Consider the following 111,402-nt stretch of genomic DNA (forward strand, 5'->3'; position numbering starts at 1 on the left):
GGACGAATACGTCCGCGCCGCCCGCGTCAGGCTGAATGAAGCCGAAGCCCTTGGTGGCGTTGAACCACTTGACCGTTCCAGTTGCCATTTAGATAGTCCTTCACATTTGCTTTAGATTGACCGGACCGAGGTCCAGCCGGTGTGCATCGAGATTTTGGAGATAGACGTCAGCAAACGCGATTATCGCGAGGCCCGGATCGATCGGCCGAAATATCAATGGAAGGCATATAGGCTGCTTTCGCACAAAAAACAAGACTGTGTGAGAAAGCCGTGATCAGGGCGCTGCCCAATGGCCGCCCCAAACGCGTGAGAGCGTCACGACGGATCGCGACGTCCCTGGGCGGCGGATCAGGGAGAGGACCATGAAAACCATTCTGCTTGCCGCCTGCCTGACGCTTGTCGCCGCTCAGGCTCAGGCGATCTCGCGCTACGACCCGACGCGTATGAGCTGCGGCAAGGTTCAGGCGACGATCGCCCGGCAGGGGGCGGTCATCCTGCGCTACCAGTCGAAGCGGGTGCCGGGACTGTCGCTCTACGACCGCTATGTGCAGAGCCAGCGATTCTGCAGCATGGGCGAGGTGAGGACACGAGCCTACGTGCCGAGCGCCGACACAAAGTCCTGCCCGGTCTACAACTGCAAGCGGCCGGACAACGACCGGCATTTCCGCCGGCGGTTCTTCCATAACAACTAGCGCTTGTCGACCGGCAGCCATTGCTCTCAATCCCGGATATGCTCCGTGAGCATGGATACGAATTGCGTCACCTTTTGCGGGCGAAAGCGCGCCGCCGGATAGACCACGTGAATGCCGCCGGAGGGCAGCGCCCAGTCGGGGAGCACGTGGACGAGGCGCCCCTGCGATAGATAGTCGACGACGAGATAGTCCGGCAGAACTGCCAGTCCGCCGCCGGCGAGCGTCGCTTCCAGTACGGCGGGCGTCGAGTTGATGGAGAACGCCTCGCGCAGGGTGATGGTGCGCGGCTCGGAATCGCCTCGGGTGAAGTTCCAGGTGAACGGCTTGCGAAGCACGGCATTGGCAACGAGCGGCAAGGAAGAAAGATCTTCCGGCTTGTCCACCCTGATCCCGGCCGCGAAATCCCGCGACGCGACCAGGATTTGCCGGAAGGTGCCGATGCGTCGCGCCTGCTGGCTGGAGTCATCCAGCCAGCCAACCCGGATGGACAGGTCGATCTTGTTGCCGATCAAGTCAATTATGGCATCGGAAATGACCAGTTCGACGCCGCAGGCCGGAAATCTCTGGCGAAAGCGGGCGGCGATCGGGGCCAGCACGATCGCGCCATAGTCATTGGACGCGGAAACACGCAGCACACCGGCCACCTCGGCGTTGGCCTCGCCGACCTCGGCGACCGCTTCTTCGACATCCCGCAGGATCAGAACGCAGCGTGCATGCAGAAGACGGCCTGCTTCCGTCGGCTCGACCCTTCGCGTTGTGCGCACGAGAAGCGTGGTCCGCAGCTCAGCCTCGAGGCGAGCGACTTGTTGGCTGACGACTGTTTTCGTGATGCCAAGCCGCTCGGCCGCGCGGGTAAAGGAACCTGCGTCGACCACGGTGGCAAAATAGGCGAGGCGATTGAGGTTTATCGATTCCACCACGAAGGCTCATTGTAAGCTTTCAACATACAGGTTGTATTATTACGGCCAATTTATTGATTAATCCAGAGGGCTTACCGTGCCGTCTACCGTCCGCCCTGCGGGCCCGTAGCCGCACCCGATCCCCTTTCATTCAACGGAGATATTCCATGTTCACGAGGAGACAGATCATGAAGACCTCATTGGCCCTCGGCGCAACCGCCGTTTTCGCGCCCATCGACAGCGGCCAGGCCGCCGGCGCTAAGCTTGGCTGGAAACACTTCCCGGCGGGTCCAAACGGTTTCTTCCGTGCGCCGGTGCTGCTGTCGGGGCCGAGCGAAGCCCTGTTGATCGACGGCGGCTTCACCTATCCGGACGGCAAGGCGCTCGCCGATGCCATCAAGGCCACCGGCAAGAAGCTGACCTCCATCTATGTCACTCAGTCCGATCCCGATTACTACTTCGGCCTGAAGCCGGTGCGGGACGCCTTCCCTGAGGCAAAAGTCATCGCTGCCTCCGCCACGCTGGAAGCCATCAAGGGCAATGTGGAGAAGAAGCTCGCCGTCTGGGGTCCGCAACTGAAGGAAAATGGTCCGCAGGCGCTTTCCGACATCGTCCTCCCCGAGGCATTCGACGGCGCAACGCTGACGGTCGATGGCGAGACTGTAGAGATCGTCAATGCGGAAGAAGGATTGGCCAACCGCCGCTATCTGTTCGTGCCGTCGCTCAATGCCGTTTTCGGCGGGGTGATGATCTTCTCGGGCGTTCACGTCTGGACCGCCGACACGCAGACCAGGGAAAGCCGTGCCGCCTGGATCAAGACGCTGGACGCGATTGCCGCCCGCAGGCCCGCTGTCGTGGTGCCCGGCCACATGGCCCCCGATGCCGCGATCGGTCCTTCGGCGGTGGAGTTCACCAAGTCCTATCTCCTCACCTTCGAGGAAGAACTGGACAAGGCGGCAGACAGCGCCGCGTTGAAGGCGGCCATGGAGACCCGCTTCCCCGGCCTCGGTATGGGCGTCGCCCTCGATGTCGGATCCAAGGTCGCCAAGGGCGAGATGAAGTGGGGCTGACATGGCGACGAACCTCGATTTGATCCGTGGAACCTACGAGGGAACTTCCGACGAGAACGGCCGCAATCTGCTGGCCGTTCTTTCCGCCGACATCGAATGGACCGAGGCGGAAGGATTCCCCTATGCCGGCACCTATGTCGGCATCGAGGCCCTGATGCAGGGGGTCTTCAAGCGGCTCGGCTCGGAGTGGATCGGATACCACGCCGACGTGCACAGCTTCATTGCCGATGGCGACCGGGTGGCGGCCTTCGGCGTGTATTCCGGTACATACAAGGCGACGGGAAAATCCATGACGGCCCCCTTCGCTCATCTCTACGAACTGCGGGACGGCAAGATCATCCGCATGCGGCAGTATGTCGATACGGTGCTCGTTGCGCGCGCATTGACCTGACACCGAAGCAACCGAGGGAGACATCCGTGCTGCAACTTAAATCCTTCGCGGCGGCCGCTTTCGCGGTCGCGGCGCTCACGGCCGCGGCGCATGCGGGAAACACCAAGCCGGTCAAGCAGGTGCTGCAACAGCATGAATTGACTCAAAAAAACAGGACGCTTGTCCTGAAAGCCTATCAGGCGCTGTTCGGCGACCATGACCTTACCGCGCTGGACCGCTATTGGGCCGAGGCTTACATTCAGCATAACCCGACGATGACGGATGGCCGAGACTCGGTCAAAAAGCTTCTCGAAAGCATGGGTGTCGCCAATTGGCCAAAACAAAAAGTCGACTTCAAGCGGGTGATCGCCGAAGGCGACCTCGTCATGACCCAAGTCGTTCAACCGAAGGCAGGCAACATGCCGGAGACGGTCATCGTGGACATTTTTCGCGTTGAAAACGGCAAGATCGCCGAGCATTGGGACGTGATGCAGCCGGTGCCCGCCAACCCGGTCAATAAGCGACCGATGTATTGATCCAGGCCTTCTGCCAGCGCCGGCCGCCGCTCAAAACCCGAACGATACCTGCGCCGGGGGCGGCGGGCCGACGCGCACGCCTTCCATGGCCAGCATCTTCTCCTTGGTGACCGAGCCGCCCGGCGCCGAGAAGCCGCCGATCTTGCCGCCGGCGGCAAGGATGCGATGGCAAGGGATGACCAGCGGCACCGGATTGGCGCCAAGGGCGGCCCCGGTTTCGCGGGCGAGCCCGGCATGGCCGGCGGTCTTGGCCAGCTCGCCATAGGTGGTGGTTTCGCCGAAGGAGAGTTTTCGCGCCGCGTCGTAAATGGCGAGGCGGAAATCGTCGACGCCGTCGAGATCGACCGGTACGGCGGAGAAATCGACATCCTCGCCCGCCGCATAGGCCTTGATCGCTGCGATCAGCTCGACCACCCATGGCGGCTGCGCCGTGGCGCTGGAAACGCCGCCATGGCGCAGCAGGCGCCGTTCCACCGCTTCGCGGTTGCGTTCGGGCAGGCAGAGCCGGATCAGGCCCTTTTCGCTCCAGGCAATGCCCATGAAGCCGATCACTGTTTCTAACACTGCGTGGCCGGCCGTGATCGAAGCTGTCGTGACCATGATGCGTTCCTTCCCGCAAAGTGGCGAAATCCGGGATTCGTCCCAGTACATATCCGGAACAATATGGCATCGCCGCCCGCGTCTCGCCACCCGAAAACCACCTGATCGCCCCGATTGCCCGGCCTGAATCGCTGGTGTAAGGGATTTCTTAACAACCCGACAAACCGGACCCGAGCGCGGCTTGCCAGCAAAACTCAACCTTATCGCGATCGGCGTGATCCTGGCCGCCGCCGGCATCAGCGGCTGCACGTCGACCTCGCAGATGAAGTCCGCGCCTGCTCTCACCGAAACAGCGACCGCCGCCGGCGCTGATGCCGGCTTCACCGTGCCTCTGCCGGAGACGGTTTCGGTACTGCCGGAATCATCGGGGATCGCCCCCGTTCAGACGGCCGAGCTGCCGCCCGATCCCGCCGCACAGCCGGCTGCGGCGACCGCCGCTTTTGCCGGATCGACACCGGCGGCACCAGCCGTGCCTGCGGTTATGACCGCCAATGCCTGGCAGGCGCCGCCGCCGGCAAATGCGAACGAACCGGTCAAGGCGGCCGAGACTTATACGACCGCGGGGCTGATCGTGCCGGCAACCGCCAAGGGCGACCGCATGCCCGGCGTCCAGCAGGTCGCCTATGTCGTGCCGCAGAACCCGGCGGCCCTGGTCCAGTTTCCGGCAGGGCCCGTGCAAGAAGAACACGCGACGGGCGTGCGTGGCGATGTCGAGCGGCTGATCGAGAAATATGCGGCGATCTATCAGGTGCCGGTGGATCTGGTGCGCCATGTCGTCAACCGCGAGAGCACCTTCAACCCGAAAGCCTACAACAACGGCCATTGGGGACTGATGCAGATCAAGCACGCGACGGCACGCGGCATGGGCTATGACGGACCGGCCAAGGGCCTGTTCGACGCCGAAACCAATCTAAAATACGCGGTCAAATATCTGCGCGGCGCCTGGCTGGTGGCCGGGGGCAACGCCAAGAAGGCCGACTGGCTCTATCAGACCGGCTATTATTACGACGCCAAGCGCAAGGGCCTGCTCGAGGCGACCGGCCTTGGCCGCGACCGCCAGCGCCGTCGCCTGCAACCCGACGCCTGAGTGCGATGCCTGAACCGCGCCCGCCGGCTCTGAACGACATCCGGCTGCGCAAGATCCTCGACGAGACGCTGGTTCCGCCGCACTGGCCCGACGGCTTTGTCATGCGCAGTTTCGAGCCTGGTGACGCGCCCGCCCTGCATGCGCTTTTGACGGAAGTGTTCGATGACGGCGCCGATGGTCCGTTCGACGAGTGGTGGCCGCGTATCGCGGACGATCCCGAATTCGACCCGGCGCTGTGCTTCCTCGTCATCGACGCCAAGGGCCGGCTGGCGGCGGCGGCGCTGTGCTGGACCCGCGCCTTCGTCAAGGATCTTGCCGTTCATCCCGGGGCGCGCGGCAAGGGTGTTGCCGAAGCGCTGATGTGGCACGCCTTCGCCGTTTTTCGCGAACGCGGCGCCGACCATGTCGACCTCAAGACCAACACGGTCGAGAATCCCGCCGCTGTCCGGCTCTATGAGCGGCTGGGGATGATGCCTGTCGCCTGGGAAGGCTAGGGTGTGCTGATATTCAGGTGATGCCGGCCCGCAAATGATGGCTTCCTGCGCTTCCGGTGCTCACGTACCCAAAAGTACGCTCCGCTCCGGTTCTCGGAAACCACCATTTTCGACTCGGCCTGACCTGAATCTCAACACCCCCTGATGGGTGTCGCCTCACGCAGGAACGGCGCGATTTGGGAACCCAAAGCGCCGCTTCGCATTCAATGGGAGGTGAGGGCCTGACAAGCTGCCGGCGCGTGGAGTGTTTCCTGTCGCCGGCTGCGGAGGGACATCCATCACCATGAAGTTTTCTCACGCATTCCTGGCGCTCGGCGTCGCCGCCCTGCTGGTTGGTACGCCGGCGCGGGCCGTCGAGCTGTCGATGGTGTCGGGCGATACCGGCGACGGCATCAAGGTGCTGCGCGAGATCCTCGACCGTTACGAGAAAGACAGCGGCAACAAGGTCAACATCGTCGTCATGCCGACGTCCGGGACCGACCAGTTCGGCCAGTACCGGCTGTGGCTTGCCGCCGGAAACAGCGACATCGACGTCTACCAGACGGACGTGATCTGGGCGCCGCAGCTCGCCAGCCAGCTCGTCGATTTGACCGCAGCGACCAGGGAGATCGTGGCCGAGCATTTCCCGTCGATCATCCGGTCGCAGACCGTCAATGGCAAGCTCGTCGCCTTGCCGATCTTCACCGATGCGCCGGCGCTCTACTACCGCAAGGATCTCCTCGACAAATATGGCGCCAAGGTGCCGGCCACCTGGAAGGAACTGGCGGACACCGCCAGGCTGGTCATGGACAAGGAACGTGCAGCCGGCAATCGGGATATCTGGGGCTTCGTCTTTCAGGGCAACGCCTATGAGGGGCTGACCTGCGACGCGCTCGAATGGGTGATGTCGAATGGCGGCGGCCAGATCATCGAGCCGGACGGCTCCATCTCCATCAGCAATCCAAAAGCGGCGGCGGTGCTCGATATGGTCAAGGGCTGGGTTGGGACCATCGCGCCGCCCGGCGTGCTCGCCTACCAGGAAGAGGAATCGCGCGGCGTCTGGCAGACCGGCAACGCGGTGTTCATGCGCAACTGGCCCTATGCCTATGCGCTCGGCAACGGCGAGGGCTCGCCGATCAAGGGCAAGTTCGACGTGGCGCCGCTGCCGGCCGGCACCGGCGAAGGCGCCCGACCGGTCGCGACGCTGGGTGGCTGGAACCTCGCGGTCTCCAAATATTCGAAGCATCCGGATGCCGCGATCGAGCTCGTCAAGTTCATTGCCTCGCCCGCGATGCAGAAATACCGCGCGCTGAAGACGTCCAATCTGCCGACCATCCAGGCGCTGTATGACGATGCCGACATTGCCATGGAACACCCGATTATTCCGCGCTGGAAGCAGATCTTTCTCAATGCGGTGCCGCGCCCCTCGGCCGCCACCAGGATCAAATACAACGAGGCGTCGAGCCAGTTCTGGAACGCTGTTCACAACACGCTCTCGGGCGACGGCACTGCCGCCGACAATCTGGCCGACCTCGAAGCGACGCTGACCAAGCTCAAGGGCCGAGGCTGGTGACGATACTGGGACAGCCGGCCGGCGGGACCGCAGCGAGCGGAGCGAGATGACAGGGATGAAACCGGAAACAGCCAAGGCCGCGCACGCGCCGTTGAGGGCACAGCGCGTTCGCTCGGCGTGGCTTTTCCTGGCGCCAATGCTTCTGGTGCTCGCCGCGGCGGCCGGCTGGCCGCTTGCCCGCACGGTCTATTTCAGCTTCACCGACGCCTCGCTGGCCGATCTCGACGCGCGCCAATGGGTCGGCTTCGCCAATTACTTTTCGGTACTTCACATGCCAAGCGGCCGGACCCTCTATGACGGGTTGCTGGTCGACCCTGTCTGGTGGCGTGCCGTCTGGAACACGGTGCGCTTCACCGTGATTTCGGTGACCTGCGAGACCATCCTCGGCACCATCGTTGCCCTGGTTCTCAACGCCGAATTCAGAGGCCGCGGCATCGTCAGGGCGGCGATCCTGATCCCCTGGGCGATCCCGACGATCGTCTCGGCGAAGATGTGGCAATGGATGCTCAACGACCAGTTCGGCATCATCAATGTGGTGCTGCTCAATCTTGGCCTGATCAGCACCAAGATCGCCTGGACGGCCAACGCCGACACCGCGATGGCGGCGGTCCTCATCGTCGATATCTGGAAGGCGACGCCATTCATGACGCTGCTCATCCTGGCCGCGCTGCAGATGCTGCCGAGGGAGATCATCGAGGTCGCCAGGCTCGACGGCGCCAACCCCTGGCAGATCTTCTGGCGGGTGACCTTGCCGCTGATCCGCCCGGCGCTGTTGGTGGCGGTGATCTTCCGCGCGCTCGATGCACTGCGCATCTTCGACCTGATCTATGTGCTGACGCCCAACAATGTGCACACCAAGTCGATGTCGGTGTTCGCCCGCGAGAACCTGTTCGAGTTCGACAAATTCGCCTATGGCTCCGCCGCCTCGACCCTGCTCTTCCTCATTCTCGCTCTGCTTACCATCGTCACCATCCGGATCGGCCGGATCAGCCTGGACGGGGACCGCTGAGATGTGGATCGTGAAGCGCACGGCCTTTTATCTGCTGGTCGCGGTCATCGTCTTCGTCGCGGTGTTCCCGTTCTATTACGCGATCGTCACCAGCCTGAAATCCGGGACCGACCTGTTCCGGGCTGATCTGTGGCCAACGACGATCAGTTTCGCCAATTACCGGAATGTGCTGACCGAGGGCGCCTTCGTGCGCAACCTCGCGAACTCGCTCTTCGTCTCCGGCGCAGTCGTCGCGCTGTCGCTGTTGCTCGGCGTCACATCAGCTTACGCGCTGGCGCGCATTCGGTTCCGCGGCCGCTCGGCCCTGCTGTTCATCATCCTGTCGGTGTCGATGTTCCCGCAGGTGGCGCTGCTGGCCGGGCTGTTCGAACTGGTCCGCATCTTCGGCCTCTACAATTCGCTGTTCGCGCTGATCTTCTCCTACATGATCTTCACCTTGCCGTTCACCGTCTGGGTGCTCACCACCTTCGTCCGGGACCTGCCGGTCGAGGTCGAGGAGGCGGCGATTCTAGACGGCGCGACGCCGTGGATCATCGTCACCCGGGTCTTCCTGCCGCTGATGTGGCCGGCGCTGGCGACCACCGGCCTGCTGGCCTTCATCGGTGCGTGGAACGAGTTCCTGTTTGCCCTGACCTTCACCTCCAACAACGCACAGCGTACCGTGCCGGTGGCGATCGCGCTGCTCTCCGGCAACTCGCAGTTCGAGATCCCCTGGGGCAACATCATGGCGGCCTCGGTGATCGTCACGGTGCCGCTGGTGGTGCTGGTGCTGATCTTCCAGCGCAAGATCGTCTCCGGCCTGACCGCCGGCGGGGTCAAGGGGTGAGGAGCGGTCAGCGTAGTGCGGACCGTTGTCAGATGTCCGGCGCGTTGCCGATCTTCTGCTTGAGATCAAGCGCCCAGGTGCGGCCTTCGTCGCCGCCCCACAGCAGCCAGGCGATGTAGCCGGCCGAAGGGTTCTGCTCATTGCCGTAGTTCCTGCCGCGCTTGTCGACCTCGTGGCGGGCGAAATAGCTGACCATGCGGCGAATGGTGGAGGGCGCGAGCTTTTCCCGGTTTTTCAGTTCGGTGGCGCGGGCGACGCCGATTTCGGTGCCGCCCCGGCCGAATTCTCCGCGCAGCCTGAGGCCCTTGGCGGCATTGTCGGCCACCACTTGCGGGCAGCGCAGATCGGTCTCGTCGTCGTGCATTTCGTCCCCCGGATCACGCTGCCCGAACAGGGATTACGACATATCACCATGCGCAATAAATGTCGGAGCCGATCGCCGCCAAACGTCCTTGGGTCGCAGAGCAACCGCGCCGGGACGCCGGCGCCGCGACTTGAAGGAGCCGATCATGATCACCTTTCCCAACGAATCCGCGAAATACCGCACCGCGCGCGAAAAATTGCTGAAGAAGGAAATCGAGCTGCGCCGCGCCATGGAAGAGGTCGCCGAGGCCCGGCGCGCGCTGCCGCCGGGCGGGCTGATCCGCCAGGACTATGAATTCGACGCACTGGATGCCCACGGCAAGCCCGCGAAGACAAGGCTGTCGGAGCTGTTCGCGCCCGGCAAGGACAGCCTGATCCTCTACAACATGATGTTCCCGCGCCACCCGCAGGAGAAGCGCGATGTGGCGACCAGCGGCGGCACGGCGAAGCTCGCCCGACCGGACCAGCCATGTCCGTCCTGCACGGCGCTGCTCGACCAGTTCGACGGCGCGGTCGGGCATCTCCAGGCGGCCGGCTTCAATTTCGTGGTGGTGGGCAAGACCGCGCTCGAAAACCTGGTCACGCTCGGTCGAGATCGGGGCTGGCGCAACATGCGGCTGGTGTCTTCGGCGGCCAACAGCTTCAAGCGCGACTACAATGCGGAGGCGGCCGACGGCTCACAGATCCCGCTGCTGTCGGTGTTTCACCGCGACCCCGACGGCATACGCCATTTCTGGAGTTCGGAACTGGATTTCGCACCGACGGAGCCCGGTCAGGATCCGCGTGGCCTCGGCACCTGCGAAACGCTGTGGAACCTTATGGATTTCACGCCGGAAGGTCGGCCGAGCTGGAACGAACAGCTGCAATATGGCGAGGCGTGTTGCCACTGAAACGCAGTTCTGGCCAGCCGCCGCGGTTCAGTTCGGATGGCCTTTGAGGAACATGAGTCCCATTGGCCGGCTCGAACGAGGGCATCGACGAGCGTTCGAGCCAGCCACGGATATAGCGGGGGGATCGAGGCGACACGCGCAGGCTTCTTCCTCATGATCTGCAACCGGAGTGCCCAAGCGACGTTGGATTGTCCGAGGGACAATTCCAACCGGAGACATGCCATGAAAACGCTTACCATTCTGACCGCAGCAGCATTGCTTGCCGGCGTGCCGGCCTTTGCCCAGTCGAACACGACCGCCACGACCACGCCGCTCGCCGCCACGACGAAGGTCGACACTTCGACCTTCATCAAGACGGTGCCGAGCGCCAATGAGTTCGAGATCGAGTCCAGCAAACTCGCCGAGCAACAGGCAACCGACGCCGACGTCAAGGCGTTCGCCAAACAGATGATCGCCGATCACACCAAGGCCGGCGAGGAATTCAAGGCGGCGCTTGCTCAGGGCCAGACAACCTCGGCCACCGCACCGTCCGGTCCGGCCCTGCAGCCCAAGGAGCAAAAGATGCTCGATGAGCTGAAGAGTGCCAGCGGCGATCAATTCCAGGCCAAATACATCGAGATGCAGACCAACGCTCACAAGGAAGCCGTCGCGCTGTTCAGCGGCTATGCGAAATCCGGCGACGACCCGGCAATGAAGGAATTCGCCAAGAAAACCCTGCCGACGCTGCAGATGCACGAAAAACACGTGAAGGAACTGGCCGCCGCGCATCAGGGGTGAGGGCGGTTCACTATGGCGCCCCCCTCTGTCCTGCCCGGCAGGACAGAGGGGGGCGCCGTAGAGCGCTACGATGGAAGCCAGCCCGCTTGGCCAACCAACACCACAATGTGGCCCTGTGCCTTAAGGACGGCACGTCCTATACCGATCAAGGCTGAGCGGCGCTCAGGTCGATCTGATCTGCTCGACCGCGGTCACCAGCAGGGTTTCCATGGCGCTGCGTATCTGGGCATCCGACAGAGAAATGCCTGCCGCGTCGAAGTCGGCGCGGACCTTGCGGAACACATCGTTGTCGCCTGCCTCTTCGAAATCCGCGTGCACGACTTCCTTGGCATAGGCGTCGGCGTCAGCACCGGATTTGCCGAGCTGTTCGGCGGCCCACAGGCCGAGCAGCTTGTTGCGGCGCGCCATGGCCCTGAACTTCGTTTCCTCGTCCATCGCAAACTTCTTTTCGAAGCCTTCCTGACGGTCTCTCATGCTGCTCATGTTCGCCTCGTTTCCGATGGGAGTCCGATCTTCAGCCCAGGGGAAGAACGGCCAGGAAAGAGAGAGTGGCGCGCATGGGTGTCATTAACAAGGCGTCATGCCGGCGATTGGGCGGGTGCTTGGCGGTCCAGTCTTTCGCTCGATATGATTTGACGTTGCCGCGCCGTGTCCTACTCTCAAGTGCCTGCGGGATGAACCGAGGAGACGAGCGATGCAGTTCAAGGCAATTCGCAGCGTCACGCTGACGGCGGCCGTGATGCTTGCCGCCGGCACCGCGGCCTATGCCCATCACGGCTGGTCGTGGACACAGGATGGGTTTTTCGAACTCAAGGGCAAGATCACGGCCATCTATATCGGCAATCCGCACGCCACGCTGGATGTCGACGCGGAGGGTGAGGCCTGGCGGGTGGAGATGGCGCCGCCATCACGCACCATCGCCGCCGGCTTCACGGAGGAGGTGGCCAAGGTCGGCGACGAGGTGACCGCGATCGGCAACCGCTCGCTCGAGGCGAGCGAAAAGCGCATGAAAGCGGTGCGCATCGTCGTCAACGGCAAGACGTATGACGTTTATCCCGACCGTGTGCCGCCGGCCTAGATGACGGAGCTTCTCGCCGGCATCGAGCAACTCGCCTTGGCGCGGTGGCTGAAGGCTTCCTTCGTCGCCTATCCCATAGTCAATGCGCTCCACATCATGTCGATCGGTGCGCTGCTGACCAGCGTCGTTCTCATGGACCTCAGGATCTGCGGCGCTTTCCGTTCGCTGCCGCAAGCCGCATTCGTCGCGCTGCTGCGCCGCATTGCATTAAGTGCATTCGCGGGTGCGCTCGTCACAGGCTCGCTGCTGTTTTCGGTCAAGGCGAGCACCTATGCGGCGATGCCGGTTTTCCTCGCCAAGATGGCACTCATCCTTCTCGCCGGCGTCAATTTTTTCACCTTCCTGCGCTTCGCCAGAGGCGGTGACGAGCTGGCCGGCAGCACCATCCTGGCTGTGCTCTCGATACTGCTGTGGACATCAGTGCTTTTCGCCGGACGGTTCATTGGTTTTCTTTAGCGCCGCATCTTCCTTCTCCCCCTGTGGGAGAAGGTGGCCTCGCGAAGCGAGGTCGGATGAGGGGTGTTCCAGGAAACGCCGACGTCTCACTCCGCTGGAACACCCCTCATCCGTCTCGGCGCTATCGCGCCGATCCACCTTCTCCCACAAGGGGAGAAGGGAAGAACGGCGCTGGCGTTCCGCCAGTGCGGGGATAAGCTCCCTGCAAACAAGGGAGATTTGCCATGAAGAAAGAAATCATCGAAGTCCCCGTCATGTCGGACAAGGTGCGGGCGCTCGGCCTTCCCTGTTCGACAGCGGTGAAGGCCAACGGCTTCGTGTTCATCTCGGCGACGCCGCCGGTGGACATGGTGACCGGCGAGATGGTGCGCGGCGACATCGAGGTGCAGACCGAGGCGTCGCTGAAGGCGCTGAAACATTGCCTGGAAGCGGCCGGCACCTCGCTCGACAATGTGGTGATGGTGCGCATCTACGCCGTCAATTCCGGCTTCTACAACGCCATCAACCGTGTTTATGCCAGGTATTTTTCGACCAACCCGCCGGCGCGCAGTTTTGTGCCGGTGGCGTCGTGGCCAATGGAGTTTGATATCGAGATTGAGTGTGTGGCTGTGGCTTGAAGCGGCCCCAACACAACAAAATCTGCAGCCTGAGACTAAATTCTGCCTATTAGCTGATCGATCGACATCTCTTTCGCCGATGTTCGAGAAAATGTCTCTTCAGCGACAGTCTTAGTGAATGCCATTTTTCTCCTCATAGCTGCCGCTATCGACCAAAACGGCTCACTTGGTTGAATTTCAGTGGAGAGATCAATGTATGTTTTCCCAACCAGCTTATCGCGATGCCAGAACTCCATCAGACCTGATTTTAGTGAATAGTCCGCGCGGATATGCCCCTTCTCTTCATTTATCTTCAGAACCTTGAAGAATTTGATGGCGATCTGGCTAAACGATTCGGCCCATAACGGGTACTCGTCACTGAACGCTTCGCCGACGTCAGCCTCATAGCGGGTTCTAAACATCGAAGATACAACTTCAGAAAATTTTCTGACGCCAGCATCATTGAGAAAAAATGAATCGAAATGCGACATTCTAATCTCGGCTGTATTCTTGGCACTGTTGCGCCTCTTTGTCGAAATTATTTCCCGCTGCACTGTCGACGATATAACGGTGACAATATTAAGATCTACCTCTTTTAAAAATTCGATATCCGAATCTATATCCACAAGTCTATTGATGTCATCTCCGTACTTTCCGTATAGATTGTTTATGTAATTTTCCTCTACAATAACCGGATTTATCTCGTATAGCATCATCAGCATGCTATCCGTCATCCTTACCGCCATTCGTTGAATTATATCGGACATCTTGTTTGGGAAGTAGCTGGAGAGGGCGTAAGCGCAAAAATATTCCTGAAACGATCTGTGGGTAAAGGAGTACAACGTGCCGTCTTTGAACAGGAGATTTACAGATTGCTCCGCTTCTTCGATAAAACTATCGGTGTTAAATTCAAAATCCGATTGCTTTTTGCTTCTCTCTACGTACTTTTCTAAGTCTATTTTCTCAAAAATTGTTTCAAATTCGTAGTATGATAGAAGAGAAAAGATGGAGAATATCTTCTCGAATTGATCTATAAGTAATCCGCTTCTTCTCTCTCGGCGGAACGCCTCTTTTGACGCGTCATGCCATGAATATAGGGCCTGAAATGCATACCTGTAAAATATGTGAATTTTCTCCGGCAACTCACCATACTGGCTAAAAGTCATTAACATCATGAGACTTAATAAAGGGGTAGAAAGAAAGCTTTCGTGCTTCGCAAAATTTCGTTCTACTATCTCCGATATAAATTTTCTCTTTATCGATGGCTCGAATTCTATTTTTTGTATCAGTTCTTTGACTTGGCTTTTGTCGAACGGCATTGCTTTGTATATGTGAAACTGTTCCCAGCTTTCAAATCTTGCCTCGCGGCGGGAGGTAATTACAAAACCGCATTTTGGACTTCGGTAGGCCATATGCAGTATCTGCTCTTCCACAATGCCCCGATTTATCTCGTTCAGTTCGTCGAAAGCATCAAAAATAAAAATGAATCTTCCGCTCGCCAAGAGCTCGCTAAACAGATCCTCTCTTGATGCTCTTTTGCTCGGGAATAACAGATTCCGAAGAATGGTTTCCATATCTATCGATGTGATCTGATTAAGCCGCCTCAGCTCTAGAAAAACGGGAATCCGTCCTTGCGGCTCGCGAAAAATAGACAACCAAAGGTGCTTTGCGAAAACCGTTTTCCCGATGCCACCGAACCCAGTAACTATTAGTCGTTTGTTGTCGCGGGCTTCCTGACACAACGAATTGTCATCTATAGCTTTTCCTGAGCAGCTGAAGTTTCCATTTATATATATATCTTGAAGCTCGTACGGGCGCTCTTTTGTGATAAGAGTTCTTATGTAGTTGCACTTTTGATATGTTGAGCTGAGATATTCGGAAAAATCTGCAAATATAATATCATATTTCTTTGACAGGGCACCTAAGGTGCCATCCTTCAATCTTGTCAAGAAATCCTTTGTCAGGTCTGTAATGACAGCAGCGGCTACCTGGTTTCCATCGATGTTCGACATTCAAAGCCCTCCCCAATCCCCTCGAGATTAATAACGAGGAAACGGGGGGAAACAAGTGGCTCGTTAGAAATGCTTTCTCACCGTTTTGTGCTTGGCGGGAGCACTGGGGAGTAGACATGCGCGCTAGCGCAGCTACAGCACAAAAACCAGAATCGACATGCAAATATGTTGGAGGCAATGCCCTCGGTCCAGTTGCCTCACGCAAAATACTCCTGCAGCGGCCTCACTTCCAAACTCCCCGCCTTCAGCGCCGCAATCGCTTCCGCTACTGCGGCCGCACCCGACAGCGTCGTGTAATACGGCACCTTCTGCATCAGCGTCGCTCGCCGTAGCGACTTGGAGTCCGACACCGCCTTCTGGCCGTCCGTGGTGTTGAAGACGATCTGCACCTGGCGGTTGCGGATGGCGTCTTCGATGTGGGGGCGGCCTTCCAGAACCTTGTTGATCTTCTCGGCGACGACGCCGTTTTCGGCGAGGAAGCGGGCGGTGCCCGAGGTGGCCAGCACCTTGAAGCCGAGGCCGGCCAGGCGCTTCACCGCTGGCAATATGCCTTTCTTGTCCTCGTCGCGCACCGAGACGAACAGCGTGCCGGAGCGGGGCAGGTCGACGCCGGCGCCCAACTGGCTCTTGGCGAAGGCCAGCGCAAAATCGCGGTCGAGGCCCATGACCTCGCCGGTCGAGCGCATTTCCGGGCCGAGCAGGATGTCGACGCCGGGGAAGCGGGCGAAGGGGAACACCGCTTCCTTGACCGCGATGTGGCCGGGGTTCCTGGGGTCGGGCATGGCGCCGTAATGGGCGAAGGCGTCTTCCAGTTTTTCGCCGGCCATGATGCGGGCGGCGATTTTCGCGATCGGCCGCCCGATGGTCTTGGCGACAAAGGGCACGGTGCGTGACGCGCGCGGGTTGACCTCCAGCACATAGACCGTGCCGTCTTTGATCGCGTACTGCACGTTCATCAGGCCGCCGACATTGAGCGCGCGGGCGAGCGCCGCCGTCTGGCGCTCCAGCTCGTCGACCAGTTCGGAAGGCAGCGAGTGCACCGGCAGCGAGCAGGCGCTGTCGCCCGAATGGATGCCGGCTTCCTCGATGTGCTCCAAAATGCCGGAGACGAAGGTCGCCTTGCCGTCGCAGAGGCAGTCGACATCGACCTCGATGGCGCCGGATAGGTAGGTGTCGAACAGCAGCGGGTTCTTGCCCAGCAGCGTGTTGATCTGGCCGGTCTTGTCGTTGGGGTATTTCTGCTTGATGTCCTCCGGCACCAGGCCGGGCACGGTGTCGAGCAGGTAGGTCTGCAGCATGCCCTCGTCATGGATGATCTGCATGGCGCGGCCGCCGAGCACATAGGACGGGCGCACCACCAGCGGGAAGCCGAGCTCGCCGGCAACGAGGCGGGCCTGCTCGACCGAATAGGCGATGCCGTTCTTGGGCTGGCTGAGGTTGAGCTTGTGCAGCAGCTTCTGGAAGCGGTCGCGGTCTTCGGCCAGATCGATCATGTCGGGCGAGGTGCCGAGGATGGGGATGCCGGCCTTCTCCAGCGCATCCGCCAGCTTCAGCGGCGTCTGGCCGCCGAACTGGACGATGACGCCGACCAGCTCGCCCGAGGCCTGCTCGGCGCGCAGGATCTCCAGCACGTCTTCCGCCGTCAGCGGCTCGAAATAGAGCCGGTCCGAGGTGTCGTAGTCGGTCGAGACCGTCTCCGGATTGCAGTTGATCATGATCGCTTCATAGCCGGCGTCGCGCAGTGCGAAGGCGGCGTGGCAGCAGCAATAGTCGAACTCGATGCCCTGGCCGATGCGGTTGGGGCCGCCGCCGAGGATGACGACCTTCTTGCGCGACGAGACCTGTGCCTCGTTGGCCAGCGCGCCGGCGAACGGCACTTCATAGGTCGAGTACATGTAGGCGGTGGGCGAGGCGAACTCGGCCGCACATGTGTCGATGCGTTTATAAACAGGATGAACGTCGAGCTTTTCGCGAGCTTTCTGAATCACTTCGGCGTCGGTCTTCGTCAGCGACGCGAGGCGGGCATCGGAGAAGCCCATGGCCTTCAGCATGCGCAGATTGACGGCATCCTCGGGAATGCCGTGCTCGCGGATGCGGGCTTCCATGGCGACGATGCCGGCGATCTGTTCGAGGAACCACGGGTCGATCTTGCACATGGCGTGCACGTCCTCCAACGAGGTGCCCATGCGGATCGCCTGCGCCACCATGCGCAGCCGGTCGGGCGTCGGCGTGCCGAGCGCCGCACGAATGGCGTTGCGGTCGTCGGCATGGTTGGCGGAACCGAGGCCGGGGATTTCGATCTCGTCCAGACCAGTCAGGCCGGTTTCAAGTCCACGCAGGGCCTTCTGCAGCGATTCCTGGAAGGTGCGGCCGATGGCCATGACTTCGCCCACCGACTTCATGGCGGTGGTCAGCACCGGCTCGGCGCCGGGGAATTTCTCGAAGGCGAAACGCGGGATCTTCGTGACGACGTAATCGATGCTCGGTTCGAACGAGGCTGGCGTCGCGCCGCCGGTGATGTCGTTCTCCAGCTCGTCCAGCGTGTAGCCGACGGCGAGCTTTGCGGCGATCTTGGCGATCGGGAAACCGGTCGCTTTGGAGGCCAGGGCCGACGAACGCGAGACGCGCGGGTTCATCTCGATGACGACGAGGCGGCCATCGGCCGGGTTGACGGCGAACTGCACGTTGGAGCCGCCGGTCTCGACGCCGATCTCGCGCAGCACCGCGATCGAGGCGTTGCGCATCATCTGGTATTCTTTGTCGGTCAGCGTCAGGGCAGGGGCGACGGTGATCGAGTCGCCGGTATGCACGCCCATCGGGTCGATGTTCTCGATCGAGCAGACGATGATGCAATTGTCCGCTCTGTCGCGGACGACCTCCATCTCATACTCCTTCCAGCCGAGCACGCTCTCCTCGATCAGCACTTCGGTGGTCGGCGAGGCGTCGAGGCCGGACTGGACGATCTCGTAGAATTCGGCGCGGTTGTAGGCGATGCCGCCGCCGGTGCCGCCCATGGTGAAGGACGGGCGGATGATGGCCGGCAGGCCGACATGGTCGAGCGCCTGGGCGGCGATCGCCATGCCATGGCTGATATAGCGCTGCTTGCGGTCGCCTTCGCCGAGGTTCCAGCGGGTTTCCAGCGCATCGAGCGCGGCGTCGAGATCGGCCGGCTTCTCGGCCTTGAGCGCCGCGCGCTCGGCCTCATGCGTCTTGCGGTCGGTGTTCTTGACGTCGGTGGCGTTGGCCAGCATCGACTTCGGCGTTTCCAGGCCGATCTTCTTCATCGCCTCGCGAAACAGCGCGCGGTCCTCGGCCTTGTCGATGGCGGTAGCATCGGCGCCGATCATCTCGACATTGTAGCGCTCGAGCACGCCCATGCGGCGCAGCGACAGAGCGGTGTTGAGCGCGGTCTGGCCGCCCATGGTCGGCAGCAGCGCGTCGGGCCGCTCCTTGGCGATGATCTTGGCCACCACTTCAGGCGTGATCGGCTCGATATAGGTGGCGTCGGCCAGTTCCGGGTCGGTCATGATGGTGGCCGGGTTGGAATTGACCAGGATGACGCGGAAGCCTTCCTCTTTCAGCGCCTTGCAGGCCTGCGTGCCGGAATAGTCGAACTCGCAGGCCTGGCCGATGACGATGGGGCCGGCCCCGATGATCAGGATCGACTTGATGTCAGTGCGTCTTGGCATGTCAAAGGTCCGTTCGGCGGGCGGCTTGCACAAAAAACCGGGACGGGAAGACCCGGCCGGTTGTGCTCGCGATTCTGGTATCAGGCTAGGAGGGCCTTATAGGGAAGAGTTTTGACTGATGTAACCCCGAAAATGCGAGGTAGGGGAATAGGGGAGTAGGGGAGTAGGGGAGTAGGGGAGTAGGGGAGTAGGGGAGTAGGTTGGGTTCGAGGGCATTCCAAACACACTCCCTTATTCCCCTACTCCCTTACTCCCATAAATTCTAATTCCCCAGCGCCAACTGATCCGTGATCTCAAACCGCTCCGAGACGCCGACACGGATCATGTTGAGGCTGCCTTCCCTGGTGAAGCGGAAGTCGCCGGGCGCGTCGGAACCGGCCGGCTGGCCGGCACGGAAGGAGATGATGCGCGTGCCGCCATCGGGCCAGGTCACAGTGATGTTCGCCTTGTCGGCGCTGTGCACCACGCTGACCTTGCAGCGCTCCATCGGCTGGCCGACATAGCGGGCGCAGGGAATCTCGGGGCCAGAAGCCGGCGTCGGAGCGGAATCAAGCGGGACGTCAGGCGCCGCCAGCGCCAGTAGGTACGCATCCTGCATGGCGGCGTGGCCGATTTCCTCTGGCGATTTCGGCGTGCTTTCTGCTGCCGGACCGGCGCCGCCAAGCCGCGCCGTCAGGTCGGGCGGTGCGACCGGCGCGCTGTCAGCTGAGCCGATGGCCTGCGATTGGTCCGGTGCCGAGGCCTGCCCGGCCTCCTTGCCGCTGCCGGTGGAGGCAACCACCGGCGCATCGGCCGGTCTTGGCTCACCTTCGACATAGGGGGTCGGATTGAGAGGGATGAGATAGCGCGCCGGTGCCCAGCCGCTCAGCTTCTCCTTGCCCGTGCTTTCGACCTTGCACCATTTGTAGCCGTTGATGTCGTTGCAGCCGAGATTGGTGACCATGTCGCCGCTGCTCAGCCGCGCCTCGACCGTGGCGACCGGCGATGCGGTGGTGCGGACCTTGAGAAGGTCGTCCGGCGCCAGGCCGGTGACGACGGAGATGACGAGCTCCGGCGCCTCTTGGGCCATCTCTTCAGCCATAGCGGGGGCAATCACCGGCCACGCCGTCATCAACAGCGGAGCAGCAATCAGCGCATGGAGGATTGTTCGGAGCGTAACTGTGCGCCTCATCGTTTGGCCGTGCGCTGATACCGTGCCGGCGGATCGAGCCCGCCGCAAGCCCGGCCGGTTTTATAAGGGACGACGCGGCGCCATGTAAGCCCGAAAATTCGGGCCGCCGTTTCGCCAGCCTTCAGCCGGGCAGGGGCATGAACCCGGTTCTGAGCGCGTGAGCCCATTCCGGCCGGCCCGCTTGTTCGGCCTGCCTGGCGGCCGCCTCGTGGTCGTAGTCGACGGCGATGGCCTCGAAGCCGTCGGGCTGGCCGTTGCTGCCCAGGGTGACAATGCCGTAGCGCGCATGCGGCGAGCCCTGCTCGGAGACATGCGCCGGCGGCGTGGAATCGTCATAGGCAGGGCAGCCGATGCTGCCCGGATTGAAGATGACGGGACCGTCGGGGACGCGGATCAGTTCCGCGCGGTGGCTGTGGCCGCACAGCGCGATGCGGCAAGCCGGGTCGAGCGCCTTCAGCCGCCGCCGGATCGCCGTCAGCGGCGCGCGTACCAGCTGGCCATTGACGATCGTATCAGTGAGATATTTCTCGTCATGGTCGGGACGGGCGTGGAAAGCGATGATTCCGGGTGCGATCTCCAGCGTCAACGGCTGGGCGAACAGCACCTGGCGCTGTGCCTCGGTCAGCCGCTCCTGCGCATAGACGTCGGAGGGCCACATGGTGTCATCAGCGGGGTCGGCGGCAACACGGCGGTCGTGGTTGCCGCGCACCGTCGGCAGGTTCAGCGCCTGCAGCCGTTCCATCGTTTCGCGCGGCCATAGCGGGCCGGAAACGCTGTCGCCGAGATTGACGGTCAGGTCGGCGCCGCCGCGCCGGCGCAGGTCGTCAAGCACGGCGTCGAGCGCCAGCACATTGCCGTGGATGTCGGCGAGGACGGCGATGCGCATTTCGGGAAGCTCCTGTGTGACGCCGCTTTTCCTTTTCCCCACGTTCGTGGGCGAAGAACCCAAGTCCTTCAGGGTCGGGCGTGCACTTCGATATCGTGGCCGCCAACCGCCGGCAGTGCGGGATCGTCGCCGGCGGCGGCGATGACGCTGTCGAGCAGGCCGGGGAAGCGGGCGTCGAGATCGGCCCGGCGCAGTGTGATCATGCGGTTGGTGCCGACCACCTCGGCGCGGGTGAGGCCGGCCTCGCGCAATTTGGCGAGGTGGTAGCTCAGATTGGTCTTCGAGCCGAAATCGAGGAACTGGCTGCAGTTCAGCGGCACGCCCTGCTTGCTGGCGAGATAGCGCACGATGGCAAGCCGCGTCGGGTCGCCGAGCACGCCAAGCACGATCGGCAGGCTGATCTGGTCCGTATTGGGGTGTGGCAAGGTCATGGCTCGAAACTAAGCACAGTCGGGTCCGATTTCAACGCATCCATCATTGTTGGCTCCACATGGCCTTTCTCCGTCTCGCGCGAACCCCGCCCGGCCTGTGCTGACACAGGGCTGTCAGGAAGGTTCAGCTATTTTTCCCTGGCTTCATTGACATGATGCCCTGTTATGTCCAATTGTTCAATAACTTTTGAACTAGGACATCCCGCCATGGACAAGCGCCTCTTCTGGCTCGCGCTCGGATCGTTCACGATCTCGACCGAAGGCTTCGTCATCTCCAGCCTTCTGCCCGACATCGCGGCGGATGCCGGCATCTCCATTCCGCTGGCCGGCACGCTGATTACCGCCTTCGCGCTCGCCTATGCGGTCGGCACGCCGATCCTGGCGACGCTGACCGGCGAATGGGACCGGCGCCGCGTCATCCTGTGGACGCTGGTGTTCTTCGTCATCGGCAACATCGCCGCCGCCTTGAGTTCCTCCTTCGAACTGCTTCTGGTCGCGCGCATCGTCATGGCGCTGTCGTCGGGCCTGTTCGCCGCAACCGCGCAAGGCACGGCGGTGGCGCTGGTCGATGATCATCACCGGGCGCGTGCCATCGCCGTCGTCGTCGGCGGCACCACTGTGGCCGTTGCGCTCGGTGCGCCGCTCGGCGCGCTCGTTGCCACCGTTGCCGGCTGGCGCGGCACCTTCTTTGCCATCGCCGGCCTTGGCGCACTTGCAGGCGCGATCCTGTGGTACCGGCTGCCGCAGGGCATCGTTGGCACCAGGCTGCCCTTGAAGCGCAGGCTGGCGGCAGCGCTGCGTCCAGGCGTGATGCCGATCCTGTTGACGACAGTGCTGGCGCTGATCGGCGCCTTCACCGTCTTTGCCTATGTCGCGCCGCTTGCCATCGAGGGCGGCGGTCTCAGCCAGATCGCGCTGCCCGGCATGCTGCTCGCCTTCGGCGTCGGCGCCGTCATCGGCAACATTGGCGGCGGCCAGGCCGCCGACCGGTTCGGTGCGACCCGCACCGTCGGCTGGTCGCTGGCGCTGAGTGCCGGCATGCTGGTCTTATTGTCGGTCATCCCGACCTTCCTGCCGCACCATATTGCCGGGCCGGCGCTGATGGCGATGATGGTGCCGTGGGGCATCGTCGGCTGGGCGTTCCCGCCGGCGCAGGCGAGCCGCATCATCAAGCTGGCGCCCGATGCCGCCCCGATCGTGCTGTCGCTCAACGCCTCGGCGCTCTATCTCGGCGTGGCGCTGGGTGCCGTGGTCGGTGGTGCCGTGCTGCGCTACGGCGCGCCGGCCGATCTCGGCCTGGTGGCCGCGATCTTCCCGATCGTCGGGCTTGGCGTCGTGGTCGCCGGCCGCTGGGCGGCTCGGCCTGTAGAAATGCCTGCCGAGTAGAGTCTTTGGCAAACGCTGGCCTTAGGGCGTGGCCGGCGGCAGATCAAAATCCAGCGCGGCGATCTCATCCAGAGCCGCGCGCAAATCTTCGGCCTTGTCCTTGCCGACGACATCCTCGAAGCGCTGCTGGGCGATTTGCCACAGTTTCATCGCTTCCTCGATCTTGTCCAGGCCCTTTGGCGTCAGTCGTACACGCTTGACGCGGCGGTCCTCCGGGTCGGCGAAGGTCTCGACATAGCCGTCGCGGATCAGCGGTTTCAGCGTATGGCCGAGCGCCGACAGGTCCATGATCAGCGACGTGGCGATGGCGCCCATCGCCGGCTCATCGCCCATATGGATCTGGTAAAGCAGGCCCTGCTGCGTCGCCTTGAGGCCTGACGGCTCCACCACATCATCATAAAACTTGCCGAGCTTGCGCGCCGCGCGGCGCAGCGCGGCGTTGTTGCAGAGCGTGAGGCCGGGCAGGCTGTCCTTTGACATGATGGTCCCTGGCGCCGGGGAATGAGGCCCGGCTGCTCCCCTCAAATAATCCCCGCCCGTCTCATTGACAAGATAGTGGCATATGCCTACTTCACGATTAGTGGTATATGCCACTAAATCAGATCAAGCGGCTTTCCGACAGCGCGGCAGATGCCACGGTGCCGGGGGTCATTCGAAACGAACAAGATCAGTTGAAGAAGGAACAGGACAATGAGTGGACAGGGCAACAAGGGCACGGCGGTCGTCACCGGTGCTTCGTCGGGCATCGGCGCGGTCTATGCCGACCGGCTGGCGGGGCAGGGCTACGATCTGGTGCTGGTGGCGCGGCGCGCCGACCGGCTGGAGGAACTGGCCGGGAAGCTGCGCCAGACCTATAGCCGCAAGGTCGGCGTGATCAGCGCCGATCTTGCAAACGACGATGATGTGCGCCGCGTCGAGCAAGCTGTAACAGCCGACGAGAGCATCACACTGCTGGTCAACAATGCCGGCATCGGCGGCCAGGCCGTCGTGGCCACCGCCGATGTCGACGCGGCCGAGCGCATGATCAAGGTCAACACCATCGCCTTGACGCGTCTAACCCGCGCCGTGCTGCCGGGGCTTTTGGCACGCAACCGCGGCGGCATCGTCAACATCGCCTCGGTGCTCGCCTTCGACACCTCCTTCGGCGGCATCTACAGCGGCACCAAAGCTTATGTGGTCAACTTCACCGAAGCCCTGCACCGTGAGGTCGAGGGCACCAATGTGAAGGTGCAGGTGGTGCTGCCGGGCGCGACCCGGACCGATTTCTGGGAACTTGCCGGCACCGATATCGCAAACGTTCCGAAGGAGATCATCATGACCGCCGACGACATGGTCGATGCCGCACTTGTCGGCTTGGCCAAAGGCGAGGCGGTCACCGTGCCCGCGCTTGCCGATGCGGCCAAGCTCGACACATTCCTCGGCGCCCGGCAAGCCTTCTACGGCAGCCTGCACGCCGACAAGCCGGCGGCGCGTTACGGGGTTTGACGGTTGAGAGGCTGGTTCGCTTTGCGAACCAGGACCCCCAGCCCGCTGCTTCGCAGCGACTTGCCGGGGCGAGCCACGGGTCTCGCCCGCCTTCGGACCCCCACAAGGGGGAAGGTTAGGGGCGCGCGCCACCCTCCTTGAGGCTTGGAAAAGGCGCGCTCCCTACCTCCCCCTTGTGGGGAGGTCGGACCGAAGGCCCGGGTGGGGGGCTGGCGCGGGTTTTGGCTTGAGCGCTTTACACCGACCGCCACATCGGAATGATCGAGGCGGCCAGCACCAGCGCCAGCACGACGTTGAGCGCGCGCCATTGCCACTCGGTCTTGAGCAGCCGCGCCAGCACCATGCCGGCCACGCACCACAGTGAAAGCGAGGCGGCGGCCGCGAGGCCGAAAGTGGCGCCGAGCAGCAGCGCGAGCTGCATCGGTCCGCTGGCCAATGCCGCGAACGACGCCGCGGCGCCCAGTCCCATCGCCCATCCCTTCGGGTTCATCCATTGAATGCCGGCGCCGCCGAGAAAGCTGTTCGGCCTGGCCATGGTTACATCCAGATTAGGCGGTCCGCTGCGGCCGATCTTGATCGCCAGCCAGACGAGATAAAGTGAGCCGGTGACCTTCATCGCCAGTTGCAGCGAGGGCACGGCGAGCAGCAGGCCGGCGAGCCCGGCGGCGGCGGCGCTCGTCACCGTGGCGAGGCCGGCGGCGCTGCCGATCAGCAGGGGTACGGAACGGCGAAAGCCGAACTGTGCGCCCGATGCCGTCGACAGGGTCGTGGCGATGCCGGGCGTGGTGGTGGCGACGATGGCAAACAGGATGAGCGGGAAAATGGGCTCGAGCATGCGGCGTCCTCGGTGGGAGGGCTGCCATCGTAGCCGCGCACGAACTTCAGTAAATGCAATGTTTGCTATGGTTGACATTAGCAAGCATAATGCCAACCATGATCCGAAATCTCGACATGGCGCTGATCCGCACCTTTATCACCGTCGCCGACAAGGCCAGCATGACAGCGGCGGCCAATGCACTGCACCTGACGCAAGGTGCTGTCAGCCAGCAGGTCAAACGGCTGGAGGAGGCGTTCGGCTCGAGCCTCTTCGAGCGCGACCGGCGCGGCTTGCGGCTGACGCGCGCCGGTGAACAGCTGTTCGGCAGGGGCAAGCGGCTGCTGGCCTTGAATGACGAGATTTGGGCCGAAATGGCTGGGACACCGGTGGCCGGCCAGGTGCGGCTCGGCGTGCCCTACGACCTTGTCGGCACCTTGCTGGCGCCGGTGCTGAAGACCTATGCCGAGACCTATCCGCAGGTCGAGATATCGCTGGTCTGCGCCTCGTCGCCAGAATTGACTGCTGCCCTTGCGGCCGGGACCATCGAACTTGCCGTGATCGAGGAATGCGCCGGCCCGTCGGCCGGCGAATGCCTCGTCGTTGACCGGCTGGTCTGGGTCGGTGCCAAGGGCGGCGTTGCCCGCGCCAAGCGGCCGCTGCCGGTCTCGATCGTCGCCGACACCTGCGCTTTCCGGCCGGCTGTGCTGGCGGCGCTCGGTGAGCATGGGCTGGAGTGGCGCACCGTGTTCGAGAACGGCAACATCGACGCGACGACCGCGACGGTGCGCTCCGACCTCGCCGTCACCACCTGGCTGGCCTCCACGGTGCCAGCCGATCTCGACATATTGCCATCGGAGTCCGGCCTGCCGCCGCTGCCGAATTTTGCCATCAACCTGCATCTGCCGAGGCATGGGGTAGGCCCCGCGGCGCAGGAATTCGCACGGCATATACGGGAAGGGCTGGCGCGGCGACCAGTCGCTGCTTGAAGCTTCTCAGAACTGGGGTTCCTCTCCCCCGTCGCTCTCCCCCCTCCGGAGGGAGAGGAAAGGTGCCAAGGCCGTCCCGCTACTTCCAATTCCTGCGCCGCTCGAGCTCGGCTTCCGACGGCTCTCCCGTGACAAACGACCCGACCTTGACCTCGCCCGCGCGTTCGTAGGTCGCCATGATGACGCCGGTGCCGGTTGCCTGCGACTTGATGAGCTTGAAGGCGGCCGGGATCGCGCTGTCGCCGAACAGCCGCTTGCCCTTACCCAGCAACAGCGGGAAGACCATCAGCCGGATCTCGTCGATCAGCCCGTTGGCGAGCAGCGTTTGGATCAGGTTGCCCGATCCCTGGATGAGCAGGTCGGGTCCATCCTCCTGCTTGAGGCGGCGCAACTCCGCAACGATATCAGGGCCGAGCGATTGCGTGTTCTGCCAGGTGAGGGTGTCGGGCCGATGCGTCGCGACATATTTGGCCGCAGGGTTGAAGGCATCCGCGATCGGATCTTTCTGATATGGCCAGTAGGCGGCGAAGATATCGTAGGTCCTGCGGCCGAGAAGCAGGGCGAAAGGCTTGGAGAACAGTTCATCCATCGCCGCGCCCCCCGCCTCGTCGAAGTAATGGAAGGTCCAGCCGCCGAACTTGAAGCCGCCGACCGGATCCTCTTGCGGGCCGCCGGGCGCCTGCATGACGCCGTCGAGGCTGATGAATGTCGCAGAGATGATCTTTCTCATTCCAATGCTCCCGTTCTTCGGTCCACGCCGTCGTGGCGGACTTCAGCCCAAGGACGGGCGACGAGCCACCGGTCCGACAGGACAGGACGAAATTTTGGAAAATCACCGTTGCTTGCGAGGCTCGGTGTGGAGATTTTCCGACGAGAACCAGACATCGCCTGATATGGCGGTGGCGGTGTCGTCCGGCGCCCTGTCCTGCGCCAGCCAGATCGAGCGGCTGCGCGCGGCCTGCTCGCCGGTGGGGATCATCGCCGCGGGGTCCGCGACCGAGGCGCCGACACAGGGAATGAACCACGACCGCATGAACGGATCGCAGGCGAAGCCTTTTTGCGTGCGTGTCACCATCACCGCCAGCGGGACGCGCTCGGCCGGCCGCCAGGGAAAGATCATGCGGCCGCCTGGCCGCAGCGCCTTCAGCCATCCGGCCGGGGGCGCTGCGACCCCGGCATTGACATAGATGATGTCGGATGGCGGCAGGGGCGTCGTCACGGCATCGCCATGGACCACCGTCGCATTGCCATAGGCTTCGAGATTTTGACGCGCCAGATCGGCCAGCTTCTCGTCGAGTTCGAAAGCGGTGACGATGCCGCCTGGCGAAACCAGCCGGGCCAGCACGGCGGTGTAGTAGCCGGTGCCGGCGCCGATATGGCAAACCGCCTCACCGGGTTTCGGTTCAAGCTTTCCAATCCACATGGCGTGCAGGAATGGCTCGCCATTGTTGATGCCCTTGTCGTCGTCGAGCGCCACCAGCACGTTCTGATAGATATGAGCCGGATCGGCGCTCGGTGTTGTGACCTTGCCGTTGCCGGCGACGACCGTCCACGGCCCGGGACCGAGAAACGCTTCGCGCGGCACGTCGGCGAAAGCCGCTTCCAGACGTGGGTCGGGCGAGCCGGCATTGGCGGCCAGCAGCCGCGCGTAGAATTTCCTGATGTCTTCGATCCGGGTCATGATGCCGGAAAACATAGCGCGGATTGCCGATTTGTCGCGAGGCTGCCCCCTGCGCAGAGGGCAGCCGGTTTCCAGGCGAAGCGGAACTCAGCCGACCCCGAACATGGTGTCGTAGAGCAGCTTGAAGTTGAGCACCAGGATGATCGCGGCGACCACCCAGGCAAGGGCTGCGACGCCGCGCGGAATGGCGAGATTGCCCATCTTCTTCTTGTCGGAGACGAACTGCACCAGCGGGACGACCGCGAAGGGCAGTTGCATCGACAGGATGACCTGGCTGAACACCAGCAACTGGCCGGTGCCCTTTTCGCCATAGAGCGCGGTGACGACCACCACCGGGATAATGGCGAGGCCGCGCGTCAGCAGCCGGCGTGCCCAGTTGGGGATGCGCAGGCGCAGGAAGCCTTCCATAACAATCTGGCCGGCGAGCGTGGCCGTCACCGTCGAGTTCAGGCCGGAAGCCAGCAGCGCCACCGCGAACAGGATCGAGGCGATGCCGAGGCCGAGCAGTGGCGACAGCAGCTCGAAGGCCTGGCCGATCTCTGCGACGTCCTGGTGGCCGGTGTTGTGAAAGGCGACCGCGGACACGATCAGGATCGAGGCGTTGACGAACAAAGCCAGCATCAGGGCGATGGTCGAGTCCGTCGTTGCCCATTTGATGGCGTCGCGCTTGCCCTTGTCGGTGCGTTCATAGGCGCGGGTCTGCACGATCGAGGAGTGCAGATAGAGATTATGCGGCATGACGGTGGCGCCGATGATGCCGATGGCGATGTAGAGCATCGCCGGATTGGTGACGATTTCCGACGACGGCACGAACATGGCATGCAGGATCGAACCGGCCGGCGGGGCGGCGACGAAGATCTGGATGGCGAAGCAGCTGAAGATGATGATCAAAAGCGCGATGACGAAGGCTTCGAGATAGCGAAACCCCTTGTTCATCAGGAGCAGCACGAGGAAGGCGTCGAGCGCCGTCAGCATGGCGCCGCCGATCAGCGGAATGCCGAACAGAAGCTGCAATGCGATCGCGGTGCCGATGACTTCGGCCAGGTCGCAGGCGATGATGGCCAGCTCGCAGGCGATCCACAGCACGAAGTTCACCGGCCGGGGATAATAGGCCCGGCAGGCTTGGGCGAGGTCGCGGCCGGTGGCGATGCCGAGCCGTGCCGCCAGCGCCTGCAAAAGGATCGCCATCAGGTTGGACAGCATGATGATGAACAGCAGCGTGTAACCGAACTGGGCGCCGCCGGCGAGGTCGGTCGCCCAGTTGCCGGGGTCCATATAGCCGACCGAGACCATGTAGCCGGGACCCATGAAGGCGAACAGGCGACGGAACCAGACGCCCGAGTTCGGCACGGCGATGGAGGAATTGACTTCGCGCAGGCTGGGCTGCTCGTCCTCGTCGGGCCTGGCGAACCGCCATGAGGAACGGGAGGCTGTGGCTTCGGCTTCGGACATGAAGGATGGCTTTCCGCGAGACTGAACGATGTTGCCTTAAGCTATGCCATGGCTCAACATTATGCAATATGCTATATTTCATTGTCGTTGCTTTTTATCCGGCTGGCGGTCATCGGGTGAAACGGCAATCGGAAGCCCCGGTTGCACCTGTTGCGGAATGCAAATAAACGGCCTGAAGAATCAGAGCCCGTGCTATGAAAGCATGGATGGCAAATAGTCCTGGGAGGAGCGCGTATTGGTGCTGAAGAACAGACCAGTTCCGCGCGAGCCGCTGCTCGACGCCGAAATTCATTCGGAGGGCTTCCGGCAGCAGCGCGAAGCGCGCCGCAGTGCGTTGGTCGAGGATTATGTCGAACTGATCGCCGACCTGATCGAAGACGGCAACGAGGCGCGTCAGGTCGACATCGCCGCACGGCTCGGTGTCGCGCAGCCGACAGTGGCCAAGATGCTGACCAGGCTGTGCGCCGACGGTCTGGTGTCGAGAAAACCCTATCGTGGCGTGTTCCTGACCGAAGCCGGCCGCAAAGTCGCGGAGGAAAGCCGCATCCGCCACCAGACGGTGGAAGCTTTCTTGCGCTCGCTCGGTGTCAGTGCGGAGACGGCGCGCATCGATGCCGAGGGCATCGAGCACCATGTCAGCGCCGAGACGCTGGAAGCCTTCCGCAAGGCGATGACGGCGCGCTGAGCGCCAGAGTTCCCGCGTCGCCGGAACCGTCGCACGCCAGACACGTTTGCACCAGATCCGTGCGATTGGCGCGCGAAAGGGAGGAAACGATGGGCATCGAACAAACGCCGGCGGCAAAGGGCAAGCAGGCAGCCGAGGGACTGAAACAGGCGGCGGCCAGGGATGAGCGCAAGACCGAAGCCGAAACCGGCCATCCGCTGAAAAAGGGCGCGGCGCGTTTCGAGGAGCGTTCGAAGAGCTCCGACGGCAAGAGCGCCGGCGCCAAGCAGGAAGATTAGCTCTCTGTCGGGCTTACGTGATCGGCGTAGGCCACGGGGACGATTGCAACGCCGAGCCGCTCGCCACAACGAACTTGGCCGCAAGGCAACCCGTGTGGCCAAAAAGGCCATCGAAAAATGCTGTGACTTGGCGCAACCGTTGGGATAATTGTTTGTCGCCCCGGAGCAACGGGGAGGTTTGCTGCACGAGGAGTTGCCATGCTCTGGAAGGGCCGTCGTCAGAGTGACAATATCGAGGACGACCGCAGCGACAGCGGCGGCGGCGGACTCGGCGGCGGCGGTGGCCAGTTCCGCATTCCGATCGGCGGCCGCACCGGTGGCGGGGGCAGCATCTTCCTCGTCATCCTGGTGGTGCTGGCCGGATGGTATTTCGGCTTCGATCCTTCGACGATCCTGGGTGGCGGCGACGGCGGCCTGCTGCCGGGCGGCGGCGGCCAGATCACCGACAACAGCGGCCAGGACAGCGGCACCGCCCCCGCCAATGACGAGATGAAGCAGTTCGTGGCGACCGTGCTGGCCGAGACCGAGGACACCTGGACCGGCATCTTCAAGTCGCAGGGATTGACCTACGAGGATCCCAAGCTGGTGCTGTTTTCCGGCCAGGTCCGTTCGGCCTGCGGCTTTGCCTCCGCGGCGGCCGGACCGTTCTATTGTCCCGGCGACCACAAGGTCTATCTGGACATGACCTTCTTCCAGCAACTCGACCAGCAGTTCGGCGCTTCGGGCGAATTTGCCCGCGCCTATGTGATCGCGCATGAAATCGGCCATCATGTGCAGAACCTGACCGGCATCATGTCCAAGTTCAACCAGATGCGGCAGAGCATGGGCGAGGTCGAGGCCAACCAGATGTCGGTGCGAATCGAGCTTCAGGCCGACTGCTTTGCCGGTGTGTGGGCCCACTACACCGGACAGAAAGGCATATTGGAGCAGGGCGACATCGAAAGCGCGCTGAACGCCGCCAAGCAGATCGGCGACGACACGCTGCAGAAGAAGATGCAGGGCTATGTCGTGCCGGAAAGCTTCAACCACGGCACCTCGCAGCAGCGGCAGACCTGGCTGGCGCGTGGTTACAAGAGCGGCAAGCTGTCGGATTGCAACACGCTGAGTGGGCCGATCTGACCAGACCGTTGTCGAGCTTCACCTGCCGGCGATGCTGCCGTCAGGTGGTGTCAGGATGAATAGATTCGGCCTGTTCCTGCATTGTTCCTTTCCGCGAGCTCGCCTATAAGGTGCGTCCGCCTGCGCCTGAGGGCGAGCAGAGGAGCTTGATCCTGCATGATCGACCCCAAAACCGCCAGACGGGGCCTTGCGCTCGTCTTCACCACGCTGCTGCTCGACATTATCGGTTTCGGCATGATCATGCCGGTGCTGCCGGCCTATCTCCGGGAATTGACCGGGGTCAGCATCAGCGGCGCGGCGATCGAAGGCGGCTGGCTGTTCTTCGTCTATGCGGCGATGCAGTTCTTCTTCGCGCCGATCATGGGCGGCTTGAGCGACCGGTTCGGGCGGCGGCCGATCCTGCTCGCATCGGTGCTGACCTTCTCCATCGACAATCTGATCTGCGCCGTCGCCTGGTCCTACCCGATGCTGTTCATCGGGCGCGTGCTGGCCGGCATTTCGGGCGCCAGCTATTCGACGACATCGGCCTTCATCGCCGACATCTCGAACGATGACAATCGGGCTAAGAATTTCGGCCTGCTCGGCATCGCATTTGGCGTCGGCTTCGTCATCGGGCCGGTTCTGGGCGGGCTGCTCGGCACGTTCGGGCCGCGCGTGCCGTTCTATTTCGCCGCCGGGCTCGCCTTCGTGAATTTCCTCATCGCGTTGTTTTTCCTGCCGGAAACGCTCGATGACAAGCACCGCCGCCGCTTCGAGTGGAAACGCGCCAACCCTGTCGGCACGCTTCTGCAGATGCGCCAATATCAAGGCATCGGCTGGATCGGGCTTGTCTTCTTCCTGATGACGCTCGGGCATATGATGTATCCGGCGGTCTGGTCGTTCGTCTCCAGCTACCGCTATGGCTGGAGCGAGCAGCAGATCGGCTTCTCGCTCGGCGCCTTTGGCCTGTGCGGCGCGATCGTCATGGCGACGGTGCTGCCGCGCGTCATCCCGAGGCTTGGCGAGTGGAAGACGGCGGTCATCGGCCTGACATTCACGGCAGCCAGCGCCTTCGGCTACGCCTTCGCGTCGCAAGGCTGGATGATCTATGCGGTGATCGTCGTCGGCTGCCTGGAAGCGCTGGCCGACCCGCCGCTGCGGAGCCTCGCCGCCGCCAAGGTGCCGCCTTCGGCGCAAGGCGAACTGCAGGGCGCGATGACCTCGATCTTCTCGATCACCTCGATCATCACGCCGCTGCTCTACACGGCGATCTTTTCCTGGTTCACCGGGCCAAGCGCGCCGGTGACCTTCGGCGGCGCGCCCTATCTGCTGGGAGCGTGCTTCCTGACGCTGGCGGTCATCGTCTTTGTGACGAAAGTTGCGAGGCCGGCAGCGCGCACGAATGTCGCCACCGATGTCGCTGAGGATGGAGCACAGGTGTGAGTCACAACCGCATTGCGCTCACCAGGGAGCGCCATCCCGGCAGGGCAATGAGGGGCGGCGCTACCGGATCGCGCTAAGCCCGTTCGGCCAGCAATTCCTCACCGCGCTTTTCGCGGATCAAATTGACGAAGCGGCGGAACAGGTAATGCGAATCCTGCGGGCCGGGGGAAGCCTCGGGGTGATGCTGGACCGAGAACACCGGCCGGCCGGTCAGCGTGATGCCGCAGTTCGAACCGTCGAACAGCGAGACGTGGGTTTCCTCGACGCCTGATGGCAGCGAGTCGGCATCCACGGCAAAGCCGTGGTTCATCGAGACGATCTCGACCTTGCCGGTGGTGTGGTCCTTGACCGGATGGTTGGCGCCGTGATGGCCCTGGTGCATCTTGGCGGTCTTGCCGCCCAGCGCCAGCGCCAGCATCTGGTGGCCAAGGCAGATGCCGAACACCGGGATGTCGGTCTTCAGCAGATCCCGGATGACCGGAACGGCATAGTCGCCGGTGGCTTCCGGGTCGCCGGGGCCGTTGGAGAGAAAAATGCCGTCCGGCTGCATGGCGAGGATTTCCTCGGCGCCGGACTTGGCCGGCACCACGGTGACCTTGGCGCCGAGGCCGGCGAGCAGGCGCAAGATGTTGCGTTTGACGCCGTAGTCGATGGCGACGACGTGCATTGTCGGTTCGATCTGTTCGCCAAAGCCTTCGTTCCACACCCAGGGCGTCTCGCGCCAGACCGAGGACTGGCCCGAGGTGACCTCCTTGGCGAGATCGAGCCCGATCAGGCCCGACCATGCGGCGGCGCGGCGCTTGAGATCGTCGATGTCGAACACGCCATCGGGCGCATGCGCGATGACGGCGTTGGGCATGCCCTTTTCACGGATCAGCGCGGTGAGCGCACGGGTGTCGATGCCCGACAAAGCGACGATGCCGCGCTTCTTCAGCCACTGGTCGAGACCAGTGCCGGCGCGGTAGTTGGACGGGTTGGTGACATCGGCCTTGAACACGGCGCCGACGGCGCCGGCGCGAGCGACCGGATTGAGATCCTCGATGTCCTCGTCATTGGTGCCGATGTTGCCGATATGCGGGAAGGTGAAGGTGACGATCTGGCCGGCATAGGACGGATCGGTGAGGATTTCCTGATAGCCGGTCAGCGCCGTGTTGAAGCAGACTTCGGCGACAGCGGAGCCGGTGGCGCCGAGACCGCGACCTTCGATGACGGTGCCGTCGGCCAGCACCAGAAGGGCGGTCGGCTTTTCCGTGGCCCAAGCGGGGGTCAAGGCGGGCGTCATCTCGGCCATGCGGCACTCCTGTCAGGCCGCGCGCTGCAACCGGCCCGGCGGGCCATCTGCGCGGCAAACGGCGCGAAGCGGCGATTTCGCGGCTTCCACGCAGTCAAATTTCCGTTCATGCAAGGCCCAGTACATAGGGGAAGGGGGCAGGGCGGTCAATGATCATGCGAAATGCCGCCATATTTTATTTCGCCTAGCAAAATCAGTGGCTTGCCTCGGCACATCAGAGTTTGCCTTGGCTCGCCCGCGGCGCTATTGTCCGCGCCGATCGAAGGAGAATGCACCATGCGCGGCAAAATCGCCGAATCCCTGAAGAGCGCGATGAAGGCGCAGGACAAGCACCGGCTGCCGACATTGCGGCTGATCCAGGCCGCCATTCACGACCGCGACATTGCCAATCGCGGGTCAGGCAAGGAGCCGGCCAGCGACGAGGAGATCCTGCAGATCCTGGCCAAGATGGTGAAGCAGCGCGAGGAATCGGCCAAAGCCTTCGATGACGGCAAGCGGCCGGAACTGGCCGCGCAGGAGCGCGGCGAGATGGAGATCATCCGCACCTTCCTGCCGACGCAACTGGACGATGCGGCGGTAACCGCGGCGGCGCGCGAGGCGATCGCCGCGACCGGTGCGGCCAGCCAGAAGGACATGGGCAAGGTGATTGCCGCGCTGAAACAGAAATATGCCGGCCAGATGGATTTCGGCAAGGCGAGCGGCATCGTCAAGGGTCTGCTGCAGTAGGGTGCTGCTCATCTCGTCGCTTGGGTGGCCGACCGGGCGGAATCCAGATCCGTCCGGAATCCAAGTCCAGGAATTGGAACCCGGATAGCGCCGAGATGTTTATCCGTCATGCAACTGGAGAGATGCCATGACTGAGAACGAAACCCGCTATGAAACCGGTGCGACGAAATATCCGGCAAAGACCGGTGCCGACGCTTCCGATGAATTCTCCCAGGATGCGGCCGCCAACGAGAAGCCTGCCGGCGGAATAGGGCTCACCCGCCGGATGGGCGAAGTGGAAGACCGCACCCGCCAGTCGGAGGGACAAAACCCGCCAAGACAAGTCACGCCGAGCGCCGCAACCGAAAAGACGTCCGGGGCCGGCCCCGCTATCGCGGAGCGTTCAAAGGACGCCAAGGCTCCGAAGAGCAGCCAATGAAGCGAAGGCCGGGAGCACTCCTGCGGCGCTTTGGAGATCGGCGGACAAGTGGTTCGCGTAGTTAGCGTTTGCCGATCCCTTCAACGACGATGCGGATGAGGTGCCTGATCTCGTCCTCGCTGAATGACCCGGCCGAAAGCGCCGAAAGCATCGCCTGGCCGTATATTCCAAGCAGGACCAGCGCCATGAAATTGGCATCGTCATCCCTGCGAATGACACCTTGCCGTTGGCCGAGCACCAGAAGGTCCCGGACCAGGCGCTGGAATGAGGGCCGGTCGGGCGGCGGCTGCAGGGACGGACGCTCGGCGGGGGCAAGAGCCAGCCTGGCAAGCGAGGGATTGGCCAGGCACCAGCCGGCGCTGTCGAGAAAGACTGTCTCGAGCATGACGAATACATCTTCGTTCGCCGCCATGCGGGCGCGGTAGGCGGCATCGCCCGCCTCCACGCGGGCGATGAGCCGCAACGCGATTTCTTCTTTCGAACTGAACAGATTGTAGACCGTTTTGCGGGTCAAGCCGGCGCGCGTCGCGATCTCCTCGACCGAGGTGTTGGCAAACCCCATCTCCCGAAACGCCAGGTCGGCGGCATCGAGGATGAGGCTTCGCGACCGTTCGGTCCGCTTTGGGGTTGTCATTTTTATACCCTAGTGTAAATTTACACATATGTAAATTTTTGCTGCGTGACCGCCGCATTGCGGCAGCCGCCAATCCCGCGAAGGGTCGACCGTGGCGCATCGGAATTCAAGCGGCTCTATGGGAAGCAATGTGCAAATGGCTGGTAGTCTCAAGGAATTCGGCCTTGGGATCTGGATTGCGGATGGTCCGATCGTCACGGCGGCCGCCGGCTTTCACTATCCCACGCGTATGGCCGTTATCGGATTGTCCGGGGGCGGTTTGTTCATCTGGTCACCGGTAGAGCTCACGAACGAGCTGCGCGCCGATGTGGACGCTCTGGGCGTGGTGCGCTTCCTGATCCCGCCCAATTCGCTTCACCACGTGTTTCTCGCTGACTGGCAGCGCGGCTATCCCGATGCCAAGGTCTATGCGCCACCCGGCCTGCGGGAAAAGCGCCGAGATATCCTCTTCTGCGGCGAGCTCGGCGATGCGCCTGCCGCCGACTGGGCGGACGATCTCGACCAGGTCGTCGTGCGCGGCAACAGGATCACCACCGAGATTGTCTTCTTCCACCGCGCAAGCAGGACAGTGTTGTTCACCGATCTGATCCAGCATTTCCACGCCGGATGGTTCAAGGGCTGGCGGGCGCTCGTAGCCCGGCTGGATCTGATGGTGGCCGCAGAGCCCTCAGTGCCGCGAAAATTCCGCGCCGGCTTTACCGACCGGCGCGCCGCGCGTGCCGCTCTTCAACGCATACTGGCATGGCCGGCCGAAAGAGTGCTGATGGCGCACGGCGAACCAGTGACGGAGGACGCTCAAACGTTCATCCGTCGCGCTTTTCGCTGGCTGGTTGGCCGCTGACTTCCTCGGCGGATTTCGGCGCTTCGAGCACACGGCGCAATGCCGGCGCTTCCTGCTGGATATGATCCCACAGCCGGTTCGCGATCGGCCCATGCGGCCGGTCGCGGCGGCGCGCCACCACCAGTTCGTCGGTGCGGCCCGGCAGATGACGGCCGGCAATGGAGTGCAGGCGTCCGTCCTGCAGTTCTTCCTCGATCAGGAAGCGGGGCAGGTGGCCCCAGCCAAGGCCCTGCAGGATGATCTCCTTCTTCATGCCCTGGTCGGCGACGAGGCATTGCGGCGCGCCTTCGATCAGCGAATAGTTTTGTTGTGGCGAATGGCGGGCGCTGTCGCGCATGACGCATTGGGTGAGTGCCTGCATCTGGTCCGGGGTGATCGGCTGCTCGATACGCTGAGGCAGAAAGCCCGGCGCCACCACGGGAATGAAGGACACCTTGCACAAATCGACCCATTCCACCCGCGCATCGCCCTTGTCGACCCAGTGCAGGATCAGGTCGGCTTCGTCGTCGAAGAGACGCTCCCATGGGCCGCCCACCGCTTCGAAATGCAGATGCAGGCGCGTGCCGGGCAACTGTGCGAAGAATCGCCCGAGCATGCCCAGCACCTGCGGGCGCGGGCACAGGTCGCCGATCACCACATGGATCTCGCTTTCCTCACCCATCGCCAACTGGGCGGCATGGACGCGCAAACCGTCCATCTCGCGCAGCAGCGATAGCGCTCGGCGGTGGAACGACAGCCCGGCCTCGGTCGGACGCACGCGATAGCCGCTGCGATCCAAAAGGACGAGGCCGAGCTGTCGCTCCAGCTTGGCGACGGCGGCGAACACCGCGGGGTGCGAGCGATACAGCATGGCCGCCGCAGGCTGAAAACCGCCGGTGCGGACCACCGCATCGAAGCATTGCAGATCGTGCAGGGTGAATTCGGCCATGTCAGTTTTTGTTACAGAGATTGTCTTATCTTTGTAATATCAACAAAATCGCTCCACAGCTAGGCTCTGTCTCGTTCAACGTTCCAGAAGGAATCTTCATCATGAATGAGCTGAATTTCGTCACAACGGGCGACGGCACGCGCATCGCCTACCGCTTCGACGGCGAGGCAAGCAAGCCGGTGCTGGTGCTGTCGAATTCCATCGGCACCACGCTGCACATGTGGGATGGGCAGGTCGGCGAATTGTCGAAGCATTTTCGTGTCCTGCGCTACGACTTTCGCGGCCATGGCGGATCGAGCGTTCCGGTCGGCGCCTATTCGCTGGACCGGCTTGGCCGCGACGTCATCGAGTTGCTCGATGCGCTCGACCTGCAACGCGTACATTTCCTTGGCCTGTCGCTCGGCGGGTTCGTCGCGCAGTGGCTCGGCATCCACGCGCCCGAGCGGATCGACCGGCTGATCCTGAGCAACACCTCGTCCCATCTGGCGCCGGCAAGCTATTTCGACGAGCGGATCGCTGCGGTGCGCCAGGCGCCGGACATGTCGGAAACCGCCGAGACGTTCCTGAGCAACTGGTTCCCCGCGTCGCTGGTTGCCGCCAACGAGCCTGTGGTCGAAGACTTTCGCGCCATGCTGCTGGCTATCGACCCGCAGGGCCTGGCGGGTCTGTTCGCGGCGGTTCGCGACGCGGACCTTCGCCGCACCGTGGCACTGATACCCCGGCCGACGCTGGTGATCGCCGGTCGGCACGACACGGTGACGGCAGCCAGCCACAGCGAGCTGATCGCCGCGACGGTACCCGGCGCGAAGCTGGTTGTGCTGCCTGCGGTCCATCTGTCGAACATCGAATATCCGGCAGAGTTCATCCAGGCTGTCATCGATTTCTGCGCGGAGCCGAGTGCCGCGACGGCAAAGGCATCCGGCACCAGCCCGGCGGTTGCCGAGCGTTCAAAGGACGCTGCGGTTCACAAGGGCGGACGCCAGCCGGAGCCTGCGTCAATGTGAGCGCCGGGCCGAGCCGAGCCATCTGGCGAGAAGCTTTTCAACGCCTTTCGGAACGATCCCGTCACCTTGCCATTATCAGCACGAAGGCAGGCTCGGCCAGGCAAACGCCGACCTTAGAGACGGTCGGCGACGCACCACTTTCGGGCGCCGACACGAACACGCCGGAGGAAAGCGATGACTGGACGCAAAACCCACGATCAACAAATTCGCATCATTGAAGAGCGGGAAAACACAAAAAACGCCGGCAAGGATTTTGATGCCGAGGCGGATCTGAAACGATCAGCGGCGGAACGCGAAGCACTGCGCAAGGGAGCGGACATGAGGACCGATACACCGGACCTCGTCGATCCAGACGACCGCAACATGCTTCGCGGCAAGAATCAGGAAAGCGCCCATCACAAGAACCGTGCCGACGACTAAAGCGCGTCACGGACCAGCAACGCTCCTGGAACATTCGTCATAGATTGGAGGCAGCCCATGGCACGCGGCAGCAAGAAGCACATCGGAGCAGGTTCACAAGGAAAGGGTTCCGGCACAGGCGCCATGACCGTGACGCCAAAAGACAAGCTCGAAGAAAACAAGGTTCTGTCCAATCGCGACAAGGCACAGCATTCCAAAGAACGCGGTTTGGACTCCAGGCAGGTCGCGACCGAGCAGCATCAGGATCATGCCGCCAACCGTTTGCGGGACTGACGCCCGACAGGGGCGCCAGCCTCGGCCTGGCTGTCCGGGGAGCCGTCAGATTCGTACCATCTCTATTTGACACCGAGGCTTTCGGGCCAGAGCGCCTGGATTTCCTTCGGCAGCGCATCGCGCACCTTAGCCGATTGGCCAAGATCAACATGCCGTGCAAGAACTCGGAATACCGAGCGTGCTGCATCCTCGGGATCGACGGGGCGGATCGATTTCAATTCCTCGCCGATGTGCTGCGAGAAGTTTTCCAGGGAGCGCGTTTTGTCCGGCTCGGCTGCGGGCCGGTAGTGGTCGTAATAGGCGCCGCGCACCAGGAGCGGCAGTTCCGCCCCAAGTTTGGCCGCAAGCCCGATCTGCAGCCTGTCCCTTACGGTCCGCAGGACCGCGCCCAATATGTGCCATGCAATTCGCCGATCCGGACCATGATCGTCCATGATCTCGTCGAGCCAGATGTTGGTTGTCTGCAGCGTCCTGTCAAAGACATCCAAACCGGTAGCGCTCATCATCGCCTCCTCATCAAATTCATGTCTGGTTTCGAAACGATGCTCAGGGACAATCGTTTCGCTATCTATCGACAAAATTGGCTCGGCCTGTGATCCTGCTCTGCCCCGGGATCCACGATAGCGGTCTTGGTTGCGCCGGAACCCCTTCCGAAGCAGTTCGTTCCTGGGTGGGCGGCTTTGAGGAGCTGGTTGGGGGAGCGCGTCCTGAACGGATTTTTTGCGATGCCTGCAAGGAAGACAAAAACCACTGAAGGCGAGAACCGACAGCAACTCCTGCAGATGATGACGACGGAGCATTTGGTGCTGGGGACCGCCAGGGCGGCGACTATTCAGGAGGCGAATCAGCGCGCAAATTTGTTCCTGACTTCGGTATCCAGCGCCACGATCGCCCTTGCTTTCGTGGCCCAGGTGACGAGGATGGGGCTTCCTTTCATGCTGTTCAGCCTGATCCTGTTGCCGTGCCTCTACTTCATTGGGCTGGTGACATTCGTCAGGGCTGTGCAGGTGGCCATCGAAGACATGGTCCACGCCCGCGGCATGGCACGCATCAGGCACTGCTACACCGAGCTCACCCCTTCGATGGCGCCCTATCTGGTTCACTCCACCCATGACAACCAAACGGCTCTGCTGGCCGATGTCGGCCTCAAGCCAAGGCCCTGGCAAGCGTTCGCCGGAACCGCAGGGATGGTGAATGTCGTCAACGGTGCCATCGCCGGTGTCTTTGCCGGCGTGATGCTCAAGGTTGTCGTTGGCTCGACGGCCAGTCTCGCCGTGACTGTCGGCATTCTAGCTTTTGCGGTGAGCAACTGGTGCCTGTGGCAACATCACAGGCGCAGTTGGGCAAGCGCGGAACACAAGCTGAAGGTGCTGTTTCCAAACGTGCCGGACAGCGACGGCAAGGCGCGGATCGGATAACCCGTTCGAGAGGGGCAGGAGCATCAACTCGCGCTAGGCGGAAACCTCAAGCACGATCTTGCCACGCACATGCTCATTTTCCAGCCGTTCTTCCGCTTTGGCGACCTCTCCAAGCGGGTAGGTGGCTTGCACGAAGGGGGTGACCTTGCCGGCCTCGATGAGGCGGCCGATCTCGGCAAGATGCGCCGCATTCGGCTCGGCCAGGTAGGAGACGCCACGCGCCCGACGCAAGTTTGCCTTTTCCTGCGACGGTTGGGAAAGCGTGGAAACGAGCGTCCCGCCAGGCTTGAGCACCTCCCAGGAGCGCTCCTGCGTGTCGCCCGCGACAAGATCGAACACCAGGTCGACCGCATCGACGACCTCTTCGAAACGCTGATTCTTGTAGTCGACCGTCTGATCGGCGCCAAGCTCACGCACGAAAACGACGTCCTCGGCGGAAACGGTTGTCGCGACGAACGCGCCCGCGGCCTTGGCCAGCTGGATCGCCAGATGACCGACGCCGCCGGCGCCGCCATGGATGAGAACCCGTTGTCCGGATTTGAGGCCGCCATGATCGAAAAGGCCTTGCCATGCGGTGATGCCGGCAAGCGGCACCGCCGCGGCTTCGACATGGCTTAGACGATCCGGTTTGGCAGCCGCCTCCGTCGCCTTGACCACGACATATTCGGCATTGCCGCCCCGGTCATGACCAAGCATCGCAAACAACGGATCGCCCTTCTTCAACGTATGCGCCCGCGTACCGCATATTTCCCACCGTGCCGGATACGTCGCCGGATACGTCGCGCCCGAGCGTGACCGGCAGGGTCTCGCTCACCGACCCTTCGCGGGTCTTGTAGTCGATCGGATTGACGCTTGCGGCGCGGACCCTGAGCACAACCTCGTCGTCAAGGGGCTGAGGCGAGGGGACCTGATCGATCGAAAGAACCTCAGGTCCGCCAAAAGCGTGGATGCGGATTGCTTTCATGTCGGCATACCTCCTGTTGTCTGGCTTTCGGCGACGCTGTCTGCAGGGCTGTCGTCAGCGGCTGTGCAGCCGAGGTTGCGGCGGCAGGCACGCTGGCCTCCCGGCGGGCCACCGTCAGATGATTTTCCACCATCATCGGCGACCCAGCGGGATGCCAATTTGTCGGCGGCCAATCCGTCACGATCAGGCCGCCGCAAGGACGCCCAGTCCTGCTAGGCCGTAGACTGCGTCGGCGGGTTCTGGTTCATCATCCACAGCTCGATCGCAGCCAGAACCGCGACCAGAACGCCGATTACAACATGCACGCCCATGGCTGTGGTTGCCTGGAATCCAAGCACCCAGGGAGACACGACTACCCAAAGACCCACAACGAGGTTCAGCCATTCCTCCCAGACAGCAAAGGCGAAGAGGGCGGCAACCGAAAGCACGACAATCACGATGCCGCTGCCTATGGCATTCTGGGACTGTGTCCCCGCCGCGAAGGCGAATATCCATGGAGAGAAGAAGAGAATTGCTCCGAGGACCAGATTTGCTACGTCACAGAGCTTGGCGTTTGACCATTGGTTCATGATTTTCTCCATCAAGCGTGCTCTCCACGCTTCCGAAGCTCAATCGGTGGCCTTGAAACCGTCGGTCACATGGCGGCAAGGCTACAACCAGACTTGCTGGCTTTCTAACTGGAGAGCAGGCCGTTGGTTCCAACCAATCGGCCTGGACACGGCACCGGGAACTCTCCTCGCCGGGAGCATTCAGCCACTCCCGATCCGTTCGCGACATACAACGCGGCGGGAAGGTGCGAGGCGCAGGCGATTACCCATGTCTCGATCATAGTCGTCACCCGGAGCGCCAGTCCTCGAAGAAGACGTTCAATGTAAGCGTGATGTGTTCGCGTTCTGGCAGCCTTCTGTGCCGCTTCCTTCCTGCCGCGGGTGCCCTTGGTCCGGCGGCGGCCGCCCGCGCCATGGGCGCGCGTTGTCTCTGGGGACCATCGCGCCGAGGTTACAAATGAACCTATCCCAGCCTTTGGCTACCGACATCGACGACGCGCGGGGAGTCAGACGCTGCCAAACCTCGGAGATCGGGATCGATACCGGTTCACGACGGGTTGCTGATCAATGCGCATGGTTCGCATGCCGAAGCGGACGTCACGGCTGCGTGCAAATCGGCACTGGCTGCGGCGGCGGTGCCGGATGATCCTTCCTGTATTGGGCGATGATCGGCTCGAGGGTCTTTCGCGGCCAGAATTTCGGTGTGCCGATTTCCTTCAGGCAGGACGCGTTCCAATAGGTGCCCGGCTGTGAATGGTTGGCTGCGACCGCGGCGATGTCGCGCGATTCCGGGTAGATGTAGAGCGTCGTCGGATTGTCCTTGACCATCGGGATAATCTGCTGCGCATCCGCCGGCGACCAACTGGTGCAGCCATTGCTGCGACCGCCGGCATAATCCACCAGCTTGCCGAACGGTACGAAGCCGTCATGGTCGGCATGCGAGCTGTTCGGATTTTTGCGCAGGCACAGGCCGTGCAGCACCTGGGCTGCGTGGCCGCCGATCACCCGCTGCCTGGCGTTCGCGGCTTCGCCTTCGCCGTCGAACTGGATGAAGGTGCGCTGGAAAGCCACGTCCCGTTTCGCACCGGTGCGGTAATAACCCTTGAACGAGGTTTTCGCCTCGCGGGTCATATAGGCGCCGCCGGCCGTCAACGATGAATCCATCGCATTGCCGAAGTTCCTAGCGCACCGCTTGCCGTTCGAAAAATCGACGACGCCCTTCAGATTCCGCCCGCTGCCATGACCCGACGAAATCGCGCGGAAGGACTCGCTGGCCTCGCAGATGACGTAGTAGCGGCGGCCGAGCACGCCATTGCCCAGATCGCTGGGGCGTGTCGCATCCATGGCGAAGTAGCAGGGGTTCTTGACGGCCCCTTGGGCGACCTTCTTCCGATAAAGCGCGCGGGCTCGTTCGAGGACAATTTGTGAGATCTGGCCGTCGCTGTTGCCGACATGGGCCTGCAGCCAGGCCGGAACGTCAGATGATGCGGCAAAGGATCGAGCCGACACCGTTACGGCGATGACGGCGACGAAAAAGCTGGCGACGACGCCCAGACAAACAGATCTCAACCGCACGGATCAATTCTCCTGTCGAAGCGAATGGCTATTTCTTGCGGTATTGCCGCGAGAATCGATCATAGATGGCCTCGCATTATCAGGCGAAACACATCTTGTTTAGCGTACCCGCATGAAGATCCGCAAAGCAGGTCGATGCATGCAAACGCCTACGCCGACATGCTGGCTCCAGGCTTGCGGCGGACGTCTTCGTATCCTTGAAGCAGGGCAACGAACTCGGGTTGGCGGGTTCCTTCGAGCTCGTCGGCGCGTTGGCTGACGGAGCATCAAACGAAAAACCCGCCTGTGCGGCGGGCCATTGGCGCAAATCAGCACCATGGACAAATATGTACCATAGCTGAGTGCAGGGAGTCAAGAAAAAATTCCTATCGCGAAAAGCCGCGAGTTCGGAACCTGATCTCTCGAGTTCCGCGATTTTCGATACGCAGGGATTGAGCTATCATCTGATTCTGGCGTGGCTCACGCCTCCTCCCTCCGCCGGGAAAGCATCATCCATGCAGGGCTCTCTCATCACCGAACCAACTGTTCGAGCGCTTGGCATAAGGAGGGGTTGCGAAAACGGCTCGCACCAGGAGGTTTGTCATGAAGCTGTCCGCGCCCATCTATCATCTGAAGCGTCAAGCCAGGCTGTTGTCCCGCGAGGCCAAAATTCCGCTCCACGAAGCGCTTGATCGCGTTGCAGTACGGGAAGGCTTCGCCAGTTGGAGCCTGCTTGCGGCCAAGGCAGCCGGGGCGGCGCCTGCCGGCACACTGTTTGCGCAACTTGCGCCCGGCGATCTGGTCCTGGTGGGTGCACGACCCGGCCACGGCAAGACGCTGATGAGTCTCGAACTGGCAATCGAAGCCATGAAGTCCGGCAGTCGGGGCGTGTTCTTCACGCTGGAGTATACGCAGCGGGATGTGCTCGACCGGTTTCGAGCCATCGGGGCAGACCCGGTGCAGTTCAACGACCGGTTCGTGTTCGACAATTCCGACGCCATCAGCGCCGACTACATCGTCAAGGCATTGGGCTCGGCGCCGCGCGGCACGCTGGTGGTGATCGACTACCTGCAACTGCTCGACCAGAAGCGGCAAAATCCGGAGCTGATGGCGCAGGTTCGCACGCTGAAAGCGTTTGCCGGCGACAGGGGATTGATCCTCGTCTTCATCTCGCAGATCGATCGGTCCTACGACCCGGCGCAGAAGCCGGTTCCCGATATCGGCGATGTGCGGTTGCCGAACCCTCTGGATCTGTCGCTGTTCAACAAGACCTGCTTCCTGAACAAGGGCGAAATCCGGTTCCACGCGGCAGGCTGACGATCCGGTCAGCCAAGCCTTCATTGAGCGGCTGCCGGCAGATTCACGGGCTGCGCAAGCAATGCCGAGCCGTGCTGCGCCCGCAACGTATCGGCCGCCTGGCGAACCACTTCGGATATAAGCAGCAGCTGTTTGGCGATCGGACTTGTCTTGCGCCAGATCATGCCGATCGTCCGCGACGGTTGGGGGTTGGCAAAGTGGGCGACAGACACCGCCGCCGAGCGCGTCTCCACCGGCACGGCCATTTCGGGAATCAAGGTGACGCCGACGCCCGCGCCGACCATCTGCACCAGGGTCGACAGCGAGCTGCCGTCCAGCAACTCCCTTGGCCGCGCCGAATGCATGTTGCAGAACGACAGCGCCTGGTCGCGAAAACAATGGCCTTCCTCCAGCAGGAGCAGCCGCATCTCGCGCAGCATTTCGCGGTTGGGTACCGGCTTTCCCTCGTCCTCGCCGGGCCGGACCAGCACGAAGTTCTCGGCAAACAGCACGATTTCCGTCAGCGAGGGTTCCGACACCGGCAAGGCGACGATGGCCGCGTCGAGCCGGCCGTCGGCCAGTTCCTGGATCAGCTTCTGCGTTTGCGTTTCGCGCACGTGGATATCGAGCCCGTCATGCATGCGGGCGAGGTTGCCGATGATGGCAGGCAGGAGGTAGGGTGCGATCGTCGGGATCACGCCGATGCGCAACCGTCCCACCAGCCGGTCGCGCGAGGCGCGGGCCAGATCCGTCAGCTCATCCACCGAGCGTAGGATGTCGCGGACGCGCAAGGCGAATTCCTCGCCGAAATTGGTCAGCCGGACCTGGCGTGGGCCTCTTTGGAAAAGCTCCGTGCCCAGCGTTTCCTCCAACTCCCGGATCTGCACCGAGATGGCGGGCTGCGAGATCGAGCAGGCATCGGCGGCGCGGCCGAAATGATTGTGCCGGGCCAGCGCCTCGAAATAACGCAGCTGCTTCAGCGTCAGGTTTGTCATAATGTCATCTTATCGCTGTAATCAGGAAATCCAACTTAAATTAATCAAGCGGCTTTGCTATAGGAGTCGTAACGAAGATGAGGAGCAGCCGGGACCGCCTGGTGAGGCGCATGCCCGCAGCAACAGGACATCCAACATATTCGGTCGCGTATCGGGCTCAGGTCATCGCGCCAGCCATGAAACGGACCGCCTACAGGGACATTCTTGTGTCCCTGTTCACGCAGCAGTTGAACAGCTCAACTCAGCCACGATCGGAGAGAAGAACATGGACGCACAGACCGATGATCCCAGTGCCGGCAAATGCCCCGTTGCGCACGGATCCTCCAGCAGGACGAACCGTGACTGGTGGCCGAACCAACTGGACCTTGGCGTTCTGCATCAGCAGTCGAACCTTTCGGACCCGATGGGCGAAGAGTTCGACTATGCCGAGGAATTCAAGTCGCTCGATCTCGATGCGGTGATCAAGGACCTGCACCAGGTGATGACGGATTCGCAGGATTGGTGGCCGGCCGACTTCGGCCATTACGGGCCGCTGTTCATCCGCATGGCCTGGCACAGTGCCGGCACCTACCGCATCGGCGACGGCCGTGGCGGCGCCGGGGCCGGCCAGCAGCGTTTTGCTCCGCTCAACAGCTGGCCGGACAATGCCAATCTCGACAAGGCGCGCCGGCTGCTGTGGCCGGTCAAGCAGAAATATGGGCGCAAGATCTCCTGGGCCGACCTGCTGATCCTCACCGGCAACGTCGCGCTGGAATCGATGGGCTTCAAGACCTTCGGTTTTGCTGGCGGCCGCGCCGACGTCTGGGAACCCGAACAGGACGTCGATTGGGGTTCGGAAACCAAGTGGCTCGACGACAAGCGCTACTCCGGCGACCGCGAACTCCAGGGCCATCTCGGCGCCGTCCAGATGGGTCTGATCTATGTCAATCCGGAAGGGCCGAACGGCAAGCCGGATCCGCTGGCCTCGGCACGCGATATTCGCGAGACGTTCGGCCGCATGGCCATGAACGACGAGGAGACCGTGGCGCTGATCGCCGGCGGCCACACCTTCGGCAAAACCCACGGCGCCGGCGATGCCTCGCTTGTGGGTGCGGAGCCGGAAGGCGCCGGCATCGAGGCGCAGGGCCTCGGCTGGTCGAGCAAGCATGCCACGGGCATCGCCGGCGATGCCATCACCTCGGGCCTCGAGGTGACCTGGACCACGACGCCGACCAAGTGGAGCAACAACTTCTTCGACAATCTGTTCAACTTCGAATGGGAGCTGACCACGAGCCCGGCGGGCGCGCATCAGTGGACGCCGAAGGGCGGCGCCGGCGCCGGAACCGTGCCGGATGCCCACGATCCGTCCAAGCGCCGCGCGCCTGCCATGCTGACGACCGATCTCGCGCTGCGGGTCGATCCGGCCTACGAGAAGATCTCGCGGCGCTTCCATGAGCATCCGGACCAGTTCGCCGACGCCTTTGCCCGCGCATGGTTCAAGCTGACCCATCGCGACATGGGTCCGGTCGTTCGCTATCTCGGCCCGCTCGTGCCCAAGGAAGAACTGATCTGGCAGGATCCGATCCCCGCGGTCGACCACGAACTGGTCGGCGAGCAGGACATTGCGTCGCTGAAGGCGAAGATCCTGGCATCGGGCCTGTCGGTTTCCGAATTGGTCTCGACGGCGTGGGCCTCGGCCTCGACGTTCCGCAATTCCGACAAGCGCGGTGGTGCCAATGGTGCACGCATCCGGCTGGCGCCGCAGAAGGATTGGGAGGTCAACCAGCCGGCGGAACTGTCGAAGGTGCTGGCCAGGCTGGAAGCCATCCAGAAGGAGTTCAACGCGACACAGACCGGCGGGAAAAAGATCTCGCTGGCCGACCTCATCGTTCTCGGCGGTGTCGCCGCTGTCGAGAAGGCGGCGAAGGATGGCGGCCACGAGGCCAAGGTGCCGTTCACGCCGGGTCGCATGGATGCTTCGCAGGAACAGACGGATGTCCATTCCTTTGCCGCGCTCGAGCCGAAAGTCGATGGCTTCCGCAACTATGTCAGGGGCAAGCAGCCGATGTCGGTCGAAGCCATGCTGGTCGACCGGGCGCAATTGCTGTCGCTGACCGCACCCGAAATGACGGTGCTGGTCGGCGGTCTTCGCGTGCTCGGCGCCAACACGGCCAACTCGAAGCACGGCGTGTTCACCGACCGGCCGGGTACGTTGACCAACGACTTCTTCGTCAACCTGCTCAGCATGAACACGGTCTGGGATCCGGCCGCCGGCTCCGACGAAGTCTACGAGGCGCGTGACCGCAAGACCAAGGCGGTCAAGTGGACCGGCACCCGTGCCGACCTGATCTTCGGCTCGCACGCCCAATTGCGCGCGCTTGCCGAGGTCTACGGGTCGGCGGACGCCAAGGCGAAATTCACCAGGGATTTCGTTGCGGCATGGACCAAGGTGATGAACGCCGACCGCTTCGACATCGCCTGAGATCGCTAAAGGTGCTCCGGCGCGGCCGCGCCGGATCGCCGGTCCTCCCAAGGACACAACGCCAGGGCCGCGTTTCCAGTGATGGGAGCGCGGCCTCTGTCGTATAGGGCCGCGCTTTGGTGGACCGTGCCTCCCTGGTCAAGCATGCTATTTTGTGGGCATCGCGTCTGCACCGGTGCACCATGATCGAAATCGTCAAACCCGCGCTCGAACATCTGCCGTCCTACAAGGCGGCACTCGAACGCGGCTGGTCGCCGGACAATGTGCGATTGCTGGAAGCGACGCGCGAGCAGCTTGCGGCAATCGAAAGGGATCCCGTGGCTTTTCTCGCCGACCTCGATGATCCCCAGGCCGGGGGCGGTCCGATCACCTTGCCCGACGGCAAAAAGGTGCCGCGCCTGCCGGGCTTCCGCCGCTGGATCTGGGACGGCGAGGCATCGGGCTCGATCGGCTTTCGCTGGCAGAAGGGCACGTCGGACCTGCCGCCGCATGTGCTCGGCCATATCGGCTATGCGGTGGTGCCGTGGAAGCGGCGGCGCGGTTACGCTACACAGGCGCTGCGCCTGATGCTGGAGGAGGCGAGGGCGGTCGGCCTGGCTCACGTCGAGATCACCGCCAAACCGGGCAATCCGGCCTCGCACAAGGTGATCCTGGCCAATGGCGGCAAGCTCGTCGAACGCTTTTTCGAGGACGCCGCCTATGGCGGAGCAGAAAGCTTGCGGTTCCGGATCGAGCTGTAGGATGTATCTCAACCATGCTCATCGGCGCACAGCGCATGATCCGACAGCGCGCGGATGACGTAGCAGTCGCCGACCGTCTGGCCATTGCAGCACGTGGCGATGCGTTCGAGCTCGGCCTCGAGCCGCTTCAACTGGGCAATCTTTTCCCGCACCGAGATCAGTTGCTCCTCGGCGATCTTGTCGGCGTGGCCGCAGGGTTGCTCGGGGTGGCCGCTCAAATCGATCAGAGAGCGGATGTCCTCGACGGCGAAACCGAGATCGCGGGCGTGGCGGATGAAGGCCAACCGCTCCAGCTCCTGCCTGGAATAGCGGCGCTGGTTGCCTTCCGAGCGCTCGGGTGCGGCAACAAGGCCCATCTGCTCGTAGTAGCGGATGGTCGGCACCTTGACCCCGGTGCGGCGCGAGAGATCACCGATCGAAAACATGAATTGCCTCTTGAAGCTCTAGTGACTAGAGCAATTACAGTGCCTGACATCAGCGTTCAAGACCCATGCGGCGACGCCGCGCGGGCAAGACAGACAGGTGATGTGATGACGGCGCCCCTCGACCAGGTAAAAATCAGGCAGACGCGGTTCAAGATCGGCGGCATGGATTGCGCCTCTTGCGCAACCAAGATCGATACGGCGGTGCGTCGCCTAGACGGCGTCGCCGATGTCTCGGTTTCGGTGACCGGTGCCAGCATGACGGTCAGCCATGGCGGCGCGTTGCCGGAAGGCAGGGTGCTGCAGCAGGTTGCTCGGCTCGGCTACGGCATCGTCAGGGCCGAGGCACATGTATCGCCGATGTCAGACAAGGCGCACGCCGATCACGTCCACAATGACCATGAAGGCCACGATCATGCGAGCCACGATCCCGATCCCGATCATGGCCATTCCGAGACGGGGCAGGCGTGGTGGCGTTCCCGCCGGGCGGTGCTGACGCTCGCCTGCGCGGCAGCGCTTCTCGCCGCATACGGCATCGGCCATCTGTTCCCGGTGGCGGAACGCGGGGTGTTCCTGGCCGCGCTGTTGGTCGGCCTGGTGGCGATCGCACGGCGCGCGCTGATGGCGGCATTGGCCGGCACGCCGTTTTCGATCGAGATGCTGATGACCATCGCGGCGATAGGCGCCGTGATGATCGGTGCCACTGAAGAGGCCGCCGCCGTGGTGGTGCTCTTCCTGATCGGCGAGCTTCTGGAGGGTGTCGCCGCCGGCCGGGCGCGGGCGAGCATCCAGGGACTTGCCGGTCTGGTGCCGAAGACGGCCTTGGTCGAGCGCGCAGGCGGCACATCGGAGTGTCCCGCCGAAGACGTTGCGGTCGGCGACATCATCCTGGTGCGGCCGGGCGACCGCATCCCGGCCGATGGCGAGATCATCGAGGGCGCGAGCGAAATCGACGAGGCGCCGGTGACCGGCGAGAGCACGCCGAAGCGCAAGGGCGCTACGGACGCCGTCTTTGCCGGCACGATCAGCACCGACGGCGTGCTCAAGGTGCGGGTGACGGCGGCCGCTTCCGACAACACCATCGCCCGAATCGCGCGGCTGGTGGAGGAGGCGCAGGAAGCCAAGGCGCCGACAGAGCGCTTCATCGACCGCTTCTCGCGCACCTACACGCCGGCGGTGCTGGCGGTCGGTGCGCTGGTGGCATTGTTGCCGCCGCTGCTTGCCGGCGGCGACTGGAACGAATGGATCTACAAGGGCCTTGCGATCCTGCTGATCGGCTGCCCCTGCGCGCTGGTCATCTCGACCCCGGCGGCAATCGCCGCGGGCCTGGCGACCGGCGCGCGGCGTGGCCTGTTGATGAAAGGCGGTGCGGTGCTGGAAGGCTTTCGCCGGCTCACGGCGGTCGCCTTCGACAAGACCGGTACGCTGACCGCAGGCAAGCCTGTCGTCACCGACATCGTGGCGTATGGAAGGGATGAACGCACCGTGCTGGCGCTGGCGGCAGCACTGGAGCAGGGCTCCAGCCATCCGTTGGCGATGGCGATCCTGGACCGGGCCAAGGCCGACAAGGCGCCGGTGCCGCCGGCTCTCGCGGCGAAGGCAATCTCGGGCAAGGGTGTCGAGGGCAGCGTTGGCGGCGTCGCCGTCTTCCTCGGCTCCGGCCAGGCGGCGGGCGAACGCGCCGACATGACGCAAGCGCAGCGCCTCGCCGTCGACAGCTTCAACGGCCAGGGCAAGACGGTGTCAGTGCTGGTCGCCGATGGCGTGGTGGCCGGGCTGATTGCCATGCGCGACGAGCCGCGGCCGGATGCTGCGGCCGGGATCGCGGCGCTGGAGGCCGAGAGCATCCGCACGGTGATGTTGACCGGCGACAACAGTCGCACGGCGCAAGCCATCGCCGCTTCGCTCGGCATCGAGGCGCGGGCGGACCTGTTGCCCCAGGACAAGCAGCGCATCGTCGGCGAATTGCAGCGCGAGGGTTTCAAGGTCGCCAAGGTCGGCGACGGCATCAACGACGCGCCGGCGCTCGCGGCCGCCGATATCGGCATTGCCATGGGCGGCGGCACCGACGTGGCGCTGGAGACCGCGGACGCGGCGATCCTGCACGGCCGCGTCATGGACGTCGCGCGTATGGTGAAACTGTCGCGGGCGGTGATGGCCAATATCGGCCAGAACATCACCGTGGCGCTGGGGCTGAAGGCGGTGTTCCTGGTCACCACCATTTTGGGCATCACCGGCCTGTGGCCGGCGATCCTGGCCGATACCGGCGCGACCGTGCTGGTCACCGCCAACGCCATGCGCCTGCTGCGCTGGCGCGGGTGAAGTGTTTTTGGTTGATCACGATCTTTTCGGAAAACCGGCGTCCACTTTCCGGATCGGGATCTACTCGGCTGGGGCTGTCAGCGGCGGCGTGGCGTTGCTGCGCCCTTCCCAGACATAAGAGGCGAGCGCCACTGCCACGGCGACCAGCATGGCGATGGCGCCGAGCAGCGGCAGGCTGCGGTAGCCATAGCCGCTGTTCAGCATCGCGGCGCCCAACGAAGCGGCCAGCGCGATGCCGACATTGAAGCCGGACGGAATGAGCGACGAAGCGAGGTTGGAAGCATCTGCCGTCCAGGCCAGGATGCGGGTCTGGATCGGCGTGCCGATGGCGAAGTTGAGACCGCCCCAGATGACGATCGCCACAACCATCGGCAGGGGATAGGGGCTGACGGCATAGATCACGCCAAGCGTCACCGCCTGCTGGGCCAGCATGGTGATCAATGACGGCATCAGCTTCCAGTCGGAGAGCTTGCCGCCGAGGAAGACTCCAAGGGTCGCGCCGACGCCGTTGAGCAGCAGCACCCACGGCACCAGGTTCTCGTCGAGACCGGTGACTTCGAGCAGTGTCGGGGTGATGTAGGTGAACAGGCCGAACTGGCCGATCATCAGCATCAGCATCAGGATCAGCGATGTCCAGACCTGCTGGCGGGCCAGCACGCGGACCTCGCGGGCGAAGCCGGCGGGCTTGGCCGATGAGCCGGTGGTGCGCGGCAAAAGGGCTGCCATGGCAAGCGTTGCCGCGACACCCAGCGCGCACATCACCCAGAAAGTCGCACGCCAGCCCCAGATGTTGCCGATCGCGGTGCCGGCCGGCACGCCGATGACGTTGGAGACGGTGAGGCCGGACAGGATGACGGCGACAGCCATGCCGCGCTGGTCCTCGCGCACGAGACCGACGGCGACGACCATGGCGACGCCGAAATAGGCGCCATGCGCGACCGCCACGGCAATGCGCAACAGAAGCATCGAGGTGAAATCGGGCGCCAGCGCGCAAGCCGCCTGGCCAATGGTGAAGGCGATGGCGAGGCCGAGCAGCAAGGTCTTGCGCGACAATGACTTGGTGGCGAGCGCCAGCAGCGGACCGCCGATGGCGATGCCGCCGGCATAGCCGGAGACGAGATAGCCGGCGGAGGGAACCGAGACGCCCAGGCCTTGCGCCACCTGCGGCAGCACGCCGGCAATGACGAATTCGGTGGTGCCGAAGGCAAAGGCGGCGATGAACAGGGCGATGAGCGGAAGCGACATGGGGAAGCCTTAGCTGGAAGCGCCTCAAACCACGGATGGGCTTTGCGGGCAATCCAGAAATTTTTGTCGCGAGTTTAGGTTTTCTTCAGTGGGGGCGAGGCGGTGAAGCGCCAATCTCCCCCCTTGTGGGGGAGATGGCCGGGGTAAAGGAAGCGCGCGAACCTATCCAAGCGCGCTCCCTTCCTCTCTCTCCGGAGGCCTCGTGGGGGATTGCTATTCTTCAGCTCGCTTTCAACCGCGACCCCGTCAGCAGGCCGCGCTCTTCAAGCACCGGATAGGCCATCGAGGCCAGCAGCGAATTGATCTGTTTCAGGTCGCGGATGGTGTCGAGATGGATCGAGCTGGTTTCGACGCTCTTGGCGGTGCCGTCGCGCAGCCGCACGAAATGGCTGGCGCTGGTTTCCTTTTCGCGGTCGCGCAGCCGGTCCTTTTCCAGCACCAGCTGACGGGCGGTCTCGGGATCGCGCGACACCAGAACGTTGAAGGCAAGCCGCGCATTGGCCAGAACCGAGCCATGGAAGGCGCACAGCTCGGCCCAGCCCTCGTCGGTGAATTCCAGTCCGCGCTCGAACTTCTTCTTCACATGCACCAGCATGTTGCGCACGATGATGTCGCCGACCTGCTCGAGCTTGACGCAGGCGCCGATCAGTTCCTGGCAGCGCAGCGCCTCGTCCTCGGTCAGCGGGTTCCTGGTCAGTTTGGCGAGGTAGAGCTTGATCGCGGCGTGCTTGCGGTCGACGCGGTCGTCGAGTGCGGCCAGCGCCTTGATCTTGTCGGCGTCGGCACTTTCATAGAGTTCGATGATACGCTTGAGCATGATCTCGATCGTCTCGCAGACCCGCACCACCTCGCGGGTGGCATTGGCCAGCGCCTGGCTCGGCACGTCGAGCGCGCTTTCGTTGAGCGCGGACAGCTCGACGACGTCAAGCGAGGCGGCCGGCACGGGCTTGGTGCCAAGTGCGACGATCTTCTCCGAAGCGCGGTAGACGAAGCCTGCCAGCGGCAGGCCGGCGAGCAGGATCAGCACATTGAACAGGATGTGGGCATTGACGATCTGGTCCGCCGCCGTCGAACCGAGAAAGGCGAAGTGCGGCCTGAAGATCATGACCAGGATCAGCATGACCAGCGAGCCAAGCCCGCGCATCAGGAGATTGCCGATCGGCACGACGCGCACTTCGGGGCTCGACGAGCGGGTCAGCATCGGCGCGATGATCGAGGAGCCGAGGTTGACGCCAAGGATGAGAACGACGCCAAGTTCGGGCGTGATCAGGCCACGGCCTGCCAGCGTCGCCATCAACAGCACCGCCGCGATGCTCGACTGGAACAGCCAGGTGATCAGTGCCGCCAGCAGATAGGCGGTGATGGAATCGGTCGAGAAGTAGTTGATGATGACCGGCATGAGCTGGCTGTTGCGCAGGGGCTCCGATGCCTGGCCGATCATCTCCAGCGACAGGATCAGAAGGCCGATGCCGACCAGGATGCGGCCGGACTGGCGCCAGTCGCGCCGCTCGGTGGCCATGAACATGACCGTGCCGGTGATCAGGCACAGCGGCACCAGCAAGGTGAGGTCGAAGGTCAGCAGCTTGACCACCAGCGCCGAGCCGATCTCGGCGCCGCGCACCGCCAATTGGCCCGCGGCGCCAGAGACGATGCCAGAGCCGGCGAAGGAGCCGACCAGCAGCGTGACGGCGGTGGAGCTCTGCAGGGCGATGGCAAGGCCGGTGCCGGCCAGCACCGCCATGATCGGATTGCGCATGGTGGCGCGGAGGCGATGGCGCAGCACGTCGCCATAGGCGCGTTCAACGCCGGTCTTCACCATGCGGGTGGCAAACAGCATCAGCGCCACGGCGCCGGCCAGATGCAGAAGGACGACGGACCCGCTCATTTCGTCCCCCGCATGCAAACAGGGCGCCCGCCCTGTTTTGCGTGGCGATCAGAAGGAAAAACGAGGGAACGAATCATGTTCATGGCGGTGACTTATAATAGCTCGAATATTTTAGCCGGATAATAAAATCTTGTCGATTTCAAGGGCCGTTGCCGCGCGACAGGCGGTGTCGGAAAATGGACGGACGCGCAAATGGTTGCATTGCGGGGCGGGCGCGAAGCGGCGGATAGGCCGAGTTTGCGGTGCGACTGGCTCCTGCCTTTGCGATCATGTTCAGCTTCCTTGGGTAAATCAAGGAATCCATTACATAATTGTAATGCGTGCGTTCAGTTTCGGTTCATCGATGGGCAGCTACTGCTTCGATATCGACAACCAAGGAGACTTCTCATGAAACGCATCGTCCTTTCCGCACTCGCTTTCTCGATGCTGGCCGCCACGTCGCTCACCGGCCAGGCCGCACCGCTGAATGCGCCGAACGCGCCGCAGTCGAACTACAGCCAGGTCGACTGGCAGAAGCCCGGCCACCACAGCGATGTGAGGAAGCGTGTTTACAAGAAGAAGGTCGTCGTCGTGAAGCGCAACAACTGGCGGCATGGCCAGAAATATTCCGGCTGGAAGCGCCATCAGCCGATCCGCGACTATGGCCGCTACGGCCTGCATCGCCCCGGCCGCGGCCAGGAATGGATCCGCGTCGGCAACGACTATGTGCTGGTCGGCATCCTCTCCGGCGTCATCTTCGGCGCGCTTGCCGCGCATTAATCGGCACCTGCCGGACATTGAAAAGGGAGGCGGCCCGCTACGGCCGCCTTTCTTTTTGCCTGTGGAAACCGGGTATGGCCCGCATTAAGGGTCGTCGGATTTCGCGGGCGTGATTATATAATCGGGAAACGAGTTCCCCGATGCGCTTTCCACCCGCCTTCCTCGACGAGATACGCGACCGCGTGCCGATTTCATCGGTGATCGGCCAGCGCGTCGCGTGGGACCGCAAGAAGACCAACGCACCGCGCGGCGACTATTGGGCCTGCTGCCCGTTCCACGGCGAGAAGAGCCCTTCCTTCCACTGCGAGGACAAGAAGGGCCGCTACCACTGTTTCGGCTGTTCGGTCTCGGGCGATCATTTCAAGTTCCTCACCGAACTGGACGGGATGAGCTTTCCCGAGGCGGTCGAGAAGATCGCCGACATGGCCGGGGTGCCGATGCCGGTCCGCGACGCGCAGGAGGAGCGGCGCGAAAAGGAACGCGCCAGCCTGACCGACGTCATGGAGATGGCGACCGCCTTCTTCCAGGAACGGCTGCAGGGACCGGAAGGCGCCAAGGCGCGTGCCTATCTGCGCGACCGCGGCCTGACGCCGGCGACGCAGCAATCGTTCCGGCTCGGTTTTGCGCCGGACAGCCGCAATGCGCTGAAGGAGCATCTCGCCGCCAGGGGCGTGCCGAAAGCCGATATCGAGGCCTGCGGACTGGTGCGCCACGGCGACGACATCCCGGTTTCCTATGACTGGTTCCGCGACCGCATCATGTTTCCGATCCCGGATTCCAGGGGGAAGATCATCGCCTTTGGCGGCCGCGCGCTGCAGCCCGATGCGCTGGCCAAATACATGAACTCGCCCGACACCGAGCTCTTCCACAAGGGCAACGTGCTTTATAATTTCGCCCGCGCCCGCAAGGCCTTGGCCAAGGGCGGCACGGTCATCGCCGTCGAAGGCTATATGGATGTCATCGCGCTGGCGCAGGCCGGCTTCGAGAATGTCGTGGCGCCGCTCGGCACCGCGCTCACCGAGAACCAGCTCGAGCTGCTGTGGCGCATGGCGCCGGAGCCGATGTTGTGCTTCGACGGCGACAAGGCCGGGTTGAAGGCCGCGTGGCGGGCCGCCGACATGGCGCTGCCGTCTGTGCAGGCCGGGCGCTCGGCGCGCTTCGCGCTGCTGCCGGAAGGCAAGGATCCCGACGATCTGGTCAAGGCCGAAGGACCGGATGCGTTTCGTAGCGTGCTGGCCGAGGCGCGGCCGCTGGTCGACCTTTTATGGATGCGTGAGACGGCGGGCGGCGTCTTCGATACGCCGGAGCGGCGGGCCGAGCTCGAGAAGACGCTGCGCGAACTGACCAGCCGCATCCGCGATGAAAGTCTCCGCTACCATTATCAACAGGAGATGCGCGAGCGCGTGTTGAGCTTCTTCGGTTCGCAGCGCAGTGGGCGTCAGGATGGCGGCCGGCCAGGTCAGCGCGGCCAGGGCAAGGCAGCCGCTCCCGGCGGGCAGTTCGCCAAGAGCGGTGGCGGCCGCATTGCGATCACCGAAAGTCTCGGCCAGTCGGCTTTGGTCAAACGCGGCGGCGAGGGGATGTCGGTGCGCGAGGCGACGATCATCGTCGCATTGGTCAACCATCCGGCACTGATCGACGAGAATTTCGCCCATATCGAGTTTCTCGATCTTGCCAACTCCGATCTGAGGCGGCTGCATGCGGCAATCCTCGATGCAATGGCGCATGACATGGCCAATGACCGGCAGGCGGTGATTGCGACGATCGAACGCGCCGGCTGCGCCGAGATCTGGGAGCGGGCCGTCGGGTTGATCCGGCGGATGCGGCAATGGCCGGCGCTAGAGACCGCCGCCCTTGAAGATGCCCGCGATGCTTTCAGCCAGGCGCTGCACTTGCAGCGCAGCGCGCGCACCTTACATAAGGAACTGAAACAGGCGGAAGCGGCGCTCGCCACCGATCCCACAGACGAAAACTACCGGCACCTGATCGAAATTCAGGCGCAATTCCAGGATGTGCAAGCCACGGAAGCACTGATCGAAGGGTTTGGCGTCTCCTCGGGCAGGGCAGGGCGAGCTTAGTTGGAAGCGAGTGAATTGAGAAAGCGTCGTTGCGCGTCGAAATGGCGCGTAACGGGCTAAGTCGGGTAATTGATTCGCTTTTTTCATGCGAATCATGCGAGAGGCGCTTGACCTTCTGGCAGATTGGCGGAATCAGGACGATTCGAAACGTTAACCCGAACCCGCGTCGACGGGAAATAAGCGATGTGAGGTACTGGTCACTGGACAGGCAGCCCGCCTGCCACAGATATCAGGGTTAATCTGGACTTAATGGATGTCGCCCAAAAAGGGGAAACCCGGTTTTGGGGCAACGACATACACCAAACGAAACGAGTTGATGCAGTTACTGGCCCGGTGAAGCGCGTTTCGTAAGCGAGCGCATCCGATTTGACTGGTCCGACAGCTTACGCGGCTTTGAAGTTCGGCCGCTAGGAGAAGATAAAGACTATGGCGACAAAGGAAAAGGAAGAGGTCGAAACCGAACGCGAAGGCGCCACCGATGGCCCTCTGCTCGACCTTTCCGATGATGCTGTCAAGAAGATGATCAAGGCCGCCAAGAAGCGCGGCTATGTCACCATGGACGAGCTGAATTCGGTGCTGCCCTCAGAGGAAGTGACCTCCGAGCAGATCGAGGACACGATGGCGATGCTGTCCGACATGGGCATCAACGTGGTCGAGGACGACGAGCAGGGCGAGGAGCCCGAGGCCGCCGACACCGCGGCCGATGCCGAGGAAGACGCCAACGAGCTGGCTGAGCAGACCGGCACCGCGGTTGCCGCCACCACCACCAAGAAAGAACCGACCGATCGCACCGACGATCCGGTGCGCATGTATCTGCGCGAGATGGGCTCGGTGGAGCTTTTGTCGCGCGAGGGCGAAATTGCCATCGCCAAACGCATCGAGGCCGGCCGCGAGACGATGATCGCGGGTCTGTGCGAAAGCCCGCTGACCTTCCAGGCCATCATCATCTGGCGCGACGAACTCAACGAATCCAAGATCCTGCTGCGTGAGATCATCGATCTCGAAGCCACCTATGCCGGCCCCGAGGCCAAGCAGGCGCCGGTGGTCGAGCGCGTCGAGGAAGCCAAGGTCGAGGACAAGCCGCGCCGTTCGCGCGACGACGAAGACGACATCACCAATGTCGGCGCCGATACGCGTGGGCTGACGGATGACGACGACGAAGACGAGGACGAAGCGAGCCTGTCGCTGGCCGCGATGGAAGCGGAACTCCGCCCGCAGGTGATGGAGACGCTCGACGTTATCGCCGACACCTACAAAAAGCTGCGCAAGCTGCAGGATCAGCAGGTCGAGAACCGTCTGGCCGCGGCCGGCACGCTGTCGCCCAGCCAGGATCGCCGGCTGAAGGAGCTGAAGGACCAGCTGATCAAGGCGGTGAAGTCGCTGTCGCTCAACACGGCGCGCATCGAGGCGCTGGTCGAGCAGCTCTACGACATCAACAAGCGCCTGGTGCAGAACGAAGGCAAGCTGCTCAGGCTCGCCGAAAGCTACGGCGTGCGTCGCGAAGAGTTCCTGAAGGAATATCAGGGTTCCGAGCTCGACCCGAACTGGACGCGCTCGATCGGCAACCTGACCTCGCGCGGCTGGAAGGAATTCACCAAGAACGAGAAGGATGCGATCAAGGACCTGCGCGCCGAAATCCAGAACCTCGCCACCGAAACGGCGATCTCGATCCTGGAATTCCGCAAGATCGTCAACCAGGTGCAGAAGGGCGAGCGCGAAGCGGCGATCGCCAAGAAGGAAATGGTCGAGGCCAATCTGCGCCTCGTCATCTCAATCGCCAAGAAATACACCAATCGCGGCCTGCAGTTCCTCGACCTGATCCAGGAAGGCAATATCGGCCTGATGAAGGCGGTCGACAAATTCGAATACCGCCGCGGTTACAAGTTCTCGACCTACGCGACGTGGTGGATCCGGCAGGCGATCACGCGTTCGATCGCCGATCAGGCGCGCACCATCCGCATTCCGGTGCACATGATCGAAACGATCAACAAGATCGTGCGCACCTCGCGCCAGATGCTGCACGAGATCGGCCGCGAGCCGACGCCGGAAGAACTGGCCGAAAAGCTTGCCATGCCGCTCGAAAAGGTGCGCAAGGTCTTGAAGATCGCCAAGGAGCCGATCTCGCTCGAAACGCCGGTCGGCGACGAGGAGGATTCGCATCTGGGCGATTTCATCGAGGACAAGATGGCGATCCTGCCGATCGACGCGGCGATCCAGGCCAATTTGCGCGAGACCACCACGCGCGTGCTGGCCTCGCTGACGCCGCGCGAGGAGCGCGTGCTCAGAATGCGCTTCGGCATCGGCATGAACACCGACCACACGCTGGAAGAAGTCGGCCAGCAGTTCTCGGTTACCCGCGAGCGTATCCGCCAGATCGAAGCCAAGGCGCTGCGCAAGCTCAAGCACCCGAGCAGGTCGCGCAAGCTGCGCAGTTTCCTGGATAGCTGAGACTTACCGATGCAAAGAGTTCAAGGGCGCCGATGGCGCCCTTTTTTGTTTGTGGGGCGCACTCTTGCGGGCCAGGCCCTTCGGGAGGATAATTTCGCTGTCGGATGCATTTCTGGGCGATAAGCCGGATGCCCGCCCCGGCGAAGCCGCCGTGCTCCGTGGCCCCGGAGGGAGGTGTGCCATGACAAGCTACATCGTGCTGATGAACTGGACGGAGCAGGGTGCCAGAAACGTGCGCGAGTCACCGAAGCGGCTCGACGCCGCCAGGAGGCAACTGGGAGACATGGGCGGATCGTTCAAGGCGTTTTACCTGACCATGGGCGAATACGACATGGTGGCGGTGGTCGAAGCGCCCGACGACGCGGTGCTGGCGCGCTTCTCGCTGATGCTGGCGGCGGCCGGCAATGTCAGGACGCGGACGCTGAAGGCCTTTCCCGAATTGGCCTACCGCGAGATCGTCACCTCGCTCGGATAGAGCCCGTAGCGGAAGGGCCGGACCGGCTGGCCCGATACATTCTCCTTCGCGAGCGACCGAGCGACGTCTTGACGGCGCCCGATCGTTCGTGGTCCTTCAAGTTTGCGCTACCAACCAAATGCCGGAACTATGCTGACCGTCTGGTACAATACGCGCTGCCCGGTCTGCGATGCCGGGATCAGCAGGCAGAAGCGGCGGCTGATCGAAGCGGTCAAGGCTGGGCGGATCGAGTTCCGAGACATCAATTTTGAACCGGCAGCGCTAGCCGGATTTGGCGCGTCGCTTGAGGATATCCGCCGCCGGCTGCACGCCACCGATGCCGAGGGCCGACTGCTGGTCGGCGCCGATGTCGCCATCGCGGTATGGAAGGTCACGCCGGGCGAGGGCTGGTTGGCGACGCTGTTCGGCAATCCGGTTGCCTTGCCGCTGACACGCTTTGCCTACGATCGCTTTGCCGATCTTCTCTATGCCTGGAACCGGCGCAAGGGGCGCTGGTAGCCGAATTTATCGGTGGCCGCCGTTCGCAACGAAGCGGCCGAGACTGGAAAATCGAGCCCGCTGGTGCTGCATTCAGATACATCGTAAGATATATCTTGACTCCATCGATTGACTTGCCTAATTAAGATATATCGTAAGATACAACTCAAGGAGCAATCAATGCACAAACACAATCATTTCGGGCGCGGTCATTTCGGCGAGCGCATGTTCATGCACATGGCCGGCAAATTCGGTGGCAGAGGGGGCGGCGGCTTTGGCCCGTTCGGCCACGGCGGCCGTGGTGGCGGGCGCGGCGGTCCGGGCGACATGTTCCGCGCCGGACGCATGCTGGCCGACGGCGACCTCAAGCTGATCACGCTGTCGCTGCTGGCCGAAGCGCCGCGTCACGGCTACGACATCATCAAGGCCCTGGAAGAGCGCACCAGCGGCATCTACAGCCCGAGCCCGGGCGTGGTCTACCCGACGCTGACCTTCCTGGAAGAGGCCGGCTATGCCGCCTCCGCCGCCGACGGCAACAAGAAGGTGTTTTCGATCACCGAGGCGGGCCAGGCGCATCTCGCCGACAACCGCGAGATGATCGACGGCGTGCTCGACCATCTCGAGCGCTTCGGCCGCAAAATGGCCAAGGCGCGCGACTGGTTCGGCTGGAACGACGAGAGCGAAGAGGGCGGGCGTCGTGGCGGCCGCGGTGGCCGCGGGGATCGTTCGGAAGCGCGCGACGAATTCCGCGCAGTCCGTCACCGGCTGCGCGCGGCTCTGGGCGACTTCGTCGACGCCCCGGCCGACAAGCAGGCCGAGGCCATCGCCATCCTCGAAGCCGCCGCCGAGGCGCTGGAAGCGCTGTCGCACAAGTAAGCTCGTCCAGCCGACCGGACGCAGCCCTTGCCCGCTGGCCCAAGGACCGATAGTGAAATTCATCCCGCGTCACTCTACATGGTGCGGGATGAATGCTGTTGGAGGAAGTCCGATGTCTTTTCTGAAGCGTCTTTTCGGCGGTGGCGGCGGCGGAACCCAGACGGCTGAGCCGACGAGTGCAGCGCCAGCCAAGCAGGTCGAGCACAAGGGCTTTCTGATCAGCGCCACGCCCTACAAGGCCGATGGCCAGTACCAGACCTGCGGCGTCGTCTCCAAGGAGATCGACGGCGTGGTGAAGGAACACAAATTCATCCGCGCCGACCGCTTTGCCGGGCTCGACGACGCCGTCGACATCTCGATCAAGAAGGGCATCCAACTGGTCGACGAGCAGGGCGATCGGATTTTTGGGTAAGGGCCGGACCATCGCCACACCGAGCGCCGCCCGGGCCTTGCGCCACGATAGACCTATCGCTCAGGGGTTGACGTGCGACCGCCAGCGGGTCAATTCGTCCTGGCGGGATCGATCGTCATCAGGCGTGCCCTTGCCTCGATCAGGTGCCTTTGCGCGGCTCTTATCCGGCTGCACAATGCCAGATTGAGGGCGACGCCACCTTCCTCATCCAGCAAGTCGTTCGCGCACTTCAAAGAGTGCTCAGCTCTCCTTATACGCAGTCTGGCTTTGGCCGCTTCCATGCTGTGAATTTCAATCATTGCGCCGCGTCCTTTGCGGTTCCGGTCCCTTCATGGACTAAACCGCTGATGATCGCATTGGTTCCGGCCCAGGGAATATGCCCGCGGCTTCGGCTATTTCGTTGTCGTGTTGAATTCACGGTTTGCCGTGTAATCGATCGCGAAGGTACCCTCGGGAGCGCGAACGCCCTGCTTCACATTTGATATATTAACCGTTGTGGTAAGTCCCTTCTCGTCGGTGATGCTCCATCTGCGCAGATCGAGAGATTTACTGTCGAACACCATGGAGATGCTCGAATTGCCGAAGGTCGATCTGTCGGCCAGCTTGACGGTAACTTGGGCGCCATCGTCCCTGATGCTTTTCACGCGATTGCCGGAGAAGTCGACCTTATTGTCGAGCAGCAGCTTAAGCGGCGTCTTCGAGAGAGCATAAAGCCGCGATGTCTTCAGCTTTCTGTTATAAACCACCAGGGATTTGCCATCTGCAATCACGCTGATCCCTGATTGGCCTGCATAGTTGAATCGGATCTTGCCGGGGCGTTGTAGAAAAAACCTGCCACGGGTCCTCTCCGCATTTGGACCCGACTGGACGAAGTCCCCGGACATGGACTTTACCGATGAGAGGTGATCGGCAATCGTCTTGGCATCAACAGGCGCGGCGGAGATCGCGGCGGTGGATGCCGCATACATCGCGGCAGCGCTGGCAACGGCGAACCAGCAACCCAGCAGTACTTTGATCCGATAGCCCATCGCTTATCCCACCTCCGGAGCAGGCGCGTGATCGAAAGAGATCACGCGCCTCCAGGTCAGTAACCCTCCGGGCATCGTGCAACGTAAACCCGGCCATACTGATCGCGATATCTGCACTGGCCGGCTTCGCTGGCGTGCCCGATGACGGCCCCGGCTATCGCGCCAACCGCACCGCCAACAACCGCCCCTTGCACAGGATCGCCGGCCACCGCGGCGCCTACCGCTGCGCCACCCAAGCCGCCGACGGCAGCGCCTTGTTCTGTACGGGAGCACGCCGAGAGCGGAATGAGCAGGCTCAAAATGAGCAGCGTCTTTTTCATTGGTTCTCTCCTGGGCTACTATTAGCCAAAGCTTAAATGCTCAAGAAAGCTTTTCGATCCATCGTGGGTTGCCTGTCCTGCAAGCGCCGGGCCGTGGCGGACCCGTGTGCCCTCCGGCTCAAACGCCTGCAATCGCCAAAAGCCAAGCCAGGATATCGAGCAGCAGAAACAGCAGCGCAATCTGCAGCGCCACCCGCAGCCGCTGGATAATTCGCCAGTTGCCGGCCATGTCCGCCTTGATGCGAAGCGCAAGCGTGCGGCGCATGGCCGACATCGTCGTCGGCCTGTCGCCGTCGACATATTGATCAAGCAACTCTTCGGGATCGAAGCGGAATGTGTATTGGTGGTAGGGCCAAAGCATGAAGACGATCAGCCCGCCAATGCCGAACAGCAGGGCCACCGCAATCCAGTCCCAAGGCCCAAGCCCGTTGGAAAGGGCCGCACCGCCAAGCAACGAGTTTGCGAAGGCGGTGGCGAAGACAAGGCTGCCGGCGCGGCTGCTCATGTTCTCCACAAGGGTTTGCTGTTGCGTGAGACCTCTCACTGCTTCCTGATAAATGAATGCAAGACGCGGATCGTCGTCGGCAACAGCGCTTGCGGCAATTCTGTTGCTTTCGCTTCCACTCGGATGTTCGACCATCAGGGTGTCCTCTCTCGCGTGGACTGGATGCGCGAGCTCAGTCGAGATCGCTTGGTGCAAACGTTGGCCGTAAGCTGCCTCGCGCAAGGGGGAACGGATGAAACAGGGGACAGGATCCGCAGTGAACCGAACGGGCCAGGCTGATTGCGCGCCCGGCCAGCAAGGTGTGGAAATCGACGCGGACTAAGCCGGCTGCAACTCCCTGCGCGGCAGTGGCGGGAACGCGATGGCGATGCCGACCGCCCCGAGCCCGATAAGAGCCGAGCCGATGAACAGCCAGGAATAGTTGGCGTAGGCGTCGAACACCATGCCGCCGGCAAGCGGGCCCAGCGCCATGCCGAGGCTGGACAGCATGGTGGCGGCGCCGAACACGGTGCCGAGGATGCGCTGGCCGAAATATTCGCGCGCCAGCACCGCATAGAGCGGCATGACGCCGCCATAGGTGGCACCGAAGATAACGGCCAGCATGTAGAACTGCTCAAGCCGGCTGATCGAGAGATAGGCGGCAATGACGATCGCCTGGATCGCCAGGCCCGCGATCAGCACCGGCTTGACGCCCAGCCGGTCGGCCAGCACGCCGTAGAAGAGCCGGCCGCCGAGGCCTGCCAGGCCTTCCACACTGTAGATCGAGACCGCTGCCATGGGGGCGACGCCACACAGCATGGCATAGCTGACCATGTGGAAGATCGGCCCGGAATGCGCCGCGCAGCAGGCAAAGAAGGTCAGCCCCAGCACGATGAACTGCGGTGAGCGCAGCGCCTTGCCGACCGTCAGGCCGGCGCCTTCGGCAACCGGCGCGGAGCCGGTATCGGCCATGACGGGCTTCGGTGGTGGGCGCACCAGCAGCACCACCGGCAACAGCAATAGCCAGGCGGTAATGCCGATGTCGAACATGGCGGTGCGCCAGTCATAGGCGGAGATCAGCCAGCGGGCGAAGGGCGAAATCGTCATCGGCGCCACGCCCATGCCTGCCGAGACCAGCGAGACGGCGAGGCTACGGTTGGTGTCGAACCAGCCTGTGGTCAGCGCGATCATCGGCGCGAAAAAGGCGCTTGCCGCGAGGCCGACCAGCACGCCATAGGTAATCTGGAAGCTCAGCAGCGAACCGGCCCGGCTGGCCAGCACCAGCGCCAGCCCGAGCAGAACCGCGCCGGTCATCACGACGATGCGGGCGCCAAAACGGTCCGATATCGCGCCCCAGGCGAAGCCGCCAAGGCCCATCACCAGGAAGTTGAGCGTCATGGCGCTCGAAATGCCGGCGCGCGACCAGTTGGTGTCGATCGCCATCGGCTCGAGAAAGATCGCCAGCGAAAACATCGTCCCGATGGCGACACAGGACATCAGCGCGCCAGCCGCGACGATGACCCAACGATAGGAAAAGCTCATTCAAATCTCCCATGCCAGAGGGCAGCGCTCAGCGCTGCTTGCATCCGAAGGACGCCGGCAGCGAGGCTGATCCTACAATCCGGTTGCATTTTTTATCCAGTCTGGCCCGACGCCGTTTTCAGCAGATCAGATCGGCAGTTCCGACGTGTATTTGATCGTCTGGCTGGGGACGTCGGTCTTGACGTTCTGCACGCCCTTGATGCGGCTCAGATGCTCCGACTGGAAGCGGCGGTAGTCGTCGATGCCGGCCGCCACTACGCGCACCATGGCGTCGCAATCGCCGAGCATCAGGTAGCACTCCATCACCTGCGGCAGCTTGGCGACTTCGGTGGCGAAATGCTCGATCGTGTCCTCGTCCTGCGTCTTCAGCCAGATGCGGGTGAAGAAGGTCAGACCCTTGCCGATGCTGGCCGGGTTGAGCACAGCGACGTAGCGGTCGATGACACCGGCTTCCTCCAGCAGCTTCACGCGACGCAGGCAAGGCGATGGCGACAGCCCGACCTCATTGGCCAGATCATTGTTGGCCATGCGGCCGTCGCGCTGCAGCGCCCGCAGAATCCGCTTGTCGATCTCATCCAGCTTCATGGCTACAGATTCCATCTATTCGAAAATTTGTAACATAAAATGCCAGAATTGGGCGAAATACAACAATCTCCGCAACCAAATTGCGGACCGATTTCGGTATGTTTGCTGCCGACATCAGTTGATTTCAAACGCAGGGAAGCGGCGGCCGCGAGGTCAGCCGATGAAGACACATGAGCATTTCACAGGCAGTCGAGACGGTGGCAGATGGTTCGAAATCCGAATTCCGCCGTGGCGTGGCGTCCTGCGCGCCGGTGCTGTTCGGCACCATCCCCTATGCGCTGGTGCTTGGCGCCCAGGCGACGCAGAAAGGCTTGAGCACGGTCGAACTGTCTGCCATGACAGGGCTGAATTTCGCCGGCGGTTCGGAATTCGCGGCGATCCAGTTGTGGACGTCGCCGCCGCACATCGTGCTCATCGTCGCCATCACCTTCCTGGTCAACAGCCGTCACCTGCTGATGGGTGCGGCACTGGCGCCGTTCCTGCGCGACCTGCCACGGCGCAAGGTGTTTCCGGCACTTTTCCTTATGTGCGATGAAAGCTGGGCGCTGGGCTTGGCCGATGCCAAACTGCGTGCTGCAGCCGGCATCACGCCGGCCTTCAGCCCGCGCTACTATATGGGCGCGGCGCTGGCGATGTATCTCACCTGGGTGGCCTTCACCACGCTGGGTGCCTTGCTCGGTCCGATGCTTGGCCATGTCGAGACCTATGGTTTTGACATGGCGTTCCCGGCTGTCTTCCTGGTGCTGATGCGCGGCATGTGGACGGGTATGGCGGCGGCGCGGCCCTGGCTGGTCAGCCTGGTCGTTGCAGCACTGGTCTATCTCTTCGTTCCCGGTGCCTGGTATGTCGCCGCCGGCGCCATGTCGGGTCTGGTCGCGGCCTGGCTGATGGCAGGTGATGCATGATCGATGCAACGACCCTTTTCACCATCGTGCTGATGGCCGGCGTCACTTATCTGACGCGGATCGGCGGCTATGTCGTCCTGCGCAACCGCACGCTGGGCGCCCGTGCCACGGCTGTGATGGAAGCTGCGCCCGGCTGCGTGCTGATCTCTGTCATCGCACCGGCCTTCGTATCGAAGTCCCCGGCGGATCTTCTGGCGCTGGCTGTTACTCTGGCAGCCGCCACGCGGTTTTCCATGCTGCCGACCGTGCTGATCGGGGTCAGCGCCGCTGGTCTGCTGAGGCTCCTCATCGGCTAGAACGCAAAAGGCAGGCGCGAACGCCTGCCTTCGATGCGGACAAATTTCGGCTGTTTACGCGGCAGCCGCGACGTCCCGGCTGGCGGCCACAACGGCGTCGACCTTGGCGGTCGCCTTGGCGAGCGCTGCTGTCACCGCGTCAGGACCCATGCCAACGCCTTCGATGCGGATGACATCGACATCGGTCATGCCGAGGAAGCCGAGCACGCCACGCAGGTAGGGAATGGCGTGATCGAACTGCACGGCCGCACCTTCCGAATAGATGCCGCCGGAAGCCAGCACGATATAGACCTTCTTGCCGGTGACCAGACCCTTGGGGCCGTTCTCGCCATAGGCAAAGCTCTTGCCGGAGCGGGAGATATGGTCGACCCATGACTTCAGGGTCGAGGAGATGTTGAAGTTGATGAAGCCGGTGGCCAGGATCACCGTGTCGGCGGCGAACAGCTCGTCGAGCACGACATCGGAGACGCCGACGACTTCAGCCTGGCGCGGGGTGCGCGCTTCGGCCGGGGTATAGATGCCCGTCGCATAGTCGGCATCGATGTGCGGCAACGGATTGGCGACGAGGTCGCGCACGACGAGCGTGTTCGACGGATCGGCGGCGACGAGCTTTTCGGCGAATTCGGTGGCGATGCGGGTCGAATGCGAGGCAGCGCCGCGCGGGCTCGAAGTGACAAGAAGAATGGACATTTTGGGCTCTCTCCAGCGGTTGGAATGATTTGTCCCGCCAGATATGGGGCTTTCGATCCATTCAATAAACTGGTATATTTTCTATACGATCCATCCATAAATTGGATATAACGATGCAGCCCAACCCGACGCTCGATCAACTTCAGATCTTTGTGACAGTCGCCGAAGCCGGCAGCTTCTCGGCCGCCGGCCGCAAGCTCAACCGGGCACAGTCCGTCATCAGCTACGGCATCGCCAATCTCGAGGCGCAGCTTGGGCTGAAACTGTTCGAGCGCGAGGGCACGCGCGAGCCGCAATTGACGGAGATCGGCCGGGCGATGCTGGAGGACGCACGGCGCATGATCGGCGTGCTGCAGCGCATCCGCTCGCGCGTCGACGGCCACCACCAGGGGCTCGAGGCCGAGGTCGCGCTGTCGGTCGACGCGACGCTGCCGTCACCGGTGCTGGTTCGGGTGCTGAAGGCATTCGAGGCGCAGTTTCCGACCGTGATGCTGCGGCTGCACATCGGCACGCTCGGCCTGATCCCCGACCATGTCGTCAGCGGTCAGGCCGACCTTGGCATTGGCGGCCTGCTGGGCGATGTCGACGTGAACCTTGTGCGCATCGGCTTCATGTCGATCGTGCTGGCCGCCGCGCCCACCCACCCGCTGGCCTTGCTGCCGAAACCGGTGGCGATCGAGGATGCGCGCGAACACACCCAACTTGTCGTCACCGACCAGTCGGAGCGCACCAAGGGGCGCGACTTCGGCGTCTATGCCTACCGTACCTGGCGGCTGACGGATGTGCGCACCAAGCATATGCTGATGCGCGAGGGGCTGGGCTGGGGCGGGCTGCCGCGCTGGCTGATATCAGACGACCTGGCGAGCGGCCGGCTGGTCGAGATCGACCTCGAATCCTTCAGGGAGGTGAGCTCGCCGCTGTTTGCCATGCATCGCAGCGATCGCAGCCCGAAGCCGGCGGCGGCCTGGCTGATCGACCAGTTCAAGCGCCAGCTCGGCTGCTTCAACGAGTTCGAACCGGGCGAGGTGCCGGATGAGGAGCACGAGACAGTCCATCGATCAGCGCCATGAGCACGGCACGGTAGTCCTCGGCCGAGGCGCCGGCCTCGATGGCCAGGGCGGCACGGTCGAAGGCGGAGCCGAGCAGTGCGGTCAGCGCTTCGGCCGGCAATCTCGTCATCGTCTGCGCCCGCATCGCCGCGACCAGCCCTTCGCGCAGAGAGCGGTTGCCGTGGCGATTGTCGATCGCGTCCATGGCGGCGCGGCCAAGCACGGCCGGGCCGTCGAGCAGCAGCAGCCGCGTGCGTCCGGGCGCGCGCATGGCGGCGAGATAGGCGTCGGAGCCGGCAATCAGCGCGTCATGGGCAAACAGCGATGGCGGCGAGGCGCGCTCGATCTCCTCGGCGACCGCTGCCGCCTCCTGCTCGACCACGGCAGCAAACAGTGCCTGCTTGTCAGCAAAATGATGGTAGAGCGCGCCGCGCGTCACGCCGGCGGCGGCGACGATCTCCGGCGTGCCGGTCTCGGAATAGGATTTCTCCGTGAACAGCTTTCGCGCCGCGGCAATCAGGTGGGCGCGCGTCGCTTCGGTGCGGTCGCGGTTGGAACGACGCGCGAAATCGTGTTGCATACATGCAGCCTGTATGTTAATTCAGTTTACATGCAGACTGTATGTTAATTGACGGGAGAAGGAAAGATGAAGACCACGAGCTATTACCCGGTGCTGATGACCGGCGACGTCGCCGGCACGGCGGCCTTTTATGTGAAGCATTTCCGCTTCCAGCCCCTGTTCGAAAGCGACTGGTATGTGCATCTGCAATCGGGGGAGGACAGAAGAGTCAATCTCGGCATCGTCCAGGGCGACCATGAGACCATCCCGGAAGAGGGGCGGGGCCGCGCTTCGGGCCTGCTGATCAATTTCGAGGTTCGCGACCCGGACGCTGTCTATGAGCGCGTCGTCGCCGCCGGCCTGCCGATCCTGCGCTCGCTGCGCGACGAGCCCTTCGGCCAGCGCCATTTCATCACCAAGGACCCCAATGGCGTGCTGATCGACGTCATCAAGCCGATCCCGCCGAGCGAGGCGTTTCTGGCGCAGTATGCGGAAGGGGTGGCGGGAGCCTGAGCGCCCGCCTCAACTGGCCCTTGCCACCGGCGTCACCGTCACCTGGCTGACACCGGTGCGGCGCACGACGGTGCACAGCGTCTCGCGGCCGATGCGTTCGGCGTCGAGCATGCGCACCAGGTCGTCGACGCCGGTGACAGGACGGCCGTCGATGGCGGCGATGATGTCGCCTTCTTTCAGGCCGGCCTTGGCCGCCGGGCCGTCCTTCTCGACGCTGCGCAGGCGAACCGCCGTGCTGGTCGAGACTTGCGACAACAGGGCGGCGCGGCGCGGCAAACTGGCAGTGTCGGCCGAGACGCCGATGAAGGCGCGGCGGACACGGCCGAAGCGGATGATCTCCGAAATGACGAAATTGGCGGTGTTGGAGGCGACAGCGAAGGCGATGCCCTGCGCGCCATGGATCATGGCGGTGTTGACGCCGATCACCTCGCCGGCCGACGAAACCAGCGGCCCGCCGGAATTGCCGGGGTTGAGCGCTGCGTCGGTCTGGATGACGTCGTCGATCAGCCGGCCGGTCGAGGCGCGCATGGAGCGGCCGAGCGCCGAGACGACGCCGGAGGTGACGGTCCATTCAAAGCCGAGCGGATTGCCGATGGCGATGGCGATCTGGCCGCGCCGCAGCCGCTTGGAATCGGCGAGCGGTGCGACATCGGCAAAGCTGCCGTCGGCTCGCACCAGCGCGATGTCGGTGTCGGGATCGCGGCCGAGCACGCGGCCTTCGCGGGAGGCGCCGTCCGGCATCGAGACGCGCACTGTCCTGGCATCGCCGACGACGTGGAAATTGGTGACGACCAGTCCGTCCGGCGCGATGACGAAGCCGGAGCCGTGGCCGCCCTGACCCACGCGTTCGATGCGGCAGACGGCCGGGCCGATGCGGTCGACGGCGTCCGCAACGGTCGTCGAATATGCGTCGAGCAATGTATCGTCAGGTTCGAATTTGGCTGCGGCGAGGGCCATGGAAGGGCTCCGTATTTTCGGGCGAAAGGATGATTTTTTTCCTGTGCGCGTCGTTGTCCCAAAACCGCTGAGCACTTTTGGGCGACACGCACTATATGTGCGGAGCGGCTGGAACCGCCGCGACCTGACCAGATGGCCAGTCAAACCGGCAACTAGCCGTCAGGCGAGTACCTCTGAACGCGCTGTCGAGCGATATCTGGGGCATGGATGAACCCAGGAGACCAATATGAGCGATTTCAATCTGAGTGCGTTTTCGCAAGCCATCGCCGATCTCGCCGCCCAGGCGGCACCGGCAACGGCTGGCTTCGCCACGCATCATCACCGCACGGCAAGCGCCTTCCACTGGCGTGACGGTTATTTCGTCACCGCCGAGGAGGCTGTCGAGGCCGGCGAGGAGATCGAACTGACGCTGGCCTCGGGTGAGGCGGTGAAGGCAGAACTGGTCGGCCGCGATCCGTCGACTGGCGTTGCCCTGCTGAAGCCGGCTACGGCCATCAACGCCGTGCCGTTGGCCAGGGCTGACGCGGTGCGGCCAGGCAACATTGCCATCGCCATCGGCAATAGCAACGGGTCGGCTCTGGCCGTTTCGGGCTCGGTCGGCGAAGTCGGTCCGGCCTGGCGCTCGATGCGCGGCGGCACCATCGACCGGCGCATCAATCTGGCCGTCGGTGCCGGCGGCCGTTTCGAGGGCGGCCCGGTTCTCGACGCCAAGGGTGCGCTGATCGGCATGCTGCTGTTCGGGCCGCGCCACCGGGCGCTGGTCATGCCTTACGAGACGATCGAGCGGGCGGTTGCGACGCTGCGCGAAAAGGGCCATGTCGCGCGCGGTTATCTCGGCGCCGGCCTGCATCCGGTACGCGACCGCGACGCGCATGGCGCGATGGTGATGAGCCTCGATGACGATGGTCCCGCCAAGGCCGCCGGTCTCTCTCTCGGCGATATCATCGTGGCGTGGAACGGTGAGGCGGTGCATGGCCCGCGCGACCTGATCCGCAGGCTCGGACCAGACAGTGCGGGCGCTTCGGTGACGCTCGGCGTGGTGCGCGGCGGCGAACAGCGCGATGTCGGGCTGACCATCGGCGAAAAGCCGCTGAGCTGAGGGCATCCATGGACACGCTCACCAGCGACCGGATCATGCATGACGGTGCCGTCTCGCGGCGGCTGGTGGTGCTGATTGCGCTTGGCGATGCGTCGCGCGCCGAGCGCCTGGCGGCCTCGCTGGCCGCGAGCGATGACCTGCTGCCGGTGGTGGCCGGCAGGGCTGACGTCGCCATCGTTGACGACAGCAGCGGCGGTGCTGTGCCGGCCGCCATTCCCCGGGTTCTTCTATCGGGAGGCGCCAATGGCGAACGGCCCGCGGGCGAGGTGTTGGCCGTCCTCGAAACGGGCGCGGACGATTTGTTGATCGCTGCGGCGGCGCGGCTGGCGGCGGCCGGCTATCGGGTATCGGGCGAGCGCAGAACCGGACGCCATGAGGATTTCCATACTGGCGATGGCGAGCCGTTCGAAGATGAAGCCTCCGACGAGCATGCCGTCCGTCCTTCGCTGTCGCCGCGCGAGGCGGAAGTGCTGGCGCTGCTGGCCGAGGGCGCACCCAACAAGGTGATCGCGCGGCGGCTGAACATTTCCGTGCACACCGCGAAGTTCCATGTCGCCGCAATCCTGATCAAGCTCGGTGCCGCCAACCGCACCGACGCGATTGCCACTGCGATGCGGCAGGGGCTGGTGCTGGTTTAGTCATAAACCCTACGCTGCGTAACGCGGTGTCCGGCGTGTCGGGTCTTGCGCTGTGGTCGCCCGCCGCGCAAAGCTTCGCGTCTGACGTGTTGCAAGGGAGGCGCAAGGAAATGTCGCTCAAGGGAAAGACGCTGTTCATCTCCGGCGGATCGCGCGGCATCGGGCTGGCGATCGCGCTGCGCGCGGCGCGCGACGGCGCCAATGTGACGATCGCGGCCAAAACCGCCGAACCGCATCCGAAGCTGCCCGGCACAATCTATAGCGCGGCAGAAGAGATCGAGCAGGCCGGCGGCAAGGCGCTGCCCGTGCTGTGCGACATCCGTGAAGAGGCACAGGTGGCCGAGGCGGTCGCCAGGACCGTGGAAAAGTTCGGCGGCATCGATATCTGCGTCAACAATGCCAGCGCCATCCAGCTCACCGGCACGCTGGAAACCGACATGAAGCGCTACGACCTGATGCATCAGATCAACACGCGCGGCACCTTCCTGGTGTCCAAAATGTGCATTCCGCACCTGAAGTTGGCCAGCAATCCTCACATCCTGAATCTGGCACCGCCGCTCGACATGAAGGCCAAGTGGTTCAAGAACCATGTCGCCTACACGATGGCCAAGTTCGGCATGTCGATGTGCACGCTGGGCATGAGCGCCGAGTTCGCCAAGGACGGCATCGCCGTCAATTCACTGTGGCCGATTTCGACCATCGACACGGCAGCCGTGCGCAATCTGCTGGGCGGCGCGACGGTGGCGGCAATGAGCCGTTTGCCCGACATCATGGCCGATGCTGCGCATGCCATCTTCATGCGGCCGGCGCGCGAAGCGACTGGCAACTTCTACATCGACGAAGAGGTGCTGCGCGCCGAGGGCGTCAGCGATTTCTCGATCTATGCGCCTGATGCGACCGGGCCGCTGGCCGGCGACTTTTTTGTCCCCGACGAGGTGTTTGCCCGCACGGACAGCAAGATCAGGAATATTTACTAGAGCTCTTTGTTTTGACGCGACGGGCGTCGAGCCAAGCCCTTCGCCACCCGCAGAGTCATGGGAAAGCCCTGCTCGAACAAGGCGGTAGGGCATCGTTCCTGCGGGATTGATTCAACGTCCGGCAGGCGCAGGCTCACGCCTCGTCCTTCTTGCCTTTGCTCAGGCCCATCAGCCGGTCGATATAGGCGAGCATGAGCGCCGAGACGACGAAGGCGAGATGGATGATGGTCAGCCACATCAACTGGTCGGTCGTGTAGGACGATGAGTTCAAGAACACCTGCAAGAGGTGGATCGACGAGATGGCGACGATGGTCGAGGCAACCTTGACCTTCAGCGAACCGACATCGATGGTGCCCAGCCAGTGCACACCGCCGTCCTGGTCGTCGAAGCGGCTGACGAAATTCTCGTAGCCCGAGATGATGACCATCACCACCAGCGAGGCAACCAGCGCGGCATCGATCAAGCCGAGCATCTTCAGGATGGTGTCGGTGTCACCGAGCGTGAACGCCAGGCTAATGAACTCATAGAGCTTCTTGCCGAAGGACAGCGCATAGACGGCCAATGCCAGGGCCAGGCCTATATAGAAAACGACGAGCAGCCAGCGTGAAGCGAGAATGATCGATTCGATGGCGAGTTCGAGACGCTTCATGGGATGATTCCGGCTGGTTATCTCTCAGACAATGGCCGTATTCGACGAGGCCGCCACCGTTTGCAAGACAAAAAACCCCGCCGAACAAAGTCCGGCGGGGCTCAATGCGTCCCGCTGGAGTCGGGACGGGGCAGGGAACGCCCAGCACCGAATCTGGGGTGGCTGCGCTCGCGATTCAATGAGCCGTGTCTAACGCCCGTACAATTCTTGTTGAACCCCGCACATCCATCCACCCCCGGCTGTGCCGGGGGTGGATGCTTCTCTTGCCGATTCCACAAACCGGGTCATGATTTTGAAATCATGACCTAATTGTTGCTGGCGACCGGTGCCACCAGCGAGGTGATGCGGCGGATGGCGACGCGGCGGTTCTCGCGGTTGGGCGCCGCCGTGTTGACCTTCAGATACTCCTCGCCATAGCCCTGTGTCGTCAGGTTTTCCGGCGGGATGCCGAAGGCATTGGTCAGAGCCTCCGCCACCGCTTCCGCACGGCGATCGGAAAGAGCGAGGTTAGCCTCCGGTGTGCCGACCGCGTCGGTGTGACCTTCGATCAGGAAGGTCTCGGCCGGGTTCTTCTTCAACAGCTTCTCCATGGCCGTCGCTACGCCCTCGAGCTTCTGCACCTCGGTGTCGGAGATGGAGGCCGAACCGAATTCGAAGTTGAGCGTGTCGAGATCGACGCGACGTGCGATGTCGCGCACGCGGGCCGAACGCTTGACCTCGTCGATCGAATAGAGGCGCTGGACCTTCTCGACCGGGGGCTGTTCGAGGAACTCGTAGTAGTCATCGGGGCTCTCGACGTCCTCGGAATCGAGAATGTATTCCCGGCGCGGGATGGTCAGCCGCATCGGCGGCAGGTCGTCGCCGGGATCACGCCAGTCGCTGTCATCTTGATAGTGCCGCTCGTCGACATAGCTCAGCACATATTCGCGTCCATCCGGCGCGATGCGCGAACGCTGGATAACGTCGCCATAGCGGTTGCGGATGGTGACGATCCGGACACCGTTGTCACGCTCGACGATTTCCCGGGTGCGGTCGCCCGACAGATCCTCATAGTAGACTTCTTTGGCACCGCGGGTGACGCGCGGGGCGTCATTGCTCTGGACAAATGTCTGGTTGTTGAACTGCAGGATGACGCGATCGCCGAGTTTCCTGACGACGTCGACGCCTTTCGGACGCCGACGATCGCGGGCGATCTCATCGGGCGCACGCTCTACGCGCGTGCCCTTCTCCTCGGTCACCGGGACGATCTTCTCGGGCTTGATCTCCTGCTGTGCGGCCCTGTCGTCGGTGGGCGGCGGACCCTGCTCGACGGGAGCAGCCACCGGCTTGCGGCCCTGATCGCCACCTTGCTGGGCATTTTGCCCGCCATTCTGCTGCTCGCCATCCTGCGGGACGATCTTGTCGCCCTGCTTGCGTCCGCCTCTGCGCTCGGCGTCCTTCTGGCTGTCCAGGATGGGGGCGGCGTTTGGATCAGCCGGTGCTTCGCCCTGCACCGGGTTTTCGCCCTGTGCCGGTGCTGCCGTCTGACCATTGGCCGGTTGTTCGCCGGTGGCGGGTTGTTCGGCCGTCGCCGGCTGCTCGCCAACAGGTTTCCTGCCGTGCTTCTTCGTCGTGTCCTGGGGCTGCTCGCCTTGGGCCGCCGGCTGCTCGCCGGCAGGGGCCGTCGCCTCTCCAGCGGGAGCTTCCTTCGGCGCCGGGGCGACTTCAGGTTGGGCTTGCTGATCCTGCCTGTTCTTCTTGCGCGGCTGGGCCTGTTCGCCGGGCTGATTGTCGTTGGCCGGCGCGACCTGTTCGGCCGGCGTCTGCTCGGTCTGCTGCTGCTGATCACGCTTCTTCCTGCGCGGCTGCTGTTCCCCTGCGGGTGCTGCCTGTTCGGCCGGCGCCTGCTCGGTCTGCTGCTGCTGGTCACGCTTCTTTCTGCGCGGCTGCTGTTCCCCTGCGGGTGCTGCCTGTTCGGCCGGCGCCTGCTCGGTCTGCTGCTGCTGGTCACGCTTCTTTCTGCGCGGCTGCTGTTCCTCTGCGGGCGCTGCCTGTTCGGCCGGCGCCTGCTCGGTCTGCTGCTGCTGATCACGCTTCTTCCTGCGCGGCTGCTGTTCCTCTGCGGGTGCTGCCTGTTCGGCCGGCGCCTGCTCGGCCTGCTGCTGCTGATCACGCTTCTTCCTGCGCGGCTGCTGTTCCTCGGCGGGAGCGGCCTGTTCGGCGGGCGCCTGCTCGGCCTGCTGCTGCTGGTCGCGCTTCTTCCGGCGTGGCTGCTGCTCCTCGGCGGGCTGCTCGCTCTGGGCAGGCGCGGCCTGCTGTTCAGGCTCGGCCTTCTTGCGCTCGTGTTTCTGTTCGGGTTCCGCCTGCTGCTTCTGCGCGCAGGCCTCGGCCGATTCGCCCTCGGCGCATGCTGCTTGCGCCAGGATGAATGGGGTTGCCGTGCGCTGGGCAAGACCGGACGCGACACTTCCCTGAAGCGGGAACGCGCCCAACGGCGCGGATGCCATCAGCAGGCCAAGTGCGGTGCCTGCCAGAATCCGTGGTTGGCGTTTCATCGAAATTCTCCTTGTGGGGTCCCATCCTTGCCGAAACCGATCTTGTGCCGATTGGTTCCAGTCTGGCACGGATAGAGGCCGTACGGGGCGATTGACCGACCTTTTGAAGGCAACTTCATGTCATTCACCTGGCGATAGCCGCAATTGCGACCATTGCCGCGCTTGACCTTGCCCGCGGCCGGGGCCACATCCGGGAAATGGAAACGCCATTCTGGAAAACCAAGGCGCTGGAGGCGATGAGCCCGGCCGAGTGGGAATCGCTGTGCGACGGCTGCGGTAAATGCTGCCTGTCAAAGCTTGAGGACGAGGACACTGGCGAGATCTACTGGACCAGCGTCGGCTGTCGGCTGTTCGACGCCGAGACCTGCCGCTGTTCGGACTACGCCAACCGGCTGGCGCGCGTTCCCGACTGCGTCGGGCTGACGCCGCAGAATGTGCGAACCATCAGTTGGCTGCCCAGTACCTGTGCCTATCGGCTGGTTGCCGAGGGCCGCGACCTCTACTGGTGGCACCGGCTGGTGTCTGGCAGCGCCGAGACCGTGCATGAAGCCGGCATCTCGATGCGCGGCCGGGTCAAAGCGAGTGAAACCGATCTTGCCGAGCCGGAAGACTATTTTGACTATGTGCTGGACGAGGAGCCGTAGGACCAGCGGCGGCGAGCAACAGCCTTACGTTCCACGACTTCCGGCCAATCCGCGGGCTCGGAATAGGGCGCCGAGTCAGGCATTCCGGCCTTCACCAAGGGCTGGGGACGGTGGCGAATGGCCGGAACTTCCTTCTTCCCGCCATATGAACCGGAGATGAACGGCAGGTTCGTAAAGAGTTCAGACAGGCAAGCGCATTCTCCCCCCATCGGTTCACGAGGACGGGCGAAGGCCCGCAAAAAGGAGAGAAGACGATGTTCAACACGATCAAGACGGCAGCCCTTTCGGCCCTGGTCGGTCTCGGCACGCTGGCGGCCGTTCCCGCCCACGCCGACAGCCTCTATCTCGGCTTCGGCAACAACAACGACCCGCGTTTCGGCGTCTATACCGGTGACGACGGTTATCGCCATCGCCGTGATGAACGCCGCGGCGACTGGCGCCGTGGCTGTTCGCCGGACCGCGCCCTCGACAAGGCCGAACGCATGGGTCTCCACCGTGTCCGCATCGTCGACGTCAACCGTCGTACGGTGAAGGTGGCGGGCCGCCAGGACGGCGACCGTGTCGTGGTGGTGTTCGCCAATGAGCGCGGCTGCCCGGTTATCTATCGCTGAGGTTCGACAATTAAGGCCGACCCTCTTTGAGGGTCAGCCTGGCAGCATGATCTTTAGCAAGATCAGCTGGGACTAGCGGAGCCCCTTTCCGGTTGAAGGGTGTGGCTCGAAAAACCCCGCGGGAGCAATCCCGCGGGGTTTTTCATGCGTGCTATTGGCTGGTGATGCATCGGTGGCTGGGCAAGACCAGCCACGGATCCTCAGAGCCGCTTACTTCAGTTCGAAGGTGACGGTCACCTGGACATTGTAGGAATTCTCGCCGGCCTGCACGGGAGCCGCGCCACCCGCCGCGGCATCGAAGGCCTTGGCGTTGATCGGCATCGGCGCCGGCGCAATGTTCTGATCTGATATCTCGAGCACCCGGCCGAGGCTGGCGCCTGCGGCCTCGGCCAGCGTCTTGGCCTTGGCCATGGCGTTGGCGACCGCCTTCTTGCGCGCCTCGGTGACCGTGGCTGCCGGGTTGTCATTGGTGAAGGCGATGCCGCCACCCTGGTTGACGCCGAGCGACACCGCCTTGTCGAGGATCTCGCCGGTCTTGTCGACATCGCGCACCCGCACCGAAAGCGTGTTGGTCACCTGATAGGCGACGAGTTCGGCTTCCTGGCTGCCGTCCGGCTTGTTGGTGTAGTTGTAGCGCGGGTTGATCTGGATGCCGGCGGTCTGCAGGTCCCGGTCCTTGATGCCGGCGGACTTCATCGCCGCGATCACGGCGGCCATGGCGTCATTGTTGGCGTCGAGCGCGGCGCGCGCGGTCTTGGCCTCGCGCATGACGCTCAGCGTCAGGACCGCCAGATCGGGGGCCACGGTTGCTTCGCCTTCGCCCGACACGATGATGCGGGGCGGCGTCGGCAGATCGGTGGCTCCAGCCATCGCCGGAAAAGCGATTGCAGCGGCGAGCGCGAGAGGCAAAAGATGTCTGGTCATGAAAATCTCCTTGGTCTGCGATCAAGTCGCAGACGTCGCGTAGAGCGCGATTATGGGTTGATTTGGGCGATCTGGGGAAGCCCGTCGGGAAAGCCTTGTGCCGCGATGCGAAAAACATTAATCCAGCCCGCGTGGGGCCTGTAGCTCAATGGTTAGAGCCGGCGGCTCATAACCGCTTGGTTGGGGGTTCGAGTCCCTCCGGGCCCACCATTACCTAAGTCTTTTATTATATTGTGTAATTATCGCCCTTTATCCAGAAACGCACACCTGGAGCGGGCGACGTATCTATGGCGCAAAGACTCGGGATTCTTCTTCCAGATGCGAATCCCTGCCGGGAACCTGGGGCTTCATTGCTGCCGAGACGATCCTGCATCAGAACAGGTGATCGGGGAAGCCTACATGGCAGACGTCACCGAACCCCAGAAGCACATCGGAGGCATGGGGGTGATCGCCGGAGCCTACGGTCTTGCACGATCGCCGGTGTCGCCCTGGCCTGAACGTCCCGGAAGCGCTTCATGATCATTATCCGGCTGTCGCCGTGAATTGCAGGGAGCCGTAGGGGTGTTGGTGGATGTTTCGTCTTCGCCATCTAGCGGATTGGTTTTGATAGTTACGCCCGCTTGTCGTCCGGATGGCCAAGCTCGCAGAACCACCCGCCCAGATACTTCACCGATGGCGCCTTGGGATCCGGAATCTGCGTCTTCGCCTCGACCGCTGCGCGGAATGGCTCGGCGCTGTCTTGCGGGATGAACCCCAGATGGTTGGCGCCGCTGTTGTCGACCATTTTCAGCTTGTTGTCGGATATGCCGAACGAGATTGTGTGCCCGACGCGCGGCGCCGTCAGTGCTGCTTCGACCAGACGAACGCAGTCGGCGAAGGAAAGATACGACCACAGCATGCGTCGGTCGGCCGGTTCGGGAAAGGACGAGAAGATACGCAGGCAAGCCGTCTCGATGCCGAACTTGTCCCAGTAGAGCCGGCTCAGGCTTTCGACGAAATTCTTCGACACGCCGTAGAGGCTGTCGGGGCGCACCGGCGCATCGACGCCGATATGGGCTTCGACTTCATGATAGCCGATGGCATGCACCGAGGAAGCATAGATAATCCGCTTCACGCCGTGTTTCCGGGCGCCTTCGTAGATATGGTAGGATCCGCGAATGCTGGAATCCAGGATCGTTTGCCATTCGCATTCAAGCGGCGCACCGCCGAAATGCACGATCGCGTCGCAGTCCTTGGTGGCCGCGATTGTCGCCTCCATGTCGGCGAGATCGAAGACCGCTTCTTCCTCGTGAGGAGCAAGATCGCCGAACGGTTCGCGACCCGCAAGGCGGATCGTTTTTGCCAGCGGCACCAGCCCCTTTCGCAGTTCCGAGCCAAGCCGGCCGGCGGCGCCGGTGATCAGGATGCGTTCGTAATGCGGCATGGTCTACTCCACTTGCGCGACGGCGGCGTTGATCCGCGCGATCGCCTCGACAAGCACCTCCTCGCTGGTGGCGGTGGAGATACGAAAATAGGGTGAAAGTCCGTAGGCAGTGCCCGGCACCGAGGCCACGCGGCCTTCGTTCAGAAGATAGGTCGCCACCGCCGTATCGTCCTCCAGCATGACACCTTTTGGGGTCCTGCGGCCGATCAGGCTGGCGCAACCGATATAGGCATAGAAAGCTCCTTCCGGCGGCGGCAGCGTCAGGCCGTTGATGCGCCTTATGCCATCGACGACCAGGTTCCTGCGCGCCTCGAATGCATCGCGGAAACGAGCCACCTCGTCCTGCGGGCCGTTCAGTGCGGCGACCGTCGCCGCCTGGGCAATCGAGCAGACCGAAGTGACCGACTGGCTCTGGATGATCGACATCGCCTTGACGAGTGGTGCCGGGCCGGCTGCATAACCGACACGCCAGCCGGTCATCGCATAGGCCTTGGCCACGCCGTTGACGATGAGGCTTCGGTCCTTGAGGTCAGGGCAGGCCTTGCCGAAGGATACGAATTCGCGGTTATCGAAGATGATGTGCTCATAGATCTCGTCCGACAGGATGAGCACCTGCGGATGCCTGGCAAGGACAGCGCCAAGCGCCTTGAGATCGTCGGCCGAGTAGACCGCTCCGGATGGATTGCCGGGCATGTTCAGGAACAGCCACTTGGTTCTCGGCCCGATCGCCTTTTCCAAGAGTTCGGGCGTCAGCCTGAAGCCGCCGCTTTCCCTGCATTCGACCGTGACGGGCGTGCCGCCTAGCAGCTTCACCATCTCAGGATAGGAGACGAAATAGGGCGCGGGCAGGATGGCCTCGTCGCCGGGTTCCAGCGTCGCCATCAGCGCGTTGAAGATGATCTGCTTGGCGCCGTTGGCCACGACGATGTCGTCGGCCGTGTAGTCCAGTCCGTTCTCGCGCCTGAACTTCCCGGCCACGGCCTCGCGCACTTCCGGCGAGCCGGCTGCGGCGGTGTAGAGGGTCTGGCCCGCTTTGGCGGCTGCATAGGCCGCTTCGATGATGTGGGCAGGCGTCGGAAAATCAGGTTCGCCAAGGCCAAGGTCGATGACGTCGACGCCTTTGGCCCGTAGCGCCTTGGCCGCCTGCGAGGCGGCCATCGAAGCCGACGGCTTGACCACGGACAGGCGCGAGGAAATGTAGCTCATCGGCTTTTCTCCGAAATATAGCCCCTGGACACGTCCTGTGCCCGCGCCTCCGTACTGCGCCTGGAGGGATCGCCATAGCCGCCACCGCCAGGAAGTTCCAGCACCAGGCGACGCCCTTCCGGAACGTGCTGCCAGCCCTTGGGGCGCATCAGCGTGCCATCGTCGAGCCTGACGATGCCGGCGGTTCCGTCCTTGCCGCCATCGCGCCCCTTGGCTGGATGCCTGACCCGGTCGAACATGGCGGAAAAATCGAACTCGTGGCCTTCAGTGGCCGCGATTTCGAGGATCTGGCCGAGGCCGCCGCGAAATTCCCCGTCGCCGCCGGAATCGGGACGCAGTTCCTTGCGCCAGATGACGATCGGCCCGGTGTGCTCGGTCGCCTCGATCGGCATGGTATGGACACCGGACGGAAAGGCGGTGGCGGACAGCCCGTCCAACGTCGGGCGGGCCCCCATGCCGCCGGAATTGAACATCAGCACCTCGGCGCGGCGTCCATCGCTCCCGGCGACCGGCCTGACCGAGATGTGGATGTTCCACAGTGCCGCCGCCCCTTCGGCAAGGATCTGGCCCGGCAGCGCCTTGGCCAGCGCGCCCAGCACCAGATCGGGCACCATATGGCCGATGACGTGCCGCAGGGAGACCGGCGCCGGCCGCGGGGCGTTCAGGATGTTGGTCGGCGACGATATAGTGAACAGAGCAAGCGAGGCCGCATTGTTCGGGATCTCCGGCGCCACGACGCATTTCAGGGCGTAGCAGGCATAGGCCTTGCTGTAGATGATCGGAACGTTGATGCCCCATCGGCTTGTCGGATCGGTGCCGGAGAAATCGACATTCAAATGGTCGTCCTCAATCGAGACAGCTGCCACCAGCTTGACCGGCGTATCGTAGCCGTCGGTCACCAACTCGTTCGACCAGGTGCCTTTCGGCAGCGCCTTGATGCGCTCCAGCGTCGCGTCATGCGTGCGCGTGAAGATGAACTCTCCCAGCCTGTCCAGCGATGCCAGGCCGATCTCCTTCATCATGTCGACCAGGCGGCGATGGCCGACCTCGTTGCAGGCGGCCAGCGAATAGAAGTCGCCGACGACCTGGTTCGGCTCGCGCACATTGGCGCGCAGGATCTTCACCAGATCGAAGTTCACCTTGCCGCGCTCGGCGAACTTCATGATCGGGATCTGGATCCCTTCCTCGTAGACTGACTTGCCATCGGCGCCGAAGCCACGTCCGCCAACATCGACCACGTGCGCGGTGCAGGCGAAGAATGCCACCAGTTCGCCGTTCAGGAACGAGGGCGAGACCATGGTGATGTCATGGAGATGGCCGGTGCCTTTCCAGGGATCGTTGGTGACATAGGTGTCGCCCTCGTACATCTCCTCGCGCGGGATCTCGTTCATGAACTGCAGCACGGCCTCGGCCATGGTGTTCACATGCCCGGGCGTACCGGTCACGGCCTGCGCCAGCATCTCGCCGCGCGGATTGAACACGCCGGCCGACAGGTCGCCCGATTCACGCACCGACGTGGAGAAGGCCGTACGCAACAGGGTCAGCGCCTGCTCCTCGACCACCGAAATCAGGCGATTCCACATCACCTGCATGCGGATTTCCAAGATGTCGCTCATGCCTGGACCCCTTTGCGGATCAGGAGGATCGAACCGTCGCTCTGTAGCGCGGCATCGAAGAGAGTGGTGACGACCGTCGACGTCTCACGCTCGACGATCACCGCCGGACCGCTGATGCGATCCCCTGGCGAAAGGTCGGCGCGTTCGATGATGGCTGAAACCTGCACGGTTCCGGTCGCCGGATCGAAAACCTCGCGCGTTTGCGAAGCGGCGACGGTCCTGGTCCCCATGGTGATCTCGTGCCTTGCGGGCGCCGGCCGCACGTCCTGCGCCTTGACCGACCAGGTGACGATCTCGATTTCCAATCCGTCGAGGCCATCAATGGCACGGCCGAAGAAGCGCGCATAATTGTCCCGGAAGGCGTCCTTGAGGCTCACCTCATCGCCGGGCTTGAACGCCCTGTCGGGCAGCGGCACCGGGATTTCCCAACCCTGGCCGGCATAGCGCATGAAGGCGGTGATCTCGCGGGTGATGGCATTGTTAGTGCCGGCTCGCACGAAGCTCTCGGCAGTCGTCTTCAGCCCGTCGAGCAGCGCATTCACCTCGCATGCATCGAAGCGCGACAGCCGCATCAGCTTGGAAGCCAGCGCCTCGTAGCCGAACGGCGCCTTGAGGAAACCGATGGCCGAGCCGACGCCGGCGCCTTGCGGGACAAGGCACTGTTCGACGCCAAGCTTCTCGCACAGCCGCGCCGCATGCAGGGGCGCTGCACCGCCAAAGGCGATCATGACATTGTCGGAGATGTTCTTGCCGTTCTCCACCGCGTGGACGCGGGCGGCATTGGCCATATTCTCGTCGACGACCTCGCAGATGCCGAAAGCGGCGGAAACGGAATTGAGCGAAAGCCGGGTGCCGACATCGCGGGTGATCGCCTGCTCGGAAGCCTGCGTGTCGAGCCTGATGGCGCCGCCGGCGAAATTGTCGGGATCGAGCTTGCCCAGCACCAGGTCGGCATCGGTGATGGCTGGGCGGCTGCCGCCACGCCCGTAGCAGGCGGGACCGGGTTCGGACCCGGCACTTTCCGGGCCGGTCTGGATGCGGCCCATGGCGTCGACCCAGGCGATCGAGCCGCCGCCGGCGCCGATCTCGATCATTTCGATGACCGGGATCGAGATCGGCATGCCGGAGCCTTTGCAGAAGCGATAGGTGCGGGCGACCTCGAAGGTCCGCGCCGTGCGCGGCGAATAGTCCTCGATCAGGCAGATCTTCGCGGTCGTTCCGCCCATGTCGTAGGAGACGACGGAGTCCAGGTCGAAGCGCCGCGCCACGTCGGCCGCAAAAATGGCACCGCCGGCCGGACCGGACTCGACCAGGCGCACCGGAAATTCGGACGCGGTTTCCACCGAGATCAGTCCGCCGCCCGAGTGGATCATGAACACCGGACAGTTCGCCCCCATCTCCTTCAGCCGCACCTGGAGGCGCACCAGATAGTCGGCCATCTGCGGCCGGACATAGGCATTGGCGCAAACCGTGTTGAAGCGTTCGAACTCGCGCATCTGCGGCGAGACCTCAGCGCTGATGGAAATCGGTATGTCCAGCTTTCTGGCGAGGATCGCGCGTGCCCGCTGCTCATGCACCGGGTTCATGTAGGAATGGATGAAGCCGATGGCGACGGCGCCGAAGCCGCCCGCGGCGATGCTGTCGGCGATCTCGTCGAGCGCTGCTTCGTCCAGCGGCTGCAATTCCTTTCCGTCCGCGCCGATGCGCCCCTTGACCGTATAGCGATGCTCGCGCGGGATCAGCGGCGGCGGCAGCTTCAGGTTCAGATCATACTGTTCGAACCGGTTTTCCGTGCGCATCTCGATGACATCGCGAAACCCTTCGGTGGTGACCAATGCCGTCTTGGCGCCACGCCGTTCGATGAGCGCGTTGGTCGCCAGCGTGGTGCCGTGAATGACGATGTCGAGGTCCGCCAGCGTAATGCCGGCGTCGCGCACGACAATCTCGATCCCGTCGAGGATAGCCTGTTCGGGGGCGGCATAGTTGGTCAGGATCTTGGTCGAAAAGATCGTGCCGCGCACATCGACCACAATATCGGTGAACGTGCCGCCGATATCCGCGCCGAGACGGATGTCATTTGCCGTACTGGTCATGCGTTGGCCTTATGCGAAGCGAGCGCTGCGTCGCGCATTTGGGAAAGGGTTTGACGCGGCGTGATCGCCTCCGGGGAAATATCCAGCTCCAGGACCGCGCCGGTCGCGGATGCCAGCGCCCTGCCGAAAGCGCCGGCGAAATCGCTGGTCGCGCCGACCCGCTCGGCGTGGAAGCCATAGGCCCGGGCGATGCCGACGAAATCCGGGTTCTCGATGTTCGTTCCCGACACGCGCGCCGGATAGTGCCGCTCCTGATGCGCGCGGATGGTCCCGTAGATGCCGTTGTTCAGGATGAGGACGATCGGCTGCGCCCCGGCCTGCATCGCCGTCCCCAACTCCTGGCAGTTCATCTGGAAATCGCCGTCACCGGCAAAGCAGACCACCGTGCGTGAGGGAAAGGCCACTTTGGCCGCGATGGCCGCCGGCAGGCCGTAGCCCATGGCGCCGGATTGCGGTGCAAGCAGCCGCGCCTTTGGCCCGAATTTGAAGAACTTGTTTGGCCACACGGTGAAATTGCCGGCGCCGTTGGTCAGGATGACGTCGTCGGGCAGCGTTTCGCGCAGCCAGCGGCTGACTTCGACCATGTCGACCGGGCCCGGCTGGGCAGGCGCGGTGAACGTGCCCTCATAGCTTTGGCGTGCCTGCGACCGCCACGCGCCCCAGTCGCCCTTGACCGGCGAGAGCGCCTTGGCGAAGGCGTTCGGCCCGGCATGGATGCCAAGCGCCGGCACATAGATCTTGCCGATCTCGCGATCCGAAGCGTGGACATGGATCAGCTTCTGCTTCGGCTGGGGCACGGACAGCAGCGTGTAGCCATCCGTGGTCATCTCGCCGAAGCGCACATTGATCGCCAGGATCACATCGGCGTCCCGGATCAGCTTCTTGACATGCGGGACCATGCCGACACCGGCCTCGCCGACGAAGACCGGTGAGCCATTGTCGAACTGATCCTGGAAGCGGAACGCCGCGACCACCGGAATGTCGGAGGTTTCGGCGAAAGCCTGGAGCACGGCACGCCCGTCAGCTGACCAGTTGGCGCCGCCGATCAGGATGACCGGTCTGCTGGAGGCGGCCAGCATGGACCGGGCCTCGGCCAGCGCATCGGCATCGGCCGCGGCCTCGAACACCCTGGCAGGCCCGCTGAGCGCCGCGACATCGGTCGGCGTCGTCAGCATGTTCTCGGGCAGGGCGATCACCACCGGGCCGGGCCGCCCGGTGAGCGCCGTGGTCCAGGCCCGGGCAATGATTTCCGGCAGGCGCTCGACAGCGTCGATCTCCACCGCCCATTTCGCCATCGTGCCGAACACCGCGCGGTAGTCGATTTCCTGAAACGCTTCGCGGCCGCGCATGTCGGTGCCGACCTGGCCGACGAACAGGATCATCGGCGAACTGTCCTGCATCGCCGTGTGCACGCCGATGGACGCATTGGCGACACCCGGTCCGCGCGTCACGAAGCAGATGCCCGGCGAACCCGTCAGCTTGCCATAGGCCGAGGCCATGAATGCCGCACCGCCCTCGTTGCGGCACAGCACGTAGTCCAGCTTTCCACGAGTGTCGTGCAGCGCGTCCAGCACGGCCAGATAGCTTTCGCCCGGCACACCGAAACTCTTGGTCGCGCCGAGCGCGATCAGGCATTCGACAAGAAGGCGACCGCCATTGCGGATCATGCTGCGACATCCTTCATTCAGGCGGCAAGCGGATCGAGCCTGCCTTTCGGATTCATACGTGCACGCTGGCGCATCGAGACGAAACCAAGAAATGCCGTCTATTCGAAAGTTTTTCTTTCCCGAGAGGCGCGCACCAGGACGTCCGGGTTCATCGTGCCCAGCGGATCGAACGCGCCTTTGAGCCGCGCCATGAGCTCTCGCTCCACCAGGCCGCGATTGCGGTCGGCCATGACCACCTTTGCCCGGCCAAGCCCATGCTCGGCGGCAAAGCTGCCACCCATCTGAGTGGCAAGAGATGACAGCGCTTCGGCGAACAGCTCGGCCTTGCCGTCGAAATCGGCACGACCTTCCGGCGGAGACAAATTGTAATGGATGTTTCCGTCGCCGAGGTGCCCGAACGGGTTTATCCGCACACCGGGAAGAATGCCGCCGCAGATCTTCGCGCCAGCCTCGACGAAACGGGCGATTGCACCTGGAGGGACGGAGATGTCGTGCTTGAGTTGCTCGCCTTCCAGCCTTTGTCCCTCCGGTTGCTCCTCGCGCAGCCGCCAGAATTGTGCCCGATGCGCGCCTGTCGCCGCCAGCGCGCCGTCGCTAACCAGGCTCTGTTCCATGCCCCATTCCAGCGCTGACGCCAGGATCTCGTCCAGGGGAACGCGTGACGACCCCGATGCCAGTTCGACCAGCAGATAGACACCGCCCCGTGTCTCCAGTTGGTAGGCAAGGTCGGGCACGTGCTTGAGCGCCAATCGCAGGCCCACATCGGAGAAGAACTCGAGGCCAGTCAGGAATTCCCCGGCCTCGCCGCGCAGGAAGGCGCCGAACGAAACGGCGGCGGCAAAGTCGGGCAGGACCAGAAGGGCGCTCGCTTGCTGCCGAGGCTTGGGGTAGAGCCGCAGGATCGCGCGCGTGACGATGCCGAGCGTGCCCTCAGCGCCACAGAACAGCTTGCGCAGTTGATAGCCGGCATTGTCCTTCTGCACCGCGCGCAGTCCGTCCCAAATCCCGCCATCAGGCGTCACGACTTCGAGACCCAGGACGAGATCCTGCATCATGCCGTATCGGAAAGCCTGGCTGCCGCCGGCATTGGTGCCGATCAGGCCGCCGATCCTGGCGCTGCCTTCGGCGCCCAGACGCATTGGAAACATCAGGCCATTCGGTTCCAGCGTCTCGTGCAGCGTTGCCAGCACGACACCCGCCTCGACGACGATCGATCCGCTGTCCAGATCCGGCTTCCCGATCGCCGTCATGCGTGATAGCGAGACGATCACCGCATTCGGCTGCTCGGCGACGGCGGCGCCGCAAAGCCCGGTGTTCCCGCCCTGTGGCACCACCGCCAGCCCTGCCTCGCGACATAGTTTGACGACACTGGCAACCTCCGACGTATTCGCGGGCCTGGCAACGCCCAGAGGTGCGACGCCGTAGCGATTGAGCCAATCGCGCCGGTAGGGCTCGGCACCCCGGCCCGAAAGCCAGCCTTTCGGCCCGAGAATCTCGTGCAGCGCGGTGGCGGGATCGGTCATTGATTTACCCGAGTTAGCTGAGGGCGTGCCGTGCGACACGTCCCGGATCGTTGCTTTCCAATCAATGACCCAGCACCTGCGACAGGAATTGTCGAGTGCGCTCGTTGCGGGAAGAGGTGAAGAACTCGTCCGGAGGCGCTTCTTCGAGGATCTCGCCGCCGTCCATGAAAAGCACCCGGTCCGCCACGCGACGCGCAAAGCCCATTTCATGCGTCACGCAGATCATCGTCATGCCTTCCGAGGCAAGCGTGACCATGACGTCAAGCACTTCGGAAACCATTTCCGGATCGAGCGCCGAGGTCGGTTCGTCGAACAGCATGATCTGCGGCTGCATGCAAAGAGCGCGTGCAATGGCGACGCGCTGCTGCTGACCGCCGGACAATTGGCTGGGATATTTCATGGCCTGCTCGGGAATGCGCACCTTCTCCAGGTAGTGGCGGGCGGTTGCCTCGGCTTGCGCCCGCGGCTGCTTGCGCACGATCATCGGGGAGATCATGCAGTTCTCCAGCACCGTCATGTGCGGGAACAGGTTGAAGTGCTGGAACACCATGCCGACTTCACGCCTGATCTCGTCGATATTGCCGACATCGTCGTTGAGCTCGGTCCCGAGCACCGCGATGCGGCCGCCATTGTGCTGTTCGAGGCGGTTGATGCAGCGGATCATCGTCGATTTGCCGGAGCCGGAGGGTCCGCAGACGACGATTTTTTCGCCCCGTTGTACGGAAAGGTTTATCCCGCGCAGTGCTTGGAACGTGCCGTAGTATTTGTCGAGGTTTTCGATGCGGAGCGCCGGCTCACCGGTCGAATTGGTTGAGATCACCTGCACGCCTCCTTACCGTTCGCTGACCGACATGCGGCGCTCGAGAAAGGCGCCATAGCGGGATAGGCTGAAGACGAAGATGAAGTAGATGAAGGCGATGAAGGCATAGACTTCGACATAGGCGAAGCGCCATTCGCCGGTGCCATAGGCGGCATTGCCGGAAGCCAGGATCTCGAAGAAACCGACGATGACCACCAGCGAGGTCTCCTTGAACGAGATGACGAACTGGTTGATCGTGGCCGGCATTGCGTTGCGCATGGCCTGAGGCAGGAGGATGCGGCTGATGCGTTGCCAATAGCGCATGCCGAGCGCCATGGCAGCCTCCTCCTGTCCTGTCGCAACGCCCTGCATGCCGCCTCTCACGATCTCAGCCTGATAGGCGGAGAAGAACAGAGCGGAGCCGAGGATCACGCGGTAAAGCTTGTCGCCCTGGAGCCATTGCGGCAGCGCGAACGGCAGAACCACTGCAAAGGTGAAGAGGATCGATATCAGCGGAAGCGACCGGACCCCGTCGATGATGAGGCCGGTGGTCCGCGAAATCCAGGGCAGCTCCGACCGGCGCAGCAAGGCCAGGCAGATCGCCAAGGGGAAACCGATCAGGCAGGTGGTCACGAAGATGAACAGGGTCAGCGCCAGCCCGCCCCAGGCTTCCTCGCCCACATGGGCAAGGCCAAGCACGCCGCCTTTCATCAATAGGTAGAAAAGGCCTGTTCCGGCTCCCCATACCAGCGCGATCCGGCGGCCCGTCCAGAACGCCGGGATACAGCTTAGCACCGTCATCACCACAACGGCGACGCAGGCCAGCGCCGAGCGCCATTGTTCCTCGTAGGGATAGAGGCCGAAGAAGATGATCCGCCATCTCGCTGCGATGACCGACCAGCAGGCTCCCGCTGCCGCCTGGCAGGCTTCCGGCCCGCCGCTGGTGGTGAAGACAGCCGAGAAAACCGCCCAATTCAGCAGCTTCCAGACCAGGAAGACCATGATCGTCAGACAGGCCAGCGACACCACCGCCTGAAGCGGCGTCGCGAAGAAGCGTCGCCTCAGATCCTCAAGCCTGCCGGGAGCGGGTGGAGCGACAATGACCATCTCCATCTCTCAGCCCCTCAGTTGATTGCCCTTGAGGGCAATTGCCTTGTTGATGCGGTTGAAGACGGCGGCAAGGCTGAGGTTGATGGCGAGGAAGCCCGCCATCAGGATGCCGATCGCTTCGAGTGTTTGCCCGGAATGGTTGATCGTCAGCGCCACAATCATGAAGAAGTCGGTGAAACCCACGGCGATGCCCATCGTCGTCGCCTTCATCAGCCAGACATACTGATTGGCAAGGATCGGCAGCATGGCACGCAGCGCCAGCGGCAGCCGCACCAGCGTGAAGACCCGCCAGGGACTAAGGCCCAAGGAAAGGGCTGCCTCGACCTGGCCGGTGCCGACAGATTTGAAGCCTCCGCGCACGATCTCCGCAATGTAGGAGCCGCCATAGATGGCGATGGCGATGGCGAGGGTGGCGAACTCCGGAGGGATACGCAGGCCGCCTCTCAGATTGAGGCCTTGCAGGGCAGGGAAGTCCAGCAGCGGCGTATCCGGCAGACGTCCGAGAGCCAGAATGATGGTCGCGCAGGCCAGTGCCGCTGCGGCGGCGGCAAACTGGATGGTGCGCCGCTGGCCGATCGGCTGGGCAAGGAGCGACGTCCTGCCCAGCCAGGCCGGCAGCACGATGGCCGCGATCACAGCCACTGTGGCTGCGGCAAACGCGGCACTGCCGACGTTCGGGAATGGGATGTAGAGTCCTCGGCTGGTGAGCAGGAAGCCCCAGGCTTCGTGCGCGCTGCGCGGCGTCGGCAGGTGCGTGATGATCGCATACCAGAAGAAAACCTGGAGGATCAGCGGAATGTTGCGGAAGATGTCCACATAGGTACGGCCGAGCAGCCGCGCCAAATCGTTCGAAGACGTCCGCGCCAGACCGACGATCGTTCCCACGATCGTCGCCAGTATCAGGCCGACGCTCCCCAGGAACAGCGTGTTGATGATGCCGATGAGGAAGTACCACCAATAGGGATCATTGGCCGTGGCGGGCAGCAGCGAGAAATTCACATCCCAACCCGTCGACTTGAACAGAAAGTCGAATCCGGAGGTGATCCCCTGATCAGCCAGGTTGCGGCGGGCGATCACGATGCCGGCAAGCACCATCGCGGCGATCGAGCCGACATAGAGGACCTGCAACAGCGCGTTGCGGACCTTTTGATTTCTCAGCAGGCTGACCATCCAAAGATCCTTGCCGAATTGTCGCCGACCCCGCCCGGCTGTGCCGGGCGGGGCCTGGAGCGGGTGAGTTAAGGACGGATCAGTCGATCACCAGCGGGAACAGGACACCGCCATTGTTCCAAAGGTTGGTCAGCTCGCGGTCCATCTTGTAGGGCGAGTCCTTGCCGAGGTCGCGCTCGAAGATTTCGCCGTAATTGCCGACGTTCTTGATCACCTTGTAGGCCCAGTCATCATCGAGACCGAGACCCTTGCCCATGCCTGGCGTGACGCCGAGGAACTTGGCGACTTGCGGCGAGGTCGGCTTGGCCTTGACCTCGTCGACGTTCTTGGAGGTGATGCCTTCCTGCTCGGCGAAGATCAGCGTGCTCAGCGTCCAGTTGGCGATGTCAACCCAATTGTCGTCGCCTTGGCGCATGATCATGACTTCAGGCTCGACGGCGAGCACGTCGGGCAGGATGACATGGTCGTCGACCTTGCTCTTGGCGATGCGCGCAATGGCGAGCGTCGGGCCCCACTGCGCATAGAGATCGCAGCGTCCGGAGAAATAGGCCTGCTCGAGCTCCTCGGTCTTTTCGATGAGCACGGGTTCGAGCTTGATGCCAAGCTTGGCCGTATAGGCCGCGACCTGCTGTTCCTGCGACGTGCCGGCGGGAATGCAGATCGTGCCGCCGGCCGCATCCTTGAGCGACTTGAGGTTTAGCTCCTTGTGCGCCATCACCTTGGTCGTTCCGAGGTAATAGGACATGGAAAATTGCAGCCCGAGCTCGGTGTCGCGGCTGAGCGTGCCGCCCGACGCCTTGATGATGATGTCGACATCGCCCGATTGCAGGGACGGCCAGCGCTGCGCCCAGCTGATCGGAACGACCTTCAGTTTTGCCGGGTCGCCGAGCACGGCCGTGGCCACCGCCCGGCAGAGATCGATGTCCATGCCCTTCCAGTTGCCCTTGTCGTCAACTTCGGCGAAGCCGAGGTAAGACCCGTCATGGCCGGTGCAGTTGAGCACGCCGCGCGCCTTGACGGCTTCCAGCGTCTTGCCGCCGGCGGCTTCTGCCGGCGCTGCAAAATGCACAAGTCCAAGGGCCATGGCTGCGGCCCCCCATTTCATCGTCTTCATGTTCCGTCTCCACTGTTGAGGTTGTTTGGTTTCTTGTTGTTGGAGGCCCAAAAGTTCTCTTTCGGAGCTCGGTCTCAAAGCCGCTCCTAGTCGGAAAGCGGGGTCGGTTTCGGCACGGAGGAAATCTTCAGATCGCTGCCCCAGTCCTGCTGGGCGAGCCATCGGTGAAGGGCGGCGACCGCCTTCACGCGCAGGTGCCCGCGCGGGACGATCAGGTAGAATCCAGGAACTTCTTCCGGCCGCATATCGGCAAGGGCGTCGCGCCCGACCGGCGCGACCAGCGCGCCCGACCTCAAATCTTCCTCGGCGTCGATGACGGAGACGAGACCGACGCCGATGCCTTGCAGGGTTGCACGGCGCATGGTCGCGGCATCGTCGAAGCTGATGCTTCGGTTGCCGTCCGTCTGCTCGATGGCAAGGTGGCGTAAAATGTCTGGCCAAAGGCGCTTCGACTTGACGGTGTCCAGCAACGTGAACAACGTCAGGTCCTGCGCCGACTTGATGCTCTCGCCGATGGCCGGAGTGCAGCAGATGACCTTCGGATCAGGCACCAGCAGTATGGTCTCGTAGTCCGGCCAATTGCCGTAGCCCCACTGGACGGTCATATCGATGTCGTCGCGTCCGAAATCGGGCAGATCGACCATCGTCGTCAGGCGCAGATCCGCACCGGGCAATATCTCCCGGAACAGAGATAGGCGAGGCAGCAAATAGTGGGTCGCGAAATAGGGGCTCGCATTCAGGTTGATGCGGTCCCGGTAATTCGACTTGGTGACGCGGCGAACACCTTCGGAAAATTCATCGAACCCAGCTTTGACATAGTGCGAGAGAAGGATGGCAGACTCGGTCAATTCGACCGACCGCCCCTTGCGTTCGAACAGTGTCACCTGAAGCGTGTCCTCCAGTAGCTTGATCTGCTGTCCGACGGCCTGCGGCGTGACCAGCAATTCATCCGCCGCCTGCCGAAAGCTCTTGTGCTGCGCGACGGCGTGGAAGACGCGAAGCGCATTCAGCGAGGGAAGGCGAAGCTTGCCGGTCATCGTCTATTCCACCTCCTTTCGCTTGCGTTCCTGTTGGACAATTCAGCGCCGCCGGCGCGCGAAAATAGCTCAGGCGTATATATAACCACCTGAAACGATTACATTTTCTCCCGTCATGTAGGTATTCTTGGGGCCGCCGGTCATGAGAACCCACTCGGCAACCTCCGCAGGCTCGGCGCCACGACCCAGCGGGCTCGCCTTGGCCAGTTCCTCGAGGAAGCCGAGGGCTTTGGCCCGCTCCGTGGCCATGCCTGCGGGGGCCACCGAATTGACCAGGATCCCGTGTTTTGCGACGTCATGGGCAAAGGAGCGCGTCAGGCTGACCACGGCGGCCTTGGTTGCCGCATAGTGGGCGTTCTGCGGATGCGCCTTGAAGGCATCGACAGAGGTCAGGTTGACGATCCGGCCACGCACATGGCTCTTCGGCTCCTGCGATTGCATGTGGCGAACGGCTGCCACCATCATGTGATAAGTGCCCTTGATGTTGATGCCATTGGAGGCATCCCAATCGGCGTCGCTGATCTCGAGGAGCGGGCGGCGAGGGTAGATCGCGGCGCAATTGATCAGCGTGTCGATACGCCCGAGCTTCGAAACGATGGCGTCGAAGGCGGCGTGGCACTGAGGGCCGACCTGGATGTCGCACAGGGCGGCCGCGGTCGGCAGGCCGTTGGCCTTTGCCGGTGCGAGAGCGGCTTCGGCGGCGTCCTGGTTGATGTCGATGATGCCGATCTTTGCAGCCCCGGCCTCTACAGCCATCCTGGCCAAAAGCGCGCCGAGGCCAGCGCCGCCGCCTACGATCAGAACGGAAAGATCCTTCATTCCAGTTTTTCCTTACTTGGTGCCGCTTGGCGAGGTTGGCCATGTCGGCATGATGTCGAAACGGGTAACGTCGGCCCATGCGGGCAGGCCGAGTACCGCGACCACCATTCTGGCCACGTCATCCGGCTGCACCACTTTGCTGGCGTACATGGCCGCGCGCGCCTTTGCGTCGAGGATGTCCTGGTAGAGCTGCGTCTCGACACGGCCGGCGACGATCTCGGTGACACGGACGCCTGATGGGGAGAGGTCGGCGCGCAACGCGGCGGCAAAGCCTGATATCGCCGCTTTGGTGGCCGAATAGACGGCAATGTTGGAATATGCCGCGTGGCCCGCGGTGGAGCCGGTGAACAGGATGTGGCCAGCCTGCCGCTCGCGCATCTGCGGAACGACGAGGCGGGTAAGCAGGATTGCCGCGCTGAGGTTGACCTCCAGCGTGGTGTCGATGTCGGAGATTTTCATGTCGGCGAAATTGCCCAACGGTGGCATGATCCCGGCATTATTGATCAGCACGTCGATGGTCAGATCCGCCAGAACAGCTTCCAGCGCCTCGCGATCGGTCACGTCGACGGCGATGGGCACGATGCCGGATCGCTCGGCCTGCAACGCCTTGAGCGCGGCCTGGCTGCGCCCGACCGCATAGACATCGTAGCCGGCGTCGCTCAGTGCGATCGCCATGGCCCGCCCTATGCCGCTTGTTGCACCTGTGATGAAGGCTGTCGTCACGTTGGCTTCCCTGATTGCCTGATTTCAGTCTGCGGCCTGGGCCGATGCCGCGAAACCAAGAAAACCAGCAAAAAGGAAAGATAAACTTTCGAATTCTCTTCTCCCGCCCGAAACCTGGACAGGTGGTGACCTCGGCGCCGAGGCTGAAAACCGAAGGAAACGACGGGAAAACGATGTTCTCAGCCTGTGGGAAACGGTTCAGGTCAGCTGGCGGAGCAAAAACATGGCTTTCGCAATACGTGGCTAATTTGAGTGAGTGCGAATGCCTGGGTGATCGAAGCCGGGGCCTATCCGCCGGTCGAAACAGGTCTTTTCATATCGGTAAAGAGCGAGGCCGCAGCCGCCTGATGCTCTGCCTCTGTCGCCGCGACGCCCGAAGCCCGTGCCAAAGCGCGCACACGCCCGAGGCTGTTGTGCAGATGCTTGCGCATGGCCTGGCGAGCAGCACGACCGTCCTGCCTTTCGATGGCGTCCACGATGGTTTTGTGCTCGTTGTGAATGCGTGCGTAGTAGCTGTCCTTGAGCGCCGGCGTGACCACGTAGCCCAGTTGAAAGCGCGGAACGATCATCGGCCTGAGATAGCTCAGAAAGCCGTGGATGAATTCGTTGCGCGCGGCTTTGGCGATCGCCAGATGGAAATCATAGTCATAGTGGATCTGGACCACAGCGGGATCCGCTTGCTGGGCGTCGACCTGTTCCATCAGGGTTCGGATTCCACTCGCCTCCGCATCGGTGCGCCGTTCCGCGCATAGCCCGGCGGACTCCACTTCCACACTCAATCTCAGTTCGAGCAGGGCAATGGTTTCCGGCAAGGTCCTCAGCGCCTCGTCCGGTATCGAGAAATTGCGCGGCGCCGGCGTTTCGCTGACGAACATGCCGCGGCCCTGCTGCGGCACCACCATCCCTTCGGAGCGCAATCGCGCCACCGCTTCCCGCACCACCGTCCGGCTGACGTCGTACTCGGCACAAAGCTCCGCCTCGGTCGGCAATTGCGCGCCGGGAAGCAGAGATCCGGAACGGATCTTTTCGGACAGACTCTCCGCCACGACAGTGGAAAGCGGTTTGCGCTTCGTCATCAGTCTCCCCTTAGCCAGATTCGCGATGATGCCCGAACCGGCAAGGCCATTCAAACCGCCGCGGTGACGATCAGCTCGACCAGCATTCCAGGCTTGGCCATCCGTCCTTCGCCGGAAGAGCGCGCGGGTGCATGCTCCTTCGGCATCCATCCGTCCCAGACCGTGTTGACCTCGTCGAAATCCCTGATGTCGTCCAGCCACATCTGCACGTGAAGGATACGTGTCTTGTCCGTACCGGCCTTGGCAAGCAGGACGTCGACCTTGCCAAGCGCCTCGCGCATCTGGTCGGCTGCGGACTGACCCGGCTTTGCGACCTGGCCGGTGAGGTAGAGGGTGCCATTGTGGATGACCCCGTGGTGGATGCGGGTGTCGAAGTCGAAGCGCTTGATGTCACTCATTGGATTGTCCTTGGGTCAAATTTCCGGCCTCCGCCGGTGGGGTCAGATTTCCGGCCTCCGCCGGATGGGTCAGATTGCCGGCGTCTGGCGGATGGGGTTTCCCTGCAGATATTGTGCGTAGGGCGCCTGAATGAGCCAGCCGGCGTCGACGGGCAGGGTGACGCCGGTTATCGATGCGGCCCGGTCGGAGCAGAGGAACAGTGCGGCCTCGGCAACGTCGCGCGGCTCGACGAAGCGGCGCAGCGCGGTGGTCGCCTGGATGGCTTCGGGGTTGCGCTCACCCTTGGCGATCCTGGCTTTCAGCCCGTCCGAAAGCGTGTAGCCGGGTGCCACCGCATTGACGCGTACGCCGTGCGGACCGAGCTCGGCGGCCAGGATCTGGGTCAAGGCCAGGACGGCATGCTTTCCGGGCGTGTAGGCGGGCAGGGACAGCGGCGCGAAGGAGGCAAGCGAGCCGACGTTCAGGATCGCGCCTCGCCCGGCAGCCGACATCAGCCGACCGAACACCTGGCAACCCAGCAAGGTGCCGCGATAGTTCACTCGCCACATCCTCTCGTCTTCGTCCAGATCCTGGTCGAGGACGTGCTTGCCACTCTGCAGGATGCCGGCGCAATTGACGACGACGTGCGGGGCACCGAACGCGTCGCTGACGGCCTGCGCCAGCGCTTCCACCGAGCCGGATTCGGAGACATCGGTCTGGACAAACAGCGCGCGCGGTGCGCCGGCCGCCGCGCAGGCGCCAACCGCCTCATCGCCCCGTGCCGCATCCCTGCCGGCGACCACCAGATGGTAGCCGTCCTCGGCGAAGCGCAGCGCTATCGCGCGTCCGATGCCGGAAGTGCCGCCGATGACGACGGCCGTCAATGTCTCAGCCATTGCCGCGACCCTTGCCTTCGATGTCGAAGAATTCGGACATGGCCCGGACCTGGAAATCCATCATCGGGCGCCCCGGCTGAATGCGGCAGCCAATCTCTTTCGCCGCCTTTAGCAGGGGGGTCTCGGCGGGCTCCATGATGATGTCGACGACCGTCATGTCCGGGGTCAGCCGGCTCACATCCAGCGGCAGCGGGTCGCCGGCGTGCATGCCGACCGGCGTGGCGTTGATCGCCATATGCATGCCGGAAGGCTCGGCCTCTCCAACCTGGATGCGGCATTTCGGGAAGACCTGCGCGACCAGCGCCGCCAGTTTTTCGGCGCGACCGGTATCGATGTCGGCCAAGCGGATTTCCTCGGCACCGGCTTCGGCGAGACAATAGGCCAGGGACGCGCCGGCGCCGCCGGCGCCGACCTGAAGGATGCGGCGGCCGGCAATCTCATGTCCGCCTGCCTTGAGGCCATCGATAAAGCCGACGCCGTCGAAATTGTCGGCGTACCAGCTGCCATCGGGCAGCCGGCGCACGGAATTGGCGCTCTGCACCCTCGCGGCGCGGTCGTGAGCGGCGGTGCATTTGTGATAGACCGCAACCTTGTACGGCACCGAGATGATCACGCCCCTGATATTCTCGGCTGCCGTAATGCCGGCCCAGAAGGCCTCGAAATCCTCCGGGCGGCAGCTCAAGGGCACCATGAGGCTGTCGAGGCCCTTCTGCTCGAAGATCTCGTTGAATATGCCGGGGCTCTTGGCATGGGCCACGGGATGGGCCAGCATCACGAAGATCTCGGCCTTGCCGGTTCCGCGCATCGGTTTTACTCCTTTTCTTTTGACAGTTCGTGGCCGCTGAGGATCTCCAGCGCCTGGACGAGGGACGAGTGGTCGGCCTCCGCGCCGCCTGGTCGGGCTGAGCAGGCGCTCATCAGTTGTTGCGCCATCGCGGTGTTCGGCAGCGAGACGCCAAGCGCGCGGGCGCTTTCGAGCGCGAGGTTGAGATCCTTCTGGTGAAGCCGCATGCGAAAGCCCGGGGCGAAGGTCCGGGCGATCATGCGCTCGCCATGCACCTCCAGCACGCGGGACGAGGCAAAGCCGCCCATCAGCGCGGCGCGCACCTTTGCCGCGTCGCAACCGGCCTTGCTGGCAAAGACGAGCGCTTCCGCCACGGCCTCTATGTTGAGCGCGACGATGATCTGATTTGCGATCTTGCAGGTCTGGCCGGCGCCATTGTGCTCGCCGATCAAGGTGATGTTCTTGCCCAGCGTCCGAAAGATCGGCAGCGCGCGCTCGAACTCTGCGGTCGGCCCGCCGACCATGATGGTGAGGCTCGCCGCCTTGGCGCCGACCTCACCGCCCGAGACCGGGGCGTCGAGGTAGCCGGCTCCCGCTTGCCGCAGTTTCGCTGCGAATTCCGCAGTGGCGATAGGGCTGATCGAGCTCATGTCGATGACCAGCTTATCGGCCGACAGCCCCTCCAGGACGCCGTTTCCTCCAAGCAGGACACGCTCCACATCTGGCGTGTCGGGCAGCATGGTCACGATGATCTCGGACATCCGCGCCACATCGCCCGGAGAGGCGACGACCGATGCCCTAAGGTCCTTCGGCAGAGGGGAGCGGTTCAGGACCGTGAAGATCTCATGTCCCGCGCCGACGAGATGGTGCGCCATCGGTGCTCCCATCACACCGAGCCCGATGAACCCGATCTTCATTCTTGAACCCCGTACGAAGGTTGGTGCGTATTGCATCTTGCAGCAAATTATTGCCGTATGATATAGGACATCATACAAATTTCAATGTCCTATCGCTCATCGGAGACCGACCGCAAAATGCAAGAGCGTCTCAACACGCTGAAGGCTGCCGTGTCGGCCGGCCGGGCCCATATCGGCATCTGGTGCTCGCTGGCTTCCGCCCTGACGACGGAAATTGTCGCGGGCTCCGGCGCCGGCTGGCTGCTGATCGATGGCGAGCATAGCCCCAATCATCTGCGCAGCATCATGGCCCAGTTGCAGGTCATGGGCGGCTTCGACAGCGAGGCCGTCGTCAGGCTGCCTTCCGACGATCCCAATCTGATCAAGCAGGCCTTGGATATCGGTGCGCGCAGCCTGATGATCCCCAATGTGCGGACGGCCGATCAGGCCCGCGCCATTGTCGCGGCCATGACATATGCGCCTGGTGGATTTCGCGGCTTCTCGGTCGGTCACCGTGCCAACGGCTTCGGTCGCATCGCCGGTTACCACGCCAAGGCGCGTGAGCAGCAGCTTCTCGCCGTACAGATCGAGGATGAATTAGGCGTCGCCAATGCCGCCGAGATCGCGGCAGTGGACGGCGTCGACGTTCTGTTCGTCGGGCCCGGCGACCTTTCCACCAACATGGGTGCGATGGGCAATCCCGGGGCCGCACACGTTCAAGAAGCGATCGCCTCGGTGCGCAAGGCGGCAACGGCGGCAGGCAAGGCCAGCGGGATCCTGGCTCCCGCAAAGACCGATGCCGACCGCTACCTCGCCGACGGCTTCACCATGGTTGCCGTTGGTTCCGACCTCGGCCTGCTGGCGCGGGGCTCGGATGCCTTGGTCGCTTCGTTCAATCGGTAGACCGGAGATACAGCCATGCCGATCCCCCGGTACAAAGCGCCGTCACGGACCGCCTACGACATCGTCATCGTCGGCGGCGCCGTCATCGGTTCGTCCACGGCCTACTGGCTGAGCCAGGCGCTGGGCAGCGGCGCCTCGATCCTCGTCGTCGAACGCGACTCGAGCTACGAATTCTCGTCGACGGCGCTCTCCACCAGTGCGATCCGGCAGCAATATTCCAATCCGATCAATGTGAAGATCAGCCAGTTCGGCATCGAGATCATCCGCGGATTTCAGGAGCGTATGGCACCTTTCTACAAGGACGAACCGGCGCCCGACCTCGGCTTCAAGGAGCATGGGTACCTTTACTGCTGTTCACCCGACGGCGTCAAAGCGGCCCGCGAGCGCGTCGATCTGCAGCGCAGTTTTGGGGCCCACACGGTGTTTCTTGAGCCGGGCCCGCTGAAGGATCGCTTCCCCTGGCTCAATGTGGAGGATCTCGGTGGCGGTTCCTGGGGGGCCAGGGAAGAGGGCTGGTTCGATTCCGTGGGGCTGATGAACGGTTTCCGCCGCGCAGCCCGCGCCAGCGGCGTCGAGTATATCGACAATGCCGTGACAGGGCTGGATATCGCCGATGGGCGGGTCATCTCGGTGCGCCTCGCGACCGGACAGACGGTTGCCTGCGGAACATTGGTCAACGCCGCGGGCCCGCGCGCTCAGCAGGTGGCCGCCATGGCCGGCCTGTCGATCCCGGTCGCGCCCTACAAGCGCTACAGCTTCGTCTTCGCCAGCGCCAACCCGATCCCCGGCCGGATGCCCAATGTCATCGACCTTTCCGGAACATTCGTGCGTCCCGAAGGCGAGCTTTTTCTCACCGGCAACACGCCGCAAGGCGACGGACCGGCCGGCTACGACGACTTTGAAATGCACCATGAAGAGTTCGACGACTACATCTGGCCGGCACTCTGGCACCGCATTCCGTCTTTCGACGCACTCAAGGTCCAGACCAGTTGGACCGGCCACTACGAGTACAACATGCTCGACCACAACGGCATCGTCGGCTTCCACCCGCAGGTGACCAATTTCATGTTTGCCAACGGCTTCTCGGGGCACGGGCTGCAACAGTCGCCAGCCGTGGGCCGGGCCGTTTCAGAACTTATCGTTCACGGGGCTTTCCAGACGCTCGATCTTTCGCCGTTCTGTTACGAGCGCATAGATCGCAACGAGCCGTTTCTCGAGGAAGCAGTGATTTAAAGCGAGACGATCGGTCACCCATTTTTATCTCGGGCATTCAGCGTCCAATGAAATTGCATCTTAGTCAGAGACGTCGTGAAAACTACTCGCTCGGATCGCTCTATCTTAGCAGGAGCGTCACGAACCCACGGTCGATCGATTTGGTTGCGGCGCTGCCAGATCTCGGCCAGAGGAGGCCTCGTGACGCATGAGAAAACGCTCTATGGCGCGGATGATGGCGATCAACAGCAGATTGATCACAAGGTAGAGCACGCCGGCAATGGCGAAGATCTCGAAGATTGCGAAGGTCTGGCTCATCAGCCGCTTGGCGTAGCCGGTGATCTCGAGCACCGTGATCGTCGAGGCAAGGCTGGTCCCCTTGACGACCAGGATGAGCTCATTGCCATAGGCCGGCAGCGCCTGGCGGATGGCGAGCGGAAACTCGATGCGCCGGAACCGCAGCATGCGCGACATGCCGCATGCCTGCGCCGCTTCGACGAGGCCAACCGGAACCGACATCAATCCGCCGCGCAGGATCTCCGACGTGTAAGCAGCCGTGTTCAGCGCAAGCGCCAGCACGGCGCAGCGCGCGCCGTCGCTGATCAACCACCACAAAGCTGCGTTGTCCTTGATCGGGGAAAGTTGGCCAAGCCCGTAATAGAACAGGAAAATCTGCACCAGCAGTGGCGTCCCGCGAAAGACATTGGAATAATATTTGGCAAAGCCTGACAGGAAGCGGTTCGACGACAGCCGCATCAGCGCCAAACCGAGGCCCAGATTGAAGCCGATCAGCACCGAGACGAACGTTAGTGCCGCTGTGACCCACAGGCCCTTGAGCAGGACGGGAACCGCTAGCTGGATGAGATCCATCATAACTACTTTCTCGTCCTCACCCTGAGCAGGCGTTCGATGCCGTCGAACCCGGCCTGGCTGACGAGCGTAATGGCCAGATAAACCACAGCCGCGATCAGGTAGAAGATGAACGGGTGGCGGGTGGAATTGGCGCCAATGAAAGAAATGCGCATCAGCTCCTGAAGGCCGACCACCGAGACCAGGGCCGTGTCCTTGATCGTCGTCTGCCAGACATTGTTGATTCCGGGAACCGCGATGCGCAGCATCTGCGGCGCGATGATGCGGCGAAAGATCCGGCCGCCCGATAACCCGAGTGCGCGCGCGGCCTCGATGTGCCCATTGGGGATCGCCCCCAGGGCCCCGCGCACGACCTCGGTCGAATAGGCACCGGAGATCGCGCCGATGGCGATGACCGCGATGACGAACGCATAGCCGCTCTCCGCGACACCGGCATAGCCGAAAGCGGTCACGACCTTGGTCACGAATTCAACCGAACTGAAAAACAGGAGGTAGATGATGAGCAGCTCGGGCACGCCGCGCACCAGCGAGGTATAGGCATCAACGAGCAGCGAGAGCGGAAAAATCCGGGCCCATTTGATCAAGCCGCAGACAATGCCGATCACCAGCCCGGCCGCCATGCTGACGAGACCCACCAGGATCGTTATCGACGCGCCACGCAGGATGGCGGTCACCCAACCCGCTTCCCAAACCTGCCAGAGACCGAATTCCATCCGAGTTGCCCTAGTCTTGTCGTGCCAATGAAGTGCATGCGCCCGGAGATCCGGGCGCATGCGAGGGTTCCAAGGCGTTATTTGCAGGGCCGGGAAATGTCCGTCTTGAACCATTTCTCGCTTGCCTTGCCGACCGAGCCGTCCGCGATCAGCTCGCAAAGCGCCTTGTCGATCTTGGCCTTGAGTTCGGTGTTGTCCTGCGCGATGCCGACGCCGATGCCTTCGCCAAGCGTCGTGTCGTATGTGCTCTTGATCTCAACACCGACCAGTTGGAAGTTCTTGCCGTCAGGCTTGTCCAGAAAATCCTGCAAGGCGGATTGATCGGCGAAAGCCGTGTCGATACGGCCGCTCGCCAGGTCGATCTGCATCTGGTCAAGCGTGTCGTAGGTTTTCAGGTCGGCATTCGGTGCACGCTTCTCGAGGAAATGCGCGTGGGTCGTGCCAGCCTGCACGCCGACCTTCTTGCCGTCGAGCGACTTCAGCAGCGTGTCGACGTCGGTGATCGCGGCCAGATCAGAACCCTTGGCCGCTACGAACATGTTGGCCAGTTCGGCATAGCCGACGCTGAAATTGATCTCCTTCTTGCGATCGGCGGTGATCGACATGCCCGAGATGATGACGTCGAAGCGCTTGGCCTTCAGCGCCGGGATCAACCCGTCGAACGCCTGCACGACAAAATGGCAGGTCACCGCGAGTTTGGTGCACAGCAACGCGCCGACATCGGCGTCGAAACCGGTGACGTTGCCATTGGCGTCGGACATGCTCCATGGCGGGTAGGCGCCTTCCGTTCCGATGGACAACTCGCCTTCGGCCGCCAATGCGCTTCCCATGCTTCCCGCGAGACATGCGAGCAGCGTCAAGACTTTCAGTTTCATATCAGTTCCCCTTGTTGTTGGTCTTCATTGCCGTTGTCCGGTGCGAACCGGACGCTTCGAGAATGCTTCCCTCACAGTGTCCGAGCCAGGAATTGGCGCAGACGCTCCGAGCGCGGGCTGCCGAACAGCTCCGCGGGCGCACCCTCTTCCTCCACCTTTCCCTGGTGGAGAAACAGAACCTTGTGGGAGACCTCGCGCGCGAACTGCATCTCGTGCGTTACGAGGATCATGGTGTTGCCTTCCTCCGCCAGTTGACGGATCACGCGCAGCACCTCGCCGACCAACTCGGGATCGAGCGCCGATGTCGGTTCGTCGAAGAGGATGACTTTGGGACGCATCGCGAGCGTTCGGGCGATCGCGGCGCGTTGCTGCTGGCCGCCTGATAACTGGCCCGGATAATGAGCGTGCTTGTCGGCGAGCCCGACCTTCTTCAACAAGGCGTGTGCATGTTCGATGGCCTTCTCGCGGGGCTCCTTCAAGACGTGCCGGGGCGCTTCGATGATGTTCTCCGCCACAGTCATGTGCGGCCACAGATTGAAGTTCTGGAACACCATGCCGACGCGGGCGCGGATGCGTTCGACCTGCGCCATATCGGCTGGCCCAAGACGGCCGCTCGACAGCGGCTTCATCTTGATCACCTCGCCATCGATGGCGACCTTGCCGCCATCCGGCTGCTCCAGAAGATTGATGCAACGCAGAAACGTGCTCTTGCCCGAGCCCGACGAGCCGATCATGGAAATGACCTCACCGGCATGGGCGGTGAGATTGACGCCCTTCAACACCAAAAGCGAGCCGAAGCTCTTGTGAAGCTCGTCGATCTGCACGGCCGGCGTGGTGATCTTTGCCTTGTCAGCGGGCGCCGGATCGGCCGCGACGGCAGGAAGGGTTGGCGGCGTCTGTTCGCTGCTGGTGTCCTGGGTTATCTCGACGGTTCGCAGGTCCGCCAGCGCACGATCGAAATAGCGCAGGCTGCTGGACAGGCAGGTGCGTTGCCAGTCTGGGTCATCCGGGATGAAGGCGCAACGCAGAGTGTCGCGGATCCGCTTGCCCAACGGCGAATCGAGCTTGCCGAACAGATGCAGCCAGTTGTCGGCCTGGACCGCTTCCATGACAGCCGGCCCGTCCAACGTGCCGCATTCAACGACAAGCGGCAGCACGCGCGCGTTCGGCATTGCCTTGCGGACGGCATCGGAGACATAGCCGGTCGCCGTCGCCGCGATGCCGGTATCGGTCTTGGCGCCCTGGCCTGTCAGGACTGTCGCCAGCGCCGGCCCGAAGATGGATTTGCCCCAGGCAAGGCCGTCATGCTCGGAACTCGCCACAGAAAGCAGAGCCGGATAACCGTAAGGCCCCGCGCCGGTATGCAGGTCGAAGACGATGGCCTGGCGCGCCGCGCCGGCAAAGGTCTTCAGAATTTCGTTCAAGGTGCGGTTCGACCAGACCGGGCCGCCACCGCCGTAGAACATGCCGTCGGCGAACTCATACTGGCCGGCTTCGACGATCGCCGCCAGCCCGGCATGCCCAAGCCTTTTGCGCGCCACGGCGAGCTTCTCGTCGGCCGCTATGCGGTCCGGTCCCTCCCACTCGCGATACGCCATGGCGTCGTGCAGGCCGGCATAACCGTTGTTGACGGGAGCACTTGAAGACCAGTCGATGAAGTTGCGGTTGAGGTCGACATTGTCCTCGTTGACGCGCCGCGACCAAGCCGTACCCCAGGGATTGATGAGGTGAATGGCAAGGATGGCTGTGTCGCCGGGCAGGCGCCGCAGGTGCTTCTGGCCGAGCCAGGCGGTCTGGCAAGTCGAGCCGAACGGGCCCTCGACACCATGCGTACCGGAGATGAGCACGATCAGCTTGCGCGCATCGCGGCGGCCAAGCAGCGCCACATCCGTCGCCAGCGTCTCGCCATCCGGGCCGTTCAGCGGATGAACATATTCAGACAGTTCCGCGCCGGCCCGCTCGGCGGCTTCGCGAAATCTCCTGCGAAGGATGGCGAAATCACAGGCATAGGTTGGGGCTGGCTCATCATGGCGCACGGTCGATCCCACCGGATCGCTGGCGGCTGCGGTCAATCCGTTCATTCCCTGTCGTTCCACCGTGGGGCTATTCATCGTTGTGATCGCTCGTGTTCTGAGGTGGCAATCGGCCCTCATTGCCGGAAAGGAGCGGCCTGGAGGACCGGACAAACCAGGCGTCGGAGGGAAGCACCTTGTCGGGGTTCATGATCGACTGATCGTCCAGCGCTCGTTTCACCCGCTCCATCGCGGCGAGCTTCGTCGGGTCAACCGTCGCTAGCAGCGAATGGATGCGCTTGGACCCAACACCGTGCTCGGCGGAAAAAGAACCGCCAATCTCCCGCAGTTGTTGGTACAGGACGCTCTCGGCAGCCTCCGCTACGTCAGGCGCCAGCGGACCCTGACGGTTGAGGATGATATGCAGGTTTCCATCGGCCAGGTGACCGAAGACATAGGGCGCCAGACCCGGTTCGATCGCTGCGAGCCGGGGCAGGATTCTGTCGAGATAGGCCGGAATTTCCGACAGAGGCACCGACACGTCGAAGGAAGGCGCTTGGGGATGGGCGCGATAGAGCACGCCGGTGTCCTCGCGCAACCGCCACAGGTCTTCCTCTTGCCGCCGCGAGCCGGCAATGATGCCGGTGGCTTCAGGATAGCGCTCCATCACTTCCGAATAGATACGCTCGAAATCTTCGCGCAGCGCCTCTTCGCGCGCGCCGCCAAGCGACAGCAGCAGGAACAGTGTCTGGTCGAGCGGCACGCTCGGTTCGGACCATTCATGCGCGGCTGCGGCCAGGCTGAAATACGAGGTCCACATCGCCTCCGCCGCGCGCAAAACTCCGGTATCCGATTCAAGCGCCAGATGAATGACTTGCAGCGCCGCTTCGACAGACGGCAGCCCGAAAAGCGCGGTGGCGGTGGCTCGGGGCGAAGGGTCGAGCTTGACGACCACGCGGGTCACGATGCCAAGCGTGCCCTCCGCACCGATGAAGAGATGCTTCAGATCGTAGCCGGCGGAATTCTTCACCACCCGCGTCAGATCGGAATAGACCGATCCGTCGGCCAGCACGGCCTCCAGGCCAAGGACGCGGTGGCGCATGACCCCGTTGCGAAAGGCCATCACGCCACCCGCATTCGTGGACACCATGCCGCCGATCGTCGCCGAACCGCGCGCGGCAAGATCGATACCGGGCTCCAGGCGGTGCTCAAATGCGGCAGACTGCAAAGCTTCGAGGGTAACACCGGCACCGACAACCGCCACGCGCTCGACCGGATCGAGCCGCTCGATCCGGTTCATGCGTGCCAGGGAAAGAACGATCTCGCCCGGCCGCGAGACACTTCCGCCGACAAGGCCGGTCCGCCCGCCCTGCGGCACGATCGGAATCTCATTTTGACTGCAGATGCGCACCACCGCGGCGACCTCGCCGGTCGATGAAGGCGCAACGACGATGCCGGCGGCGCAATCCGTCCCGTTCGAACCAAGGTCGATCGCCCGGGCATCATCACCGGTCCGCACATTCGAGGCGCCAACGACATGGCGGATCGCGTCGACAACCGACAACGGCACCGCTTGCTCGATCCAGTTCGTTTGCCTGGGAGACGCGTGGCCGCTCATCGCCCCGCCAATCCCTGAAGCGCCGTGATCAGCCGGTCGTTGTCGGCCGGCAAGCCGATGGTGGCGCGCAGATAGTGCTCGTAGCCGGTTTCGCGCCACGCCTTGACGATGATCCCCTGCTTCAGGAGACCGGCGGCAACGCTGGAGCTGTCGCCCTTGCAGTCGAAGAACAGGAAGTTTGTCTGCGACTGGGCAACCCGGAAACCAAGGCCCTTAAGTGCGGCGGCGGTGCGCACGCGCTCGGCTCTGACGCGGCCCGCCGACGCCTTCATCCAGCTTTCGTCGGCCAGTGCCGCAATAGCGGCGACCTGTGCTGCCGCATTGACGTTGAACGGCGTCTTGGCGGCCGCGATCACTCTTGCCAGTTCGAAGCCCGAACAAACGGCATAGCCAACGCGCAGCCCCGCCAGGCCATAAGCCTTCGAAAATGTGCGCAGCACGACATGGTCGATGCTGCTGTTACGCAGGACCTCGATGCCGTCGGGCGCGCCGGGATCGGCGAATTCGAAATAGGCCTCGTCCAGGACAAGAAGGGTGCCGGGCCGCACGGCGCCGATCAGCCGTCGCAGGCCAGCGTGGTCGAGACCCGGCCCGACCGGATTCCACGGCGAGGATATGAAAACGATCCGTGGCCCAACGGCGATCGCCGCTTCGAGCGCGGCAAGATCGAACCCCATCTCTGGTGTCATCGCAATCTTGACGACATCGGCACCGGCAGCCAGCGGCTCTATCTCATGCAGCCCGAAGCTCGGCACCGTGGTGACGACCGAGGCGCCCGGCACCAGGACGGCGCGCGAGATGGCGGCGATCATCTCCTCGGAACCATTGCCGGCAACGATCATGCCAGGATCGATCGCCAGTTTTTCGCCAAGCGCCGCCCGCAGCGCCGTGCAGGCCGGGTCGGCATAGCGCCATGGCTCGAAGGATGAGGAGGCCAATGCGGCCATGACGGCGGGAGAACACCCATCCGGGTTCTCGTTGCTGGCCAGCCGGGCGACATCGTTGCGGCCACTCAGCGCCCGCGCCATCGAGATGTTCATGCCGGCATTGTAGGGCGGCAAGGCGGCGATATGCGGATTGAGCGGCAGGCTCGACGCTGGTTTGACCGACTGTTCCAAATCCCGACTTCCGTTTCCCCGCGCCCACGCGCGGCAATCTTGTCAAATATCGAGGACGACTGATCCGCGCGGCTTGGAGCAGCACAACAGCACTTCGCCGCTTCCAAGCTCGTCCAGCGGTTCCTCGAAATAGGCGATGTCGCCCGAGATCAGCCGCGACTTGCATGTGCCGCAGATGCCGGCCCGGCAGCTGAATTCCGGCAACAGACCTTGGTTCTCGGCGAAGTCGAGCAACGATACGGCCGAGCCATCCCAGACGGCCGTCAGGCCCGACTTCCGAAATTCCACGGTTGTCGCTTCCCCGGCCGGCTCGATCCTTGCCGGCTGCGCTGGAACCGCGGGAACTCGCACTGCATCGGGCTCAAGCACCGTCGCCGGGCCGAAGAATTCGTAGGCAATGCGATATCTTGGCGCGCCAAGCTCGCGCAGCATGACGTAGATCGCCTGCATGAACGGCGGCGGGCCACAGAGGTAGAAATCATAGTCATCGATCGGCAGCAGACGCTGCAGCACGTCCCGCGAAATCATGCCTTCGCTGTGGAAGCGCTGCTCGGCCTTGTCGCGCTCGGACGGGAGCCGGTAGCAGAAGTGTGCGGTCAGGCCGGGACGGGTCGAGACCAGGTCGGTCACCTCATCGCGCAAGGCATGCACATCACCGTTGTCGCAGGCGTGAATGAAGACGGCACGGCGGTCCGGCAACGAAGCCAACGCATGCAGCATCGACACCATCGGCGTCAGCCCGACGCCGCCGCTGAGCAGCACGACTGGACGGTTGCTGGCCTTGTCGAGCACGAAATCGCCGCGCGGCCCTTCCGCCTGAAGCACATCACCGACGTCGATACGGTCATGCAGGAAGCACGAGCTTATCCCATCGGGAAGCCCCGGCCCGGGTGCTGCCTCACGCTTCACACTGATCCGATAGGAAGCGCTGTCTGGGGAACAGGAGATACTGTAGTTGCGCAGCACATATCCCCTTTCGCCGGCGGCCTCCCGCGCTACCGGAATCCGGAACACCAGGAACTGGCCCGGCTGGAAGTCGCGCCAGTCCTGTGGATCGACCGGCTCGATATGGAATGAAGTGATGAGGGCGCTTTCGCGCACCTTCGCGACCACTTTCAGGTCGCGAAATCCGCTTCTTGCGATGGTGTCGCGAGCGGTGAATGCATTCATTCGGCAGCTGCCAATTGCTGGCTCTCGCTGGCAATCAGCTTGGCCAGGTTCCGGCGAAAGCGCAGCGGTCCGACATCTATCTTCAGATCGAGATTGGGCGTGCGCTTGTTTGCCATGCCCTTGTGCACGGCATTGAGCACGGTGCGGTCCTCGTCGAAGGCGCCGCGCACAGAGGTGGCGAACTGGCGGGAAACCTCCAAATCGTCGGGGGCGAAATTGCGCATCTGGAACCAGTAATATTTCGTCTGGTTCTCATCGACCGGCGTCATGAAGTTGTAGCTGTCCATGAGGAACACGTCCTCGTGCAGCGGCTTGCCCTCGCCGCCGGTGCGGGCCGGCACGAAGATCGCCTTGATGATGGCGTTGGAGGGGTAGCGCACTTCGTAGTGCTGCTTGCGGTCGCAATTGCCTGAGAATTTGAGGAAAGGCGCATAGAAGGGCGCCGGCGCGGCATCGACCACCCAGCGCCACACGGTCACGCCGTCCGCGCCTACGGTGGTTTCGAGTGGCGCATCCTCCATCGCCTGAACGCCGCCGAAGGAGGACTGGTGGACCCAAGACACATGCGAGGGGTCGAGCAGGTTGTCGGTCATGTAGAGGTAGTTGCAATCGAGCGCCATGGACTCGCCGCGATTGACGCCCCATGCCGGATCGCCCCAGTGGTCGACCGCGAAAATCAGCGCGGGGTCGGCCTTTGCCGCTTCGCCCATCCATATCCACAGCAGCCCGTAACGTTCGGCGATCGGATAGGAACGAACGCATGCCACATGCGGTATCTTTTCAGCACCGGGCACGCGCGTACAGGTTCCGGTGCTGTCGAAGGTCAGCCCGTGATAGCCGCATTCGACAGTGTCGCCCTTGATGCGGCCCAT

115 protein-coding genes and 1 tRNA gene (2 of these 116 running past the window's edge) are annotated in these 111,402 nt (G+C 63.1%); 51 read left to right on the forward strand and 65 right to left on the reverse strand.

Annotated elements, in window-relative coordinates:
* A protein-coding gene (locus RPF88_RS00580; RefSeq protein ID WP_010910991.1) for a cold-shock protein crosses the window boundary here: on the reverse strand, positions 1-88 show its 5' portion. 125 nt of this gene lie to the left of the window's left edge; only the first 88 of its 213 coding nucleotides appear in the window; it begins with the start codon at positions 86-88; its stop codon lies off the left edge, out of view.
* Positions 89-362: 274 nt separating this feature from the next.
* Between RPF88_RS00580 and RPF88_RS00585 the strand changes: the two genes are divergently transcribed.
* Positions 363-692 carry a hypothetical protein gene (locus RPF88_RS00585; protein ID WP_024504142.1) on the forward strand — a complete coding sequence of 110 codons (330 nt, stop codon included), beginning with the start codon at positions 363-365 and terminating at the stop codon, positions 690-692.
* Positions 693-718: 26 nt separating this feature from the next.
* Here the strand turns inward: RPF88_RS00585 and RPF88_RS00590 are convergent, their stop codons facing one another.
* Positions 719-1,609 (reverse strand): LysR family transcriptional regulator, encoded by an 891-nt coding sequence (locus RPF88_RS00590; protein WP_024504141.1) that lies wholly within the window; start codon positions 1,607-1,609, stop codon positions 719-721.
* A gap of 149 nt (positions 1,610-1,758) precedes the next feature.
* On the opposite strand from RPF88_RS00590, the gene RPF88_RS00595 reads away from it, so the two are divergent.
* Genes RPF88_RS00595 through RPF88_RS00605 form a run of 3 tightly spaced genes read left to right on the forward strand, consistent with a single transcriptional unit; the run spans position 1,759 to position 3,567 of the window.
* The gene (locus RPF88_RS00595; RefSeq protein ID WP_224621791.1) at positions 1,759-2,661 is read left to right on the forward strand and encodes an MBL fold metallo-hydrolase; all 903 of its coding nucleotides are present in this window, start codon (positions 1,759-1,761) and stop codon (positions 2,659-2,661) included.
* Between the two features lies 1 nt (position 2,662).
* Positions 2,663-3,052, forward strand: coding sequence for a nuclear transport factor 2 family protein (locus RPF88_RS00600; protein ID WP_337121418.1), 390 nt, complete (start codon positions 2,663-2,665; stop codon positions 3,050-3,052).
* Positions 3,053-3,078: 26 nt separating this feature from the next.
* Positions 3,079-3,567, forward strand: coding sequence for a nuclear transport factor 2 family protein (locus RPF88_RS00605; protein WP_024504139.1), 489 nt, complete (start codon positions 3,079-3,081; stop codon positions 3,565-3,567).
* A 30-nt stretch (positions 3,568-3,597) separates the two neighbouring features.
* Here RPF88_RS00605 and RPF88_RS00610 read toward each other — a convergent pair whose 3' ends face one another.
* Positions 3,598-4,167: a methylated-DNA--[protein]-cysteine S-methyltransferase gene (locus RPF88_RS00610; protein WP_337121420.1), complete on the reverse strand. Its 570-nt coding sequence runs from the start codon at positions 4,165-4,167 to the stop codon at positions 3,598-3,600.
* A 181-nt stretch (positions 4,168-4,348) separates the two neighbouring features.
* Between RPF88_RS00610 and RPF88_RS00615 the strand changes: the two genes are divergently transcribed.
* From RPF88_RS00615 to RPF88_RS00635, 5 genes are all read left to right on the forward strand, one after another.
* Entirely contained in the window at positions 4,349-5,254 is a 906-nt protein-coding gene (locus RPF88_RS00615; protein WP_013530096.1) for a lytic transglycosylase domain-containing protein, read from the forward strand.
* A gap of 5 nt (positions 5,255-5,259) precedes the next feature.
* Positions 5,260-5,748, forward strand: a complete 489-nt coding sequence (locus tag RPF88_RS00620) for a GNAT family N-acetyltransferase (RefSeq protein WP_337121423.1) — start codon at positions 5,260-5,262, stop codon at positions 5,746-5,748.
* 283 nt (positions 5,749-6,031) lie between these two features.
* Entirely contained in the window at positions 6,032-7,300 is a 1,269-nt protein-coding gene (locus tag RPF88_RS00625; RefSeq protein WP_337121425.1) for an ABC transporter substrate-binding protein, read from the forward strand.
* Positions 7,301-7,355: 55 nt separating this feature from the next.
* Complete coding sequence (locus RPF88_RS00630) at positions 7,356-8,309, forward strand: carbohydrate ABC transporter permease (RefSeq protein ID WP_420686145.1); 954 nt, start codon at positions 7,356-7,358, stop codon at positions 8,307-8,309.
* A gap of 1 nt (position 8,310) precedes the next feature.
* Complete coding sequence (locus RPF88_RS00635) at positions 8,311-9,135, forward strand: carbohydrate ABC transporter permease (protein ID WP_337121428.1); 825 nt, start codon at positions 8,311-8,313, stop codon at positions 9,133-9,135.
* Positions 9,136-9,163: 28 nt separating this feature from the next.
* On the opposite strand, the gene RPF88_RS00640 is transcribed toward RPF88_RS00635, so the two are convergent.
* Positions 9,164-9,499, reverse strand: coding sequence for a hypothetical protein (locus tag RPF88_RS00640; protein ID WP_024504134.1), 336 nt, complete (start codon positions 9,497-9,499; stop codon positions 9,164-9,166).
* 145 nt (positions 9,500-9,644) lie between these two features.
* On the opposite strand from RPF88_RS00640, the gene RPF88_RS00645 reads away from it, so the two are divergent.
* On the forward strand, positions 9,645-10,388 hold the full coding sequence (locus tag RPF88_RS00645; RefSeq protein ID WP_337121432.1) for a DUF899 family protein: 744 nt from the start codon (positions 9,645-9,647) through the stop codon (positions 10,386-10,388).
* Positions 10,389-10,610: 222 nt separating this feature from the next.
* Positions 10,611-11,165: a DUF4142 domain-containing protein gene (locus tag RPF88_RS00650; RefSeq protein ID WP_337121434.1), complete on the forward strand. Its 555-nt coding sequence runs from the start codon at positions 10,611-10,613 to the stop codon at positions 11,163-11,165.
* 162 nt (positions 11,166-11,327) lie between these two features.
* On the opposite strand, the gene RPF88_RS00655 is transcribed toward RPF88_RS00650, so the two are convergent.
* On the reverse strand, positions 11,328-11,648 hold the full coding sequence (locus RPF88_RS00655; protein ID WP_337121436.1) for a DUF1476 domain-containing protein: 321 nt from the start codon (positions 11,646-11,648) through the stop codon (positions 11,328-11,330).
* Between the two features lie 211 nt (positions 11,649-11,859).
* Between RPF88_RS00655 and RPF88_RS00660 the strand changes: the two genes are divergently transcribed.
* The 3 genes from RPF88_RS00660 to RPF88_RS00670 all read left to right on the forward strand — a co-directional run bounded on the left by RPF88_RS00660 (position 11,860) and on the right by RPF88_RS00670 (position 13,316).
* A complete protein-coding gene (locus RPF88_RS00660) occupies positions 11,860-12,243 on the forward strand; it encodes a DUF6152 family protein (protein ID WP_337121438.1) in 384 nt (127 codons plus the stop codon).
* Positions 12,244-12,699: a hypothetical protein gene (locus RPF88_RS00665; RefSeq protein ID WP_337121440.1), complete on the forward strand. Its 456-nt coding sequence runs from the start codon at positions 12,244-12,246 to the stop codon at positions 12,697-12,699.
* Positions 12,700-12,923: 224 nt separating this feature from the next.
* Positions 12,924-13,316 (forward strand): Rid family hydrolase, encoded by a 393-nt coding sequence (locus RPF88_RS00670; RefSeq protein WP_013530107.1) that lies wholly within the window; start codon positions 12,924-12,926, stop codon positions 13,314-13,316.
* Between the two features lie 35 nt (positions 13,317-13,351).
* Here the strand turns inward: RPF88_RS00670 and RPF88_RS00675 are convergent, their stop codons facing one another.
* The 5 genes from RPF88_RS00675 to RPF88_RS00695 form a co-directional block, all read right to left on the reverse strand.
* Entirely contained in the window at positions 13,352-15,307 is a 1,956-nt protein-coding gene (locus RPF88_RS00675) for an NACHT domain-containing protein (RefSeq protein WP_337121443.1), read from the reverse strand.
* Positions 15,308-15,504: 197 nt separating this feature from the next.
* Positions 15,505-18,996 carry a carbamoyl-phosphate synthase large subunit gene (gene carB / locus RPF88_RS00680; RefSeq protein ID WP_337121445.1) on the reverse strand — a complete coding sequence of 1,164 codons (3,492 nt, stop codon included), beginning with the start codon at positions 18,994-18,996 and terminating at the stop codon, positions 15,505-15,507.
* Between the two features lie 262 nt (positions 18,997-19,258).
* Positions 19,259-20,077 (reverse strand): SH3 domain-containing protein, encoded by an 819-nt coding sequence (locus RPF88_RS00685; RefSeq protein ID WP_337121447.1) that lies wholly within the window; start codon positions 20,075-20,077, stop codon positions 19,259-19,261.
* Positions 20,078-20,288: 211 nt separating this feature from the next.
* Positions 20,289-21,053 (reverse strand): metallophosphoesterase family protein, encoded by a 765-nt coding sequence (locus RPF88_RS00690; protein WP_063168791.1) that lies wholly within the window; start codon positions 21,051-21,053, stop codon positions 20,289-20,291.
* 68 nt (positions 21,054-21,121) lie between these two features.
* Entirely contained in the window at positions 21,122-21,484 is a 363-nt protein-coding gene (locus tag RPF88_RS00695) for an ArsR/SmtB family transcription factor (protein ID WP_337121451.1), read from the reverse strand.
* 207 nt (positions 21,485-21,691) lie between these two features.
* Here RPF88_RS00695 and RPF88_RS00700 point away from each other — a divergent pair, with 207 nt between their 5' ends.
* Entirely contained in the window at positions 21,692-22,870 is a 1,179-nt protein-coding gene (locus tag RPF88_RS00700; RefSeq protein WP_027162085.1) for an MFS transporter, read from the forward strand.
* A 21-nt stretch (positions 22,871-22,891) separates the two neighbouring features.
* Here the strand turns inward: RPF88_RS00700 and RPF88_RS00705 are convergent, their stop codons facing one another.
* On the reverse strand, positions 22,892-23,350 hold the full coding sequence (locus tag RPF88_RS00705; protein ID WP_024504123.1) for a MarR family winged helix-turn-helix transcriptional regulator: 459 nt from the start codon (positions 23,348-23,350) through the stop codon (positions 22,892-22,894).
* A gap of 210 nt (positions 23,351-23,560) precedes the next feature.
* Here RPF88_RS00705 and RPF88_RS00710 point away from each other — a divergent pair, with 210 nt between their 5' ends.
* Positions 23,561-24,355, forward strand: coding sequence for an SDR family NAD(P)-dependent oxidoreductase (locus tag RPF88_RS00710; RefSeq protein ID WP_013530115.1), 795 nt, complete (start codon positions 23,561-23,563; stop codon positions 24,353-24,355).
* Between the two features lie 235 nt (positions 24,356-24,590).
* On the opposite strand, the gene RPF88_RS00715 is transcribed toward RPF88_RS00710, so the two are convergent.
* Entirely contained in the window at positions 24,591-25,190 is a 600-nt protein-coding gene (locus RPF88_RS00715) for a LysE family translocator (protein WP_027162084.1), read from the reverse strand.
* Positions 25,191-25,288: 98 nt separating this feature from the next.
* On the opposite strand from RPF88_RS00715, the gene RPF88_RS00720 reads away from it, so the two are divergent.
* Entirely contained in the window at positions 25,289-26,158 is an 870-nt protein-coding gene (locus RPF88_RS00720) for a LysR family transcriptional regulator (protein WP_027162083.1), read from the forward strand.
* A 79-nt stretch (positions 26,159-26,237) separates the two neighbouring features.
* On the opposite strand, the gene RPF88_RS00725 is transcribed toward RPF88_RS00720, so the two are convergent.
* From RPF88_RS00725 to RPF88_RS00735, 3 genes are all read right to left on the reverse strand, one after another.
* On the reverse strand, positions 26,238-26,888 hold the full coding sequence (locus RPF88_RS00725; RefSeq protein ID WP_027162082.1) for a dihydrofolate reductase family protein: 651 nt from the start codon (positions 26,886-26,888) through the stop codon (positions 26,238-26,240).
* A gap of 102 nt (positions 26,889-26,990) precedes the next feature.
* On the reverse strand, positions 26,991-27,839 hold the full coding sequence (locus RPF88_RS00730) for a protein-L-isoaspartate O-methyltransferase family protein (RefSeq protein ID WP_164919884.1): 849 nt from the start codon (positions 27,837-27,839) through the stop codon (positions 26,991-26,993).
* Between the two features lie 87 nt (positions 27,840-27,926).
* Positions 27,927-29,291 (reverse strand): Nramp family divalent metal transporter, encoded by a 1,365-nt coding sequence (locus RPF88_RS00735; protein WP_013530120.1) that lies wholly within the window; start codon positions 29,289-29,291, stop codon positions 27,927-27,929.
* A gap of 235 nt (positions 29,292-29,526) precedes the next feature.
* On the opposite strand from RPF88_RS00735, the gene mntR reads away from it, so the two are divergent.
* From mntR to RPF88_RS00755, 4 genes are all read left to right on the forward strand, one after another.
* Positions 29,527-29,976: a manganese-binding transcriptional regulator MntR gene (gene mntR / locus RPF88_RS00740; protein ID WP_024504117.1), complete on the forward strand. Its 450-nt coding sequence runs from the start codon at positions 29,527-29,529 to the stop codon at positions 29,974-29,976.
* Positions 29,977-30,065: 89 nt separating this feature from the next.
* Complete coding sequence (locus RPF88_RS00745; protein WP_013530122.1) at positions 30,066-30,254, forward strand: hypothetical protein; 189 nt, start codon at positions 30,066-30,068, stop codon at positions 30,252-30,254.
* Between the two features lie 198 nt (positions 30,255-30,452).
* On the forward strand, positions 30,453-31,373 hold the full coding sequence (ypfJ, locus tag RPF88_RS00750) for a KPN_02809 family neutral zinc metallopeptidase (protein ID WP_027162080.1): 921 nt from the start codon (positions 30,453-30,455) through the stop codon (positions 31,371-31,373).
* Between the two features lie 156 nt (positions 31,374-31,529).
* Positions 31,530-32,795, forward strand: a complete 1,266-nt coding sequence (locus tag RPF88_RS00755) for a TCR/Tet family MFS transporter (RefSeq protein ID WP_027162079.1) — start codon at positions 31,530-31,532, stop codon at positions 32,793-32,795.
* A gap of 73 nt (positions 32,796-32,868) precedes the next feature.
* On the opposite strand, the gene carA is transcribed toward RPF88_RS00755, so the two are convergent.
* A complete protein-coding gene (carA, locus tag RPF88_RS00760) occupies positions 32,869-34,086 on the reverse strand; it encodes a glutamine-hydrolyzing carbamoyl-phosphate synthase small subunit (RefSeq protein WP_013530125.1) in 1,218 nt (405 codons plus the stop codon).
* Positions 34,087-34,362: 276 nt separating this feature from the next.
* Between carA and RPF88_RS00765 the strand changes: the two genes are divergently transcribed.
* The gene (locus tag RPF88_RS00765; RefSeq protein ID WP_013530126.1) at positions 34,363-34,812 is read left to right on the forward strand and encodes a GatB/YqeY domain-containing protein; all 450 of its coding nucleotides are present in this window, start codon (positions 34,363-34,365) and stop codon (positions 34,810-34,812) included.
* A 127-nt stretch (positions 34,813-34,939) separates the two neighbouring features.
* Complete coding sequence (locus tag RPF88_RS00770) at positions 34,940-35,230, forward strand: hypothetical protein (RefSeq protein ID WP_063172881.1); 291 nt, start codon at positions 34,940-34,942, stop codon at positions 35,228-35,230.
* A gap of 61 nt (positions 35,231-35,291) precedes the next feature.
* Here the strand turns inward: RPF88_RS00770 and RPF88_RS00775 are convergent, their stop codons facing one another.
* Positions 35,292-35,864: a TetR/AcrR family transcriptional regulator gene (locus tag RPF88_RS00775; protein WP_013530128.1), complete on the reverse strand. Its 573-nt coding sequence runs from the start codon at positions 35,862-35,864 to the stop codon at positions 35,292-35,294.
* 136 nt (positions 35,865-36,000) lie between these two features.
* Between RPF88_RS00775 and RPF88_RS00780 the strand changes: the two genes are divergently transcribed.
* Positions 36,001-36,705 carry a DUF4336 domain-containing protein gene (locus tag RPF88_RS00780; RefSeq protein WP_337121470.1) on the forward strand — a complete coding sequence of 235 codons (705 nt, stop codon included), beginning with the start codon at positions 36,001-36,003 and terminating at the stop codon, positions 36,703-36,705.
* Here the strand turns inward: RPF88_RS00780 and RPF88_RS00785 are convergent.
* Entirely contained in the window at positions 36,668-37,633 is a 966-nt protein-coding gene (locus RPF88_RS00785) for a LysR family transcriptional regulator (protein WP_013530130.1), read from the reverse strand. The two genes, RPF88_RS00780 and RPF88_RS00785, sit on opposite strands and share 38 nt — an antisense overlap.
* 101 nt (positions 37,634-37,734) lie before the next feature.
* Here RPF88_RS00785 and pcaD point away from each other — a divergent pair, with 101 nt between their 5' ends.
* From pcaD to RPF88_RS00800, 3 genes are all read left to right on the forward strand, one after another.
* Complete coding sequence (gene pcaD / locus RPF88_RS00790) at positions 37,735-38,637, forward strand: 3-oxoadipate enol-lactonase (RefSeq protein ID WP_337121473.1); 903 nt, start codon at positions 37,735-37,737, stop codon at positions 38,635-38,637.
* 174 nt (positions 38,638-38,811) lie between these two features.
* Positions 38,812-39,057 carry a hypothetical protein gene (locus tag RPF88_RS00795; protein WP_013530132.1) on the forward strand — a complete coding sequence of 82 codons (246 nt, stop codon included), beginning with the start codon at positions 38,812-38,814 and terminating at the stop codon, positions 39,055-39,057.
* A 57-nt stretch (positions 39,058-39,114) separates the two neighbouring features.
* Positions 39,115-39,330, forward strand: a complete 216-nt coding sequence (locus RPF88_RS00800) for a hypothetical protein (protein WP_013530133.1) — start codon at positions 39,115-39,117, stop codon at positions 39,328-39,330.
* 62 nt (positions 39,331-39,392) lie between these two features.
* On the opposite strand, the gene RPF88_RS00805 is transcribed toward RPF88_RS00800, so the two are convergent.
* Positions 39,393-39,833, reverse strand: coding sequence for a DUF2267 domain-containing protein (locus RPF88_RS00805; protein WP_027162072.1), 441 nt, complete (start codon positions 39,831-39,833; stop codon positions 39,393-39,395).
* Between the two features lie 300 nt (positions 39,834-40,133).
* Between RPF88_RS00805 and RPF88_RS00810 the strand changes: the two genes are divergently transcribed.
* On the forward strand, positions 40,134-40,748 hold the full coding sequence (locus RPF88_RS00810) for a hypothetical protein (protein WP_337121476.1): 615 nt from the start codon (positions 40,134-40,136) through the stop codon (positions 40,746-40,748).
* Positions 40,749-40,781: 33 nt separating this feature from the next.
* On the opposite strand, the gene RPF88_RS00815 is transcribed toward RPF88_RS00810, so the two are convergent.
* The 4 genes from RPF88_RS00815 to RPF88_RS00830 form a co-directional block, all read right to left on the reverse strand.
* Positions 40,782-41,471, reverse strand: coding sequence for an NADP-dependent oxidoreductase (locus RPF88_RS00815; protein WP_337121477.1), 690 nt, complete (start codon positions 41,469-41,471; stop codon positions 40,782-40,784).
* A complete protein-coding gene (locus RPF88_RS00820) occupies positions 41,431-41,712 on the reverse strand; it encodes an alcohol dehydrogenase catalytic domain-containing protein (RefSeq protein ID WP_337121478.1) in 282 nt (93 codons plus the stop codon). Before RPF88_RS00820 ends, RPF88_RS00815 begins: the two co-directional genes overlap by 41 nt.
* 212 nt (positions 41,713-41,924) lie before the next feature.
* Positions 41,925-42,281 carry an SPW repeat protein gene (locus tag RPF88_RS00825; protein ID WP_337123834.1) on the reverse strand — a complete coding sequence of 119 codons (357 nt, stop codon included), beginning with the start codon at positions 42,279-42,281 and terminating at the stop codon, positions 41,925-41,927.
* 576 nt (positions 42,282-42,857) lie between these two features.
* A complete protein-coding gene (locus RPF88_RS00830) occupies positions 42,858-43,835 on the reverse strand; it encodes a murein L,D-transpeptidase catalytic domain family protein (protein WP_224674923.1) in 978 nt (325 codons plus the stop codon).
* A 582-nt stretch (positions 43,836-44,417) separates the two neighbouring features.
* On the opposite strand from RPF88_RS00830, the gene RPF88_RS00835 reads away from it, so the two are divergent.
* A complete protein-coding gene (locus RPF88_RS00835; protein WP_013530139.1) occupies positions 44,418-45,131 on the forward strand; it encodes a DNA helicase in 714 nt (237 codons plus the stop codon).
* 20 nt (positions 45,132-45,151) lie between these two features.
* Here RPF88_RS00835 and RPF88_RS00840 read toward each other — a convergent pair whose 3' ends face one another.
* The gene (locus RPF88_RS00840) at positions 45,152-46,105 is read right to left on the reverse strand and encodes a hydrogen peroxide-inducible genes activator (protein WP_027162066.1); all 954 of its coding nucleotides are present in this window, start codon (positions 46,103-46,105) and stop codon (positions 45,152-45,154) included.
* Between the two features lie 265 nt (positions 46,106-46,370).
* On the opposite strand from RPF88_RS00840, the gene katG reads away from it, so the two are divergent.
* Positions 46,371-48,566: a catalase/peroxidase HPI gene (katG, locus tag RPF88_RS00845; RefSeq protein WP_337121485.1), complete on the forward strand. Its 2,196-nt coding sequence runs from the start codon at positions 46,371-46,373 to the stop codon at positions 48,564-48,566.
* Positions 48,567-48,748: 182 nt separating this feature from the next.
* The gene (locus RPF88_RS00850; protein WP_337121487.1) at positions 48,749-49,306 is read left to right on the forward strand and encodes a GNAT family N-acetyltransferase; all 558 of its coding nucleotides are present in this window, start codon (positions 48,749-48,751) and stop codon (positions 49,304-49,306) included.
* A gap of 8 nt (positions 49,307-49,314) precedes the next feature.
* Here the strand turns inward: RPF88_RS00850 and RPF88_RS00855 are convergent, their stop codons facing one another.
* A complete protein-coding gene (locus RPF88_RS00855) occupies positions 49,315-49,731 on the reverse strand; it encodes a MerR family transcriptional regulator (protein WP_013530143.1) in 417 nt (138 codons plus the stop codon).
* Positions 49,732-49,836: 105 nt separating this feature from the next.
* Between RPF88_RS00855 and RPF88_RS00860 the strand changes: the two genes are divergently transcribed.
* Complete coding sequence (locus RPF88_RS00860; RefSeq protein ID WP_337121492.1) at positions 49,837-52,050, forward strand: heavy metal translocating P-type ATPase; 2,214 nt, start codon at positions 49,837-49,839, stop codon at positions 52,048-52,050.
* A 60-nt stretch (positions 52,051-52,110) separates the two neighbouring features.
* Here RPF88_RS00860 and RPF88_RS00865 read toward each other — a convergent pair whose 3' ends face one another.
* Both RPF88_RS00865 and RPF88_RS00870 read right to left on the reverse strand, forming a co-directional pair.
* Positions 52,111-53,295, reverse strand: a complete 1,185-nt coding sequence (locus tag RPF88_RS00865) for an MFS transporter (RefSeq protein ID WP_337121494.1) — start codon at positions 53,293-53,295, stop codon at positions 52,111-52,113.
* 220 nt (positions 53,296-53,515) lie between these two features.
* On the reverse strand, positions 53,516-55,180 hold the full coding sequence (locus tag RPF88_RS00870) for a Na/Pi cotransporter family protein (RefSeq protein WP_013530146.1): 1,665 nt from the start codon (positions 55,178-55,180) through the stop codon (positions 53,516-53,518).
* A gap of 387 nt (positions 55,181-55,567) precedes the next feature.
* On the opposite strand from RPF88_RS00870, the gene RPF88_RS00875 reads away from it, so the two are divergent.
* The 7 genes from RPF88_RS00875 (at position 55,568) to RPF88_RS00905 (ending at position 62,705) form a co-directional block, all read left to right on the forward strand.
* Positions 55,568-55,939, forward strand: coding sequence for an RcnB family protein (locus tag RPF88_RS00875; RefSeq protein ID WP_013530147.1), 372 nt, complete (start codon positions 55,568-55,570; stop codon positions 55,937-55,939).
* 140 nt (positions 55,940-56,079) lie between these two features.
* Positions 56,080-58,017 (forward strand): DNA primase, encoded by a 1,938-nt coding sequence (gene dnaG, locus RPF88_RS00880; protein WP_013530148.1) that lies wholly within the window; start codon positions 56,080-56,082, stop codon positions 58,015-58,017.
* Positions 58,018-58,443: 426 nt separating this feature from the next.
* Complete coding sequence (rpoD, locus tag RPF88_RS00885) at positions 58,444-60,465, forward strand: RNA polymerase sigma factor RpoD (RefSeq protein WP_013530149.1); 2,022 nt, start codon at positions 58,444-58,446, stop codon at positions 60,463-60,465.
* A gap of 181 nt (positions 60,466-60,646) precedes the next feature.
* Positions 60,647-60,940 carry a GYD domain-containing protein gene (locus RPF88_RS00890; protein WP_027162061.1) on the forward strand — a complete coding sequence of 98 codons (294 nt, stop codon included), beginning with the start codon at positions 60,647-60,649 and terminating at the stop codon, positions 60,938-60,940.
* Positions 60,941-61,069: 129 nt separating this feature from the next.
* Positions 61,070-61,438 (forward strand): thiol-disulfide oxidoreductase DCC family protein, encoded by a 369-nt coding sequence (locus tag RPF88_RS00895; protein WP_013530151.1) that lies wholly within the window; start codon positions 61,070-61,072, stop codon positions 61,436-61,438.
* A gap of 159 nt (positions 61,439-61,597) precedes the next feature.
* Positions 61,598-62,293: a PadR family transcriptional regulator gene (locus tag RPF88_RS00900; protein ID WP_013530152.1), complete on the forward strand. Its 696-nt coding sequence runs from the start codon at positions 61,598-61,600 to the stop codon at positions 62,291-62,293.
* A 112-nt stretch (positions 62,294-62,405) separates the two neighbouring features.
* On the forward strand, positions 62,406-62,705 hold the full coding sequence (locus tag RPF88_RS00905; RefSeq protein WP_013530153.1) for an HlyU family transcriptional regulator: 300 nt from the start codon (positions 62,406-62,408) through the stop codon (positions 62,703-62,705).
* Positions 62,706-62,794: 89 nt separating this feature from the next.
* On the opposite strand, the gene RPF88_RS00910 is transcribed toward RPF88_RS00905, so the two are convergent.
* The 6 genes from RPF88_RS00910 to RPF88_RS00935 form a co-directional block, all read right to left on the reverse strand.
* A complete protein-coding gene (locus RPF88_RS00910; protein WP_013530154.1) occupies positions 62,795-63,004 on the reverse strand; it encodes a hypothetical protein in 210 nt (69 codons plus the stop codon).
* Between the two features lie 93 nt (positions 63,005-63,097).
* Positions 63,098-63,733 (reverse strand): outer membrane lipoprotein carrier protein LolA, encoded by a 636-nt coding sequence (locus RPF88_RS00915; protein ID WP_337121510.1) that lies wholly within the window; start codon positions 63,731-63,733, stop codon positions 63,098-63,100.
* 56 nt (positions 63,734-63,789) lie between these two features.
* A complete protein-coding gene (locus RPF88_RS00920; protein WP_013530156.1) occupies positions 63,790-64,053 on the reverse strand; it encodes a YMGG-like glycine zipper-containing protein in 264 nt (87 codons plus the stop codon).
* A 118-nt stretch (positions 64,054-64,171) separates the two neighbouring features.
* A complete protein-coding gene (locus RPF88_RS00925) occupies positions 64,172-64,558 on the reverse strand; it encodes a hypothetical protein (protein ID WP_337121514.1) in 387 nt (128 codons plus the stop codon).
* A gap of 318 nt (positions 64,559-64,876) precedes the next feature.
* The gene (locus tag RPF88_RS00930; RefSeq protein WP_337121516.1) at positions 64,877-66,079 is read right to left on the reverse strand and encodes an MFS transporter; all 1,203 of its coding nucleotides are present in this window, start codon (positions 66,077-66,079) and stop codon (positions 64,877-64,879) included.
* 126 nt (positions 66,080-66,205) lie between these two features.
* Positions 66,206-66,664: an Lrp/AsnC family transcriptional regulator gene (locus tag RPF88_RS00935; protein WP_013530158.1), complete on the reverse strand. Its 459-nt coding sequence runs from the start codon at positions 66,662-66,664 to the stop codon at positions 66,206-66,208.
* Between the two features lie 170 nt (positions 66,665-66,834).
* On the opposite strand from RPF88_RS00935, the gene RPF88_RS00940 reads away from it, so the two are divergent.
* Together RPF88_RS00940 and RPF88_RS00945 are read left to right on the forward strand one after the other, a co-directional pair.
* Complete coding sequence (locus tag RPF88_RS00940) at positions 66,835-67,569, forward strand: AzlC family ABC transporter permease (protein ID WP_013530159.1); 735 nt, start codon at positions 66,835-66,837, stop codon at positions 67,567-67,569.
* Positions 67,566-67,865, forward strand: coding sequence for an AzlD family protein (locus RPF88_RS00945; RefSeq protein ID WP_337121519.1), 300 nt, complete (start codon positions 67,566-67,568; stop codon positions 67,863-67,865). The genes RPF88_RS00940 and RPF88_RS00945 overlap by 4 nt, the downstream gene beginning before the upstream one ends.
* A 54-nt stretch (positions 67,866-67,919) precedes the next feature.
* Here RPF88_RS00945 and RPF88_RS00950 read toward each other — a convergent pair whose 3' ends face one another.
* Positions 67,920-68,555 (reverse strand): FMN-dependent NADH-azoreductase, encoded by a 636-nt coding sequence (locus tag RPF88_RS00950; RefSeq protein ID WP_024505492.1) that lies wholly within the window; start codon positions 68,553-68,555, stop codon positions 67,920-67,922.
* A gap of 113 nt (positions 68,556-68,668) precedes the next feature.
* Between RPF88_RS00950 and RPF88_RS00955 the strand changes: the two genes are divergently transcribed.
* Positions 68,669-69,625, forward strand: coding sequence for a LysR family transcriptional regulator (locus tag RPF88_RS00955; RefSeq protein ID WP_027162049.1), 957 nt, complete (start codon positions 68,669-68,671; stop codon positions 69,623-69,625).
* Here RPF88_RS00955 and RPF88_RS00960 read toward each other — a convergent pair.
* The gene (locus RPF88_RS00960) at positions 69,558-70,184 is read right to left on the reverse strand and encodes a TetR/AcrR family transcriptional regulator (RefSeq protein ID WP_027162048.1); all 627 of its coding nucleotides are present in this window, start codon (positions 70,182-70,184) and stop codon (positions 69,558-69,560) included. The two genes, RPF88_RS00955 and RPF88_RS00960, sit on opposite strands and share 68 nt — an antisense overlap.
* A gap of 66 nt (positions 70,185-70,250) precedes the next feature.
* On the opposite strand from RPF88_RS00960, the gene RPF88_RS00965 reads away from it, so the two are divergent.
* Entirely contained in the window at positions 70,251-70,676 is a 426-nt protein-coding gene (locus RPF88_RS00965; RefSeq protein WP_013530166.1) for a VOC family protein, read from the forward strand.
* A 9-nt stretch (positions 70,677-70,685) separates the two neighbouring features.
* Here the strand turns inward: RPF88_RS00965 and RPF88_RS00970 are convergent, their stop codons facing one another.
* The gene (locus RPF88_RS00970) at positions 70,686-71,633 is read right to left on the reverse strand and encodes a S1C family serine protease (protein ID WP_337121523.1); all 948 of its coding nucleotides are present in this window, start codon (positions 71,631-71,633) and stop codon (positions 70,686-70,688) included.
* Positions 71,634-71,859: 226 nt separating this feature from the next.
* Here RPF88_RS00970 and RPF88_RS00975 point away from each other — a divergent pair, with 226 nt between their 5' ends.
* The 3 genes from RPF88_RS00975 (at position 71,860) to RPF88_RS00985 (ending at position 74,347) form a co-directional block, all read left to right on the forward strand.
* Complete coding sequence (locus RPF88_RS00975) at positions 71,860-72,732, forward strand: S1C family serine protease (protein WP_127369560.1); 873 nt, start codon at positions 71,860-71,862, stop codon at positions 72,730-72,732.
* Between the two features lie 8 nt (positions 72,733-72,740).
* Positions 72,741-73,370: a helix-turn-helix transcriptional regulator gene (locus RPF88_RS00980; protein ID WP_024505497.1), complete on the forward strand. Its 630-nt coding sequence runs from the start codon at positions 72,741-72,743 to the stop codon at positions 73,368-73,370.
* 110 nt (positions 73,371-73,480) lie between these two features.
* Positions 73,481-74,347 (forward strand): SDR family oxidoreductase, encoded by an 867-nt coding sequence (locus RPF88_RS00985; protein WP_013530170.1) that lies wholly within the window; start codon positions 73,481-73,483, stop codon positions 74,345-74,347.
* A 133-nt stretch (positions 74,348-74,480) separates the two neighbouring features.
* Here RPF88_RS00985 and RPF88_RS00990 read toward each other — a convergent pair whose 3' ends face one another.
* Together RPF88_RS00990 and RPF88_RS00995 are read right to left on the reverse strand one after the other, a co-directional pair.
* Positions 74,481-74,996 (reverse strand): TIGR00645 family protein, encoded by a 516-nt coding sequence (locus tag RPF88_RS00990; RefSeq protein ID WP_013530171.1) that lies wholly within the window; start codon positions 74,994-74,996, stop codon positions 74,481-74,483.
* 305 nt (positions 74,997-75,301) lie between these two features.
* Positions 75,302-77,530 (reverse strand): OmpA family protein, encoded by a 2,229-nt coding sequence (locus RPF88_RS00995; RefSeq protein ID WP_337121529.1) that lies wholly within the window; start codon positions 77,528-77,530, stop codon positions 75,302-75,304.
* A gap of 197 nt (positions 77,531-77,727) precedes the next feature.
* Between RPF88_RS00995 and RPF88_RS01000 the strand changes: the two genes are divergently transcribed.
* Both RPF88_RS01000 and RPF88_RS01005 read left to right on the forward strand, forming a co-directional pair.
* Positions 77,728-78,174 (forward strand): YcgN family cysteine cluster protein, encoded by a 447-nt coding sequence (locus tag RPF88_RS01000; RefSeq protein WP_013530173.1) that lies wholly within the window; start codon positions 77,728-77,730, stop codon positions 78,172-78,174.
* 254 nt (positions 78,175-78,428) lie between these two features.
* Positions 78,429-78,785: a hypothetical protein gene (locus RPF88_RS01005; RefSeq protein ID WP_013530174.1), complete on the forward strand. Its 357-nt coding sequence runs from the start codon at positions 78,429-78,431 to the stop codon at positions 78,783-78,785.
* A 210-nt stretch (positions 78,786-78,995) separates the two neighbouring features.
* Here RPF88_RS01005 and RPF88_RS01010 read toward each other — a convergent pair whose 3' ends face one another.
* Positions 78,996-79,709, reverse strand: a complete 714-nt coding sequence (locus RPF88_RS01010) for an SIMPL domain-containing protein (RefSeq protein WP_013530175.1) — start codon at positions 79,707-79,709, stop codon at positions 78,996-78,998.
* A 134-nt stretch (positions 79,710-79,843) separates the two neighbouring features.
* On the opposite strand from RPF88_RS01010, the gene RPF88_RS01015 reads away from it, so the two are divergent.
* Positions 79,844-79,919: transfer RNA gene (locus RPF88_RS01015), tRNA-Ile, on the forward strand.
* A gap of 400 nt (positions 79,920-80,319) precedes the next feature.
* Here the strand turns inward: RPF88_RS01015 and RPF88_RS01020 are convergent.
* The 18 genes from RPF88_RS01020 to RPF88_RS01105 all read right to left on the reverse strand — a co-directional run bounded on the left by RPF88_RS01020 (position 80,320) and on the right by RPF88_RS01105 (position 100,060).
* The gene (locus tag RPF88_RS01020) at positions 80,320-81,132 is read right to left on the reverse strand and encodes an NAD-dependent epimerase/dehydratase family protein (protein ID WP_127368980.1); all 813 of its coding nucleotides are present in this window, start codon (positions 81,130-81,132) and stop codon (positions 80,320-80,322) included.
* A gap of 3 nt (positions 81,133-81,135) precedes the next feature.
* Positions 81,136-82,338, reverse strand: coding sequence for a pyridoxal phosphate-dependent aminotransferase (locus RPF88_RS01025; protein ID WP_337121538.1), 1,203 nt, complete (start codon positions 82,336-82,338; stop codon positions 81,136-81,138).
* Positions 82,335-83,954, reverse strand: coding sequence for a hydantoinase B/oxoprolinase family protein (locus RPF88_RS01030; protein ID WP_063172740.1), 1,620 nt, complete (start codon positions 83,952-83,954; stop codon positions 82,335-82,337). The genes RPF88_RS01025 and RPF88_RS01030 overlap by 4 nt, the downstream gene beginning before the upstream one ends.
* Positions 83,951-86,047 (reverse strand): hydantoinase/oxoprolinase family protein, encoded by a 2,097-nt coding sequence (locus RPF88_RS01035; protein ID WP_024503264.1) that lies wholly within the window; start codon positions 86,045-86,047, stop codon positions 83,951-83,953. The genes RPF88_RS01030 and RPF88_RS01035 overlap by 4 nt, the downstream gene beginning before the upstream one ends.
* Complete coding sequence (locus tag RPF88_RS01040) at positions 86,044-87,714, reverse strand: thiamine pyrophosphate-binding protein (protein ID WP_127367401.1); 1,671 nt, start codon at positions 87,712-87,714, stop codon at positions 86,044-86,046. Before RPF88_RS01040 ends, RPF88_RS01035 begins: the two co-directional genes overlap by 4 nt.
* Before the next feature lie 98 nt (positions 87,715-87,812).
* Positions 87,813-89,237, reverse strand: a complete 1,425-nt coding sequence (locus RPF88_RS01045) for an FAD-binding oxidoreductase (RefSeq protein ID WP_337121540.1) — start codon at positions 89,235-89,237, stop codon at positions 87,813-87,815.
* Positions 89,238-89,298: 61 nt separating this feature from the next.
* On the reverse strand, positions 89,299-90,057 hold the full coding sequence (locus RPF88_RS01050; protein ID WP_027161621.1) for an amino acid ABC transporter ATP-binding protein: 759 nt from the start codon (positions 90,055-90,057) through the stop codon (positions 89,299-89,301).
* 12 nt (positions 90,058-90,069) lie between these two features.
* On the reverse strand, positions 90,070-91,149 hold the full coding sequence (locus RPF88_RS01055; RefSeq protein ID WP_337121541.1) for an amino acid ABC transporter permease: 1,080 nt from the start codon (positions 91,147-91,149) through the stop codon (positions 90,070-90,072).
* Positions 91,150-91,152: 3 nt separating this feature from the next.
* A complete protein-coding gene (locus RPF88_RS01060) occupies positions 91,153-92,316 on the reverse strand; it encodes an ABC transporter permease subunit (protein WP_013530399.1) in 1,164 nt (387 codons plus the stop codon).
* Between the two features lie 79 nt (positions 92,317-92,395).
* A complete protein-coding gene (locus RPF88_RS01065; RefSeq protein WP_013530400.1) occupies positions 92,396-93,430 on the reverse strand; it encodes an amino acid ABC transporter substrate-binding protein in 1,035 nt (344 codons plus the stop codon).
* Positions 93,431-93,516: 86 nt separating this feature from the next.
* Positions 93,517-94,467 (reverse strand): LysR substrate-binding domain-containing protein, encoded by a 951-nt coding sequence (locus tag RPF88_RS01070; protein ID WP_013530401.1) that lies wholly within the window; start codon positions 94,465-94,467, stop codon positions 93,517-93,519.
* Positions 94,468-94,536: 69 nt separating this feature from the next.
* Positions 94,537-95,286 (reverse strand): SDR family NAD(P)-dependent oxidoreductase, encoded by a 750-nt coding sequence (locus RPF88_RS01075; RefSeq protein ID WP_337121542.1) that lies wholly within the window; start codon positions 95,284-95,286, stop codon positions 94,537-94,539.
* 12 nt (positions 95,287-95,298) lie between these two features.
* Positions 95,299-96,009 carry an SDR family oxidoreductase gene (locus tag RPF88_RS01080; RefSeq protein WP_013530403.1) on the reverse strand — a complete coding sequence of 237 codons (711 nt, stop codon included), beginning with the start codon at positions 96,007-96,009 and terminating at the stop codon, positions 95,299-95,301.
* 287 nt (positions 96,010-96,296) lie between these two features.
* Positions 96,297-97,085 (reverse strand): FadR/GntR family transcriptional regulator, encoded by a 789-nt coding sequence (locus tag RPF88_RS01085; protein WP_337121543.1) that lies wholly within the window; start codon positions 97,083-97,085, stop codon positions 96,297-96,299.
* Positions 97,086-97,135: 50 nt separating this feature from the next.
* The gene (locus RPF88_RS01090; RefSeq protein ID WP_013530405.1) at positions 97,136-97,483 is read right to left on the reverse strand and encodes a RidA family protein; all 348 of its coding nucleotides are present in this window, start codon (positions 97,481-97,483) and stop codon (positions 97,136-97,138) included.
* 69 nt (positions 97,484-97,552) lie between these two features.
* On the reverse strand, positions 97,553-98,359 hold the full coding sequence (locus tag RPF88_RS01095) for an SDR family NAD(P)-dependent oxidoreductase (protein WP_337121544.1): 807 nt from the start codon (positions 98,357-98,359) through the stop codon (positions 97,553-97,555).
* The gene (locus RPF88_RS01100; RefSeq protein ID WP_013530407.1) at positions 98,352-99,164 is read right to left on the reverse strand and encodes a shikimate dehydrogenase family protein; all 813 of its coding nucleotides are present in this window, start codon (positions 99,162-99,164) and stop codon (positions 98,352-98,354) included. The genes RPF88_RS01095 and RPF88_RS01100 overlap by 8 nt, the downstream gene beginning before the upstream one ends.
* A 5-nt stretch (positions 99,165-99,169) precedes the next feature.
* Positions 99,170-100,060: a 2-hydroxy-3-oxopropionate reductase gene (locus RPF88_RS01105; RefSeq protein WP_337121545.1), complete on the reverse strand. Its 891-nt coding sequence runs from the start codon at positions 100,058-100,060 to the stop codon at positions 99,170-99,172.
* 117 nt (positions 100,061-100,177) lie between these two features.
* Between RPF88_RS01105 and RPF88_RS01110 the strand changes: the two genes are divergently transcribed.
* Both RPF88_RS01110 and RPF88_RS01115 read left to right on the forward strand, forming a co-directional pair.
* Entirely contained in the window at positions 100,178-100,942 is a 765-nt protein-coding gene (locus RPF88_RS01110) for an HpcH/HpaI aldolase family protein (protein ID WP_337121546.1), read from the forward strand.
* Between the two features lie 15 nt (positions 100,943-100,957).
* Positions 100,958-102,175, forward strand: coding sequence for an NAD(P)/FAD-dependent oxidoreductase (locus tag RPF88_RS01115; protein ID WP_013530410.1), 1,218 nt, complete (start codon positions 100,958-100,960; stop codon positions 102,173-102,175).
* A 117-nt stretch (positions 102,176-102,292) separates the two neighbouring features.
* On the opposite strand, the gene RPF88_RS01120 is transcribed toward RPF88_RS01115, so the two are convergent.
* The 8 genes from RPF88_RS01120 to RPF88_RS01155 form a co-directional block, all read right to left on the reverse strand.
* Positions 102,293-103,024, reverse strand: a complete 732-nt coding sequence (locus tag RPF88_RS01120; RefSeq protein WP_337123835.1) for an ABC transporter permease — start codon at positions 103,022-103,024, stop codon at positions 102,293-102,295.
* Positions 103,025-103,029: 5 nt separating this feature from the next.
* Positions 103,030-103,737 carry an ABC transporter permease gene (locus RPF88_RS01125; protein WP_063168719.1) on the reverse strand — a complete coding sequence of 236 codons (708 nt, stop codon included), beginning with the start codon at positions 103,735-103,737 and terminating at the stop codon, positions 103,030-103,032.
* A 77-nt stretch (positions 103,738-103,814) separates the two neighbouring features.
* Positions 103,815-104,612, reverse strand: coding sequence for a transporter substrate-binding domain-containing protein (locus tag RPF88_RS01130; protein WP_337121547.1), 798 nt, complete (start codon positions 104,610-104,612; stop codon positions 103,815-103,817).
* A gap of 71 nt (positions 104,613-104,683) precedes the next feature.
* Complete coding sequence (locus RPF88_RS01135) at positions 104,684-106,693, reverse strand: DUF2817 domain-containing protein (protein WP_337121548.1); 2,010 nt, start codon at positions 106,691-106,693, stop codon at positions 104,684-104,686.
* A 22-nt stretch (positions 106,694-106,715) separates the two neighbouring features.
* The gene (locus RPF88_RS01140) at positions 106,716-108,242 is read right to left on the reverse strand and encodes an FAD-binding oxidoreductase (RefSeq protein WP_337121549.1); all 1,527 of its coding nucleotides are present in this window, start codon (positions 108,240-108,242) and stop codon (positions 106,716-106,718) included.
* Positions 108,239-109,360, reverse strand: coding sequence for an aminotransferase class I/II-fold pyridoxal phosphate-dependent enzyme (locus RPF88_RS01145; protein ID WP_013530416.1), 1,122 nt, complete (start codon positions 109,358-109,360; stop codon positions 108,239-108,241). Before RPF88_RS01145 ends, RPF88_RS01140 begins: the two co-directional genes overlap by 4 nt.
* A 42-nt stretch (positions 109,361-109,402) precedes the next feature.
* Positions 109,403-110,530 (reverse strand): 2Fe-2S iron-sulfur cluster-binding protein, encoded by a 1,128-nt coding sequence (locus RPF88_RS01150; protein ID WP_064992562.1) that lies wholly within the window; start codon positions 110,528-110,530, stop codon positions 109,403-109,405.
* Positions 110,527-111,402: the 3' portion of an aromatic ring-hydroxylating dioxygenase subunit alpha gene (locus tag RPF88_RS01155; protein WP_013530418.1), read on the reverse strand. It continues 165 nt past the right edge of the window; 876 of the gene's 1,041 nt are visible here — the last part of the coding sequence; its start codon lies beyond the right edge, outside the window; its stop codon occupies positions 110,527-110,529. Before RPF88_RS01155 ends, RPF88_RS01150 begins: the two co-directional genes overlap by 4 nt.

The sequence above is a fragment of the Mesorhizobium sp. ISC11 genome (assembly GCF_037162595.1).
In the GTDB taxonomy this organism is placed as follows: Bacteria; Pseudomonadota; Alphaproteobacteria; order Rhizobiales; family Rhizobiaceae; genus Mesorhizobium; species Mesorhizobium ciceri.

Bases quoted from the DNA above. Each gene is read 5' to 3' on its own strand.
- RPF88_RS00620 (WP_337121423.1), top strand. From the start codon at position 5,260: ATGCCTGAACCGCGCCCGCCGGCTCTGAACGACATCCGGCTGCGCAAG.
- RPF88_RS00860 (WP_337121492.1), top strand. From the start codon at position 49,837: ATGACGGCGCCCCTCGACCAGGTAAAAATCAGGCAGACGCGGTTCAAG.
- RPF88_RS01115 (WP_013530410.1), top strand. From the start codon at position 100,958: ATGCCGATCCCCCGGTACAAAGCGCCGTCACGGACCGCCTACGACATC.
- RPF88_RS00930 (WP_337121516.1), bottom strand. From the start codon at position 66,079: ATGAGCTTTTCCTATCGTTGGGTCATCGTCGCGGCTGGCGCGCTGATG.
- RPF88_RS00850 (WP_337121487.1), top strand. From the start codon at position 48,749: ATGATCGAAATCGTCAAACCCGCGCTCGAACATCTGCCGTCCTACAAG.
- RPF88_RS00870 (WP_013530146.1), bottom strand. From the start codon at position 55,180: ATGAGCGGGTCCGTCGTCCTTCTGCATCTGGCCGGCGCCGTGGCGCTG.
- RPF88_RS00650 (WP_337121434.1), top strand. From the start codon at position 10,611: ATGAAAACGCTTACCATTCTGACCGCAGCAGCATTGCTTGCCGGCGTG.
- RPF88_RS01135 (WP_337121548.1), bottom strand. From the start codon at position 106,693: ATGAACGGATTGACCGCAGCCGCCAGCGATCCGGTGGGATCGACCGTG.
- RPF88_RS01125 (WP_063168719.1), bottom strand. From the start codon at position 103,737: ATGGAATTCGGTCTCTGGCAGGTTTGGGAAGCGGGTTGGGTGACCGCC.
- RPF88_RS00630 (WP_420686145.1), top strand. From the start codon at position 7,356: ATGAAACCGGAAACAGCCAAGGCCGCGCACGCGCCGTTGAGGGCACAG.
- RPF88_RS01005 (WP_013530174.1), top strand. From the start codon at position 78,429: ATGTTCAACACGATCAAGACGGCAGCCCTTTCGGCCCTGGTCGGTCTC.
- RPF88_RS00765 (WP_013530126.1), top strand. From the start codon at position 34,363: ATGCGCGGCAAAATCGCCGAATCCCTGAAGAGCGCGATGAAGGCGCAG.
- RPF88_RS00935 (WP_013530158.1), bottom strand. From the start codon at position 66,664: ATGAAGCTGGATGAGATCGACAAGCGGATTCTGCGGGCGCTGCAGCGC.
- RPF88_RS00640 (WP_024504134.1), bottom strand. From the start codon at position 9,499: ATGCACGACGACGAGACCGATCTGCGCTGCCCGCAAGTGGTGGCCGAC.
- RPF88_RS00800 (WP_013530133.1), top strand. From the start codon at position 39,115: ATGGCACGCGGCAGCAAGAAGCACATCGGAGCAGGTTCACAAGGAAAG.
- RPF88_RS00915 (WP_337121510.1), bottom strand. From the start codon at position 63,733: ATGGGCTATCGGATCAAAGTACTGCTGGGTTGCTGGTTCGCCGTTGCC.
- RPF88_RS00970 (WP_337121523.1), bottom strand. From the start codon at position 71,633: ATGGCCCTCGCCGCAGCCAAATTCGAACCTGACGATACATTGCTCGAC.
- RPF88_RS00945 (WP_337121519.1), top strand. From the start codon at position 67,566: ATGATCGATGCAACGACCCTTTTCACCATCGTGCTGATGGCCGGCGTC.
- RPF88_RS01100 (WP_013530407.1), bottom strand. From the start codon at position 99,164: ATGCGCGGAACCGGCAAGGCCGAGATCTTCGTGATGCTGGCCCATCCC.
- RPF88_RS01035 (WP_024503264.1), bottom strand. From the start codon at position 86,047: ATGACCAGTACGGCAAATGACATCCGTCTCGGCGCGGATATCGGCGGC.
- rpoD (WP_013530149.1), top strand. From the start codon at position 58,444: ATGGCGACAAAGGAAAAGGAAGAGGTCGAAACCGAACGCGAAGGCGCC.
- RPF88_RS00920 (WP_013530156.1), bottom strand. From the start codon at position 64,053: ATGAAAAAGACGCTGCTCATTTTGAGCCTGCTCATTCCGCTCTCGGCG.
- RPF88_RS00635 (WP_337121428.1), top strand. From the start codon at position 8,311: ATGTGGATCGTGAAGCGCACGGCCTTTTATCTGCTGGTCGCGGTCATC.
- RPF88_RS01000 (WP_013530173.1), top strand. From the start codon at position 77,728: ATGGAAACGCCATTCTGGAAAACCAAGGCGCTGGAGGCGATGAGCCCG.
- RPF88_RS00855 (WP_013530143.1), bottom strand. From the start codon at position 49,731: ATGTTTTCGATCGGTGATCTCTCGCGCCGCACCGGGGTCAAGGTGCCG.
- RPF88_RS00960 (WP_027162048.1), bottom strand. From the start codon at position 70,184: ATGCAACACGATTTCGCGCGTCGTTCCAACCGCGACCGCACCGAAGCG.
- RPF88_RS00745 (WP_013530122.1), top strand. From the start codon at position 30,066: ATGGGCATCGAACAAACGCCGGCGGCAAAGGGCAAGCAGGCAGCCGAG.
- RPF88_RS00840 (WP_027162066.1), bottom strand. From the start codon at position 46,105: ATGACAAACCTGACGCTGAAGCAGCTGCGTTATTTCGAGGCGCTGGCC.
- RPF88_RS00965 (WP_013530166.1), top strand. From the start codon at position 70,251: ATGAAGACCACGAGCTATTACCCGGTGCTGATGACCGGCGACGTCGCC.
- RPF88_RS00660 (WP_337121438.1), top strand. From the start codon at position 11,860: ATGCAGTTCAAGGCAATTCGCAGCGTCACGCTGACGGCGGCCGTGATG.
- RPF88_RS00900 (WP_013530152.1), top strand. From the start codon at position 61,598: ATGCACAAACACAATCATTTCGGGCGCGGTCATTTCGGCGAGCGCATG.
- RPF88_RS00950 (WP_024505492.1), bottom strand. From the start codon at position 68,555: ATGTCCATTCTTCTTGTCACTTCGAGCCCGCGCGGCGCTGCCTCGCAT.
- RPF88_RS01130 (WP_337121547.1), bottom strand. From the start codon at position 104,612: ATGAAACTGAAAGTCTTGACGCTGCTCGCATGTCTCGCGGGAAGCATG.
- RPF88_RS00725 (WP_027162082.1), bottom strand. From the start codon at position 26,888: ATGAGAAAGATCATCTCTGCGACATTCATCAGCCTCGACGGCGTCATG.
- carA (WP_013530125.1), bottom strand. From the start codon at position 34,086: ATGGCCGAGATGACGCCCGCCTTGACCCCCGCTTGGGCCACGGAAAAG.
- RPF88_RS00985 (WP_013530170.1), top strand. From the start codon at position 73,481: ATGTCGCTCAAGGGAAAGACGCTGTTCATCTCCGGCGGATCGCGCGGC.
- RPF88_RS00685 (WP_337121447.1), bottom strand. From the start codon at position 20,077: ATGGCTGAAGAGATGGCCCAAGAGGCGCCGGAGCTCGTCATCTCCGTC.
- RPF88_RS00995 (WP_337121529.1), bottom strand. From the start codon at position 77,530: ATGAAACGCCAACCACGGATTCTGGCAGGCACCGCACTTGGCCTGCTG.
- RPF88_RS01025 (WP_337121538.1), bottom strand. From the start codon at position 82,338: ATGAGCTACATTTCCTCGCGCCTGTCCGTGGTCAAGCCGTCGGCTTCG.
- RPF88_RS00975 (WP_127369560.1), top strand. From the start codon at position 71,860: ATGAGCGATTTCAATCTGAGTGCGTTTTCGCAAGCCATCGCCGATCTC.
- RPF88_RS01045 (WP_337121540.1), bottom strand. From the start codon at position 89,237: ATGACCGATCCCGCCACCGCGCTGCACGAGATTCTCGGGCCGAAAGGC.
- ypfJ (WP_027162080.1), top strand. From the start codon at position 30,453: ATGCTCTGGAAGGGCCGTCGTCAGAGTGACAATATCGAGGACGACCGC.
- RPF88_RS00655 (WP_337121436.1), bottom strand. From the start codon at position 11,648: ATGAGCAGCATGAGAGACCGTCAGGAAGGCTTCGAAAAGAAGTTTGCG.
- RPF88_RS00705 (WP_024504123.1), bottom strand. From the start codon at position 23,350: ATGTCAAAGGACAGCCTGCCCGGCCTCACGCTCTGCAACAACGCCGCG.
- RPF88_RS00955 (WP_027162049.1), top strand. From the start codon at position 68,669: ATGCAGCCCAACCCGACGCTCGATCAACTTCAGATCTTTGTGACAGTC.
- RPF88_RS01120 (WP_337123835.1), bottom strand. From the start codon at position 103,024: ATGGATCTCATCCAGCTAGCGGTTCCCGTCCTGCTCAAGGGCCTGTGG.
- RPF88_RS00925 (WP_337121514.1), bottom strand. From the start codon at position 64,558: ATGAGCAGCCGCGCCGGCAGCCTTGTCTTCGCCACCGCCTTCGCAAAC.
- RPF88_RS00865 (WP_337121494.1), bottom strand. From the start codon at position 53,295: ATGTCGCTTCCGCTCATCGCCCTGTTCATCGCCGCCTTTGCCTTCGGC.
- RPF88_RS01105 (WP_337121545.1), bottom strand. From the start codon at position 100,060: ATGAAGATCGGGTTCATCGGGCTCGGTGTGATGGGAGCACCGATGGCG.
- RPF88_RS01090 (WP_013530405.1), bottom strand. From the start codon at position 97,483: ATGAGTGACATCAAGCGCTTCGACTTCGACACCCGCATCCACCACGGG.
- RPF88_RS01040 (WP_127367401.1), bottom strand. From the start codon at position 87,714: ATGATCCGCAATGGCGGTCGCCTTCTTGTCGAATGCCTGATCGCGCTC.
- RPF88_RS00785 (WP_013530130.1), bottom strand. From the start codon at position 37,633: ATGGCCGAATTCACCCTGCACGATCTGCAATGCTTCGATGCGGTGGTC.
- RPF88_RS01055 (WP_337121541.1), bottom strand. From the start codon at position 91,149: ATGGAGATGGTCATTGTCGCTCCACCCGCTCCCGGCAGGCTTGAGGAT.
- RPF88_RS00820 (WP_337121478.1), bottom strand. From the start codon at position 41,712: ATGAAAGCAATCCGCATCCACGCTTTTGGCGGACCTGAGGTTCTTTCG.
- RPF88_RS00825 (WP_337123834.1), bottom strand. From the start codon at position 42,281: ATGAACCAATGGTCAAACGCCAAGCTCTGTGACGTAGCAAATCTGGTC.
- RPF88_RS00805 (WP_027162072.1), bottom strand. From the start codon at position 39,833: ATGAGCGCTACCGGTTTGGATGTCTTTGACAGGACGCTGCAGACAACC.
- RPF88_RS01030 (WP_063172740.1), bottom strand. From the start codon at position 83,954: ATGAGCGACATCTTGGAAATCCGCATGCAGGTGATGTGGAATCGCCTG.
- RPF88_RS00755 (WP_027162079.1), top strand. From the start codon at position 31,530: ATGATCGACCCCAAAACCGCCAGACGGGGCCTTGCGCTCGTCTTCACC.
- RPF88_RS01010 (WP_013530175.1), bottom strand. From the start codon at position 79,709: ATGACCAGACATCTTTTGCCTCTCGCGCTCGCCGCTGCAATCGCTTTT.
- RPF88_RS00625 (WP_337121425.1), top strand. From the start codon at position 6,032: ATGAAGTTTTCTCACGCATTCCTGGCGCTCGGCGTCGCCGCCCTGCTG.
- RPF88_RS01020 (WP_127368980.1), bottom strand. From the start codon at position 81,132: ATGCCGCATTACGAACGCATCCTGATCACCGGCGCCGCCGGCCGGCTT.
- RPF88_RS00875 (WP_013530147.1), top strand. From the start codon at position 55,568: ATGAAACGCATCGTCCTTTCCGCACTCGCTTTCTCGATGCTGGCCGCC.
- RPF88_RS00980 (WP_024505497.1), top strand. From the start codon at position 72,741: ATGGACACGCTCACCAGCGACCGGATCATGCATGACGGTGCCGTCTCG.
- katG (WP_337121485.1), top strand. From the start codon at position 46,371: ATGGACGCACAGACCGATGATCCCAGTGCCGGCAAATGCCCCGTTGCG.
- carB (WP_337121445.1), bottom strand. From the start codon at position 18,996: ATGCCAAGACGCACTGACATCAAGTCGATCCTGATCATCGGGGCCGGC.
- RPF88_RS00695 (WP_337121451.1), bottom strand. From the start codon at position 21,484: ATGACCTTGCCACACCCCAATACGGACCAGATCAGCCTGCCGATCGTG.
- RPF88_RS01110 (WP_337121546.1), top strand. From the start codon at position 100,178: ATGCAAGAGCGTCTCAACACGCTGAAGGCTGCCGTGTCGGCCGGCCGG.
- RPF88_RS01095 (WP_337121544.1), bottom strand. From the start codon at position 98,359: ATGGCTGAGACATTGACGGCCGTCGTCATCGGCGGCACTTCCGGCATC.
- RPF88_RS00910 (WP_013530154.1), bottom strand. From the start codon at position 63,004: ATGATTGAAATTCACAGCATGGAAGCGGCCAAAGCCAGACTGCGTATA.
- RPF88_RS00720 (WP_027162083.1), top strand. From the start codon at position 25,289: ATGATCCGAAATCTCGACATGGCGCTGATCCGCACCTTTATCACCGTC.
- RPF88_RS01065 (WP_013530400.1), bottom strand. From the start codon at position 93,430: ATGAAGACGATGAAATGGGGGGCCGCAGCCATGGCCCTTGGACTTGTG.
- RPF88_RS00780 (WP_337121470.1), top strand. From the start codon at position 36,001: ATGGCTGGTAGTCTCAAGGAATTCGGCCTTGGGATCTGGATTGCGGAT.
- RPF88_RS01150 (WP_064992562.1), bottom strand. From the start codon at position 110,530: ATGAATGCATTCACCGCTCGCGACACCATCGCAAGAAGCGGATTTCGC.
- RPF88_RS01085 (WP_337121543.1), bottom strand. From the start codon at position 97,085: ATGACGAAGCGCAAACCGCTTTCCACTGTCGTGGCGGAGAGTCTGTCC.
- RPF88_RS01140 (WP_337121549.1), bottom strand. From the start codon at position 108,242: ATGAGCGGCCACGCGTCTCCCAGGCAAACGAACTGGATCGAGCAAGCG.
- RPF88_RS00715 (WP_027162084.1), bottom strand. From the start codon at position 25,190: ATGCTCGAGCCCATTTTCCCGCTCATCCTGTTTGCCATCGTCGCCACC.
- RPF88_RS00795 (WP_013530132.1), top strand. From the start codon at position 38,812: ATGACTGGACGCAAAACCCACGATCAACAAATTCGCATCATTGAAGAG.
- RPF88_RS00675 (WP_337121443.1), bottom strand. From the start codon at position 15,307: ATGTCGAACATCGATGGAAACCAGGTAGCCGCTGCTGTCATTACAGAC.
- RPF88_RS00895 (WP_013530151.1), top strand. From the start codon at position 61,070: ATGCTGACCGTCTGGTACAATACGCGCTGCCCGGTCTGCGATGCCGGG.
- RPF88_RS00905 (WP_013530153.1), top strand. From the start codon at position 62,406: ATGTCTTTTCTGAAGCGTCTTTTCGGCGGTGGCGGCGGCGGAACCCAG.
- RPF88_RS00585 (WP_024504142.1), top strand. From the start codon at position 363: ATGAAAACCATTCTGCTTGCCGCCTGCCTGACGCTTGTCGCCGCTCAG.
- RPF88_RS00940 (WP_013530159.1), top strand. From the start codon at position 66,835: ATGAGCATTTCACAGGCAGTCGAGACGGTGGCAGATGGTTCGAAATCC.
- RPF88_RS01075 (WP_337121542.1), bottom strand. From the start codon at position 95,286: ATGAAGGATCTTTCCGTTCTGATCGTAGGCGGCGGCGCTGGCCTCGGC.
- RPF88_RS00690 (WP_063168791.1), bottom strand. From the start codon at position 21,053: ATGCGCATCGCCGTCCTCGCCGACATCCACGGCAATGTGCTGGCGCTC.
- RPF88_RS00600 (WP_337121418.1), top strand. From the start codon at position 2,663: ATGGCGACGAACCTCGATTTGATCCGTGGAACCTACGAGGGAACTTCC.
- RPF88_RS00735 (WP_013530120.1), bottom strand. From the start codon at position 29,291: ATGTCCGAAGCCGAAGCCACAGCCTCCCGTTCCTCATGGCGGTTCGCC.
- dnaG (WP_013530148.1), top strand. From the start codon at position 56,080: ATGCGCTTTCCACCCGCCTTCCTCGACGAGATACGCGACCGCGTGCCG.
- RPF88_RS00700 (WP_027162085.1), top strand. From the start codon at position 21,692: ATGGACAAGCGCCTCTTCTGGCTCGCGCTCGGATCGTTCACGATCTCG.
- RPF88_RS00775 (WP_013530128.1), bottom strand. From the start codon at position 35,864: ATGACAACCCCAAAGCGGACCGAACGGTCGCGAAGCCTCATCCTCGAT.
- RPF88_RS00835 (WP_013530139.1), top strand. From the start codon at position 44,418: ATGAAGCTGTCCGCGCCCATCTATCATCTGAAGCGTCAAGCCAGGCTG.
- RPF88_RS00890 (WP_027162061.1), top strand. From the start codon at position 60,647: ATGACAAGCTACATCGTGCTGATGAACTGGACGGAGCAGGGTGCCAGA.
- RPF88_RS00670 (WP_013530107.1), top strand. From the start codon at position 12,924: ATGAAGAAAGAAATCATCGAAGTCCCCGTCATGTCGGACAAGGTGCGG.
- RPF88_RS01070 (WP_013530401.1), bottom strand. From the start codon at position 94,467: ATGACCGGCAAGCTTCGCCTTCCCTCGCTGAATGCGCTTCGCGTCTTC.
- RPF88_RS00595 (WP_224621791.1), top strand. From the start codon at position 1,759: ATGTTCACGAGGAGACAGATCATGAAGACCTCATTGGCCCTCGGCGCA.
- RPF88_RS00610 (WP_337121420.1), bottom strand. From the start codon at position 4,167: ATGGTCACGACAGCTTCGATCACGGCCGGCCACGCAGTGTTAGAAACA.
- RPF88_RS00645 (WP_337121432.1), top strand. From the start codon at position 9,645: ATGATCACCTTTCCCAACGAATCCGCGAAATACCGCACCGCGCGCGAA.
- pcaD (WP_337121473.1), top strand. From the start codon at position 37,735: ATGAATGAGCTGAATTTCGTCACAACGGGCGACGGCACGCGCATCGCC.
- RPF88_RS00710 (WP_013530115.1), top strand. From the start codon at position 23,561: ATGAGTGGACAGGGCAACAAGGGCACGGCGGTCGTCACCGGTGCTTCG.
- RPF88_RS00770 (WP_063172881.1), top strand. From the start codon at position 34,940: ATGACTGAGAACGAAACCCGCTATGAAACCGGTGCGACGAAATATCCG.
- RPF88_RS01060 (WP_013530399.1), bottom strand. From the start codon at position 92,316: ATGGTCAGCCTGCTGAGAAATCAAAAGGTCCGCAACGCGCTGTTGCAG.
- RPF88_RS00990 (WP_013530171.1), bottom strand. From the start codon at position 74,996: ATGAAGCGTCTCGAACTCGCCATCGAATCGATCATTCTCGCTTCACGC.
- RPF88_RS00730 (WP_164919884.1), bottom strand. From the start codon at position 27,839: ATGACCCGGATCGAAGACATCAGGAAATTCTACGCGCGGCTGCTGGCC.
- RPF88_RS00665 (WP_337121440.1), top strand. From the start codon at position 12,244: ATGACGGAGCTTCTCGCCGGCATCGAGCAACTCGCCTTGGCGCGGTGG.